Origin of the sequence: Streptomyces sp. CHD11 (genome assembly GCF_018638295.1) — a bacterium.
Taxonomy (GTDB): Bacteria; Actinomycetota; Actinomycetes; order Streptomycetales; family Streptomycetaceae; genus Streptomyces.
Genome location: NZ_JABTTS010000031.1, coordinates 1 through 85279 on the forward strand (window position 1 = coordinate 1; position 85279 = coordinate 85279).

Consider the following 85279-nt stretch of genomic DNA (forward strand, 5'->3'; position numbering starts at 1 on the left):
CGGCCGGCTGACCGCCAACGACATCGGCCGGGTCAAGATCCGCACCGCCGAACCCCTCCCCGCCGACTCCTACGCCGACTCACGCCGCACCGGATCCTTCATCCTCATCGACCCCGACGACGGCACCACCCTCACCGCCGGCATGGCCGGCGAATCCTTCGCCGCACCGGAGCCCGTCAAGGACGGCCCAGAAGACGACGGATGGGACTTCTGACGATGGTCCCCGAGAGGACTCCGCCCCTCGTGCCTGCCACCACCACCGCCCCGCGCCGCGCTCTCGCGCTCCTGGCCGCCCTGCCGCTGCTGGTCCTGGCCGCCTGCGGGTACGGCTCGCAGGCCGAGCGCGATGACACCGTGAAGGTGGCCGCGGGCGCCGAGAGGATCGACGGTCTCGACTCCGTCCGGATCGGCTACTTCGGCAACCTCACCCACGCCGTGGCGCTGGTCGGCAACCGGATGGGCTTCTTCCAGAAGGAGCTGGGTGCCACCGAGGCCACGTACGCGACCTTCGACGCGGGCCCCTCCGCGATCGAGGCGCTGAACTCCGGCTCCCTCGACATCGGCTTCATCGGCCCCTCCCCCTCGATCAACGGCTACACCAAATCCGGCGGCAGGAACCTGCGCATCATCGGCGGCTCGGCCTCCGGCGGCGTGAAGCTCGTGGTCGACCCCGACAGGATCAAGACCCTGGACGACGTCAAGGGCAAGCGCATCGCCACCCCCCAGCTCGGCAACACCCAGGACGTGGCGTTCCTCCACTGGATCGCCGAGCGGGGCTGGACGGTCGACGCGCAGCGCGGCACGGGCGACGTCACCGTCGTGCGCAGCGACAACAAGGTCATCCCCGACGCCTACCGGGCCGGCTCCCTGGACGGCGCCTGGGTGCCCGAACCGACCGCCTCCAAGCTGGTCGCCGAGGGCGGCAGGGTGCTGCTCGACGAGTCGGCACTGTGGCCGGACGGCGAGTTCGTGACCACGAACATCATCGTGCGCCCACAGTTCCTCGAGGAGCATCCGAAGGCCGTGGAAGCGGTGCTGAAGGCCTCGGTCGACACCAACGCGTGGATCAGGGCCCACCCGGACCGGGCCAGGGACGCGGCCAACAGACAGCTGGAGAAGGACACCGGCAAGGCCCTGCCCGCCGACGTCCTGGACCCGGCGTGGAAGTCGATCCGGCTCACCGACGACCCGCTGGCCGCCACCCTCGACGTCCAGGCGGACCACGCCGTCAGGGCGGGCCTGCTGGAGCAGCCCGACCTCACCGGCATCTACGACCTCACGCTGCTCAACAAGGTCCTCGAGGCCAAGGGCGAGCCCCCGGTCGACGACGCCGGACTCGGACGCCAGCGGTAGACCCGGATCCCGACCAGGGACCGGGGAGCAGGGACAAGGAGGTTCGACCATGGCCACGACCACGACCACGCCCATCGCCGAGGAGACCCGGGCCGCCGGCGAGACCCCCCGGTCCGGCGGGACCGCCACGGCCGGGAAGACCCCGGCGACGGCTGTGCCCGCCGCCCGGATCGAGCACGTCTCGAAGTCCTTCGCGGGCCCCGCCGGACAGCAGCTCGTGCTGGACGACATCACCCTCGATGTCGCGTCCGGCGAGTTCGTCACCCTCCTGGGTGCCTCCGGCTGCGGCAAGTCCACGCTGCTCAACCTGGTCGCCGGCCTCGACAGGCCCAGCACCGGCACGATCACCACGGACGGCCGCCCCGCCCTGATGTTCCAGGAACACGCCCTCTTCCCGTGGCTGACCGCGGGCAAGAACATCGAACTCGCCCTCAGGCTGCGCGGCGTACCCAGGACCGAGCGCCGTGACAGGGCCGAGGAGCTGCTCGGACTCGTCCGGCTCAGGGGCGCTCACGGCAAGCGGGTGCACGAGCTGTCCGGCGGTATGCGCCAGCGGGTCGCACTGGCCCGCGCGCTCGCCCAGGAGAGCAGGCTGCTGCTGATGGACGAGCCGTTCGCGGCCCTGGACGCCATCACACGCGACGTGCTGCACGACGAACTGACCCGCATCTGGCGCGAGACGCGGCTGTCCGTGCTGTTCGTGACGCACAACGTGCGTGAGGCCGTGCGGCTCGCCGAGCGCGTGGTGCTGCTGTCCTCCCGGCCCGGACGCGTGGCACACGCATGGACGGTCGGCATCCCGCAGCCGCGCCGTATCGAGGACACCGCCGTGGCGGAACTGTCCGTAGAGATCACCGAAGAACTCCGTGGGGAGATCCGCCGTCATGGCCAGCACTGACGCCTCCGTCAACGCCGACCTCGCGGGTCTGGAGGCGGGCCTCGACGCCCTGGAGACCCGGCAGAGGACCCGTACTCCCTTCCGGCAGACCTTCGTGCAGAAAGTCCTGCCGCCCGCCGTCGCGGTCCTCCTGGTCCTGGCGGTGTGGCAGGCCCTGGTCTCCTTCGAGATCGTCGACGATCCGACCAAGCTGCCCTCGCCCGGCGCGGTGTGGGACGTCCTCCACCAGGCCTGGCTGCAGGGCGAACTGCTCGGCTACATCTGGACCAGCGTCTCGCGCGGCCTGCTCGGCTTCTTCTTCGCCCTCCTGATCGGCACCCCGCTGGGGCTGCTGGTCGCACGGGTGAAGGTGATCCGCGCCGCGATCGGCCCGATCCTGTCCGGCCTGCAGTCCCTGCCCTCGGTGGCATGGGTGCCGCCCGCGGTGATCTGGCTGGGACTGAACAACTCCATGATGTACGCCGTCATCCTCCTCGGCGCAGTCCCCTCCATCGCCAACGGCCTGGTCTCCGGCGTCTCCCAGGTACCCCCGCTGTTCCTGCGCGCCGGCCGCACCCTCGGCGCGACCGGACTCAAGGGCACCTGGCACATCGTCCTGCCCGCCGCGCTCCCCGGCTACGTCGCCGGCCTCAAACAGGGCTGGGCCTTCTCCTGGCGCTCCCTCATGGCCGCCGAGATCATCGCCTCCTTCCCCGACCTCGGCATCGGCCTCGGACAACTCCTGGAGAACGGCCGCAACGCCAGCGACATGGCCATGGTCTTCGAAGCCATCCTGCTCATCCTCACCGTCGGCATCGCCATCGACCTGCTCATCTTCAGCCCCCTGGAACGCTGGGTGCTCCGCAGCCGCGGCCTGCTGGTCACGAACTGAGGGCGCCCTGCCGTCCGTTCGTCCGTCCGCTCCAGCGGTTCTCGACCGATCGCCTGCCGCTTCCCGAGAGGCGTCGATCAGGGTGGCGGTGAACGGTTGACCGGCGATACGGAGGCCGACATGCGGACACGGCGCGCACCTGTGGTAAGGGCCATCGGCAGGCACTTCGGCGAGGGCCTCATGTGGATGGGGTTCGGATGGTTCGGAACCTCTCCGCCCCACCCCTGGTCGGGGTACGCGATCCCGCCCGCCGAGCAGCCGTGCATGCCGCCGCTGTCGCGGGAGGAGTTCGTCCGGTGGACGGCTCCGGCCGAACCCTGGTGAGCCGAACCCCGGTGAGCGGGGGCGCGTCCGCCCGCGGCCACCGACCGTTCACGACCTAGGACAAGGAGATCAGGTGACCAGCACCGGGCCGACCACTGCTCGTCTTCCCGTGCAGAAGCGGCGCATACTCAGGCTGTTTCTTCCGTACCGCAGGAGCCTGCTGTTCGTCGCGTTCCTGGTCGTGGCGTCCTCCCTGGTCTCCCTCGTCAACCCCTTCCTGATCCGCGAGATCATCGACGTGGCGCTGCCGCAGGGCAGGACCGGACTGCTGTCCCTGCTCGCGCTGGGCATGGTCGTCGTCGCGGTCGCGAACAGCTCGTTCAACGTGTGGCAGACCTATCTGTCCGCCAGGGTCGGCCAGCTCGTCATGCACGATCTGCGCACCGGCGTCTACTCCCATCTCCAGCGCATGTCACTGGCCTTCTTCACCCGGACCCGAACCGGTGAGGTCCAGTCGCGGATCGCCAACGACATCGGTGGCATGCAGGTGACCGTGACGACCACCGCGACGGCGCTGGTGTCGGACGTGACCACAGTGATCACCACGGTGACCGCCATGGCCCTGCTCGACTGGCGGCTCACGCTGGCGTCGCTGGTCGTGCTGCCGGGCTTCGTCTGGGTGAGCCGCCACGTCGGGGACGAGCTGCGCGTCCTCACCCGGGCGCGGCAGCGCCAGTTCGCCGACCTGTCGTCGAACGTGCAGGAGTCGCTGTCGGTCAGCGGCATCATGCTCGGTCACACCATGGGCCGTTCGCGCTCGCTGAGCGACGCGTTCGCCGGGCAGTCCCGCAAGCTCACCGACCTCGAGGTGCGCGCCAGCACGGCCGGCCTGTGGTACCAGTCCACGATCTGGGTCGTCATGGCGGCCATGCCCGCGGTGATCTACTGGGTGGCGGGGATGGCGGGCAGCGGCGGCCACATGTCCCTCTCCATCGGCGCGCTGGTCGCGTTCGCCACCCTCCAGCAGATCCTGTTCAGGCCCGCGCAGCGGCTGCTGACCATCGGTCTGGACATCCAGAGCTCGCTGGAGCTGTTCGGGCGCATCTTCGAGTACCTCGACCTGCCCGTCGACGTCGCCGAGCCCGAGCGGCCGGTGGTGCCGGCGAGCCTGCGGGGCGAGGTGCGGCTGCGCGGGGTCGGTTTCCGCTACGCGGGCGCCGAGCGGCCGACGCTGGACGGCGTCGACGTGACGGTCCCCGCCGGGCACAGCCTCGCCGTCGTCGGCGAGACCGGCTCGGGCAAGACCACGCTGAGCTATCTGATACCGCGGCTGTACGACGCGACGTCCGGCACCGTGACCATCGACGGTGTCGACGTGCGGGACCTGTCGTTCGACACGCTCGCCGCCGCCGTGGGCGTCGTCTCCCAGGAGACCTACCTCTTCCACGCGTCGGTCGCCGACAACCTCAGGTTCGCCAAACCCGGCGCGAGCGACGAGGAACTGGTCGCGGCGGCGCGGGTGGCGCACATCCACGACTACCTGATGTCCCTGCCCGACGGCTACGACACGGTGGTCGGCGAGCGCGGCTACCGCTTCTCCGGCGGGGAGAAGCAGCGGCTGGCCATCGCCCGCGCCATCCTGCGCGACCCGCCCGTGCTGGTGCTCGACGAGGCCACCAGCGCGCTGGACACCCAGACCGAGCAGTCCGTCCAGAAGGCCATCGACGCGGCGAGCGCGGGCCGCACCACCATCACGGTCGCGCACCGGCTGTCCACCGTCCGCGGCGCCGACGAGATCCTCGTCCTGGACCGGGGGCGCATCGCCGAGCGGGGCACCCACGACGAACTGCTCGCCCTCGACGGCCACTACGCCGCCCTCGTGCGCCGAGACACCGAGATGGCGGTCGTGTAGGACGGCCGCGCCGGCCCCGGCACCAGGGGTATCGGTAATCGCCCGAGTCGGTGGTCAAGTCTGGAGCGGGTTCTACGATGAGCCGGTGACGGAAACGCTGCCCCCTGTGGGCATTGACCTTTTCGACGTCGAACGGCTCCTTCTGACCGAAGCTGCGCAACCGCCGCTGCCGTCCCATGACGCCGAGGCCCGGGACCGGGCGTGGGAGAGGGCGGTCCGAGCCAACTCCGCTCTCTTCGACGGGCCGGTGGTGGCGTGTGGGGGACTGGAGCTGACCGGACCGCGCATCCTGCGCCTCACCTGGGTGCGTGTGACCTACCGGCACTACGCGCTGCGCCGCGTTCCCGGCGCCACCGCACTGCCGTCGCTGTTCGTGAACGTCGTTCAGCCGACCGGTGACGGCCGTGTGCTGGTAGCGAGGATGTCGCCCGCTACGGCTGCCCCGGGCCGCTGGCAGTTGCCGGGGGGGTCTGTGGAGCCGCCCGAGGCCGGGGCGGTGCTGGACGAGTCGGCACTGGCCGGCCAGGCCGCGCGGGAGCTGGCCGAGGAACTGGGGATCGGCGCGGCTGCCGAGGACCTGAGGCTGTGGGTCGTCACCCGCGGTGAGAACGGCAGTGTCGGCCTGACCTACCTCGCCCCTGCCCTTCCCGAAGCAACATTGCGCGCGGACTTCACCGCTGCGGCGGCAGCCGAGCGTGATCAGGGCCGTGTACCTGAACTCGACGACATCGTCCTGGTGCGTTCACCGGACGAACTGGCCGCTCTGACGGGTCCGCACGCGGACTACCTGGAACCGGTCGTTCGCCGCTTCGCCGGGTGCCGCTGAGGTCAGGCCCCGGCAAGGAAGTCGCGTCCCCGTTCGTCGAGATCGGCCACACACCGAAGGCTACGGGCCCGGAAGCGTGCGAGGTCACCGCGCATACGGGCGACCGCCTTGCGGGTGCGGACGGACCGGACACCGTCCATGTGGTCGAGGGCCCGGTGCCAGGTGACGCACGCCTGCTCAATGCTGCCGCGCTTCAGGTGCATCTCCGCGCCCGCGACCAGGTCGAGGGCGACGATTCGTGCATAGGTGTTTGCGGGGCGGGCCGTGGCGGCCAGCGCGTACTGCTCTGCGGCGGCCCGGTGGTCTCCTACGGTCTCGTGGACCAACCGGGAGACCGTCATGGCCGGCCGCACCCTCACCCCGGAAATCAACGTCGGTGAACGGTCGTTGGGATGGTTTCCGGCAGTCTTCTCGGATACTGCCGCACCTCGACGGCCGAAAACCCGGACCACCGGAGCGGCCGTGGCCGCCGCCCCGTGCAGCGGTCTTCGAGCGGATCTGGAGGGGTCATTGCCTACGATCCGGCGGATGGAGAACGCGTCTGCCGAAATACCAGACCCTTCCGGACTCAACCGGCGCACCCTGCTGCGGGGCGGTGCCGTCGCCGGCCTGGGCGCGCTCGTGTCGTCCTCCGCCTTCGCCGCGCCGGGCGAGGAGGCCCCCGGCGGCCCCGAGCCGTCGGCGCCCGGGCTGCTGCTGACCAAGTTCAGGGACCCGCTGCGCACGCCGCCGGTGCTCCGTCCACGCGGCCGCGGCGGGTACGACGAGCTGACCGTGCGCCTGCGCACCGCCGACGTCACCGTGCACTCGCAGCTGGAGCCGGTGCGGATGTGGACGTACGAGGGCAGCTGTCCCGGGCCGACGATCGAGACGGTCCGCGGCCGTCCGCTGCGGGTCGCCTGGGAGAACCAGCTGACGGGGAACATCCCGGTCACCGCCGTCGAGTTCGGCAGGCCCGGCGGCCCCATGCCCGACCCGCTGTCCAACTATCCCGGCACCGAGGGCTGCCGGGAGGTGCCCGGGGTGGCGGACCTGGAGCCGTGGGCCGCGGTGCACCTGCACGGCATGCTGACCGGCGGCGGCAACGACGGCTGGATGGAGAACCTCGTCGCTCCGGGCGAGGCGCAGCTGTCGGCGTACCCGAACGGCCAGGCGACGACGCTCTGGTACCACGACCACACCCACCATGTGAGCCGCTTCAGCGTGTACGCCGGTCTCGCGGGCCTGTTCGTCTCCCGCGACGCCGAGGAGCGGGCGCTGGACCTGCCCCGTGGCAGGCACGAGGTGCCGCTGGTCCTCAGTGACCGCAACTTCGCCCTGGACGGCTCGGGCGCCCTCACCGGACGTCTGGTCCACAAGGTGGAGATGGTCAACGCGAGGCTCATGCGGGTCCACGCGGCCCCCTACACCCTGGTCAACGGGGTGATCTGGCCCTATCTCGAGGTCCAGCCGCGCTGGTACCGGTTCCGGATCGTCAACACGGCCAACTCCCGGATCTACCGGCTGATGCTGCTGGCCGACGGCCGGCCCGTCCCCGGGGCCCTCCAGGTGATCGGCACCGACCAGGGGCTGATCGACCGGCCGCTGCCGGTCGAGGGTGCGCTCAACCTCTCCTCCGGCGAGCGCGCCGACGTGCTGGTCGACTTCGGGGCGTTCCGCGGCCGGTCCCTCAAGCTCGTCAACACGATGGAGGGTGTCACGCCCGGCGACTCCAGCACCCGGCACGACCTGCTGGAACCCGACGTGATGCAGTTCCGCGTCGCCGGCCGGGGCTCCGCCGGCCGGTTCACCCCGCCCGGGAGACTCTCGCCCACGTTCCGGCGGCCCACGCACCACGACCTGCCGCACGGCTCCCGCCCCCGGTGGGTGGTGCTGGTCGGACCGGGCTCGGCCGACGTGCCCGAACTGTGGGAGATGGAGGAGACGGAGGAGGCCGACGCCGAGGGGATCACCCTCCCCTCCCCCGGGATCGTCCAGGTCGAGGACGCCGGGGGGACGGTCACGACGCTGCGCCGCACGGCCATGCGCTACGACGACGGCGACGCGTTCACCGTGGCGCACCACGGTGTGGAGGTCTGGAAGTACCTCAACCTCGCCGCGTCTCCCCACCCCATGCACATCCACCTGGCCCACTTCCAGGTGCTGTCCCGCGAGAAGTACGACGTGACCGGCTTCGACCGGACCGTCCGCGGTACCGCCGCGCCGGCCGCGTTCCTGGAGGCGGCGGAGCTGGAACCGCACGAGCTCGGGGAGAAGGACACGATCAGGGTGGGTACGGCCGGCCCGATCACCCCCGGTCCGAACGGCACCCCGGGTGAGCTGGTCACCGTGCTGGTCCGCTTCCCCGTCGTCGGCAGGGGCGTCCACCACTGCCACATGCTGGAGCACGAGCAGCACATGGTGCGTCCCCTCGTGGTCGGCCCGGCCGGCCACCGGCACGCGGGCGGACACCACTGACACGGCGAGTACCCGCGGCGGTGGCCGTCGCGGGCACTCGGGAGGGGGGCCGGTCGGGCGGCGCGGTCAGGCGGCCTTGCGGACGATCTCCACGGCACCGGAGTCCAGCAGGGTGCGGACGGCCGTCTCCCCGCCGTCGACGTCCAGGTCCATGTCATGGAGGCGGCCGATGACGTTCCGGACGACCTTCTCCGGCTGCGTCTTCTCGGTGCCCTCCCAGACCAGTTCCGGGAAAACGGTCAGATAGACCTTGTCGTTTCCCTGGCTGTAGATGTTCACTTCCATGACGTCGCGGAGAGCCATCCGGGCCTTGTAGATCAGGTTGTTCATGCGTGCCACCGACTTTCGGAATCTGATTTCTGAAGGCTTCCTGACCACGTACCGATCTCATGATGGTCAGCGGCCGGGAGTCGCGCAATGAGATACGGCGAATACTCTGTTCAACTGCGGTGAATCCGCGATTGAACGGCCTTGCCAATTGCTGGTGTTTGACAGAAAAAGGCCGCGCTGAGGACCATCGGTACTGTCCGCTCATGCTGTAGGCCGCGTCCCACGAAAAGCATCCGGAGTGCCATGAAAATCCTGTTCATCACCACGGGCAGCCAGGCCACTTACTATGCCGCTGCCCCCCTGGCGACGGCCGCGCGCAACGCGGGCCACCAAGTGCTGCTGGCCGCCCACGAACCGTGGGTGGAGACGGCGGAGGCCATCGGCCTCCCCACCTTCTGCTTCACCGTCGACCCGATCCGGCACTTCATGCGGATCACCAACCCGGGCAAGGGACTGCGGTTCCCCCGGGAGCTGGGCGACGAGGAGATGCTCGGGCAGGGCCGCGGCTTCGCGCGGATGGGGCTGGCCGGTGTGGAGTCCCTGCTGGAGCTGTCCAGGGACTGGACCCCGGACGTGGTCGTGGGCAGCTCGCAGAGCTACGCCGCGATGCTGCTCGCCGCCCACCTGAAGGTTCCGTACGTGCGCCACATCGAGTACCTGGGCATCCCGCTCACCGGGATCGACCCGGGCGCCGAGGCGGAGCTGCGGCCCGAGATGGAGCGCCTCGGCGTGGACGGGCTGCTCGGGCCCGACCTGCTCCTGGACTCCACTCCGCCGTCGCTGCGGCCCGTCCACGACCCGGCGGCGCAGCCGATGCGCTGGATCCCCAGCAACCCGCAGCGCCGGCTGGAGCGCTGGATGTACACCCGTCCCGAGGGCCGCAAGCGGGTGGTGATCACCTCCGGTTTCCGCAGTCTGATGTTCCGCGACCCGGGCTGGTCCATGCCGCTGCTGGTCAAGGAGCTGGACAAGCTGGGTGCCGAGGCGCTGATCGCGTCGAACCCCGGCGCCGTGGAGCGGTTCGGCGACGAGCTGGGCGACGCCCGCGTCGGCTGGATCCCGATCGACGTGACCGCCGCCACCTGTGACCTGGCGGTCCACCACGGCGGCGCGACCACCGCCACGACGCTCATGGCCAACGGCGTGCCGCAGCTGGTCATCCCGGAGAACCCGCCGGAGTTCCCGCCGAACTACCACCGGGAGGCCATCGCCAAGGCCATCACCGACTTCGGCGCCGGCAAGACGCTGTGGCCGCAGGCGCAGGAGCCCGACAAGGCGCCGGGCGAAGTGATCGCCGCCGCCTGCCGGGAACTGCTGGAGAACCCCGGCTACACCGAGCGGACGCAGTTCCTCGCCAAGGAGATCTCGACACTCCCCACCCCCGCCGAGATCGTGCCCAAGCTGGAGGCGCTGGCCTGACGGCCGACGCGTCGCCCCCTCCCCCGGGACCATGTGAGCCGCCCCGAGACCGTCGGTCTCGGGGCGNCCAGCCGTCCATCGCGGAGGTGTCGAAGGAGGGGAGGTCGATGAGGGGGTCTCGGGGCGGCTCACATGGTCCCGGCGCCGGTCAGCGGGCGGCGAGGGCCTCGATCTCGCGCAGCACCTCGTCCGGGGTGGGCAGCGCGGCTGCCTCGGCGGCGAGGACACGGGTCCGCTCGGCGTACCGGGGGCCGGCGAGTATCTCCCTGGCGGCCGTGACGGTCACCTCGTCCGGGTCCGCTCCCGCCTCCGGCCGGTGCCGGTCCACCAGCACGGCGGCGCCGAAGCCGCTGACGGCCTCCGCGACGGCCTTGCCGTAGCCGTTGTCGGGGACGATCACCTGGGGCACGCCCGCGTGGATCAGCGTCATGGCCGTCGTGGCACCGCCGTGGTGGACCGCCAGGTCCAGGGTGGGGGCCACCACGTCCAGGGGGATCCAGCCGATGCGCACCTGGCCCAGTTCCGCGCCGTACCGCTCGGCGGCCTCGGGCAGCGCGGCGATCAGCACCTCGGCCCCTGCCCCGGCCAGCCCGTCCACCAGCCTGCGCAGCGAACTGCCCGGGGTGTCGAGCATCAGGTTGCGGGTGCCCGCGGTGATCAGCGCCCGGCGGCGGCCCTCGGGCCGGGTGTACATCCACGGCTCGATCCGGCGCTGGCTCACCCGGGGGACCCAGCGCATCGCCCGCCCGGCCGGGGCACCGGGCGGGCGCAGGGACGGTGGGCACAGGTCGATGAACAGGTCGGGCTCCGGCAGCCCGGTCAGACCGAGGCGCTCCAGCTGCGGCTGGAGCTCCGCCACCGCCGTGCGGTCCCGGCGCGCCATCGGGGCGATGTGCCAGATGTGGCGGACGAAGGGGACCTTGAGCCGGGCGGCGAGCACCCGGGGAACGTGGGACAGGCCGCCGACGACCAGGTCGGGGGTCCACTGCCGGGTCAGTTCCAGCAGGGCGTCGATCCGGACGGCGGCCGTCATGGCGTCCTGGCCGTAGCGCATGCGCTCGGGGGTGATGCAGACCGCGGGCAGCCCGACGGACTGGGCGGCCGCCATCAGGGGTTCGTCGGCGGCCAGCAGGATCTCGTGGCCGGCGTTGCGGGCGGCCGCGGCGAGGGGGGCGACGCCGAAGACGGCCGCCTGGCTGCCCCCGACGGTGAACAGTATTTTCATGGCTGTCGCACTTCTTCCGTTGGGGGACGCGGGGTCACCGCGGGAGGCGGGGAACGGGGCGGGGCGGGAGACGGGGGCCGGGCGGATCAGCCGGCCTGGGCCATCTCCATGACGTACCGGCCGTAGGAGGAGTGCGCGAGACGGCTGCCGAGCCGGTAGCAGGACTCCTGGTCGATGTAGCCCATGCGCCAGGCGATCTCCTCGAGGCAGGCGATGCGCACGCCCTGACGGTGCTCCAGGACCTGGACGTAGTCCCCGGCCTCCATCAGCGCGTCGTGGGTTCCGGTGTCCAGCCAGACGAAACCGCGGCCGAGCGGGACCAGCGTGGCCTCGCCGCGTTCCAGGTAGAGCCGGTTGAGGTCGGTGATCTCCAGCTCGCCGCGTTCCGAGGGCCGCAGCTGCCGGGCGATGTCCACGACCTGGTTGTCGTAGAGGTACAGCCCGGTGATCGCCATGTTGGTCTGCGGGTGGGCGGGCTTCTCCTCGAGGGCGACGAGTCTGCCCTGTTCGTCGAGGGTGCCGACGCCGTAGCGCTCGGGGTCGCGCACCGGGTAGCCGAACAGGACGCAGCCCCTGATGTCCTGCGCGGCCCGCTGGAGCATGGGCCCGAACTCGTATCCGTGGAAGATGTTGTCGCCCAGGACCAGGGCGACGGAGTCGTCCCCGATGTGGTCGGCCGAGACCAGGAAGGCGTCGGCGAGCCCCCGGGGCTTGTCCTGCTCCGCGTAGGTCAGGGTGATGCCCAGCCAGGACCCGTCGCCCAGCAGCCGCTGGAACATCTCCGAGTCCTCGGGCGTGGTGATGATCTCTATTTCCGTGATCCCCGCCAGCATCAGGGCGGACAGGGGGTAATAAATCATCGGCTTGTCGTAAACCGGGAGCATTTGCTTCGAGACCCCGAGGGTGATCGGATGGAGCCTCGTGCCATTGCCGCCGGCCAGGATGATGCCCTTCACCGTGGCGCCTCCTCAGTGACTTCGTGCCTCTATGGGCGTGCCCGCACTTTATCGGTGGCCGGTACCCGCCCGAAAGTTTCCCCCGGATCACCGCCCCGAATAGCGTTCCGGTTGACAGGGGCGGGCCCGCTTGATCAGGCTGACGGCATACCGGTTCAGGCATGCGCATTCACTGTCGTCGTTTAGGTGGACCTGTGGAAATCGAAGATCTGACACCCGTTCTCGAATCCGGGCAGAGAGCCGGTATCGGCATCATCGGGTGCGCCGACATCGCCGTACGGCGGGCCCTCCCCGCGATCGGCCGGTCGCCCTTCCGGCTGGCGGCGGTCGCGAGCCGGTCCCGGGACAAGGCCGAGGCCGTCGCGGCGGCCGCCGGCTGCACGGCCGTCGAGGGGTACGAGCGGCTGCTGGAGACGCCCGGCGTCGACGCGGTCTACATCCCGCTGCCGAACAGCGAGCACGCCAAGTGGGCACAGCGGGCGCTGGAGGCGGGCAAGCACGTCCTGCTGGAGAAGCCCGCGGTGCCCGACGGGGACACCGCCCGGGACCTCGTCGCGCTCGCCGGGGAACGCTCACTGGCCGTCATGGAGAACTTCGCGTTCCTCAGGCACCCCCAGCACGAGCAGGCGCGGTCCCTGGTGGCCGACGGAGCCATCGGTGAACTGCGCGCCTACAACGGCGCGTTCGGCATTCCGCCGACCGACCCGCGCGGCATCAAGTACCAGGCGGACCTCGGCGGCGGGGCGCTGTGGGAGGTCGGCTGCTACCCGGTGCGCGCCGCCCAGGAGTACCTCGGGCCGTCGGCGCGGGTCCTGGGGGCCGGCCTGACCTCCGATCCGGAGCTGGGCGTGGACGTCTCCGGGGTGGCGCTGCTGGGCGACGACGAGGGCGTCACCGCCCACTGCTCCTTCGGCCTGTCCCACGGCTACCGCTCGACGTACGACCTGTGGGGAAGCGAGGGGCGGCTGGTCCTGGAGTGGGCGTTCACGCCCTCGCACAGCGCCCGTCCGGTGCTGCGCCTGGAGCAGAGGGACCGCGAGACGCGGATCCTCGCCCCGGCGTCGGACCAGTTCCTCGGCGTGTTCACCACGTTCCACGACGCGGTGCGCGATCCGGCGGCGCGGGCGGGGCACCACCACGACCTGGTGCGGCAGGCGGAGCTGATGGCCCGTATCCGTGCGCACGCCCTCGGAGAGAAGTCCCAGAAGGTCCAGAGGCCATAGAAATCCTGGAGATCCCAGAAGTCCCGGGGAGCGGAGCCGGTGAGTCCGCGCGGGCCCCTGGACAGCGGTGAACGGCGGTCGGTGCCCGAAGGCGCCGACCGCCGTTCACCGTGCCCGCCGCCTGCCGTCTACCGTCTACCGCCCGGCCAGCGCCGCGGTGAGCCGGCGTGGCGGGCACTGCTCCCAGGTGGGCAGCAGACCCGCCGCCGCCGCCTCGGCGAGGGTGGGTGCCGCGGCGTCCTTGTCCGAGCGGATCGGCGGTTTCTCCAGGTTCCAGGGCAGGGCGAGTTCCGGGTCGAGGGCGTCGACGTCGATCATCGTCCCCGGCACGTACTCCTGTGAGCACAGGTAGCTCATGCACGTGTCGTCGGTGAGGGCGAGGAAGGCGTGCCCGACCCCGTCGGGCAGGTACACGGCCGTCCCCGTCTCCGGGCTCTGGTGGGTGACGTCGTAGTGGCCGAACGTCGGCGACCCCACCCGGAGGTCGACGGCGATGTCCAGGGCGGCGCCCCGCACACAGGTGACGAACTTCGCCTGTCCCGGCGGCACCTTCGTGCCGTGGATGCCGCGCAGGGTGTTGCGCCGGGACACGGAGTAGTTGACCTGGCGCACCGTGAACTCCCAGCCGCTGCCGGCCAGCAGCGAACTGGCCCGCACGGACTCGAAGAAGTGCCCGCGCCGGTCGCTCAGGGGCTCGGGTTCGACGCGGTACGCGCCGGGGACCGTCATTTCCGTCGTCAGCACCGGGGACTCCTCGCCGGCTCAGCCGGTCGCCGCGGCGGCGCCGGCCGCCCGGGCGACCCGCTGCCGCATGGACGCGGTGTCGTTGGTCCGCGGGAACTCCTCCCGGGGGACGTCGGTCCCGAGGAAGGCGCACAGCGGCTCCCAGCCCTGTTGCACGTCGTAGACGAGGACGTTGTCCGCGCCCAGGGTGCGCACAACCTCCTCGTTGTGCCGGTGGTAGACCTCGATGGCGTGGTCCTTGTCGGAGAAGCGGCCGCCGAACAGCCCGTCCCAGATCATGGTGGAGGTGACGCGGAACAGCGTGGCCTGCGGGCTGCCGGGTTCCGGCGGGTTCGCCATGCTGCGCAGGGCGAACTGGTAGAGCGTGTCGTGGGTGCTGCGGTACCAGCTCTCGGCGTCGCGCACCGTCAGGATCAGCCGGGCGTCGGGGAACGCCTCGGCCATCTGCCGGTAGTAGACGGCGCAGGGCCCGTCCACGGCGGAGCGGTAGCCGTCGAAGACGGCCGCCCAGCCGGGGCTCTCGCCCTCGCAGACGATCCGCTCCCACCGCTTCAGCCGTGCCGCGTCGCCGACGATGTCGAACATGTGGAAGGAGGGGCCGAGACCGAGCCGGTCCAGGGCCACCTTCAGTGAGGTCGTGCCGGTCCTGCCCAGACCGGCGTTGATGAGTTTCAGCACGGTGCCGTGTCCCTTCCTCAGCGCCAGGCCGCGGCGTCCTGGCGGGTGGCGACGTTCACCCGGTTCCAGAAGTTGACGAGGCCGATGTGCATGACCAGCGCGCCGAGCTGCTCGTCCGTGTAGTACTGGGAGGACTTCTCCCAGATCTCGTCCGACGCCATGTCCTGCGGGTCGGTCATCAGCGTGACGGCCTCGGCCATCTCCAGCGCGGCGCGCTCGGCGTCGTCGAAGCAGGACTCGCCGCGCCAGTCGGCCACCCGCGGCAGCCGCGGGTCCGCCCCGTCCGCCTCCGGGTCCTCCGGGTCCTCCGGGTCCTCCGGGTCCTCCGGGAAGGTGTACGCGCGGCCGTTGATCTCGCTGACGCGCAGCCGGACGAGGTCGAGGGTGGTCTGCTCCACGCCCACCTTGCCGATGACCTCGGTCAGGTCGAGCAGGGGCTGCAGGGCGCCGGGAACGACCAGGGAGGGATTGTCCATCCGTGGGGTCATCGGTTCTTCTCCTGTGCGTATGCGTGGATGGGTCGGATGCGCGCGGGCGGCCTCAGACCGGGATGCCCTCGATGACCGAGATCGGCGAGCTGGTGGGAACCACCCGGGTCAGCTCGAAGCCCGCCCTGGCGAACAGCTCGGCGTACTCGGCGCGGGTCCGTTCCCGGGCACCCAGCATCAGCATCAGCCAGAGGTCGATGGTGTGGCCGAGGTGCTTCTCGTTGTTCTCCGGGATCACGTACTCGAGGACGAGCAGCCTGCCGCCGGGGGCGATCGCCTCGCGCGCGTTGCGCAGGGCCGTGACGGCGTCGGCCTCGGAGAAGTCGTGGATGATGTGCTTGAACAGGTAGGCGTCGGCACCCGCGGGCAGCTTGCCGAGATAGCCGCCGTGCTCGATGGTGAGCCGGTCGGCGACTCCGGCCGCCTCGAAGAGCGCCGGCGAGTCCACGGTCGCGACCTCGGAGTCGTACAGCACGCCCTTGACGTCCGGCGCCTGCCCGAGGATGCCCGCCAGGAGGTTGCCGCGGCCGGCGATGACGTCCACGACGGTGGTGAAGCCGGAGAAGTCGTAGGCGGCCAGGATCGGGTCGGTCTCCGAGGCCGAGAGCCCGCCGAACGCCTGGAAGAACACCCGCGCGTAGTCGGGTTCGGCGTGGAAGAAGTCCAGCGCGCCCATGCCGCGCAGCTTGGGCAGGTTGGCCTCGCCGGTCTCCACGGTGGCGGACAGGTGGCCCCACTCCTCCCACAGCATGGGGTGGTTCATCAGCAGGGCGAAGCCGCGCATCGAGTCCGGCGCGTCCTCACGGAGCTTGTCGGACAGCGGTGAGTTCTCGTACCGGCCGTCCGGGCGGACGGCGAACACCCCGTGGCCGGTGAGCGCGCGCAGGACGCGGTGGGTGGCCCCGGCGTCGGATCCGACCCGTGCCGCGATGTCCCGGGCGGACAGCGGGCCGTCGGCCAGCACGTCCGCGACGCCGAGCCCGGCCGCGACGGAAATCGCCTGGGTGATCACCGCGCCCTGGATGAGATGGAGCAGTGCGTACGAGTCGGACTGGTCACGAACCTCGGGCAGCAGGGGCATGCCTTTCCTTTCCAAGGACCTCTTCTCGCGGATTCCAGACGATAGGCGGGCGCTTCTCAAAACCGCAACATTGGTATTCACGCAATGGCCCGCTGGGTGTTCAACCGAGGAATGTGAGCGGTTGAACGGGCCGGGTCCAGCAATGCTCCAGCGCTATTCCGGTCCGGCTTGTCACATTGTTCCGTCCCGCCTGTACCGAGGAGGCCCCGTTGCGGCACGACACCCCGACCACGGTGGATTTCTGGTTCGATCCGACCTGTCCCTGGGCGTGGCTGACCTCCCGCTGGGTGCTCGAGGTCGCCCGGCAGCGGCCCCTCGCGATCCGCTGGCACCTGATGAGCCTGACCGTGCTCAACGAGGGGCGCACCGATCTGCCCGAACGCTGGCACCGCGACCTGGCCTCGCGGCTGGAACCGGTGCGGGTCTGCGCCGCCGCCGGGCAGAAGCACGGCCCCGGGGTGCTGGGCCGGCTCTACACCGAACTCGGCACCCGCTTCCACCTGGAGGGGGCGCCCAGGGAGCGCTCCACCTACCGGGCGGCCCTGGCCGCCGCGGAGCTCGATCCCGCTCTCGCCGACGAGGCGGACCGCGACACGTTCGACGACGCGGTGCGTGCCTCGCACCAGGGCGCCGTCGGCCGGGTCGGCACCGATGTGGGCACGCCCGTCGTCGCGGTGGGGGACGTCGCGTTCTTCGGCCCGGTGGTCTCCCCGGCCCCGCTCGGCGAGGCGGCGACCCGGCTGTGGGACGGCGTGCTCGCCGTGGCGGCGACCGAGGGGTTCTTCGAGCTCAAGCGCACCCGCACCGGGAAGCCGGTCCTCACCTGAGGCCGCGCTCCCCCCTGAGGCCGCGCTCCCCCTGAGGCCGCTCTCAGCGGCCCGCCGCGGCCACGGGGGCCGTCCAGTTGCCGGCCAGCCAGCTCTCCAGGGAGACGAGGCCGGGCCGGTTGCTGCGCAGTCGCTCGAGGTCGGCGCGGTAGCCGTCCCGCTCGAACCAGTCGAACATGTTGGCGAGATCGGGGCGGGCCGAGCGCAGCGGCTCGATCGGCAGCCGCTGGTAGCGGACCGGGACGCCGGCGACCGACGCGAACGCCGCGGCCATCTGCGGTCCGGTCAGGCAGTCGCCGGCGATCTCGACCACCTGCCCGAGCCAGGCGTCCGGGTCCTCGAAGGCGTCCGCCGCGAACACGCCGATGTCACTGGTCGCGATGAGCTGCACCGGGGTCCCGGGGTCCAGCCACATGGCGAGCACCAGTTCGCCCTCGACCGGGCGCGGGGCGATGTCGAGCAGGATGTCGTGGAACATGACCGGCCGCAGCACCGTCGTCGGCAGGTCGAGGGTGCGCAGGTACTGCTCGGTGCGGTGCTTGCTCTCGAAGTGCGGGACCCGGGTGTCGCGGTCCGCACCGCCGACCGAGCTGTAGACGAAGTGCCGCACCCCGGCCCGTACCGCGGCGTCGGCCACCGCCCTGGCCTGGCGTTCCTCGGCCTCGACGCCGCCGGGGCCGCGGAAGGTCTGGACGCTGAACACTCCGTGGACGCCCCGCATGGCCGCCGTCAGCGACGCCTCGTCGTCCATGTCTCCGCGGACCAGGACCGCTCCCGCCTCCTGGAGCTCCCTCGCCCGCGCGGCGGCGGGGTCGCGGACCAGGGCGTGCACGGTGTGCCCGCGCCGCAGCAGTTCGCGGGTCACCGCCCCGCCCTGCCGGCCGGTACCGCCCAGCACCAGGATCGTCTCGTCTAGCGCCACTGTTGTCTCCAAGTCTCGTGCCCGCCGGGGCCGGCCCGGCGGTGCGGTCGGATGCGGCGGCCGCGGGGCGGCCGCCGTGCGTCGGGGGCCGGGCGCTACCAGGGGACGGGCCCCTCGTCCGCCAGGCACGCCCCGGACGGGCCGTCCTCGTCGAGCAGGGCGAGCCGGACCACGATCGCGGCCCCTTCCGCGGGCGTGCGGCTGCCGCGGTGGTGGTTGATGTCGGTGGCCACCACTCCGGGCAGGGCCGCGTTGACCTTGACCGGGGTCCCCCGCAGCTCTTTCGCGTACGCGACCGTGAGCGCGTTCAGGGCGGTCTTGGAGGACTGGTAGGCGATCATGCTGACGTGCGCCAGCGGGGAGCCGGGGTCCGCGTTCAGGGTCAGCGACCCCACGTGGCTGGACAGGTTGACGACGCGCCCGGCCGGGGAGCGGCGCAGCAGCGGCAGCATCGCGCCGGTCACGGTGACCACGCCGAAGACGTTGGTCTCGTAGACCTCCCGCAGGTCGGCCGCGCTCGCCTCGCTCGGCGCGCCGGTGAAGCCTCCGGCCGTACCGGCGTTGTTGACCAGGATGTCCAGGCGTCCGTGGCGCCGTTCGATCTCGCGGGCGGCTCCGGCCACGCAGGCCGGGTCCGTCACGTCGAGCCTCAGCGGCGTCGCGGCGATGCCGTCGGCGGCCAGCGCGTCGGCGGCCTGCTTGCCGAGCACCTCGTCCCGCGCGCCGACCAGGACGGTGATCCCCCGCTCACCGAGTTGCCGTGCGGCGGCCAGACCGATGCCCTTGTTGGCACCGGTGACCAGGGCGACCTTCTCGACCGTCACGTCGGTTTCCTTTCTGCGGCCGGTCATGCGCGTATTCGCCGTGGGAAGAAGCGAAAAGCGAAGACACCCGACGATATTGCTGCGGTGCGCTCTCCACGTTCAAGCGTTCACCGCCGTGTTCAGAAGCGCCCGCGTTCAAAGGCGCCGAATAAGCGGTCGAACGCTCCGCCCGCGCCCGCGGAATTCGGAATCGTTGCGGCCGGACATCGTCCTGAGTAGCTTCACGAAGGCCAACCATTGCCACAGCGCAGAGGGCCTCACCAAATGAAGAAGACTGACGTCATCGTGGTCGGTGCGGGGCCGGCCGGCCTGATGCTGGCCGGGGAGCTCCGCCTGGGCGGAGTGGAGGTGGCCGTCTACGACAGGCTGCCCGCGCCGGCCGGGGAGTCCCGGGCACTCGGCTTCAACCGGCGGGCGGCGGAGTCGCTGGCGCAGCGCGGACTGCTGGACCGGCTGGGTGGCTTCCGGTGGGGCCCGATGGGCCACTTCGGCGGGGTCCGCTTCGACCTCGGCATGCTCGACGAGGACCACAGCGGGGTGCTGGGCCTGTCCCAGGCCAGGACCGAGCAGGCGCTGGGCGGCTGGCTGGCCGACCTCGGCGTGCCGGTGCTGCGCGGCCGCGAGGTGACCGGTCTGCGGCAGACGCCGGAGGGTGTCGTGGTGTCCTTCACCGGTCCCGGCGGGCCCGGCGAGGAGAGTGCCGGGTACGTGGCGGGGTGCGACGGGGCGGGCAGTACCGTGCGCGCGCTGGCCGGCATCCCCACCCGGGACTGGGAGCCCACCCGGGGCATGTACACCGCGGAGATCACCGGTGCCGGCCCGCGCCCCCGGCCGATCGGCGAACGGCTCCCGGGCGGCCGCATGGTGGTGTGCACCCCGCTGGGCGGGGGCCGCTGCCGGGTGGTCGTCCACGACCCGGACCTGCCCGCCCGTCCGGAGCCGGGCGCGCTGACGTTCTCCGAGGTCGCCGACGCGTGGCGGCGGCTGACCGGCGAGTCGATCGACGGCGCGCACTGCGAGTGGCTGTGGGCGTGCGGCAACTCGGCCGCGCTGGCCGCGGAGTACCGGCGCGGGCGGGTGTTCCTGGCGGGCGACGCGGCGCACGAGATCCCGCCGCTGGCCGCGTGGGGACTGAGCGCCGGGCTGCAGGACGCGGTGAACCTGGGCTGGAAGCTGGCGGCGACGGTCCGCGGCCGGGCCCCCGAGGGCCTGCTCGACACCTATCACGCCGAACGCCGTCCGGTCGGCGAGCAGTTGATCCGCAACGCCCGCGCGGCGTCCAGGCTCTACCTCGGTGACGAGGCCATGGACCCGGTCCGCGAGGTGGTGGGCGAGCTGCTGGCCCACAAGGACGCCGCCGAGCAGGCCGCCGGAGTCGTGAGCGGTCTCGGGGTCCGCTACGACCTGGCCAAGGGCGACCACCCCCTGCTCGGCCGGCGCATGCCCCCCGACCACACCCTCACCCTCCCCGACGGCACCCGCACCCGCGTCGCCGAACTCCTGCGCACCGGACGCGGCCTCCTCCTCACCACCGACGAGACCACCGCCCACACCGCACGCCACCACACCGACCGCGTCGACATCGTCACCGCGCCCCCCACCGACACAGCCGCCACCACCCCCGACACCGTCCTCGTCCGCCCCGACGGCTACGTCGCCTGGACCGCACCCGGCACCACCGACGACCTCGACCAGGCCCTCGAGCGCTGGTTCGGCGCCGCCACCCCGCAGTACGCCGACCGGTGAGCGCCCGGCGAGACCCATCGAAGAGGAGCAGACACATGGCCAGGGATGTCATCGTCGTCGGGGCCGGCCCGGTCGGGCTGATGACGGCGGGCGAACTCAAGCTCCGCGGCGTGGACGTCGTCGTCCACGAGGCGCTGCCCGCCCCGACGCGCCAGTCGCGCGGCGCGAGCTTCACCAGGCGCACCGCCGAGTGCTTCGACCAGCGGGGCCTGCTCGGCCGTCTCGGCGCCACCGAGCCCGCCGACAGCCACTTCGGCGGCATCCCGATCGACCTCGGCATGCTGGCCGAGGACCACCACGGGCACCGGGGGGTCTCCCAGTTCCGCACCGAGCGGATGCTGGAGGAGTGGGTGGGCGAACTCGGCGTGCCGGTGCTGCGCGGCCGGGAGGTGACCGGTCTGCGGCAGACGCCCGAGGGTGTCGTGGTCTCCTTCGCCGGTCCCGGCGGGCCCGGCGAGGAGAGCGCCGCCTACCTGGTCGGCTGCGACGGCGGGCGCAGCACCGTCCGGAAACTGGCCGGGATCGGCTTCCCCGGCACCGACGGCCGGCGCGGTTTCCTCACGGCCGACGTCACCGGCATCGACACCCGCAAGCGGCGCATCGGCGAGAACCTGCCGGGCGGCAGCATGGTGATGGCCATGGACCTGGAGAACGGCGTGACCCGGGTCGTCGTCCACGAGGCCGGTACGCCGCCGCCGCGCGACCGCGGCTCGCTCACCTTCTCCGACCTCGCCGACGCCTGGCAGCGGCTCACCGGCGAGTCCCTCCACCACGGGCGGTGCCGCTGGATCAGCTGCTTCACCGACGCCTCGCGGGCCGCCGCCGAGTACCGGCGCGGGCGGGTGTTCCTGGCGGGCGACGCGGCGCACGTGCAGCCCCCGGCCATGGCGCAGGGGCTGAGCGTGGGTGTCCAGGACGCGGTGAACCTGGGCTGGAAGCTGGCGGCGACGGTCCGCGGCCGGGCCCCCGAGGGCCTGCTCGACACCTATGACGCCGAACGCCGGCCCGTCGGCGAGCAGCTGGCGCGCAACGCCCGCGCGGCGATCGAGCTGCGGCTCACCGGCGAGGAGATGGATCCGGTCCGCGAGGTGGTGGGCGAGCTGCTGGCCCACAAGGACGCCGCCGAGTACGCGGCCGGCATGCTGAGCAACCTCGGCGTCCGGTACGACCTGGCCAAGGGCGATCACCCCCTCCTCGGCCGGCGCATGCCCCCCGACCACACCCTCACCCTCCCCGACGGCACCCGCACCCGCGTAGCCGAACTCCTGCGCACCGGACGCGGCCTCCTCCTCACCACCGACGGTGCCGCCGCCGCACACACCGCACGCCACCACACCGACCGCGTCGACATCGTCACCACGACCCCCACCGACACAGCGGCCACCACCCCCGACACCGTCCTCGTCCGCCCCGACGGCTACGTCGCCTGGACCGCACCCGGCACCACCGACGACCTCGACCAGGCCCTCGAGCGCTGGTTCGGCGCCGCCCGCACGGCCCTCTAGGCGCTCTCGACCGGTGGGCCGGTCCCTCCGGTCAGACTGCCAGGCACCCGTCCCGGCGCCGGGCGCACGGCGCCGGGACGGCCTCTACGACTCCAACCACGAAGGATCTGGTGGAATGGCTGGCACCGAACAGGATCAGGTGAGCGCAAAGCCCCATGTGGTCGTCATCGGGGGTGGTATCGCGGGACTGGCGGCGGCGTTCCAGCTCCGCGACGAGCCGGTGCGGGTGACGGTCCTGGAGGCGTCGTCCCGGCTCGGCGGGAAGCTGTCGGTCTCCGAGGTGGCGGGGGTCGCGGTCGACGAGGGCGCCGAGTCCCTGTACGCCAACCGGCGCAGGACCACCGGGCTGATCCAGGACGCCGGACTCGGCGGGACGATCATGTCGGCGGGCGAGACCGCGTCGGCGATCTGGACCCGGGGCGGGATCCGGCGCCAGCCGGACCGTCAGTTCATGGGCGTGCCCTGCGACATGGACGATCTCGCCCGGTCGGGCGTGGTCTCCGCCGAGGGCGTCGAGCGGGCCCGGCAGGACCTCGTACTGCCGTCCTTCGACCGGGACGGCGACGTCTCGGTCGCGGACCACGTGGGCGGGCGCTTCGGCCAGGAGGTCCTGGACCGCCTCGTCGAACCGTTCCTCGCCGGTGTGTTCTCCGGCCGCGCCGCGGACCTGTCGTTCGAGGCCACGCTGACCCCGCTGGCCAAGGCGTCCCGCGCGCACGTCTCGCTCGCGGACGCGGCGGGCTCGCTGACGCCGGTGCTCGCCGAGGGGCAGAAGCCGCCGCCGGTACGGGTGGCGACCCTGGACGGCGGATTCGGTTCGCTGCCCCCCGTGCTCGTACGCCAGGTGCTGGCCGCCTCTCCCGACGCGTCGGTGCGCACCGACGCCCCCGTACGGGAGCTCACCCGGGTCGCGGGCGGCTGGCGGGTGACCGTGGGCTCGGCCGCCGGACCGGAGCACATCGACGCCGACGCCGTCGTCGTCGCCGTCCCGGCCGGTCCCGCGGGCCGGCTGCTCGCCGGGGTCCCGGGCGCCTCCGCGGCCGTCTCGGCGTTCGCGGAGGTGCCGTACTCGAGCGTCGCGATGGTCACGCTCGCCTACCCCCGCGCGGCGTTCCCCGGCGGACTCTCCGGCCGCGGCTACGCCGGCTACCGGGTGCCCGCGGTGGAGAACAAGGCGGTCAAGGAGGTCACGTTCACCACGGTGAAGTGGCCGCACCTGGCCGGCGAGGTGGAGATCGTCCGCTGCTCGATCGGGCGGTTCGGCGAGGAGGACCTGCTGCAGCGCGACGACGCCGGCCTGGTGGCGCTGGCGACGGCCGAACTGGCCGAGGCCACCGGCGTCCGGGGCGCCCCGGTGGCGACCCGGGTCAGCCGCTGGCAGGACGCCCTGCCGCAGTACACCGTCGGCCACTTCGAGCGGGTGCGGCGGATCCGGGAGACGGTGGCCGCCCAGCCCGGACTCGCGGTGTGCGGGGCCCTGTACGACGGTGTGGGCGTCGGGGTGTGCATGGCCTCCGCGCGCCAGGCCGCCGACCAGGTGCTGGCCCGGTTGAGGCAGAACGCCGCGGCGGGTCCGGTCGCGGTCGGGACCTGAGCCGTCCCGGCGGATACGGAAGGGGGCCGTGCCCGGAGTCACCGGGCACGGCCCCCTTCGGTCGTGCCGGGCGTGTCAGCGGTCCAGCACCGCGGCGAGCGCCTGCGCCAGGACCTGCTCCGGGTCCTCGGCGGCGCCCGTGCCGCGCCAGGCGACATGCTGGTCGGGACGGACCAGGAGCGCGCCGGCGCCGGTGATCCCCCGGACGGCCTCCCAGCCGCCGTCCACGTCGGCGTACTCACCGCCGTCGCCGATGCACACCGTGACGACCTGGACCGAGAACTTCTCCGCCACCCGCGCGGCCGCCTCGCTCCACGGCCTCCCCTGCGGGCCCGTGATCAGCGTGAAGCCGGTGCTGCCCGTGGTGTCGAGGGTGGACAGGCGCCGTCCGTCGCGGGTGATCCAGGCGTGCGGCAGCCGGTGCCCGGGGCGGGACGCCGGCCGGTGCTCGTTGCGCATGGGGACGCGGGCGGGCGCCTCGCTGCCGTCCGGGACGAGCGCGCCGTCCTCGTAGTGGAAGCCGACCTCCATGTCGAGCGACTGGCAGCCCCCGCGGTGGGTGTGGAAGATCTCCAGGGCGCGCGCCCGCACGGTGTCACCGAGCGGCGAGGGGTCGAAGTACTCCTCGAGACGCTGCCTGCGGCGCCCCGCCGGGATGTTGTGGCCGGCGCCCACGGCGTCGATGACCGCCTGGTGGTGGACGGCGGCGGACACGGCCCAGTCCACGTTCTCCCGGCCCACGGGCCGGCGTTCGCTCTCGTAGGTGTCGATCAGGCCTTCGGTGGCCCGGCCGCCGAGCACCGCGGCCAGCTTCCACGCGATGTTGTGCGCGTCCTGGATGCCGGTGTTGAGGCCGAGGCCGACGGCGGGGGGCTGGCGGTGCGCGGCGTCGCCGGCGATCAGCACACGGCCGACCCGGTAGCGGTCGGCGAGGTGCGCGTGCACGATCCAGTCCGTCACCTGGTGCACCGTCACCTCCAGGTCCGGGATGCGCAGCAGCTCGCGGATCCTCGGGACGACCGTCTCGTTGTCCCAGCGTCCGGGCGGGCCCGGGGCGAAGTGCAGGCCCCACTGCTCGCACTGCTTGCCCCAGCTCGGCCCCATCTCGATGAGGTTGCTGGACAGGTCGGGGTCCTCCGGGCTGAGGAAGTGCGTGATGAGCGTGCCCTCCTCCCACCACGGGGACAGGTCGGCGGAGAAGTACGCGGTCGTGGTGTTGACCAGTCCGGGCGGGCCCTGCATCTCGATGCCGACCGCGGCTCCGACCATGCGGCCTCCGTCGGCCCCGATGAGGTACTTCGACGTGACCGTGGTGATCTCCCCGGTGTCGAGGTCGCGCACCTCGGCGACGACGTGGTCGCCCTCGTCGGAGAAGGAGGTCACCTCGTGGTGGAACAGGATCCGGCCGGGATTGCGGTCCTCGGCGTGCCGGCGCAGGATCGGCTCCAGCCACATCTGCGGCAGCTTGGCGGGCAGTACGGGCCCGGCCGCCGCGTAGGTCCCGGTCAGTTCACCGCCGCCGAAGGCGTCCATCTCGTGGATCAGGCGCCGGTCCAGCGGCCCGTCGCCGGCGAGCGTGGTCTGCCAGCGCACCTTGCCGAACTTCTCCAGCGGCGCCGCCTCGGCGAGCACGTCGTCGGCGACCGAGTGCTGGCGGAAGATCTCCATCGTGCGCTGGTTGAGGTAGTGCGCCTTCGGAACCCTCGACGTGTCCGGGTGCCGCTCCACCAGCAGATGATCGACGCCCTGGTCGGACAGGAAGACGGAGGCGGACAGACCACATCCGCCACCGCCCACGATCAGAACCGGAACCTCGACTGATCCCATGGTCGTCCTTTCGGAAGGTGGCAGACAGACCCGCGCCGGCGTTGCGCATCAGGGTGACGGGGACTGCCGTACGTGCCGGTCTTGGTAGTGCTCGCAGCATGGCAAGGACGTCTCCACCGCCGGTCAAGGACGGGTGGAGACGTCCCGCGCCCACCGGTCACCGGGAGCGCCCCCGCCACCGCTCGTGCCACGGCCGCCGCGGTCGCCGCGGCCGGCCGGTCTCTGCCGGGAGGTCGCTGAAGGCCCAGCCGAGCCAGTCCTTGATGTCCACCGCCAGCACCGGTCCGCCGTCCTCGAGGTAGCGGGCGCCGTCGAACTGCGCGTACTTGCGGTCGATCAGACCGAGCGCGTGGGTGCGCTCCGGGCTCTCGCCGACCACCCGGCCGGTGCCGCGCAGCCGTACCCACCAGGCCTTCAGCCAGTCGTCGTCGTAGAGGTCGGCCAGGACCGTGACCCGCGGGTCACGGTCCAGGTTGCGCAGCCGCTTGGGCCGCGGGTTGCCGTTCTTCGGCCGGTCGGTCGGCGAGTAGAAGACGTCGCCGTCGACCACGAAGATGACGGGCACCATATGGGCGCCGCCGTGTTCGTCGACCGTGCCCAGCCGGACGGACCGCTCCCCCTCGAACCGGCTCCGCATCTCGTCCTGTCCGAGTTTCATCGCCGCTCCTCGTGTCGGGCGCCGCGCATGGCCGGCGGCGCCGAGCAGGCCCGGCGCCGAGGTCTCGGCGCCGGTGCGGGCGGCCCGTACGGGCGCGGGCGGCCCGTCGGAGGCCGCTCAGGTCCGGCCGGCGTGCTGCCGCCCGGACACCGGCTGCCGCTTTCCGCGGTGCCGGCGTGTCCTCACCACCAGCAGCAGGACCACACCCACGACGGCGAGGCCGACGGTGGTCAGGCCGGACAGCCGGATGGTGCCCGCCGGCCCGAGCGCGCCGACCAGCGGCCCGCCGAGCGCCGCGCCCAGCGGGGTCGCGATCACCAGGATCGCGCTGCGGAAGGCGCTGAGGCTCACCAGCTCCTCCAGGGGCGCCTTCTTCTGCAGCAGGGTGATCGTCACCGGCCCGTAGGGCGCGTAGATCAGTCCGCCGAGGCCGAAGCCCACGATGCCCGCGGCGAGCGTGCCGAAGTGCGCGAAGGGGAGGATCGCCAGCCCCCAGCCGGCCACGATGGCCAGCGCGGTCGGCCACAGCGGGAGCCGCCGCAGTGTTCCGGCGACCAGGGCGCCGATGACCGCGCCGACGCCGAAGGTGCCCCAGATCCACCCCAGCGCGGTGGGGTCCCCGCCCATCTCCTCGGCCACGAGGACCGGGACCGCCACCTCGATCGGTCCGTACAGCAGGTAGAACACGAAGGTGAGGGCGAGCAGGCCCATCAGTTCCGGGTGGCGGGCGAGGGTCTGGCCGCTGCGCCGCAGCGGGACCGGCGGACGGCGGGCGATCTTGCCGGCGCCGCGCACCCGGGCCGACACGACGGCGAGGTACAGATAGCTGACCGCGTCACCGGCCAGCACCGCGGCGGGCCCGAGAGCGGCGGACACCAGACCGGCCAGCGGCGGCCCGATGATGAACGACAGCTGCTCCTGGCTGCCCACCAGCGCGTGACCGGCCAGCCGGTCCTCGTCCCTCAGGGTCTCGGCGACGAACGTCTGCCGTCCGGCGATCCCCCAGGCGTGCAGGACCGAGGAGGCGGCGAGCAGGGCGATGTAGGTGGTGACGTCCAGCAGGTCCAGCCAGTACAGGGCCGGGATCAGGGTGAACACGACGGCGCGCAGGATGGCGTTGAGCAGGATCAGGCTTCTGGCGTTGCGTCCGCTCAGCCAGCGTCCCAGCGTGAGCGAGCCGATGGCGGCGGGCAGGCTGTAGGCGGCGACCGCCAGGCCCACCACGATGGACCGGTCGGCGGGAGCGGCCAGTTCGACGGCCAGCCACGCCACACCGACGAAGCTCATGCCGTCGCCGAGGAAGGAGACCAGGAAGCCGGGCTGGAGCCGGCGGAAGTCGGGGTTGGCGAGGCAGCGGGTGTAGCCCTCGGGCAGCACCCGCCGCGCCCACCGTGCTCCGGTCGTCACCGCTGGGCCTCGGATTCGCTCACCGCGCAGCGGAAACCGATCTCCGGGCTCCTGGTCACCAGCGTCTTGCCCGCCCGGCTCACGGCGGTGAGCAGGGCCGGGGGTGAACTCCACGCCCCGCCGCGGACGCTGACCTCGGCCGACCACTCGCCCCACAGGTCGCCCGGGTCCATCGTGCCGAAGCGCGGCCGCAGGGGGAGGCCGTCCAGGTACCGGGTGGACGTCCACTCCCACACGTTGCCGCACAGGTCCCGGACCCCGAAGGGGGACTCGTTGCCCGGCAGCTCGTTCACCGGGCCGGTCGGCGCGGGGAGTTCGGTGATGCGGAGGTCCGCGAGCCGGCGCAGCCACGTCTCGCGGTCCGGGTCGCCGTCCGCGTCCCGCGCGAGGACCGCGTGCAGGCCCCGCACCCGCTCCGGGCGGAACGTGTCGCCCCACGGGTGGTGGCGGTGGTCGTCGCCCCGCGCGGCGCGCTCCCATTCGTCCTCGGTGGGCAGCCGCTTGCCGCACCAGTCGGCGTAGGCCACCGCGTCGTACCAGCTGACCCCGGTCACCGGGTGGTCGCCGGCGAAGCGGGGGTCGTCGGCGGTGGAGCGGGTGTGGTCGGTGCCGCGCGGCTCGTCCTGGTGGCACCACAGGTGGCCGTGGGCGGCGACGTCGGCGACGAACGCGTCGTACGCGGCGTTGGTGACCGGCAGGGTGTCCAGGTGGAAGCCCGCCACCTCGACCTGGTCCACGGCCGCCGCGGCCGGGTCGCCCCAGGAGCGTTCCCGGCCGGGGCGGGTCCCGCGGCGCAGCCGTCCGGCCGGGATGTGCCGCATGCCCTCCAGGGAGAGCCGGCTGGGCAGCCGGTCGGCCGACAGCGGGACGGGCAGGTCGTCCAGGACCGACTCGGCCGGCCCCGCCTCGGCGAGCAGCGTCCGTGCCGAGGCGATGGCGTGCGCGTCCGCCACCGTCACGTAGTTGCCGACGCCCGCGGCGATCTGGTCCGGGGACCGGCCGAGCACGGCCAGCAGGGTGTGCAGCGCCTGCGGGCCGCCCGCGGACCGCAGGGCCGGTGTCCCGGCCAGGGACGCGAGCGCCGGCCCCCGCACGGTCTCGTCCGGGTCGGCCAGCGCCCACCCGACGGCCTCGGCCGCCAGGTCCGGGGCGAGCCGTACGGCGGCCGCGAGGGCCCGCCGGCGGATCTCGGGCGTGTCGTGCAGCAGGCCGACCGCCAGGCACTCCTCGAGCAGCGGCGGGTCGGTCAGCCGTTCCAGGGTGCGCACATAGCCGTCGAGCAGGGCGTCGCGTTCCGCCGCGGGCCCGTCGGTCCAGCCGGCGATCCGCAGCACCTCGGACGGGACGTCCGAGGCTGCGGGGCCGGGGGAGAACTGCTCGGTGATCGTCATCGCGTGCCGGCCTCCGCTCCGGTGATCATGCTGGCGAAGTCCTCGCCCGCCCGGTGGCTGTACTCCGTGCCCGCCGTGGGCTTCTGGCCCGCCGAGTAGTACACGTACAGCGTCGCCCGGCTGGTGTCGTCCAGCACCGGACCCGAGTGGTGGAGGATGTTGTAGGTGTGGCAGATGACGTCGCCCGCCTCCGCCTCGAGCGGAAGCCCTTCGGGCTCCAGGCGCCGCGGCGGGTAGCGGTGGGAGCCGGGCACCAGGACCAGGCAGCCGTTACGGACGGTGGCGTCGTCCAGGTAGATGCCCACGTTCACCAGCGGGGTCACCGGGAGGTCGTGCGGGAAGTCGAGGTGCCAGTCCAGCGCGCTGTACGAGCTGCGCCTGCCGCGCTTCATCTGCCACACGGCTCCGTCGATGGCGTCCTCGAACCGCCAGGTCGGCCCGCCCAGCAGACCGGGGCCGAGCGCGTCCAGGTTCCGGCGCCCGATCAGGTCCCGGGTGGCGTCGCAGTGCAGGGTGAAATAGGGCAGCCGGTGCAGGGTCGCCCGGCCGTCCTCGTCGTACGACGGCTTGATCACCCGGTCGCGGTGCTCGGCCGGCACCTTCCCCTCGAGGGTGTCGCGCTCCAGGCGTTCGGCGTCGCGCCGGATGACGTCCACGTCCTGCGCGTCGAACACGCCGCGGTAGACGACGAACCCGTACTGCTCGTAGAAGGCGCGTTGTTCCGCCGTCACCGTGCCGTCGTAGGTGAAGCGCGGGATGCGCTGCGGGGAAGTCACCGGATCACCCCCCGGAAGCCGATCTCGTTGTGCCGGTCCGTGAAGAGGTCCTTGCCGCGGAAGTACGCCGTGACCTGCTCCCGCATGGAGGTCCACGCGCCGCCCCGGATGACCACCGAGGTCTCCTCGGCCGTCGCCCATTCGGTACGGGGCCTGCCGGAGATCATCGGTTTCATCCGGTCGCGGGTGAAGAAGTTGGTGTCCGTCCACTCCCAGCAGTTCCCGACCAGGTCCGCGACTCCGTAGGCGCTGACGTTCCTGGGGTGGGAGCCGACCGGGACGGTGGTGACCGCGGGGGTCCTGTCGTCGAAGGTGCTCAGGACGTCGCGCCAGTGTTCCAGGCTCCGCGCCGGTCCGAAGGAGGCGCCGAACCACCTCAGGGCGTCCGGGTCGAACTCGTCGCCCCACGGATAGCGCGATCCCCGCTCGCCGCGTGCGGCCTTCTCCCACTCCAGTTCGGTCGGCAGCCGCTTCCCGAGGTGGGCGAGGTAGGCGTAGGCGTCGAACCAGTCGACGCCCGTCGCGGGGTGGTCGGGGCCGAACCGGGTGTCGCCGGCGATCCCGCGGCGGTGGTCCTTGCCCTCGGGCTCGTCGGGGTGGCAGAGCGCGTGCTCGGCGGCCTGCGGGCCGTCCGCCCACGCGTCGTACTGCCGGTTGGTCACCGGGTACCGGTCGATGAGGAAGTCGGGCAGGTGGCGGGTCTGCCGGGGGACCGCGTCGTCCACGTCGTACAGCGGATGCACGACGTCGTCCATGCCGATGCCGACCACGAACTCCGAGCCCGGGACGCGCACCATGCCGTCGGGGACGGGGGGCAGGTTCTCCGGGTCGTAGTCCCAGTGCTCGTCCAGCGCGGTCTCCGGCGGCAGCTGCCCGGTCCCGGAGTGCTCCCGCTCGATGCCCAGCCGGGCCGCGCGGTCATCGGCCCCCAGGATCCGGTCCATCGCCCTGGCCACGACCGCGGCCCCGATGCCCACCGGTTTGGTGCTGCGGAAGAGGCCCGCCTCGGCCGGCCCTGTGATGTGCACCAGTTCCTCGTAGGCCTCGCCGACGCGGTGCCGGCCGGCGATCCTCGCGGCGGTGAACACCACGAAGTCCTCGTCGTCGCCGAGCAGCCAGACCAGGAACTCGCGCGCCGCGGGATGGGTGGCCAGGAACGGTTCGACGCCCTCGAGCACCGACAGGCGGACGTCCGCGCGCGGGTGGGTGGCCGCCAGCGCACAGAGTTCCTCGACGATCCGGGGGTGCCGGAATCCCGCGATCGTCTCCCGCAGTTCGGCGCGTTCCCGGTCGGTCAGCGGATCGCGGGATTTCTGCCACGGCTCGTGGGCCAGGAAACGGTCCACCAGCCCACTCAGGGTTTTCTGTTCAACGGAAAAGCGCTCGTAACTCCATCGGTGCACTGGTTCCACCTCGATTGCCCGGGTCAGTGATTTCTGAGGTCGCAAACCCAGTCTGTGGAGGGCCCGTACGGCCCTCCACAGACTCAGAGCCTGCCCTGATCAGGCCGCCCACTTGAAGTGCGTGCCGGCCGGGCGGACACCGCCCTTGCGCTGCGAGCGCAGAGCGTTCCACTGACGAAGCGTCTTCATCTGTTTCACCTCCTGATGCTGAATCGGCAACCGAGTGCACCGACGGTCCCTTTCAGCGATCCGCTCTGTCAAGTTCACGAATCTTTACGGTCTTTTGACCGCGCGGAACGGCTTGTTCAACCGCGTCGATTCAGCGGTTGAACGGCGGGTTCGGGGGCCATTCTCCTGGGTGCGTTCCATTCCACCCCCCACAATTCGAGAGGAGTGCGGCGTGCGCGTTCTCGTCGTGCCGTTTCCCTGGAAGACTCATCTGTACAACCTGGTGCCGCTGGCGTGGTCGCTGCGCGCGGCCGGTCACGAGGTGCGCGTGGCCGGCCGGCCCGACCTCCTCGACGCCGTCACCGGGGCCGGCCTGACGGCTCTGGGCGTCGGGCCCGGTGAGACCCCGCGGGTCCGCGCGGAGCGCGACCGGCGCCAGTCCGCGCAGCGCGCCGCCGCCGCGAGGAGGGCCCCGCGGGAGGGCCTGGAGCCGCTGTTCGACCCACGGCCGGACCGCGAGCGGCTGAGCTGGGAGCAGGCCTCCAGGGTCGTCGACGACCTGGTGCTGCCGCAGGCCCGGAGATCCAACGACCCGATGATGGAGGACCTGGTCGCCGCCGCCCGCGCCTGGCGGCCGGATCTGGTGCTCTGGGGCGCGAAGGCCTTCGCGGGGGCGGTGGCCGCCGCCGCGGTGGGCGCGGCCCACGCCCGGGTGCTGTACTCCGTCGACGTCTACGCCCGTCTGCGGGAGGACTTCCTGCACGCCAAGGCCCGCCGGCCGCCACAGCGGCGCGCCGACACGCTGCGCGACTGGCTGGCCGGCTGGTCCGCGCGGTACGGCGTGGAGTTCTCCGAGGAGCTGGTCAACGGGCAGTTCACCATCGCCCCGTTCCCCGAGGCGTTCCGGCCCGACCCGCGGCCGGACACGCTTCCCGTGCAGTTCGTCCCCTACAACGGCTCGGCCGTCGTGCCCGGATGGCTCGCCGGGCCGCCACGCCTGCCGCGGGTCCTGATGACCTTCGGCGACTCGCTCGACGACGGGCCGGTACGGCTGCTGCCCGTCGAGCGCGTCCAGGAGATCCTCGACTCGGTGGCAGGTCTGGAGATGGAACTGATCCTGGCCCTGCCGCCGCACACCCGGCGGGAGCTGCGCGAGGTGCCGGCCAACACCCGTGCGGTGGAGTCCGTTCCCCTGTCCGAGGTGCTGCCGACCTGCTCGGCGGTGGTGCACCACGGCGGCACCTGGTCGTTCGGCTGCGCCCTGCGCCACGGCGTTCCCCAGCTGCTGATCGGCCGGGCGTTCGACGCCCCGCTGAAGTTCGGCTGCCTCGAGCGCGCGGGCGCGGGGCTGGCCATGACACCCGCTCAGGCGGACGGACCCGCGGTCCGTGCCGCGCTGCTCCGCCTGCTCGGGGACCCGGACCTGCGCGCCAACGCCCGCCGCCTGGGCGAGGAGACACTGGCCCTGCCCTCGCCGGGCGAGCTGGCGCGCACGCTGGAGGACGTGGTCGCCGCCCGCCGGGCCGGCCCGGTGCCCGCCCCGCGCTGACCCCGCGAACGGACCGGACGGACCGGTCGGGCCCCGCACGGAGACCGTGCGGGGCCCGAAGGGCGTGGCGATGTGGCGGTGTGGCGGGTACGGCCAGTCAGGACGCCGGGACCGGCACCAGGTCCGGTGACGCCTCGCAGACGGCCTCGACCCCCGGCAGGAGTCCGGCCCGGTGCCCGACCCGCCCCCGCGAAGGGACCGGTCGAACCCCGCACGGCGACCGTGCGGGGCCCGAAGGGCGTGGCGATGTGGCGGTGTGGCGGGTACGGCCAGTCAGGACGCCGGGACCGGGACCGGGACCGGTGACGCCTCGCAGACGGCCACGACCCCCGGCAGGAGTCCGGCCCGGTGCCCGACCCGCCCCCGCGAAGGAACCGGTCGAACCCCGCACGGCGACCGTGCGAGGCCCGAAGGGCGTGGCGGGGCGTGGCGGGTACGGCCGGTCAGGACGCCGGGGCCGGGACCGGGTCCGGTGACGCCTGGCAGACGGCGTCGACGCCCCGGCGGGAGTCCGGACGGGTGCCGTCCCTCAGGAAGTCGCCGACGTACTCGTTGAGGCAGGCGTTGTTGTTCGCCGACAGCGCCGCGCCGACGTTGTGACCGCCCCGCTCCAGGACCAGCCGGGAGTTCGGGAACAGCCGGTGCGTCTCGACGGCGCCGGCCACCCCGTGCGCGGTGTCGAACTGGGGCTGCACCAGCAGGACGTCCACCTTGCGGTGGCCGACCTCGGCCGGCTCGCTCTTCGCGGACTGCGGCCAGAAGGCGCACGGAGCGTTGTACCAGGCGTTGGTCCAGGTCAGGAACCGGTTGCCGGCGTCGTACTGGCGGGAGTGGCTGCGGTGCCACTTCTTCCAGTCGGTCGGCCAGGGGCCGTCGAGGCAGTTGACCGCGTTGGTCATCGCGTGCCGGTTCTGGTGCGGGAAGCCCGGCGGTGAGTAGTTGGCCCGCAGCGAGGCCGGGTCCCCGTTCACCACCCAGTCGGAGAGGATCTTGGCACGGGAGAGCCAGGTCCAGCTGCGGTAGACGACCGGTTCGAAGACGTCGGACCACTCGGACGGGCCGATCCTGCCGTCGACGGGCGCCGCGCGGAGCGCGTCCTGTCCCTCGTAGTAGCTCGCCTCGACCTCGGCCGCGGTCGTGCCCAGGTGGTAGACGTCGTCGTACTCGGCGACCCAGGCGAAGAAGATCCCGGCGTTGCGCTCGGACGTCACGTTCTTGCTCAGGCTGTTGCGGTACCCCACGCCGCTGGGGCGCACCACGCTGTCCAGCACCATCCGCTCCACCCGCCGCGGGAAGAGCGTGGCGTACTGCGAGCCGAGGTAGGTGCCCCAGTCGGTGCCGAAGTAGGTGATCTTCTCCTGGCCGAGCGCGACGCGCATCCGGTCGAGGTCGCGCGCCGCGTCCTCGGTGCTCAGGTGCTTCAGCACGTCGCCGTACGTGTCGCCGCAGCTCTCGGCGTACGCGCGGGCCCGCTCCACCCACTCCCGCTCGGCGGCGGGCGTGGACGGCACCGGGTCCGGCTGGGCCTGCCCGGGGTCGAGGTAGTCGCTGTCGCAGACGACGGACGGCTCGCTGGCGCCGACGCCGCGCGGGTCGAAGCCGATCCAGTCGTAGGCGCCGCCGACGTCCTGGGCCAGCCCGGTGGTGCCCTGGGCGTACCGGGTGGGCAGGTCACGGCCGATGCCGCCGGGCCACTGGCCGCGGTTGAGCACGACGACGCCCTTGTACTCGCTGTCGGGGACGGTGTGCTTGGCCCGGGTCAGCGCCAGGCTGATCTTCTCGCCCCTGGGGGCGTCGTAGTCGAGCGGCACCCGCACCGAGCCGCACTCCAGGCCCTCGAGCATGTCGCCGAGGACCGGGTCCCCGCCCGGACACGGCACCCAGTCGATGCTGCCGGCGGCCCGGTGGACCGCCTCGTCCGCCGCCGCGACCGGGATCACGGCCGAGCCCACCAGGGCTGCCGCGATCACCGTTGTGACCAACGCAAGCTTTCTCACGTGATTCCCCTCCTGAATTCAGCGCGCTGGCAGCGTGGCACCGGCCTGTCGGACGCGGCTCGAGAACACCTGGAGGACCGCTCGAGGCAAGAGGCGCGCGAGTGCGGGAAATGCGCGGATCTCCTTAGCATGAGGCGGCGACCGAATCCCCAACCCCCGGGAGTGAGAATGGCTGACGAGGCCATCCAGGGAATCAAGACCGTGCTGCATCCCGTGGCGGACGTGGCGGCGGCCAAGAAGCTGTACGCCGCCCTGTTCGGCATCGAGCCGCAGACCGACTCGGAGTACTACGTCGGCTTCGACGTCGCGGGCCAGCACATCGGGCTGGTGCCGGCGGGGGCGCAGGACGGGCAGGTCGCCTACTGGCAGGTGGCCGACCTCGAGGCGAAGCTGGCCGAGGTCACCGCCGCGGGCGCCAAGCTGACCAGCCCCGCCAAGGAGGTCGGCGGCGGCCGCCGCGTGGCCACCGTCACCGATCCCGACGGCAACGTGATCGGCCTGCTGCAGGACAGCTGACCGCGGTCCGCCGCCCGGCCGCCCCGGAGTCCTTCGAGTCCGTCTCGAGAGGACGTCGAGGGCGGCCGTCCACTGTTCCGGAGCGCGGCACACCATCCTCCCCCTCGTCGAAAAGGGAAAAGGACATGCTTCGAGCGTGGCATTCCGACTGCGATGTGGTCACATGAGAATCCTCGTCACCGGCGGTGCCGGATTCATCGGCTCGCACTACGTACGGACCCTGCTCGACGGTGGTTTTCCCGAATTCGAGGACGCGCACGTCACGGTCCTGGACGCACTGACCTACGCGGGAAACCGTGACAGCCTCCCCGCCGCGCACCCGCGGCTCACCTTCGTGCACGGGAACATCCTCGACCGGGACCTGCTGCACCAGGTGCTCGACGGCCAGGACGCGGTGGTCCACTTCGCGGCCGAGAGCCATGTCGACCGTTCGATCGCCGGCGGCGCGGTGTTCGTCCGCACCAACGTGGAGGGGACCCAGGCGCTGCTCGAGGCCTGCCTGACGGCCGGCGTCGAGCGGGTGGTGCACATCTCGACGGACGAGGTGTACGGATCCATCGAGGAGGGCGAGTGGACCGAGGAGTCCCCCCTCCTCCCCAACTCCCCCTACGCCGCGTCCAAGGCGGCCTCCGACCTGGTCGCCCTGTCGTATGTCCGCACGCACCGGCTGAACCTCTCGGTCACCCGCTGCTCCAACAACTACGGCCCCTACCAGCACCCCGAGAAGTTCATCCCGCTCGCCGTCACCCATCTGCTCGAGGGACGCCCCGTACCCGTCTACGGGGACGGCGGGCAGGTCCGCGAGTGGCTGCACGTGGACGACCACTGCCGGGCGGTGCACCGGGTACTCACCCGGGGAAGGGCGGGCGAGGTCTACAACATCGGCGCCGGCACCCCCGTGGCGAACCTGGCCCTGGCCCACCGGATCGCCGACCTGTGCGGAGCGGAGCCGGACATGATCCGGCACGTCACCGACCGCAAGGGCCACGACCGCCGCTACGCACTGGACCAGAGCAGGATCGAACGGGAGCTCGGCCACCGGCCGGTGACCGCGTTCGACGAGGGGCTGGCCGGGACCGTGGCGTGGTACCGGGACAACCCCCGCTGGTGGAAGCCGGTCAAGGACAGCGGCGGCCGGCCGTGAGCGCGCCGGCCACGCTGGTGGAGCGCTCCAGGGCGCGGACCGCCGACCGGCTGGCGCTGTCGGCCGCGACGGCGGCCGGGACGCACACCGCCACGGCCGAGGTGCCGCGCTGGCTGGAGGAGCACCGTCGTTCGGTCGGTACGGTGGTCCGGCGGATCCCGTTCGCCGAGCTCGGCCACTGGTCGTTCGCCGCGGACACCGGCGACCTGCGGCACAGCAGCGGACGGTTCTTCACCATCGAGGGACTGCACGTCGAACGGCCCGGTGGCGAGTGGCAGCAGCCGATCATCGTGCAGCCGGAGATCGGCATCCTCGGCATCCTGGCCAAGGAGTTCGACGGGGTCCTGCACTTCCTGATGCAGGCCAAGATGGAGCCCGGCAACCCCAACCTGGTGCAGCTCTCCCCCACCGTGCAGGCCACCCGCAGCAACTACACCAAGGCGCACGGCGGCAGCGAGGTGAGGTACCTGGAGCACTTCCTCGACCCGGAGCGGGAGCGGGTGCTCACGGACGTACTGCAGTCCGAGCACGGCGCCTGGTTCTACCGCAAGCGCAACCGCAACATGATCGTCGAGGTGGACGGCGACGTGCCGGCCGACGACGCGTTCCGCTGGCTCACCCTCGGCCAGATCCTCGAGCTGCTGCGGCTGGACAACGTCGTGAACATGGACGCGCGCACCGTGCTGGCGAGCGCCCCTGCCCCGCGGACCGGGACGAGGGCGCTGTCCTCCGACTCCGGCCTGCTGACCTGGTTCACCGGGGAACGCGCCCGGCACGACGTCCGCGCCCGGCGCATGCCCCTGCGCGAGGTCACCGGATGGCAGAGCGACGCGTACTCCGTCAGCCGAGCCGACGGCAGGTTCTTCCGCGTGGTCGCGGTGTCCGTCGAGGGCGCCGGCCGTGAGGTCGCCGGCTGGACCCAGCCGATCCTCGAACCGGTGGACCAGGGCGTCGTCGCCTTCGCCTACCGCGTGTTCGACGGCGTGCCGCACGTCCTGGCGCACGCGCGGGTCGAGGGCGGCTTCCTCGACACCGTCGAACTCGCGCCGACCGTGCAGTGCGCCCCCGCGAACTACGCCCACCTGCCGGCCGGGGACCGCCCGCCGTTCCTCGACGCGATCCTGAACGCCTCCCCCGACCGGGTGCGCTACTCGACGGTCCACTCCGAGGAGGGCGGGCGGTTCCTCGACGCCGAGAGCCGCTGTCTGATCGTGGAGACCGACGAGGCCACCACGCCCGCCCAGCCGCCCCCCGGGTACCACTGGGTCACGCCGGGCCAGCTGAACTGGCTCGCCGGGCACAGCCGCTACGTCAACGTGCAGGCCAGGACGCTGCTCACCGTCCTCGGTACGGTCACCGCGGGCCACGGCGCCCGCTGAGCCGGGGCACGGCCGCCCCCACTCCCCCCGACGACACCAGGCCCTGTCCGGCGGTGCACCGCCGGACAGGGCCTGTGAGGTGTGCGGGTGGTTACTGCGCCGGGGTGAGCCGGCTGGTCATCGGCTTCCACGTCTTGGGGTTGATGCGCCAGTCCACCGGCTCCTGCTTGGTGGCGACGTTGACCCGGTTCCAGAGGTTGACCAGGCCGATGTGCAGGACCACCGCGGCCAGCTGCACCTCGGTCCAGTGCTTCGCGGCCTCTTCCCAGACCTCGTCCGACACCGGGTCCTCGCGGTCGTTGATGCGCGTGGCGGCCTCGGCCAGCGCCAGCACGGAGCGCTCGGCGTCGGTGAAGCAGGTCTGCTCCCGCCAGGTCTCCACGACCGGCAGACGGTGGTCCTCCTCCCCCGCTTCCTCGAACTCCCGCTGCTTCCGGGGAAGTTCCACCGTGCGGCCGTTGATCTGGCTCACCCTCAGGTGGACGAGCACAAGCGTCTGCAGCGGCACACCGACGCTGTTGACGGCCTTGACCAGGGCGCGCATGGGCGGAAGAACGTCGGGCACCACCAACGAGGGGTTGGGCATCCGCGGCGACATGATTCTCCTTCGCATGGGGATCGGAAACAGTGTGCTCTCGCCGGTCGCCTTTTCTCAATGAAAGGGAATTTCGGCGAACCGTTGATCCGTTGGTTTCAAGCGCCTGCGGCTGCTTGCGCGAGAGCGTGGTGAAGTCGTCGGTCGGCCGTCTGCCCGCATTCCCATTGCACACCGACCGCAAAGGAACGGCCCGTCGCCTCGACCGCCTCGACGGTCCCGTCCTCGGCCCAGCCGGTGGCCGCGAGGCCCGCGCCGAGCCGGTCCACCGCCTGATGGTGGTGGCAGGCCGTCTCGGGCCCGTCCTCGTCGAGGATGCCGGCGATCCGGCTGCCGGGCAGCAGCTTCAGCGGGCGGCGGCCCAGGGTGAAGGAGGGCGTACGGGGACGGTGGCCGTCGTGGCCCGTGACGTCCGACAGGTGCTGATGGAGGGTGCCTCCGTGCAGCACGTTGAGCAGTTGCATGCCGCGGCAGATCGCCAGTACCGGGATCTCCGCGTCGAATGCCCTTCCGACCAGGGACAGTTCCACCCGGTCGGCCTCCGGGCTCATCGCCCGGGTCGCCGGGTGCGCTTCCTGGCCGTACAGCGCCGGGTCCAGGTCGGGGCCGCCCGGGACCAGCAGTCCGTCGAGCCGGCCGGTCAGCTCCTCGGCGCCGGGCAGCAGCGGGATCAGCAGGGGCGTGCAGCCCGCCTCGGACAGGAAGGTCACATGCGACTGGAGCGCCAGGGCGACGACCATGTCGCTGCCCTGGAGGGTGACCGGCGCCGTCCGGGCGCAGACCCCGATCACCGGCCGGCGGCCGGCGGGCGCCGGACCGTTCGTGGCTGAATTCATGACCACCCTCGTGGGTTTGCGGGTTCAACTGAGGAAAGTCGGCAGATGAAACACGGGCTTCCCCGGACCGTCCGAACCGTCAAAATATCCGCGCCCCGATGCGCGATCCATCGTTCACGGACGCTCCAGGCCGCGACTACTGAACAGATAGCGATCCTGCTATCACAGGTGGCGGGGAGTTTTTCTGCCCCAGCGAAACTCTCGCAGGCCATTCAACCGAGGTGACCATGATCGAGGCCAAGAACCTCACCAAACGCTACGGCGACAAGACCGCCGTGAACGACCTGTCGTTCACGGTCGAGCCCGGCCGGGTCACCGGCTTCCTGGGCCCCAACGGCGCAGGCAAGTCCACCACCATGCGACTGCTGCTGGGGCTCGACCGGCCCGACGCCGGCGAGGCCACCGTCAACGGTGTGCCCTATCGCGACCTGGCCCGGCCCCTGCGGGTGGTCGGGGCCCTGCTGGAGGCGCGCGCCGTCCACACCGGCCGCAGCGCCTACGACCACCTGCTCTGCCTGGCGCAGACCCAGGGCATCGGCAGGCGCCGGGTCGGCGAGGTCATCGAGCAGGTCGGGCTGAGCTCGGTGGCCCGCAAGCGGGCGGGCGGCTTCTCGCTCGGCATGGGCCAGCGGCTCGGCATCGCCGCCGCGCTGCTCGGTGATCCCGCGGCGCTGGTCCTGGACGAGCCGGTCAACGGGCTCGACCCCGAGGGCATCCTGTGGATCCGGAACCTGATGAAGTCGCTCGCGGCCGAGGGCCGCGCCGTCCTCGTCTCCAGCCATCTGATGAACGAGATGGCCGTCACCGCCGACCACCTCGTCGTCATCGGCCGCGGCCAGCTGGTCGCCGACTGCTCCACCGAGGAGTTCATCGAACGGAGCACGGAACAGTCCGTCCTGGTCAGGACGCCCGACGGGGCCAAGCTGGCCGAACTGCTGCGGGGCAGCGGCGCCACCGTCACCACCACCGGCGACGGTGACCTGGACGTCACCGGGCTCGAGTCCGCGCGCATCGCCGAACTCGCCGCCGCCGACGGACTGGTGCTGCACGAGCTCTCCACCCGACGCGGCTCCCTGGAGGACGCCTTCATGGAACTGACCAAGGACGCCGTCGAGTACGACGCCGGCGTGCCCACCGCCGGAGGTGTGAAGTGACCACCACGACCGCGCCCACCTCCACGTCCGTGCCGGCCGCCGCGGAGCGCGGGCCGGGCTTCGGGCATCTGATGCTCTCGGAATGGACCAAGATCCGTTCCGTCCGCTCCACCGTCTGGTCGCTCGCCGTCCTGGTCCTGCTCACCCTGGTGTTCACCGCGCTGTTCATGCAGATGGGCATCTCGAACTGGGACAACACCGACGCGTCCGCGCAGGCCGAGATCAGGCTGGACCCGACGGGCACCATCCTGGGCAGCGGCATCCTGCTGAGCCAGCTCGCGGTCTGCGTCCTGGGCGTGATGGCGATCGCCTCCGAGTACTCCACCGGCATGATCCGCGCCAGCCTGCTCGCGGTGCCCGCACGGGTCCCCGTACTGGCGGCCAAGAGCGCGGTGTTCGGACTGCTGGTCCTGGTGGTGGGCGAGGTGACGGCGTTCGGCTCGTTCTTCATCGGCGCGCCGATCCTCGACGGCAAGGCGCCCGTCTCGATCGGCGACCCGGGCGTCCTGCGGGCCGTCGCCGGCTGCGGCCTCTACCTCGCCCTGCTCGGCCTGTTCGCCCTCGCCATCGGCGCGATCGTCCGGCACACGGCGGCGGGCATCACCCTCGTCGTCGGCTTCGTCCTGGTGATCACCCCGATGGCGGGCCTGCTGCCCGGCAGCGCCGGCGAGCGCATCCACTCCTACCTCCCGACGGAGGCGGGCTTCATGATCACCCAGCAGCAGGCCCGGGTGGGCGACCTGGTGGGCCCCTGGGAGGGCCTGGGGGTGCTCGCGCTGTGGACGGCCGCCCTGATGGCCGTCGCGGCGGTGCAACTGCGGCGCCGGGACGCCTGAACCCCCGCGGGTGGCCGCCGGGGACCGGACGTCCCGGCGGCCACCCGCCACACCGCGCTTCCAGGCAACGTCGACCTGCTCTCCACCACGGCTGGAGCCCCTCCTGCGACCCTCATCGGCAGCGGCCGCAGAGAGGGAGTTACAGGAATGGCTCAGAGCAATGCGCAAGCCGTCTCGATAACGAGTGCATTCAGCCCCGCCCGGATGGAGAGCGTCGAGCCGTCGGCGCACACCGAATTCGACCTGAGGAATTTCGACCGGCTTCCGGCACGCGAAGTCCCCGTCACCGCGCTCTGTGGCGGGGTTTCCCTGCGCCAGGGCGGAACCGACGCCGCCCATGTCCGGCTTCTCGTCGACGCGGCGGATTCGGCGGAACTTCCCCCCATTCTCGTCCAGGTCGACGGCTGCCGCGTCATCGACGGGCTGCACCGGCTCGAGGCCGCCCGTCTCATGGGCGACGACAGCATCAGGGCGCGCTTCCTCGACTGCTCCAACTCCGAGGCGCTCGTCATCGCCATGCAGGCGAACGGCGCGCACGGCCTGCCGCTGTCGAAGACCGACCGCGTCGCCGGCGCCCAGCGGGTCCTGGGTTCCCACCCCGACTGGTCCGACCGCGCCATCGCCGGCATCACCGGGCTGAGCGCGAAGACCGTCGCCTCACTGCGCGAGCGGTCGGCGATCGCGACACCGCTGGGCGGCAAACGCGTGGGGCAGGACGGCAGGCGGCGCCCGGTGGACGCGGGCGAGGGCAGGCGCCGTGCCGCCGAGTACATCGCCGCCCATCCGGGCGCTCCGCTGCGCCAGGTCGCCAGGGCGACCGACGTGTCACTGGGCACGGTGCACGACGTGAGCGCCCGGCTCAGGCGCGGCGAGGAGCCCGAACGCAACGGGCGCCGGACGCACGCCGCACGGCCACAGCACGTACGGGCCGTGCGGTCCGTACCGCTGCCCGGCGAACCGGCGGCACCGGCCGGGACGGCCGCCGACGGCCCCGGCCGGGCCGAGCTGCGGGTGGCCCGCTTCGCCGACACCGCGCCGCCGCAGCGCAGGAACCACACCGACACCCCGCCCACCTGGGCGGAGGTGGCGGCCAAGATGGCCACCGACCCCGCCATCCGCTACACCGCGGACGGCCGGGAGCTGCTGCGCTGGATGCAGTCGCACGCCACCGAGCCCGGCGAGGACTGGCGACGGCTCGTCGACGCCGTCCCCCCGCACTGGCTCGGCGTCATCGCCCCCATCGCCGACCACATCGGCAGTCAGTGGTGCCAGCTGGCCGAACGGCTGAAGACCCGGCAGGAACTGTGCCGCAACCCCTCGCCCTCAGGCCCCTGACGGCCGCGGCGGGGGCCTGAGGGCGACGGGCTGCGCGCCCGGGGCCGCGGCGCATCCGGGCTGCGGTACGACGGTCCTCGCGGGCAGCAGCCCGGGCAGGGCCAGCAGCACCGGCGGATCGGCGGGGTGCGGCGGGCGCAGCCGCACCGCCGCACCGGTGACGGTGCCGGCGGTCACGGCCACGGTCGTCCGCACGGTGCCGTGACGCCCGACGAGCACGCTCCGCCCGTCTTCCGGACCGCGACCGGCGCCGACGCCGGCGGCCACCGCCACCGCGAGCAGATGCCGGCTCCCCTCCGGCACGTCGGGCAGGCGGTAGCAGGACGGACGGTCGCCCGGCACGTCGACGAGGGCCTCGGCGAGCGCCGGGTACCGGACGACGGGCGTCGCGAAGACGCCCAGATACACACGCGCGGTGCCGTACCCCCGCGGGAGCCTGACCGTGCCCGCGAGCGCGCCGAGTCCCGCCCCCGGCTCCGGCCGGGGCCCCGGCAGCACCTGCCCCGCGTCGCGGCACAGCCGCCGGAACCCGCCCGGAGTGAGCCCGACGGCGGCGGTGAAGTGGTCGGTGAACGCACCGGAGCCGCCGTGTCCGACCGCGGCGGCGATCCCGGCGATATCCAGCGAGGTGCTTTCGAGCAGCCGCTTGGCCTCACCCATACGCACCGCGGCGAGGAACTGCCCGGGGCTCACCCCGGTTTCCTCCTTGAACACGCGCGAGAAAAGGAAACTGCCCAGCCGGGACCTTTCCGCGATGCCCGCGACCGTCAATGGATCGCCGAAGAACGCGCGCATGTATTCGACCGCCTCTTCCACCACCGCGTCCATGGCCACCTCACCCCATGTCGATGCCACTCAACACCATGGCTCGCGCACATCCTGATCCACTCGGGTCCCGCTCGAACCCTGCTCGGAGGCCAGTCGAGCCGGGCTCGAGTCGTGCTCGACCGTAGTTGGATCTGATCATTCCGGGCATTTCAGCCCGGAAGGTCGTCTCGTCACCAGAGCGTGAGGGCTTCGGCTTGAGTACGGTCTCTCGCTTCTGTCTGCCGCTGCTGCGGCAGGGTTGCGCCACCCGCCCGCCCCGCACGTCAACGCCAGGCCTCCTCGACCATGCGGGTCCGGCCCGCGCGGGCCATCGCCTCCACAGCCTCCACAGGGCAGAGCACACCCGGGGAGTTCATGGGGACGCACCAGTACGAACGTTCGCGTGGGGTAGTGCGTCGGACGTCCGGCACGCCCAGGTAGTGATCCCGCCCGATGTGCGCGGCTCCGGGGAAACCCTCCAACGGGAACCGCTCGAGGGACCGGGGCGGCACGAGGGCGTAGTAGCGGAGGGTGTGCAGGTCCATGAACACCGGCCCTTCAAGGGCCTGGCTCAGGTAGGCGTCCACCGGCATCAGCTCTTCCGACCCGGCCGCGGACCACACGAGGCGAGCCGGGAGGCCAACGGCGCCGAGGATCCCGCCGCATCGCAGGAGAGCGAGTCCTGCGCTGCCCCACTCGGCACGGGCCCGTTCGCGGTCGTCAGCGGCGGACAGGAGCCACTGGGCGACCGCAAGCTCGCGCTCCGAGCCCGTCACCACGGCAGTCGCTTCCACGGGCCGCGTCTGTGCATCGGTCATCACGTCACCTCCAGCCCTTGCGTGGTGGAGGCGAGTCGGTCGTGCGCGGTCGTACTGCGCATGGCTCATGTCCCTGGCGTAGGTCGTCGGTTGAGTACTGGGACCGTACGACGACCCCATGTGACGGCCCACACACGGAACGTGGCACTTCGCAGCCGCTCGGCCGCGAGGTGCCACGTTCCGTAGTACCTCTGTCGGAGTGTCAGGCGTGCACGTTGAGATGGGCGGCCATCGCCCGCATCTCCCTGGTCAACGTGCGCTTACGCGTGTGAAGGATGTCCTCCATCACGTACCGGGCCATCGGCTGGTGCTGGAGCCAGTTGCCGGTCGTGCGCCGCATCCTGACCAGCTCGTCCATCGCGTCCTGAGTCGAGCCGAGCGCAACGTGCGCCTTCGCCACATCCAGCCGGTGCCTGTTCCAGTTGATGTTCGACGGCCGACCGACCTTCTTCAGCGCGTTCCGGCCCAGCAGACCGTCGTCCGCACGCCGCAGCACAGCCTGCGCGTCCCCGGCCAGGGACAGATCCTCCACCGCTTTCAGCTCCGCCGTGACGGGCCCGAACCGCGCCCAGTGCGTGCGGTAGTCAGCGTGTTCCATGCCTACGGCGGACGCCGCTGTGGCGGCCATCCGCCTCGCCTCTTCCGCGTCGTCAGGCCTGTTGTTCCGCACGGCCGCCGATGCGATCCTCAGACACAGCTCACCCCACGCGGCGACATGCCCCACCGGCGCCTTCGACAGCCGCGGTTCGATGCGCTCGGCGGTCGTCGCCGCCAGGTTCTCCGCTTCGTCGAACCGGTCCTGCCTCAGCAGCAGCCAGCACAGGCCGACGACGCCCGTCGTCGCCGTGAGCGTGTCGTCCAGGTCCCGGCCGAGACGGATGCTGTCCTTGAGGGCCTGGTACGCCATGTCGTACTGCCGCACCTGGGTCAGATATTTACCGGCGAGGAGGAGAGCGTGAGCCCGGACCAGCATGGCCTCGTGGTGCAGGTCCTCCTCCGCCGTCACGGCCGCCACCTCCGCAGTGCGCAGCAGATCGGGCAGCTGACAGGCCACCGAGTCGTACCGGTCGGCGTTGTAGAGCTCCAACGCGTCCTCGATCCGCCGGCGGATGTCCGGGAGCGGCTCAGCCTGTTCCGGGTTCGCCACGATCTCGGTGATGCCAATCGGCGGCATGAGCGCGCGCCGGAGCTGTGCGAGCAGTTGCCTGTTCGTGCCGTCCTCCTCGACCGGGAGCGGCGCCCCAGGGGCGAACAGATGGGAGGTGGGGATGTCGTACGCCTTGGCGATGCAGTGCAGCGTCTCGACCCTCGCCGTGCCTCCCTGCTCAAGTTTCCTGATCACGCCGACGGACAAGCCGGCGTACTCGGCAAGTTGCTCCTGAGTCCAGCCGCGCGCCCGACGGTGCGCACGGACGGCATCTCCCAGAGCGGTGGAAGTGTGAGCCACCTGGTTCCTCCGTTCCGACCTCGGCACTCGAAACGGTACTCCGGCCAACGCCCGGTGACTGCCCCGAGCCCAGGGCGTCTACGCGGTCAGCGACCTACCCGAATGTCGAGCAGCTGGTGCCGGACATGCTGTGGCAACTGTTCCGGCGAGTGGTGCCAGAGGCGCCGACTCGCCCGCTGGTCCACGCCGCGAACCGGCGGTGCGCGGTGGCAGGCGAGGTGCCGAACGTCGGTGGCAGGTACCGCCATACGCAATCGCTGGTCAACACGTACACCACCGCCGTGAAACCTTCCGGTCCGCCACCGGCACCGTCCCGCCGCCCTGCTGTCTGGGCCTGAAGGGTGGTATCAGCGGTGCGACTATCTTCCACAGCCCATCGGGGACCAGTTCTCGTGCAAGATCCACAGCCACAGCGGACGATCATGCCCCAGGCGGCGCCTGGGCCCGTGCCCGGGGTTGCGTGGGGATAAGGGGCGAGTTGACCTGCTCCCCGCACCCGCGGGAATGGCCCCCGGCCATCGTGCGTGCCACCACGGCCCGTGCGACTGCTCCCCAGAATCCGTGCTGCGAGCTCCTGGAGATGCGAGCTGTGGGGAGCCGATACAGGATGCTCGTGGGCGGATGTGCCGGCTTCCTTCTACGGCGCCCCCTTTCCGACGGAGCGGCGGCTTCGCCTACGGCCGCTCACGACGAGTGTGGCCGTGGGAGGCCTGCCCCTGCCACTCGTGCCGCGTACCCGGGACAGGAGATCCAACAGTGACTCAGAGTGTGGCTTTCGCCGAGGTGCACATGCCAATGGCAATGCCGACCTCGCTGAACGGTCAGCACATGTCAGCGGCTGTGCAAGGTGTGATCAGTACCGTGGCCTACACCAACGGGGAGGAATACAGAGAGGGCGGAGGCGAGAGCAGCAGCTATTTCGACGGTCCGGTGGGAGTGGTCTTCGCTCCTGACGGCACTCTGTACGTCTCCGAGGAAAGCAGCCACCGGGTACGGAAGGTGACTCCGGACGGCAGGATGTTCATGGTGGCCGGAAACGGCTACGAGGGCTCCGAAGGCGACGGCAAGCGCGCGCCGTATGCCAAGCTCAGCTCTCCTCAAGGGCTCGCGTTGGATGCCGAGGGCAACCTGTACATCGCCGAGGGCTCCCGGGTGCGGAAGGTGACCCCCGAGGGCGAGATCTCCACAGCGGTCGGTGGCCTGGGAGGTCCTCGGGGTCTGGTATTCGATGCCGCGGGGGACCTGTACATCTCCGAGTACGACAAGCACCGGGTGCGGAAGGTGAACCTGGAAACGGGCGAGATCACCACGGTGGCCGGCAACGAGGATCTCGGAGGAGGTTTCTCCGGTGACAACAGACCGGCAGTTGCTGCCAGCCTCAAGCATCCCGGTGCGCTGTGTGTGGACGATGCCGGAAACATGTACATCGCCGATTGCGGCAACAACCGGGTGCGGAAGGTGGACCGGAACGGCATCATCACGACGTTCGCCGGCGGCGGTGAAGAGCACCACAGCGATGGTAAATCGGCTACCCAGGCCAAGCTTTGCCCCAGCGGTTTCTCAGGGCTGGTGCGGGACATCGACGGGAGTCTGTACATCGCCGACACCTTCTACAACCGGGTGCGGAAGGTGGACCGGAACGGCATCATCACGACGTTCGCGGGCACGGGAAATAATAAAGCGACCCCCGGTACCGGGGACGGTGGCCAGGCCGTGCTGGCCGAACTGGACTGGCCCCGCGGTCTGGCATTTGACCGGTACGGCAACCTGTACATCGCCGACGACGACAACAATCGGGTGCGGAGGGTCGAGGGGCACCAGGAGCGGAGCCTGGTGGCCAGCCAGGTGAAGGTACCGCAGGTCGGTCTCGGTGAGACCGCTGAGCTCACCGTGAAGATCACCGCTTACCGCGCGGGGCTGGCGGTGGACGCCGGCATTGTCGTGCAGAGGTTCACCGCGCCCACCGGCTTCGCTTTCGCCGACTGGCCGACCTACTCCTACACCGGGGACGATGCCCGGGTGGGGAGCCTCGGCTGTTATTTCGAATCCGACCGCAGCGTCATGGTCGTCACCAGCGACCTGCACCTCAACACCGGTGCCAGGGACAAGGGCCCGCTCGTCTACACCATCCCGGTCGCAGCGGTCGCGCATCCCGAACCCTACCGGGACGGGCAACTGCTGATCGGATGCAGCCGAGGCGTCGCACTGCGCGCCACGATCACCGAAGGGCCCCCCACGTTCTCCCTGTCGTCCGGAGGGAGCTCGGACCAACTGGTGCGGGGCGTGGGGCTCAGGTATCCGGGGGTGCACGTCCGCGGGGAAGGCACAGTCCTCGGGCAGACCATCACCGCGACTCTCCCCCCGAAAGCCGGCCTCGCCTTCAAGCCCTTGGAAGGCAGTGCCCAGTGCCACATGACCGTGATGCCGCCTGCCGGAGCGTCCAAAGACATCGTCGCGGAACTCTCGGCCGACGGGCAGACCCTGACCTGCCGGAACGTGGACGTCGGCCCTCTGCAGAAGAAGGATCCCTGCGTCGTATACGTTGCCACGGTGGTGGCCACCGACACCGCGCCGACCGGACCTGCTCACCTGACCTTCCGGGTGGGCGATGTCGAATCGAAGTCCAGCGGCCTGGAAGTCGTACAACAGGGGTGACCGCCCCGACGCCCGGCAGCGTGGCGGGGCGGCTGCCGCGCTTCGCCCCAGCCGGCGTGGACACCTTGCGGCCCGTTGCCATACCGGCTGAGCACCACGGCAGCCGGCTCACGGTAACCCTGCCGCCCGGATTCATCCGCCCCATGCTCCGCCGAACGCCCGGACAGCAGACGGCCGCGCCGTCCACTGCCGCTCCGGCGCCGTCGAAGTCCGACCCGTCACGGCAGTACGCCCGGTGCGAATTTCGTGGGCTCGCAGTGATCGCTGAGAGAGCAGCGGCCCATTGTGATGAGATAGTTCGCAGGCCGTGTGAGCCGGCCCCGCTACGGGACGGATGCGATGGCGTGTCAGCCAGGGCCGGGCAGAGTTCGCCGACAACTGCGTGCTCTCCCCCTCCGGATCCAGGAGTCTGCACCACCACCCAATACCCCATATACCGGAATCTGCAGAAGTCATAGAGAACACGTCTCGGCGACCATAGACTCCCAGGTCAAACAGCCTGCTCCCCGCACCCGCGGGGATGGCCCCCAGGCCTCCGTCTTCGAACGGATCATCCCCTTCTGCTCCCCGCATCCGCGGGGATGGCCCTCCGGCTTCGTCTGCGTGATCGCTTACGACGGTGACGAAGTGGTGGGCTTCGCCTATGGAGCTCCCGCCACTGCGACCCGGGAGCGGTGGCGCGAGCATCTCGACCCAGCACCCGAGAAGGCGGTGATCTTCTCGTACGCCGAGCTGGCTGTCAGCCCCAAGAAAGAGGAAGCAGGGCGTGGCCCACGCGCTGTCCCGGGCGCTCCTGGAGGCTCGGCCGGAGGGCCTCGTCGTCCTCCTGGTCGACGTCACGCACCCCCCGGGTCCAGGCGTTGCACGAGTCCTGGGGCTTCAGGAAGGCCGGGGAGCGACAGCCCTTCCCGGACTCCCCGGTGCACGCCGTCATGCTCGCCGAACTGCCGCTCTCACACCGACCTGGACAGTCGCCGGGGTGCCGCGTCGGCCATGCCCGCCAGGCCGATGCTCCGCATCACGTGTGCGATCCGCTTGTGGTTGACCTGCTCGTCGTCCTCGCGGGGCTCGGCGGTGATCCTCGGGACGCCGCAGGTGCCGTCCGGCTCGTGGTGCGCGGGCCGGATCCGGGGTTCAGTCGAGATACGCGCCCAACGGACAACGGGACGATCTTGGAGGCCGAACCGTCACGATAAATCAGGCATTCACTGCGGTCGTTGCGAACGCGTCTGCGCGATCGAACGTCCGCCCGCATGCGGTTCTGCTGTGTGGACAGGCGACGTTTGTTCTATCTCTCCTGAACGAGCCGGTCTACCTATAACGGCGGCGGCCCGCTTCGCGGCTCAGATGGCCAACCTCGTCCCCACCGGCTGAACACCCCGCCCAGGGCCCTGAGCGGCCCTCACTTCCGGGTGCCTTCTTCGTGTCCGCCCGGTAGCACCGGCTGAACCGGTTTGTTCTTGAGGGCCAGAACAAGCACGAGGAACTACGCCGAAGCCCTGGGCGCAGAGTCCCGCCCGGAAGGGGTCAGGAACGGAGAAGCCTCCGGTGGGGGTGCGTGGCTAGCGTGTGCCGGATGGACCTCACCCTTCATACGAGTTCCCTGCCGCACGACGACCCGGACGCCGCCCTGGCCTTCTACCGCGATGTCCTCGGCTTCGAGATCCGCAGCGACGTGGGACGGGGCAAGGCGCGCTGGATCACGGTCGGTCCGGCCGGCCGGCCGGACTCCGCCCTCCTCCTGGCGCCGGTGGGCGCCGACCCCTCGATCACCGCGTCGGAACGCGACACCGTCCTGGAGATGATGGCCAAGGGCACCTATGGCTGGGTCATGCTCGCCACCCGCGACCTCGACGCCACGTTCGACCGGGTGCAGGCGACCGACGCCGAGGTCGTCCAGGAGCCCGTCCTCCAGCCGCACGGCGTCCGCGACTGCGCGTTCCGTGATCCCGCGGGCAACCTGATCCGCATCCGGGAACTGCGCTCCGACACCGACTGAGAGGGTGGCTCCGCGATGTGCAACCCCGCGTTGAGGCAGGCGCTGATCGCCGCGCACCGTCTGCTCGAGCTCGCGCGCCTGCGCCGCGTCCGCGACCGGATCGACCGCGAGTACACTCGGCCGCTGGACGTCGAGGCGCTCGCCCGCGACGCGGACATGCCGCCCGGACAGCTCGGCCGGCGGTTCCGTGACGCCTACGGACTGTCGCCGTACGCCTATCTGACGGTGCGCCGGGTCGAGCACGCGATGGCCCTGCTGCGGCACGGTGACCACGGCCCTGCCGAGCTCGGCCGCGCGGTCGGCTGCCCGTCGACGGCGGTCCTCGTCGCCCGCTTCACGGAGCTGGCCGGCATGCCGCCCGGCGTCTACCGGCGCCTCGCGGCGGCCGGCACCCCGGGACTGCCGTGGCGGGTGACGGCACCGGTGCCGTCATCGAGCAGGAATGGAGAAGCCACGGCGAACGCCCCGCACCTAGCGTTACTGCCATGACCTCCCTCACCTCCGTCACCCTCGAGGTGGCCGACCTCCCGGCCGCCGACCGCTTCTACACCGCCGCCTTCTCCCTGGGCTCCCAGGTACGGCTGCGCGCCTCCGACGCCCCGACGTCCGGCTTCCGCGGGTTCACGATGTCGATCACGGTGTCCCAGCCGGCCGACGTCGACAGCTTCATCGGCTCCGCCCTCGCGGCCGGCGCCACCTCGCTGAAGCCGGCCACCAAGTCACTGTGGGGCTACGGCGGCGTCGTACAGGCCCCGGACGGCACGATCTGGAAGCTGGCGACCTCGTCGAAGAAGAACACCGGCCCCGCCACCCGGAAGATCGACGACCTCGTGCTCCTGCTGGGCGCGGAGGACGTCAAGGCGAGCAAGCAGTTCTACGTGGAGCAGGGTCTCACCGTGGGCAAGAGCTTCGGCGGCAAGTACGTGGAGTTCGCCTCCGGCGACGCCGGCCCCGTCAAGCTGGCGCTGTACAAGCGCCGGGGCCTGGCCAAGGACGTCGGTGTGCCCGAGGAGGGCAGCGGCTCGCACCGGATCGTGCTCGGCGGCACCTCCGGGGCCTTCACCGACCCGGACGGGTTCGCCTGGGAACCCGCGTCGGTGTCGTCCGCCTCCGCCTAGTGCGGCGGGGCCGACGACGGACGAGCCCACCGAGCGGTGCCGGTCGCGGGCACCGCTCGGTGGGCTCGGTCCGGGAGCGGACGTCTCAGCCGAAGGAGATGCCGGAGCCGACCGGGCCGGTGGCGTCGTGGTAGGCGACCAGCCGGCACTGCTGGGCCGCGCAGTCCACGGTCACGGGGGTGCCGGTGCCGGTGCTCCAGTCGGTGGCCGCGAACTGCCGGCGCACGGTGTAGGCGGCGGTGAAGCCGCCGTTGGCGTCGACGGTGGCCGTGGCCAGTGCGTCGGTGCACGTGGTCGCCTCCCGGCACTGCGACACGGCGACCTCGGTGCCGGCCGGGAAGCCGGTGCCGGTCACGGTCACGGACTGGCCGTCGGCCAGGCCGCTGCCGGGCGTGACGGTCAGCGCCGGGGCCGCGGAGGCCGGGACCGCCGAGAAGGCGAGGGCGGCCACGGCAGCGGCGCCGAGCAGGCCGGACTTGGTCAGACGCGAGCGGATCTGCATGTTCGTCTCCCCAGTTGGGTGCGATGAGCGGAACAGCGCGTTCAGGTGATCACGCCTCGACCAGAGTCGGCCGGAACGCATGAGACCGGCTCGAGAACCGCTCGAGAACCTGCGGAAACGCGATGGGGCCCGTCGTCGCCCGGAGTGACCGCCGGGATTCCGGCACCCGGACGCCGGCCGGCGGACGGTGTCGTGGCTGTCCGGCTGCCGCCGGCCCGGCCCCGCTGCGAACGTGATCCCCGCGACTGCCCGGCCTGCCCCGGTCTCACCGCCGTCCTGTGCCGCTACGGGCCTCGTCCGCCTCGCCACGCAGGACGCGGTCCTGCCGGCAAGGTGGCGCCGTCGCAGCGCCGGGGGTCACGGTGCCGGGCTCGGACGCCGGTCACGGTGCCGAGCGCCTCCGCTGCACCAACCAGGTGCCCCCCGTCACTGCCCCCGTCACCAATGAACCGATCATCAGCGACTTCCTGAGCTCCTCCGCCTTGCTGCCGTCGTCCGCGATGATCATCGTCAGCGTTGCGATGACGATTGTGATCACTGTCCCGATGGCCAGGTTCTTCTTCACCGGTGATTTCAGCACCTGCTCCTCCTTCTCGATGGGTGTGGCGCCGCCTCGTCCTCGGCGCGGCGTCGCACCGGGTCGTGTTCCGTTCGGGTCGATCGACGGTCGGTCGGCACGGTCTCGCGCCGTGCCCGTTGCGGACATTGCCGTCCGGCCCCCTCGGGCGGGCGTCATGCTCTTCGTGGCCGGCCCCCGAGCTGTGCGACGGGCGTGGACGTCCACTCCGACACCCGTGTGCTCGATGGGAACCGGCGCCGCGCTGTGGACGAGGCCCTGCCGGCACCCGTCGTCGGCAGCCCGCGTCCCTCTTCACGAGTGAGGCGTCGGGCCCTCGGGCCGTCTAGCGCGTGGCGGACCGTGATCCGCCCGCGGCGGACAGGGAAGGCGGCTCGTAGTCGTAGAGGTATCCCTGCACCCGTTCGAAGAAGGGGAGGAGGGCGCGCATCTTCGCCGCGTTGATCTGTCGCTTCACGGCGCCGGGCCGCTTGCTCTCACGGGCGTTGTGCCCGTGCTTGAGCAGCTTGTCGATGCGCGGGCGGCGTGTCTCGTCGTAGGCCTTGAGGGCCGCCGGGACGGTCGGGGTCCTGCTCAGTGCCGCCGCGAGTTCCAGTGCGTCCTCGATGCACATCGAGGCGCCGTGTCCGACGCCGACGGGGTGGGCGGCGTCGCCGACCAGGACCATGCGCCCGCTGTGCCACTTCTGGATGGGGTCGCAGACGCTCAGGTGGCCGGACGCGACGATCGATGTCGCGGCTCCCACGATGGCCCTCGGCGTCGCCTCCGGGAACAGTTCGCTGACGCGCCGGAGCCATCGCGCGTCGTCGATGCCCCGCAGGTCGGGCTTGACCGGGTCCCCGATCTGCGCCGTCCACCACTGGGTCTGTTCGTCGACGCTGGTGTACACGAAGGCACCATTGCGCGTGTAGGTGAGGTTCCAGACGCCGGGCTCGAGACCCTTCATGGTGGAGATTCCGGCGACCCCGTAGAGCCCCGCGTACTCCGCGCGCGGCGCGGAGGAGTCGATCTGCCCGCGTACGGTCGACCAGATGCCGTCGGCGCCCACGAGCAGCTCCGCGGTCTCGCGCCGGCCGGAGGCGAACTCGGCCACCACGTTGTCCGCCGACTCCGTCGCACCCACCAGGCGTTCGCCGGTGACGATCCGCGCGCCCGCGTCGAGCGCCGCGCGCCGCAGGACCGCCACCAGCCGTCCGCGCTGGAGCGAGATGCTGCGCATCGGGTCGGTACCGCGCCGGAGGCGTGGTACATCGCCCAGGAGGCGGCCGCCCCCCGAGTAGAACCGCATCCGGTCGATGGGATGTCCGACCGCCTCCACCTCTCGTAGGCAGCCCAGCTTCTCCAGTGCGCGCAGGCCGTTGACCGCCAGGCTGAAGTGGGCGCCGACCTCCTCGACCGGAACGTCGTACGCCTCGTAGACGGTCACGTCGTGACCGATCTGCTGCAGTGCAAGGGCGATGGCGGGTCCGGCTATCCCGCCACCGATCACGGTTGTCCGCACGGCATCTCCCTGAATCGAGTTTCACTGAATGTTGATTCAGTACAAGTGTGTTCAGATACGCTGACGTCTGTCAACAGGCGATGGAGGACGGCATGCCGCAGGCGAGGACCGCCAGTCGAAAAGCCCGGGCGGCCCAGACCCGTGCCGCGCTGCTGGACGCGGCGCGGGGGCTGTTCAGCGAGCGCGGCTACCTCAATACGAAGATCACCGACATCACCGCCGCGGCCGGACGTTCGACCGGCTCGTTCTACGAGCACTTCACCGGCAAGGACGAGCTGCTCCAGGCGCTCCTCGCCGAGATGGAGGATGCGCGCGACGAGCGCATGGCCGGCCTGGAGCACCCCCGCGACCACGACCTGACCGACCGCGACCAGCTGCGCGACCACGTCGGCGCCGCGTGGACGGTGATGCGGCAGAACCGCCCGGTCGCGCTCGCCCTGTTCCAGGCGATGGTGGCCAACGACCCCGGCACGGGCCGGGCCTGGCGCGACCTGCGCGAGCAGACGGGAACCATCCGGATGCACCTGGAGTACCTGCTCGAGCGCGGACACCGGCTCCCCGGCGACCCCGAGCTCATCGCGGCGGCGATGGGCGCGATGCTCGTCACCCTCAACTACGCCGTGCTCCCGCCCTCCGACGGCGAGGACGACCAGCACGTCATCGACACCCTCACGGATCTGCTGCTGCACGGGCTGGCCGGACCGGCGCCACGAGCGGCGGACTGACCCTGAGGGACCGCGTGCGCGTCGACCCCGCTTCGGAGAGCATCGGGCGGCGGCTCGGGACGGGGAGATACGCCGTCATGGGGCGGGACACGTGGAGTCGGACCGTTCCGGACGGGCTGGGGGTCGCGAAGCCGCTGATCCCTCCGCCGAAGGTGCGGCCGCGGGACGGGGACCACCGCACGGTCGTGTGACGAGCTCTACGGGCTGCCCAGCATGAAGCCCACGCCCCGTACCGTCACGATCCAGCCGCTGTCGCCCAGTTTGCCGCGGAGGCTGCTGACGTGGGTGTCGACGGTGCGGCGGGACCAGGAGTCGCCCCAGACCTGCTGGAGGAGCCGCTTGCGCGGGATGACCGTGTCGGGGTGCGAGGCGAGCAGGCACAGGAGGTCGAACTCCTTGCGGGTGAGGGCGACTTCCTCACCGCCGACCAGGACCTCGCGGGAGCCCACGTCGATGTGCAGGCGGCCGTGCCGGATCTCGTGGGGGGCGGCGGGCTGCCATGCGGCCCGGCGCATCACGGCCTCGATACGGGCCATCAGCTCGCGCAGCCCGTACGGCTTGGCGACGTAGTCGTCGGCGCCCGCCTGCAGCCCGAGGACGCAGTCCAGTTCGGAGGCGCGGGCGGTGACGATGATGACGGGCACCCGGCTGACGGCGCGCAGGACGCGGCAGATCTCCAGGCCGTCCAGGTCGGGCAGCTCGAGGTCGAGGAGGACCAGGTCGGCGTCCTCGTGGGCGCGCAGTACGTCCTGGCCGCGCCGGACACCGAGGGCCTCGTGACCGTGCCGGCGCAACTGGGTGACCAGGGAGTCCGCGCCGGCGGTGTCGGCGTCGACGACGAGGACGCGCCGGCCGGAGGGCATCGACACGGCCGCGGGGTGGACGGTGGCGGCCGGCTCGCGCTCCCCGGCGGGCCGTGGGACGGCCGGGGCGGGTCCGGCGGGCGGGCGGATGTCGAGCAGCGCCTGTGCCGATGTGTGGGTCATGCCTCCCCCGGGGGTCCGGTGCTCGGCGCGGGCCGTCGGCCCGCCCCGACCGTGAATCTAGGCGGGCGCGGTCGAGCCCCGGTACAGCCGCGCTGACCCGGTGGGAGCGAGGACTACGGGTTCAGCACCCAGGCCGACTCGTGGCGGGTGAAGCCGATGTGGGGGTAGTAGTCGACGGCCGCGGGTGCGGACAGGAGGACGAGCTTGGCGGCCGGGGCCTGGTCCCGGGTGGCGTCGATCAGGGCGCGGCCGATGCCGGAGCGCTGGCGGTCCCGTACGACGGCGATGTCGGAGACGTAGGTGACGTAGGAGAAGTCGGAGACGGCGCGCACGATGCCGAGGAGCGCGCCCTGGTCGTCGCGGGCGACGAGCACGAGGTTGGCGTGGGCGACCATGGACGCGAACCGCTCCCGGTCCTCGACCGGGCGCCGTTCGCCGAGGCCGGAGGCGTGGTAGACGCCGAGGACCTCGTCGAGGTCGAGTGCGGAGCCCTCGACGCGGTCAATCTTCCAGCTCATGCAGTTTCTCCAATCGGGTGCGGATCACATCATGGTGGACGAGGAAGCGCTCGGGGCCGAGCCGGTCCGGGGCGATGCCCTCCCTGGCCAGGGACGCGCCGAAGTGCTCGCCCGTCGCCAGGGTGTGGTCGGCCGCGGCCTGCACACCGCGGTAGGCGCGTTCGCGCTCCATGCCGCCGCCGAGGAGGTCGGCGAGGACCGCGGAGCTGTGGACGAGGCCGCCGGTCTGGTCGATGTGGGCGCGCATCCGGCCGGCGTCGACGGTGAGTGAGGCGACCAGGTCGGCCGCCTTCGTCACCAGGTAGTGGCCGACGCTGAGGCTGTCGGGCAGGATCACCCGCTCCACGGACTGGTGGGCGAGGTCGCGTTCGTGCCAGAGCGCCACGTTCTCCAGGGCGGTGTCGGCGTAGCCGCGCAGCAGACGGGCGAGGCCGCACAGGCGTTCGCTGGTGGTGGGGTTGCGTTTGTGCGGCATGGCGCTGGAGCCCTGGTAGGCGCCGGTGCGCCGTTCCTCGACCTCCCGGACCTCGGTGCGCTGCAACAGCCGCAGCTCCAGGGCGATCTGTTCCACGCAGGCGCCCAGTGTGGCCACGGCCTGCATGAGCTGGGCGTGCCGGTCGCGGGCGACGACCTGGCTGGGCGCGGGTTCGGCGCCCAGGCCCAGGGCGGCCAGGACGTGTTCCTCGACGCGGGGGTCGATCAGCGCGTAGGTGCCGACGGATCCGGAGACGGTGCCGACGGCGACGGCCTCGCGGGCGGCGGCGAGCCGGCCGAGCGAGCGGTCCACGGCGAAGGCGTGCCCGGCGAGTTTGTGTCCGAAGGTGGTGGGCTCCGCGTGCACACCGTGGGTGCGGCCCACCATCACGGTGTCCCAGTGTTCCAGGGCCCGTTCGGTCAGTACCCGGCGCAGCCGCCGGGTGGCACCGGTGAGCAGGTCGGTGGCGTGGGCCAGGGTGTGGCCGAGCGCGGTGTCGACGAGGTCGTAGCTGGTCATGCCGTGGTGCACCCAGCGTGCGGAGGTCTCGGGGATGTCCTCGCAGTAGGCGGCGAGGAAGGAGAGCACCTCGTGATCGCGTTCCCGCTCGATCTCGGCGACCCGCTCCGGGTCCGGGACGCGGGCGCGGCGCATGTCCTCGACCGCCTCGTGCGGTACGTGGCCGAGGGCGGCCTGCGCCTCGGAGGCGAGGATCTCCACCCGCACCCAGAGGGCGTAGCGGGACCGGTCGGTGAAGAGCCGGCCCATCTCGGGCAGCGTGTATCGGGCGATCATGCGAGGCCTTCCTCGGGAGGAGAGGGCGGACCGGGGCGGGCGGGGAGGGGGTCAGTAGGCGCCGAAGTACTCACGCTGCTCCCACTCGCTGACCTGCCCGGGTGTGGTCGCGGCCTCGCGGCACCAGGCCTCGTAGCGGCGCAGTTCGCTCTCCTTGAGCTTGGCGAGGCAGGCGGCGAGCGGCTCGCCGAGCAGCCGGGCGGCGCGGCCGGCGCGGAAGGCGTCGAGGGCCTCGCGCAGGTGCTGCGGTACGAGGCCGGCGCCGCCGGGTTCCGGGGCGCCGGCGGCGTCCGCGGGTGCGGATGCGGGGGCGGCCCGGACGGTGAGGCCCTCGCCGCCCGGGCCGCCTTGCAGACCCTCCACACCTTCCAGACCCTCGAGGCCCGAGAACAGCTGGGCGGCGATGGCGAGGTACGGGTTGGCGCAGGGTTCGCCGATGCGGTTCTCGATGTGGGCGCCGGCACCGTGGCCGACGATGCGCAGCATGGCGCTGCGGTCCTCCTGGCTCCAGCCGAGGCGGGTGGGCGCGAGGGTGTGCTCGGCGGCGAGGCGCCGGTAGCCGTTGACGGTGGGCACCGAGAGCAGGAACAGCTCGCGGGCCCGGTCCAGCAGCCCTTCCGCGTATGCCTTGCCGTGCGGGGAGAGGCCGCCGGAGGGGCCCTCGGTGCCGAACAGGTTGGCTCCCGTGGTGAGGTCGGTGACCGACTGGTTGAGGTGCCAGCCGCTGGGGTCGGCGGCGTCGAGGAGCGGCTGCGACATGAAGGAGGCGTGGTGTCCGCGCCGGGCGCACCAGCTCTTGGTGACCGTGCGGAAGAGCAGCATCGCGTCGGCGGTGTCCAGCGCGGACATCGGGCTGAACGTCGTCTCGACCTGGCCGGGCCCGGACTCGTGCTCCATCGACCTCAGGGGCAGCCCGAGGGCGAGCAGGTGCAGGGCGAGCGGGTCGGTGAGGGGGGCGACGGTGTCGTAGTGGCCGTCGAGGTTGAACTGGTAGCCGGAGTTCAGGGCGGTCACGCGCGGCGCCCGGCCCTGCAGTCCGAAGCCGTTGCCGGTGTTGCCGGGGGCGTCGTCGAGGCGGCGGGTGAGGTACCACTCGACCTCGAGACCGAGGACGGGGGCGAGGTCCCGCGCGGTGTACCGGTCGACGACGCGGCGCAGCACGGCCCGCGACGAGAGCGGGTGCGGGGTGCCGTCGCGCAGGTACTCGTCGCCGATCACCCAGGCGGTGCGGGCGGCGCCGCCGGGCAGCTCCTGGAAGGTGAGGGGGTCGGGGACCAGGACGAAGTTGCCGGCGCCGGCGATCTCGTCGACGCCGATGCCGTGGTCGCCGAGGAAGTCGACGGCGACGGCGTGCCCGGTGTCGAAGAGATACGGTCCGGGACTGAAGTTCATGCCGTTGCGCAGCACGCCGCGGAACGCCTCGGCGGTGAGGGTCTTGGAGCGGGCCAGACCGTGCGGGTCGCCGAAGACGAGGCGCACCAGGTCGAGGCCGGCGAGGCTCGCCTCGACCCGTTCGGCGGCGGCGAGCCGGGCCTCGTCCCACAGCCCGTGATCGGCCACGAACGAGGGCTGCCCGACGCTGCCCTCCGCGGCGGGCGAGGACCATGACCTGACGTACATGGGAACGTCCTTTCCACGGGCGTGGGTTACCGGGCCGCCGCGGGCTCCAGGAGCCGCGGGGCCGGCGGCACGGGCGTGCCGATGTCCGACTCGAGGTGTCCGGCGAGCCGGAGCACCAGGTCGTCGCCGCCGACGGGCCCGACCAGTTGCAGACCCACCGGCAGGCCCGTGCGGGTGAGACCGGCGGGCAGCGACAGGGCCGGCTGGCCGGTCATGTTGAAGGGGTACGAGGCGGGCGCCCAGGCCAGCCACCGCAGGTCCCGCGGGTCGGCCGCCCAGGCGGGGCCGATGGCGTCGGCGGCGAACGGCTCGACGGGCACGGTGGCCATGGCGAGGACGTCGTAGTGGTCCATGACGGTGCGCAGGGTGGCGCGCAGGCCCTGGCGGACCTCCTCGGCCCGGATCACGTCGGCGCCGCCGAGGGAGCGGCCGTGCCGGATCACCTCCAGGCGGCCGGGGTCGGCCCACTCGTCGTCCTCGGGGCGGGCGCCCGCCGCCTCGGAGGCGGCGAGGAGGTCGACGAGTGCGGGATACAGGCGGGAACAGCGCACCTCGACGTCCTCGACCAGGTGCCCCTGTCCCCGCAGGGCCAGGCGGGCCTGTCCGGTGACGCTGCGGACCTCGTCGCTGGTGCCCTCGTACTCGATCCAGCCGATCCTCAGCACCCGCCCGGTGCGCGGCGCGTCGAGGGAGCCGAGCCCGGAGTCGGGGTCGGCCGGGTGGGGGCCCGCCATGACCGTCCCGAGCAGCGCGGCGTCGGCGACCGTGCGGGCGAGGGGGCCCTGGTGGGCGAGCCGGTCGGCGCTGTTGGGGACGTACGGGATGCGGCCGAGGGAGGGTTTGTAGCCGACGACGCCGCAGAAGGCCGCCGGGATCCGGATCGATCCGGAGCCGTCGGTGCCGAGGGCCCCGTCGCACAGGCCCGTGGCCACCGCGGCCGCGGCGCCGCCGCTGGAGCCGCCCGCGGTCAGGCTCGGGTCGTAGGGGTTGCGGGTGGGCGGGGCGGCGCGGCTGACGGTCGAGGCGCTCCAGCCGTACTCGGAGGTGGCGGTCTTGCCGACGACGACGGCCCCGGCGGCGCGCAGCCGGGCCACGGCGGGCGTGTCCTCGCGGGACCGGTCGTTGGGCAGCAGCGAGCCGCGGGCGGTGGGCAGGTCGCGGGTCTGCAGCAGGTCCTTCACGGAGACGGTGACGCCGAGCAGGGGCAGGGTGCGCCAGGCGTCGGCGCCCAGTTCCCGGATCCGGGCGTCCGCGCGGGCGGCGGCGCGCAGCGCCTCCTCGCCCGCGACGGCCACGTACGCGTCCAAGGTGTCCGCGCGGACGGCGTCCAGGACGGCGGTGGCGTGTTCGACGGCGGACAGCTCGCCCCGTCGCAGCAGTCGTCTGGTGTGGCTGATCCCGCGGGCGGTCATCGGTGCTCTCCCCTCACGGCCTCTCCCCACACGGCCTCTCCCCTCACGGCCTCTCCCTCACGACGCCCGGCGGCCCTGGCCGGCCAGGGAGCCGGAGGCCGCGGGCCCGTCGCCGGTGACGGCCGTCCAGTGCCAGCCGGAGTCGAACGCGGTGACCTCGAGACCGGTCCCGGCGGCGACGAGTCGGGCGGCGAGCGAGGTGGCGCGGGCGATGAACGCCGACACCCGGTCCGCGGCGAGCAGGTCCTGCTCGTCGAACGGGTCGCCGGCGCAGCGCAGCAGCCTGAGGTCCATGAAGCCGTCGAAGCGGCGCCCGTCGACCTCGACGGACTGCGGCGAGCGGAGGGAGAACCGCACGTTGTTGTTGACGTGGCCGTGGTGGTGCTGGTCCGAGAAGTGCGCGATGTCCGGGATGACGGGGGGCACGAAGTGGTCGCGGGCCATCACCTCGGGCTCCCGGGGCAGGTTGCCGGCGACGAAGTGCCAGGAGTTGTACTGCATGCGCGAGGACATCGCCCAGGCCGCGTCGGCGAGAGCGGCCCGGGAGCCGCCGAAGTGGGCGGCCGCCTCGGGCCGCGGCACCACGCAGCAGAAGAAGTGTGTGATGTCCCAGTCGCAGATCGCCGCCCAGTTCTCCCCGCGCAGCGCCCGGACCAGGTCGGGCAGTGAGCGCATGCCGCGGCTCATCGCGAAGTCGGCGCCGAAGACGTCGGCGGTCGCGGCGACGGTCTCGTACACCAGGGATTCCAGGCCGCTGCCGAAGGCGCCGTGCGGTTCGGCGAGCCAGCCGGGGGCGGCGGCCAGGTCCTGTCCGAGCTCGTCGAGCGTGTCGCCGGCCAGCGGCAGCCGCGCGCGCAGGCGCCCGGCGACGGCGTCGCGGCGGGTCCGGGCGGCGGGGCCGGGGGCGGCGGCCACCCGTTCCACCTTGTGCATCAGCGCCCCGTGGATCTCGCGGTACAGCCGGGCGTGCCGGCCCACCTCCCGGCGGCGCTCGCGCAGGCCGGCGGCGAGCCGGTCGAGGTCGGCGACGCGGTGCGAGGCGGCGGCGGGCACCGGTTCGACGCCGGGTACGGCGGCGTAGGCGCGGCGCACCCTCTCCAGGGTGTAGGCGATGTGGTCGACGGTCAGCTGGGTGCCGTTGGCCTCCTCCACGCGGCCGAAACCGGCCGAGCGGATGAGCAGGGTGAGGCAGACGACCAGCTGGGCGTCCTGGTCCGACCACAGGTCCAGCGGCAGGTTCTCCAGTGCGCTGAGGGCGCAGTCCGGGTGGCCGGGCCACAGGGTCTTGCCGGCCAGCGTGTTCCGGTCCCGGAAGTTCGTGTACTGCGTGTCCTCCTGGTAGAGGACGAACGGCGCGGTGCGCACGGCCGCCTCCCGGGCCTGGGCGAGCAGTTCCCGGCGGCCCTCGGGGCCCTGTCCGGCGAGCCAGGCGCGGCAGTCGGCGGCGCGGGCGGCGGCGCGGGCGCGGACGCGGTCGAGTTCACGCCGGTAGACGGCGAGAGCGGCCCGGTCGTACGGCACCCGGCGCACACCGCCGACCAGGTCGCGGGGGTCGAGGGGGCGGGCGCCGGGGGCGCGCAGGGCGATACGGCCGCTGGTGGCTAGGCCGATCTCGCCGAGGAAGACGGGCGGTTCCGGGGTGCCGGTGACCTGCCGCGCGGACGCCGCCGCGTCGGTGAGACTGCCGTCCGGGGCGTCCGGGGCGGTACGCCCGTCAGTCGTCGGGCCGGTCCCGCCAGGGAGGCCGGACGACCCGGCCGTGCCGGTGACCGGCCGCTCGGACGCCGCCACACCGGCGGAGCCGCCGTCCGTGCCGTCCTCCTCGAGCGGCCGCAGGCCGCACAGGGCGGTCAGGGCGGCCGCCTGGGTGGAGTTCAGGGCCCGCAGCTGGATGTCGGCGGGGACGTGCCCGTCGAGGGTGAGCAGCACGTCGAGGGCGGTGCGCAGGTCCCCGGCCTGCGACGCGCGCCGCCAGACCCGCCCCAGCAGTCCGGGGAACCCGGCGTCGGGGTCGGCCACCCGGTCCGGCTTGGCCGTGCTGCCGGCCGGGGTGCCGAGCCTGCTGGGACGGCGGCTGATCCGCTTTCTCGCATGGGCGGCGCGGCGGGATTCGTTGCGTCCCGCGGGCTCCTTCATGCGGCCCTCTCGGCGGTGAGTTCGATGTGGCTCCACATCGTGTCGTCGGTCGGGGACCAGTCCTCGTCGACGTAGATGCAGTCGACCGGGCACTCCAGCACGCAGGCGGGGCAGCCCGAGCAGAGCTCGGGGACGATCACCACGTCGAGGCCCCGGTCGAAGATGGCCCCGAACTCCGCGGGACAGCCGCGCAGGCAGCTGTCGCAGGTGATGCACTCGGACGCCTCGATGCGCCGCGGGGGCTTCTTCCAGTTGCCGGCACGGGAGCGCCGGTCGATGCGATCGGCGCGTTCCGACAGCGCTGCGGTCGAGGCAAGCTTCTTCACGGGATCGGCCCCCTCCGGGACTCTTCTCGGCCACGGCCGAGACGGACGGTCCCGATCGTCACCGGCCCGCCTCGACTGCCTCCGGAGTGCGGGTGGGAACCGGCTGGAGCCCCGCGGCGGCCGCTCGAGCAGGCCCCGAGCGCGGCCCGTCCGAGCCGCCGGATCGTTGGTGTCCGGGGCGCGGGCTCCGGGTCGTGACCCGGGCGCGCGCCGACCGGCCCGCCCGCGGGCATGCCACCCGGCCGCCCGCCGTCCACCACGGAGGAACCCATGCCCCTGCCGCCCGCCCGCGTCGTGCGGGCCGTCGAAGGCGTGCGTACCGGTCTGCAGCGGCTGGCACGGAAGCTGGCCCCCGCACCGTTCTCGCTGCTCGAGATGGTCCAGGGCGCCATGCTCAGCCAGGCCGTCCACGCCGCCGCCGAGCTGCGCGTCGCCGAGGCGCTGAGGGACGGTCCGCTGCCCGCCGCACAACTCGCCGAGCGTGTCGGCGCCCACCCGGAGACGCTCGGGCGGCTGATGCGGCTGCTCGCCTCGAACGGCGTCTTCACCGAGCGGAAGGACGGCCGCTTCGCCCTGTCCCCGATGGGCGCCGCCCTGCTCGAGGACACGCCGATGTCGATGCGCGGCATCGCGGTACTCATGGGCCACCCGGTCCACCGGGAGGACTGGTCGCACTTCGTCGACGCGGTGCGCACCGGCGAGCCGAGCCTGCCGAAGCTGCGCGGCATGACCGCCTTCGAGTTCATGGAGGCCAAGCCCGAGTACGGCGAGGTGTTCATGAAGGGCATGGGTGCCATGTCCTCCACCGAGACCGAGCCGATCGTCGCGGCGTACGACTTCTCGCGGTTCGGCACGGTCGTCGACTTCTGCGCGGGCCGCGGCGAACTGCTCGCCCGGATCCTGCAGAAGTCGCCGGGCGTGCGGGGCATCCTCTCCGACCCCCGGGTGGCGGAGAACGGCGCGGCGGAGCACCTCGCCGAGCAGGGGGTCGCCGACCGCTGCGAGGTGGTGGCCGCCGATCTGTTCGGGCCGGTGCCCGAGGGCGGGGACGCCTACGTGCTCAAGCACATCGTGCACGACTGGCCGAAGGACCAGGCCCTGCGGATCCTGCGCAACGTGCGGGCCTCGATACGCCCGGACGGACGCCTGCTGCTGATGGAGATGGTGGTCCCGGACAAGCCGAACTCCGCCCACTCCTCCAAGCTGGTCGACCTGTGGCTGATGCTCCTCGTGGGCGGCATGGAGCGGACGGCCGCACAGTACGGGGAACTCCTCACCGAGGCGGGCTTCCGTCTGGAACGGGTGGTGCAGACACCGGGAGCGGTCTCCATCGTGGAGGCCAGCCCGAGGTAGGAACTGCGCGCAGCCCCGAGGGGTGCCACCCGGTGGTCCGGGCCGGCACCCCTCCTTCGGCCGCCGCCACGCAGTGGCCGCTCCGGCCCGCGGTGAGGGCGGTGGACAGCCCGCCGCTCCGCCGGGGCAGGCTGCCGCGTGCCCCGGCCACGCCACCGGCTCCACTCGGTACGGCCCACGAGGAGCGCGGACGGTGCCGCTCCCGCGACGGCTCTGCACAGCACATTGACCGCAGGGAAAGTTGCATCATTCCGAGATCGGCGCAGAGTTTGTTACGCCTTGGGTGTAACAAACTCTGCGAGATCGGTCATCGACCTCGGTGACCACCTCCGCTGCGGACCGCGTCCGGGGACTTCCCCCCGAGCGACAGACCGGGCCGTCCCCCCTCGCCTTCGAGACACCTGCTCGGCGTGCGTCACCCTTCGGCGGGGGCGCCGAACCAGTGGGTGAGGGCGGTGCCGAGGCCGGTGGCGCCGGCGGTGCCGGTCCACGCGACGTGTCCGTCGGGGCGGACGAGTACGGCCTCGGCGCCCGCGAACACGGCGCCGCGGTCGGCCGGGGAGACGGTGACCGTCATGACGTCGACGCGGCCGGCCCAGGCGGCCGCGGCCGCGCGCAGACCGGGGTCGCCGACGAGGTCGAGCAGGACACCGCGGCCGGCGTGCAGCAGCCGGAAGGTGTCGCTCTCGCCGTCGGGTCCGGTCAGCGGGAGCTTGGCGAGGCGGCGGCCGAGCAGCGGGTGGGCGCCCTCCTCGTCCCCGGCGCCGTCGGTGACGTCGTAGCGGATGTCGAGGTGGGAGACGATGCCGGCGAGGTGGCGGCGGACCGTGTCGTAGCCGGTGAGCTCGGTGATGACCCGGCGCAGCGGCTCGGCCGGGTCACCGCCGAGGAAGACCATGCCCTGGGCGCGGGTGTTCATCAGCAGGCGGCGGCCCACCGGGTGACGCTCGGCGTGGTAGGTGTCGAGGAGGTCCTCGCCGGCCCGGCCGGTGACGACGGCGGCGAGCTTCCAGCCGAGGTTGGCGGCGTCCTGCACGCCGGTGCTCAGGCCCTGGCCGCCGGCGGGCAGATGGATGTGGGCGGCGTCCCCGGCGAGCAGCACGCGGCCGCGCCGGTACTCGGCGGCCTGGCGGGTGGCGTCGCTGAAGAAGCTGACCCACTCGGCGCCGCCGCCGCTGATGTCCTCGCCGGTGATGTGCTCCCAGGCCTTGGCGACCTCCTCGAAGGTGACGCTCTCGTCGGCGCTGCGCGCGGCGGCGCCGTGCGGGCAGACGATGATGCGGTGCACGCCCTCCTTGAGGGGGGCGGCCATCACCATGCCGTTGGGGAGGGTCTCGCCGAGGTAGCGGGGCTTGAGGTCGAGGCCGGTGACGTCGGCGAGGAACATCGCGCGGGTCGCCTCGGTGCCGGGGAAGCCGATGCCGGCGAGCTTGCGCACCGTGCTCTTGCCGCCGTCGCAGCCCACCAGGTAGCGGGCGCGCAGCCGCCGTACGCCGCTCGCGGTCCCCACGGTGACCTCGGCGTGGTCGCCGTCCAGGAAGCCGTCGGCGACGGAGAGCACCTCGCAGCCGCGCCGGATCTCGGCGCCGAGGCCGGTGGCCCACCCGGCGAGGACCGCCTCGGTCTGGCTCTGCGGGATGCCGCGGGCGCCGAAGTGGGCTCCCTCGAGGGAGGTGAAGTCGAACTGGACCCCGCCGAAGTGGCCGACGGGGCTGGTCTCCAGGGTCTCGCCCTGTCCGAAGCGGGGCAGCAGCCCGCGCTGGTCGAAGACCTCCATGGCGCGGGCGGTGAAGCCCAGGCCGCGGGACTGGCCGGTGGGCTCGGCCAGCTTGTCGAGCACGATCACGTCCGCGCCGCCCAGGCGCAGTTCGCCCGCGAGCATCAGTCCGGTCGGGCCTGCGCCTACGACGATGACGTCGGCGTCCATCGTGGTGTCCTGCATGGTCGTGGATTCCCTCTCGGTCGGCAGTGGTCCGTGCTCGGCACGGGCCGGGGGGTGGCGAAGACGGGTGGGCGGGCGGCGCGCCGGAGCGGGATCTCAGGGGGAACCGAACCACCGTGCGACCGCCCGGCCGAGCCCGTCCCCGTCCCCGCCGCCCGCCCAGACGACGTGGCCGTCGGGCCGGACCAGGACGGCGGCGGGCGCCCCCTCGAGCGGCTGGTCGGGAGCGGCGTGCGCGGTGACGGTGTCGATGCGGTCGGCCGGTGCGTCCTCGATCCGCGGCGGCGGTGCGCCCAGTCCCAGGAGCAGTCCGCGCCCGGAGCGCAGCAGTTCGGCCGTGCTGCAGACGATCGCGCCGGTGCGCAGCCGCAGGTGCGGCAGGCGGGCGCCGCACAGCGGATGCCCGGGGCCGCCGACGTCGTAGCGGATGTCGAGGCCGCTGATCATCCCGGCGAGGTGGGTGCGTACCTCGTCGTGGGCGAGGAGTTCGGCGAGGACCGTGCGCAGCGGCTCGACCTCGGGGCCGCCCAGCAGCAGCAGGGCCTGGGCGCGGATGTTGCCGAGGACGGCGGCGCCGACGGCGGCGCGTTCGGTGCCGTAGCTGTCGAGGAGCCCGTCGGGTGCGGTGCCGTCGACGGCGGCGGCGAGCTTCCAGCCGAGGTTGTGGGCGTCTTGGAGGCCGAGGTTGAGTGCCTGGCCGCCGATGGGCATCTGACGGTGGGCGGCGTCCCCGGCGAACAGGACGCGGCCGTGCCGGTAGCGGGCGAGCAGCCGGTTCTCGTCGTCGAAGCGGTTGACCCACAGCGGGGTGCCGCCGGTGATGTCCTCGCCGGTGACACGCTTCCAGGCGGCAGTGATCTCGTCGAAGTGGGGCTCGCCGGCGCGGTCGCGGACCGCGGCGCCGAACTCGTGCACCATCACCCGGGTCACGCCCGCCGGGTTGCGGGCGGCGACGGCGAGCCCGCCGGGGAGCCGTTCGAAGCGCCGGTTCGGGATGTCGATGCCCTCGACGTCGGCGCGCAGCAGTTCCCGGGCGGCCGGGGTGCCGGGGAAGTCGGCGCCGAGGAGGCGGCGCACCGTGGAGTCCTGGCCGTCGCAGGCGACGAGGTGGGCGGCGCGCAGCGTGAGGTGCTCGCCGTGACGGCCGGTGGCGGCGGCCTCGACGTGGGTGCCGTGGTCGTCGACGGCGTGCAGGGTGTGGCCGCACCTGAGGTCGGCGCCCAGGCCGAGGGCCCACTCCTCCAGGACGGCCTCGGTCCTGGTCTGCGGGACCTTCCACTGCCCGGGGTAGGGGCCGGGCAGGGTCAGGTCGAGGGGGATGCCGCCGAAGTGGCCGCGCGGCTCGCGGGGCGGGCTGCCGAGGTCGGCGAGCAGGCCCCGGCTGTCGAGCAGTTCCATGGTGCGGGCGTGCAGCGTGGAGGCGCGGGACTCGGTGGTGGGGCCGTGGCGGCGCTCGACGAGGGTGACCCGGATGCCGCGCAGGGCCAGTTCACCGGCGAGGAGCAGACCGACCGGGCCCGCACCGACGACGATCACCTGGGTGTCGACCGTCTCGGCGGGCCCGGTGCGCGGCGGCCGGCCGTCCGAGTGCGGGGCGCCGGCCATGTCAGCGGTTCCGCTCCGCGTGGTCCTTGGCGTGGCCGAGGGTGGCGAGGCTGTTGGTGCTCAGCGCGCCGTGCACGTAGGCGCGGGCGTCGGCGACGGTGGCCTCGGGGCCGAGGATCCGGGCGATGTTGCCGGTGTTGAGGGTGACGGTGTGCTGGGAGGAGGCCGTCGTGCCGCCGTCCTCGGTCTCCTCGAAGGTCCACATGCCGGTGTGCAGGGTCATCAGGGCCGGCAGGGTGACCTGCTTGTAGGCGATGCGGTGGTGGCCGAGGACGACCCGGTAGGACTTGGTGGTGTGCTGCGAGCCGTCCTTGGCGCGGGTGTCCATCTCCAGTTCCTGCAGGCCGGGGGTGTCCTCGGTGAAGCGGACGCGGGCCACGTGCGGGAGCCGCTCGGGCCACAGCCCGGCCTCGTTGACGAAGTCGAAGGCGTCCTTGGCCGAGCCGTCGATCGTCACGGTGTCGGTGAAGGAGAAGGTCAGCTCCTGCGCCTCGGCGGCGTGGGCGCGCTCGACGTTCTCCTTGAGGGCGGCGAGTTCGCTGGTGCTGTTCTTGTCCACGGCCCGTTCGATCCACAGCAGGTCGTGCGGGTCGTCGTCGACGGCACGGTAGTCGTGCAGGAGCCGGACGCGTGAGGTGTCCTCGTCGAGGGGTTCGACGATCCAGGTTCCGCCCATGGCCGCGACCGGGGGTGCCGGCACCTCCTGCCGGAAGGTGATGCGCAGGGCCTCGGGGTCGAGGGTGCGGCGCGAGGTCCAGGTCTTGGGCTCGCCGTTGGCGGTGGCCCAGATACGGATGCGCTCCTCGTCGCCGTCGCTCTGCTCACGGTCGACGTGGATGGTGGGCGGGAAGATCCGCGGCCAGTTGGTCACCTCGGCGAGGAGGCGGTGGACGGCGGCGGCGGGCGCGTTGATGGTGATCTCGTGCTCGACCTCACGAGTCGTCATGACGGCTTCTCCTAGGTGGTACCGGCTTCGTGGTACCGGCTTTGTGGTACCGGCTTCGTGGTACCGGCTTCGTGGTACGGGCGGTGCGGACGGCGGGGGCGGAGCCCCGGGGCCCGGGCGGGCGAGGGGTGGCCCCTCCCCCGGGGCGGGCGGGAGTGTGACGACAGGGCCTAGAAGTTGCCGAGGCCGCCGCAGACGTTGAGCGCCTGGGACGTGATGGACGCGGCGGTGTCGGACGCGAGGTAGCCGACCAGGCCCGCGACCTCCTGGGGCGTGGAGTAGCGGCCGAGCGGGATCTTGGCCTGGAACTTCTTGAGGATCTCGTCCTCGCTCGTGTCGTACGCCGCGGCGTAGCCCTGCCGCACCCGCTGGGCCATCGGCGTCTCGACGTAACCGGGGCAGACGGCGTTGACGGTGATGCCGGTCGGCGCGAGCTCGTTGCCGAGGGCCTTGGTGAAGCCGACGACGCCGTGCTTGGAGGCCGAGTAGGGGGCGCCGAGGACGACGCCCTGCTTGCCGGCGGTGGAGGCGATGTTGATGATCCGGCCGCGGTCCTTGGCGCGCATGCCGCCGGTGGTGAGGACCTCCCGGGTCATCCGGAAGACGCTGTTGAGGTTGGTGTCGATGACGTCGTCCCACAGCTCGTCGGTGAGGTCCGCGGTGGGACCGCCGCCCGAGCGCCCGGCGTTGTTGACGAGCACGTCGACGGTGCCGAACGCGGCGACGGCGCTGTGCACGAACTCCTTGACGGAGGCGGCGTCGCGGACGTCGAGCTGCCGGCCGTCGACGTCCAGACCTTCCTCGCGCAGTGTTTTGGCGGTGTGGGCGACGTTGTCCGCGTCGCGGGCGCCGATGAAGACCCGGTGCCCCTGCTGCGCCAGCAGCCGGGCGGCCTCCAGACCGATGCCGCTGGTCGCGCCGGTGACGAGGGCGACCTTCCGGGTGGTGTCGGACATGGGTGTGCTCCTCTCAGGCGGCGCGGGCCCCGGACAGGGACAGCTGGGTGTTGACGACGTCGATCAGGTCGCGCGGGGTGATGTCGTCGCCGAGGTCGTCGTCGTCCAGGACGATGTCGTACTCGCGCTCGATGCGGCCGCCGGTCTCCAGCAGCGCGATGGACTCGTAGCCGAGCACCTCGAACGTGGTGTCCAGGATGTCTCCGGCGAGGTCGACGTTCTCGTCCGCGCCCGCGGCCTCGAGCAGGATCCGCCGGAGGTCGTCGAGGGTGAACTGGGTACTGGCACTGGCCATGGGTACTTCCTTCGGTTCTCGGGGCGCTCGCGGCCCCCGGCTGATCGTTTCTGGTGGCCCGGACGCGGGCACGGCGGTCTCGGGCACGGCCGGCCCGGGTGGACGGCCGGTCTCGGGCACGGCCGACCCGGGTGGACGGCCGGCCCGGGTGGACGGCCGACCCGGTGGACGGCCGACCCGGTGGACGGCGCACCGTCCGCTCAGGCGGACGCCTCCCACCGGTAGAAGCGCTGTGCCATGGCGTCGGCCGGGGAACGCCAGGTCGCCGGGTCGTAGGGGTCGATGAACGGTTTGAGGTCGTCGCTGATCCGCACGAAGCGCGGGTCGTCCTTGGCGCCCTGGATCAGCTCGCCGCCGTTGTCCTCGTCGAAGTCCTGCAGGTGGAAGTACAGGCCGTTGAAGGCGAAGAGCTGGCGCCGCCGGGTGCCCATGCGGTGCGGCATGTCCGTCGCGTCGAACTCGCCGAACAGCTTGGCGACGTCCGTGCTCGCACCGGGCGCCATGCGGGCCACGATCAGCGTGCTGTGCATAGGTTCTCGCTCCTTGGCAGGGTCCGGTGTGGGGCGCCCGGCGAGGACGCCGTCTACGCGCCGGCGGCGCGCGTGTGCACGACGCGATAGGTGTTCGCGTCGAACCCGGTCCTCAGCTCGGCGATGCGCTCGTCGTTGGTGCGGCGGGGCCTGGGCTTGCGCTCGTGCGGCAGGTCGCGGAAGGCCCGGTAGCTCTCCTCGCTGTCCCACTGCGAGTAGACGACGGCGAAGGCGCCCTCGACGAACATGGCGCGCAGGCCCTTGAAGACGCTGTGCGAGCGGTAGCCGGGGACCTTCACGAGCCAGTCCTGGCCCTCGCCCAGCAGCTTGACCAGCTCGTCCTGGTCGGCCTCGCCGACCAGGTGGACCTCGATGGCCGTGTAGTCGTCGCGGTCCGGTGAGACCTGGACGCGGCCGCCGAGAGCGGGCTGGGTCCGGGAGAAGACGATCTCGTTCTGCAGCAGCCGGATGCCCGTGGTGATCTCACGGAAGACGGGCAGCGTCCGGTGCTTGAACTCCTCACCGTCGTACCGCTTCTCCAGGTCCTCGCCGCTGCGCCACTGGATCAGGTTGGCGGTCCCGGGAGAGTCCTGTCCGGCGTGCACGGTCGAGGAGATCCATCCCTCGTAGGCGGCCGCGTCGACGATCTTCCCCATCTCGGTGAGCAGCTGCTCCTGGTGCTCGGGGGTGTCGGTCGTGAACAGGTTGAGAACGGTCAGGTAGTTGTCCTCGGTGGAGATGATCGGCATGATTCCTTCGCTTCCTTCGCTTCCTCAAGATCCTTGGGATGTGCGTGCGGTGGGGAGGAGGAGCCTGGTCAGCCGGCGGGGCCGAACCAGCGGGCGAGCGCGTCGGTGAGCGGCACGTCCGTGGCACCGGCGGCCGGGCCGTCTCCGGCGCCGCCCACCCAGGCGACGTAGCCGTCGGGACGGACGAGGATGCCGTCGAGGCCGCAGTCGCCTTCGGGGCCCTGCGCGGTGACGGTGTCGACCCGGTCGGACCAGCCCCGGGCCGCGGCGCGCAGACCGGCGCCGTCGGCGAGGTCGAGGAGCAGACCGCGCCCCGGCTCCAGGAGGGAGAAGACGTTGTCCTTCACCCCGTCGCGGGTGATCTGCTTGTCCTCGAGCCGCCGGCCGAGCAGCGGGTGGTCCCCGCCGCCGACGTCGTGGCGGATGTCGAGCCCGGTGACCATGCCGACCAGGTGGCGCTGCACCTCCTCGTGCCGCGCCAGCTCGGTGAACACCTGGCGCAGCGGGCCGACTTCGTCGCCGCCGAGGTAGAGGGTGCGCTGGGCGAGGGTGTTGGCGAGGATGCGGGCACCGACCGGGTGACGTTCGCTGTGGTAGGTGTCGAGCAGCCCCTCGGGGGCCCGGCCCTTGATGTCGAGGGCGAGCTTCCAGCCGAGGTTGACGGCGTCCTGGATGCCGGCGCTCATGCCCTGGGCACCGATCGGCAGGTGGATGTGGGCGGCGTCGCCGGCGACGAAGACGCGGCCCCTGCGGTACTCGGCGGCCTGGCGGCTGACGTCGGTGGTGGAGGAGACCCACAGCGGCGTGGCGCCGCTGATGTCCTCGCCCGACAGGCGCTGGAACGCCTCGGCGACCTCCTCGAAGGTGATCGGCTCCGGGCCGGGGCGCATCGGCTGCGCGCGGTCGTAGTAGATGACGCGGCTGCGGTCCGGTCCGAGCGGCAGCACCATGACCATGCCGCCGGGCACCGGCTCGCCGCTGAAGCGCGGGCGCAGTCGCACCCCGGTGATGTCGGCGAAGCGCAGTTCGACGGTGGGCGCGGTGCCGGGGAAGTCGATCCCGGCGCTCGTACGGACGACGCTGCGGGCGCCGTCGCAGCCGACGACGTGGCGGGCGCGGAGCGTGCCGGTGCCGTCCGCGGTGGCGATGTGGACGGCGACCCCGTCGTCGTCCTGCTCGACGCCGGTGACCTCGACACCCCGGCGCACCTCGACGCCGCGCTCGGCGAGCACGCCGGCGAGCATGCCTTCGGTCCGCGACTGGGGGATGCCGCGGGCGCCGTACGAGCCATTCGGAAGGACCCGGAAGTCGAGCGGCACACCGCCGAAATGACCGAACGGAATGACATCGACGTCACCGAGCCGGGAAAGGAGACCACGCTGCGCGAATTCCTCGATCGTGCGCGCGGAAAAGCCGAGGGCACGGGATTCCCTGATGGGTTCGGCGAGCCGGTCGACGACCAGTGCGGAGACTCCGTTGAGACTCAACTCGCCCGCGAGCATGAGTCCGGTGGGCCCTGCTCCTACTATGATCACGTCCGCGTCAAAGATATCCATCTTCCCTCTTCCGACTGGTGTGTGACGAGTATCGCCGGACCACGGAGAAACGGTAAAGCGAGTGCGGTACAGGCTTTGCGCAATGCACTACAGAACTCTGCCGGTAATGTCAGATCTCTGGCAGGAAACTGGTCCCGCGGGCGCGGTCGGCGCCATGCTCGGGCGGTGACTTCCAACCTTTCGCCCGCCGTTCCGGCCACGGTTCCGGCCACGGCCGCCGAAGCCGCCGACGCCGCCCTGGTCGCGGAGCTCCTGGGCCGCTATCTGGTCACGCTCGACGACGAGGAACCCGACGACACGTGGGCCCGCGGCCTGTTCACCGAGGACGCGGTCGTCACCTTCCCGATGAGCCGCCACGCAGGGCTCGCCGGGCTCGCCGAGTGGCACCGCGCCTCCCTCACGGCGTTCGCGTCCACCCAGCACCTGGGCTCGCCGGCGGTGGTGAGCGTCGGCGGCGACCGGGCCGCGTTCCGCGCCAACGTGCTGACCACGCACGTCCACCACCCCGGCGGTGACCGGCCACCGCTGTTCCGCGCGGGCACCCTCGCCTCCGGCGGGGCCCGCAGGACGGCCGCCGGGTGGCGGATGGACGAGCTGTCGTTCAGGGTCCTGTTCACCGAGGGCCAGCCCCCGCAGCGGGGGTGACGGCAGGCCGGGGCGTCGTCACCAAGGCAGGCGTGCTGTCACCAGGGGGGCCAGCGGGCGGCGAGTGCTGAGCGGAGTTCCGCACCGCGGTGCAGGTCTCAGCTGTCCACCCCGGCCTCCCACTTGCGCCGGCGCAGCACGTAGTCGCTGAAGAGGTGTCGGCTTCGGTCGAGCAGTTCACCCACCTCCGCGTCGCCGCGCCGCCCGTCCGGGGACGGATGCCAGCGCTGCACTGATTGCGCGGCCCAGGTACGCAGCTTCGTATCCGGGTCCTCGAACAGACCGACCGCCGCCCGTAGCGCCACGATGCCGCCGCGCGCGTCGAGCAGCCGGAACGCACCGACGCGGACATGCCGTGGCCACTCGGAGCCGGTGCGCTCCACTATCCAGTCGGCGGGCAGTTCCCTGGCCGAGGGCAGCAGGGCGGGTGGTGGAGGACGTCAACTTGACCCGGCCCTGAAGGGCCGGGCTTGGAGGTAGCGCCCAACTGGCTGCTGGGGTGGACTCCTCCGTCCAGACACCCCGTTATGGGGTGGCAGGGACGCGTGACTCACGCCCCGTATTCCACACGCTCTCGCCGCGGGCGGCGCCACCCACGTCCCCCACGGCCACTACACCGGCGACGGAGGCGACTCCTGGCAGTCCCAGGCCGCCGCGCTCGCGTACGCGGACGAACACCTGGGCCGCCTGGTCGACGGGCTCACCGGCAAGAAGAGATGGCTGATCATTATGTGTGCCGACCACGGCGACGCCTTCGGTGAGGACGGCTACCACGGCCGTGGCATCGCTCATCCGACCGTGTTGAACGTGCCGTTCGCGGCCTGGCTGTCGGAGTAGGCGGATACGCTCCCGGGCCATGACCGAGACAACCCGACAAAAGGCGAAGCGCGACGCCTCCGTCATCGTGGCTCGAGACGCGGAGGGCCTGGTCGCCGTCCTGACCGCCGAATTCACCCAGCACGGCGGCGAGTACGTGTTCCTGCCCGGGGGGCGCCGGGAGGAGGGCGAGACACCGGAAGACTGCGCGCGGCGTGAGCTGCGCGAGGAAGCCGGCGCCATCGCCCAGACCTGGCGCCCCCTCGGCTCGTACGCCATCACCCTGGACTCCACTGCCCGCGTCCACCTTTTCCTGGCCGAAGGTCTCACCTGTGGCCCGCAGCAGCTCACGCCCAGCGAAGAGAGCTTCAAGCTCATGTGGTGGCCGATGCCCGACGCGATTCGGGCCGCCACCGAGGGACGCTTTCTGCTCCAAGGGGGACCGCTGGCACTGCTGCTGGCCCAGCAGGCCATCGCAGTAGGGTCTTCTCGGCAACGTGACGGTTGCGGTGCGTGAGGACGTGCGGCGGGACCGGCGCCCTGCGGGTGACCTGGCGTCAGGCCGGCCCGGCTCCTGCGCGAGCATCGCGGCCGGCTCGGAACCCGGAAGAACACCCGGTCTGGGCGTCTTCAAGCAGGCCGTGCTCGTACTGCGGTGATTCATTGACGGCACGCGGCTGTCCCAACTGGCCCGGGAGGGGATATCGCTCCCCACCACCTACCGCTACCTCCACGAGGGGCTGACCGTGCTCGCCGACCACGCCCCGGGCCTGTCCACCGCGCTGGAACGTGCAGCTGCTGCCGGATACACCCGCCTCAACCTCGACGGCACCGTCATCCGCACCGATCGTGTCGCCGCCCCCGGCCCCAACAGCGCCCTCTCAGAGGTCCACGACCGGGCCCTGGTCCCCGGGTGGGGTCATCGCCGTGATCAGCCGCCGGTCCAGCATGGTGCCGACCGACGTGTCCCCGGCCGGGTCGAGCCCGGCGTCGTGGCAGGCCACGCTGACCAGGTACCGGCCGAGCACCGGATGCGTGGCGAACGCCCACTCCTCGCCGAGGGCCGCGACCCCGTCGGGGGTGCGCAGGCCGCCGAGGGCGAGACCGAAGCCGAACTCGGTGAAGGCGAGCCGCATGCCCTGCCCGAGCGCCTTGGTGTACGCCTCCTTCAGCGTCCACAGCCGCAGCACGCACGCCGCCTGCTGCTCCTCGGACAGCGTGTCCAGCTCGGCGGCCTCGGCCGGGGTGCACATCCGCCCGCGCATCAGGCCCAGGTCGAAGCGCCGGTCCGCGCACTCGGCGTCCAGGCCGATCCGGCCCACCCGGCTGATCCCCACGGCCATCAGCTCACCGGTGTGCGTCAGAGCGACCTCGATCTGGTCGAGGCCGCGCAGGTACGGGCGGCCGCCGAGCCGGTAGGCGATGTCGATGTCCTCCGGCCCGATGCCCAGCGCGGCCGCCGCGGTGTACTTGATGAGCAGCCGGGAGGCGGCGAACCGGCTGCGGACCGCGGGGTCGCGGGTCCCGGCGTAGCGGTTCCAGTCCCGGCCGAGCAGGGGCCTCAGCCGCGGTGTGGTGAGCACCGCGGGGAACCACTCGGTCCAGGTCGCGTACGCCACCGTGACCCCGCGGTCCAGCAGGTCCTCCCGGATCCGCAGCCACGAGCTGTCCGGGCGGGGGATGTGCACGGGCGGCGCGACGGCGGAGCCGTACGCGCCGGCGACGACGCCGAGGGCGCTCAGGCGCCGCAGCGTGTCGAGGACACCGACGGCGTCGCGGGCGTCGATGTCGTCCGTGACGCGGTCCTCGCCCTTCCGCGCCACCGCGGGCCTGCTGGGGTGCATGGCGTTCGCCTCCTTGTGCCGGCCTCCCGGCCGGGCCGTGTCCGAGGGCGGAGCCGAAACGTTCCTGTCGGGGTCGGGGCTCACGCGAGCCGCATCCCGTAGAGGTCGAAGCTCCGCCCGCCGCGGTACCGGTCCACGAGCCGGACCGCGAGGTCCCGCGCGACGCCGTCCGGCAGGGCGGGCACCTCCACGCCGAGGCGGCGGCCGAACCGGGTCAGCGCGAGCAGCGCCCAGTCGGGTTCGGCGAGCAGGCCCCCGTCCGGGGCGCCGGGATCGGCGTTCTCGCAGACGGCGAGGCAGGAGGCGGCGGCGATCAGCAGGCAGTACCGGTCGACGAGGACGTACGCCGCCGGGGCGAGCACCCCGGTGTCCGGACGCTCCGACAGCACGGCGCACCGCTCGGCGAGGTGGCGCACCTCGGCGGCGAAGGCGCGGGCGAGATCGGCGAGCGCCGCCCACCGGGGGCCGCGGCCGCGCTTGCCGTCGAGCCGGGCGGCCGCGCCGAGCAGCGCGGCGAGCAGTCCGTCGCAGCCGTGGTGCGGATCGCGGGGTTCGGCGTCCAGCCGCCGGAAGTCGAGTGCCGTGTCCCCGGCGCCGGGAGTGAAGAGCGCCGCGGGCGCCTCGTGCCCGGCCTCGCCGCGCCAGGTGGCGTGGGCGAGGGTGCGCAGGTGGGGGACGAGGACGGCCTGGGTGTCGGCCGTCCCGGCGTGGCCGAGCCCGGCCACCGGCAGATCGCGCACGAGCTTCTGGAAGCCGCCGTAGGTGGGGCCGCGGTCGTAGCCGCGGGCGCCGAGCACCGCGGCGAGTTCGTCGAGGTCCTCGTGGAGCAGCGCGGACACGGCGTACTTGACGGCCGCGGAGGGGACGAGCGCGTGCTCGGGCGCCAGGTCGAGCAGCCGCAGCCCCGCGACGGCGAGACTGTCGCAGGCGAGCAGGTCGGCGAAGACCCCGGCGAGCACCCGGCCGCGACGGCCGTGCGGCACCAGACCGCGGCGGGACTCGGCCGCGGCCCGGACGGCGTAGCGCAGCGCGCTGTCCATCCCGCCGACCAGCGCGCCGCCGGACACCAGTGCCCGGCTGACCTGGAAGGTGCGCAGGGCAAGGGAGACGCCCTCGCCCGGCCGTCCGACGAGGGCGTCGGCGGGCACGGGGCAGTGCGCGAGCTCCAGTCCGGCGTAGTGGGCGCCGCGCATGCCGTGGGTACGGGCACGGGGCAGCCGGCGCACGGCGTGCGCCGGGAGCCGGCCGGTCTCGAGCAGGAACACGGAGTGGCTGTCCGCACCGTCGCCGGGCGCGGTACGGACGTAGGAGACGAAGGCGTCGGCGCGGTCGGCGTTGATGACGACCTCCTTGCGGCCGTCCACCACATAGCCGCCGCCGGGCGCGGGACGCGCGGTGTACTCGCCGCGCAGGATCGCGTTGGCGTGCGCGAACTCGCGGTGCAGGATGGTGAACCGGCCGCCGTCGAGCAGCCGCCGCGCGGTGTCCCGGCGCTGCCGCTCGTCGCCGGCGGTCCACACCACGGAGGCGGCGAACAGGGCGGTCATCCCGGCGCCGAAGCCGAGCGCCACGTCCCGCCGGAAGACCGGCCGCAGCACCTGGGCGAGCCCTTCGACGCCGGTGAGGCGGCCGCCCAGGGCCTTCGGCACGAACTCGGCGGCGAGGCCGAAGCGGTGGAGCAGTTCCTCGGTGGCCGCGGGGGCCTCGCGCCGCTCGTCGGCGGCGAGCAGCGCCTGCTGGCCGTGCGGGTTGCCTGCGTCGAAGGGATCACCGAGCAGGTCCTCGACGTACCGGGCCCGTGCGGAGCCCTCACCGGACACCTGGAGGGCACGGGGGCCGGCGTCGGCGTCCTCGGCCAGGGACGTGCCGGCGCCCGCGGTCAGGCTGTCGTTCACGTGGGACCTCCAGTCTCGGCCCGTCCGACGGGTGCGGTCGGGCGCCGTTCGGCGCGGGGGTACGGGGGCACGGGGGTTGCGGCGGCCGGCCGGGCGGCGCGGCTCAGACTCCGCGGGCCAGTGCGCCCTCGGCGTGCTCCCTGGCCAGCCGCAGCGCGAGGGAACTCTCCCGGGCGAGCCGTGAGCGCAGTGCCTCCCGCGCGAGGCGCACCGCGTCCGCGCCGTCGCCGTACCGCTCGCGTACGCCGTCCTCGTCGAGCACCGCGTGGTGCCGTGCGACGACGGTGACGCCCGTTCCCCGGAGGTCGGGTTCGACCGACCACTCCCCCGCGTGCGCGGCCAGCAGCGCGGGCTGTTCGGTGTCCCGGATGTCCTTGTAGACGATGCGTCCGGCGTGCGGGAAGCCGATCCTGACCGATTCCGTCGTCCGCGCCGTGCCGTCGGCGCCGGCCAGCTCCACGGTCATCAGCTGCACCCCGGGCCCGTGCTCGGCGATGTCGATCCCGGTGGCGCCGGGCACCGCGTCGGACCGGTCGCCGAACCGGTGCAGGAAGTCGTACACCGGCTCGACGGGCGCGTCGACGAAGGCCGTGTCCTCGAAGGACAGGACGAGGTCGTCGAGGCGGCGCCAGCGCTCGGCGAGCCGGCGGAGGTTGTCGAGGGCGGCGCGGGTGTTGGCGCTGGTGGCCCGCTTCACCCAGTCGACGTCGGCGCGCGCGTTGCCGTCGACGGAGAAGTCGTTGCTGAGGACGACGAGGGACCGCTCGGGACCCCGCGGCTCCACGGTCCAGCTGCCTCCCATGGACGTCGTCGGCCAGGGCAGCACCTCCTGGCGGAAGTCGACGCGGTGGGCCACGGGATCCAGGACGCGGCGCGTCGTCCAGGACTTGATCTCACCGTTGGCGGTGACCCACATCCGCAGCCGTTCCGACTCGCCGTCGAACTCGAGCTGCTCGACATGGACGGTGGGCGGCAGGAACACGGGCCAGCGCAACGCGTCGGCGATCAGTCCGTAGAGCACGCCGGCCGGTGCGTCCACCTCCGTGTGCTGGGCCATACGGTGCACGGGCGCCAAATACATCCACCCCACCCCTCTCGTCTCGGACGTACGGCCGGGCGGACGGCCATGGACGCCGCGACCCGCCGCCCCGTACAGGCTCGCCATGGACTGTGTCCTGATCCGGTGGGGAACGGCTCGCCCGCCCCTCGAACGCCGCTCGAATCCCCAGGGGAACGCGCCACACCCACCCGCAGGCCACCCGGCCCCGACCCCGACTCCACCCGAACCCGACCCCCCTGCCCGACCCTGCGGCCCACCGCGCGGGGGTGCCGCCCGGTTCCTGCCGGGCCGCGGGATCGGCGTTGCGGCATGCTCACCCGACCCGCGCTCGCGTGGTCACGGCAAGGCGAGGAGGCGTTCGGCTTCTGCGTTCGCAGCGGCGGGAAAAGGGGCCGTACGGACGGGTGGCCGGGTCCGGGGTGTGTGCCCCCGTGCGTACGCGCGGAGGCGGATGGTGTCCGAGAGGCGGTGTTCCGGGTCGGCCGGCTGCCGGAAGCGAAACCGGGCCTGAGCCAGTCCCACGAGAGCACGCATCGCGTCAGGGGCGCAGCAGTCAGCGGGCTGAGGGGTCCCCGCAGCGGGCGGGAGTGGCCGGGCGGCCGCCGAGGAGAATCGCTTCATGCGCATTCTGATCATCACCGCCGGTTCCCGGGGAGATGTCGCGCCCTTCACGGGCCTGGGGCGGCGTCTGCGGGACGTGGGCCATCAGGTCGCCGTGGCCGCTCACCCGTCCTTCGAGGCACTCGTCGGCGGGTGCGGTCTCGACTACCGGCCTGTGCCGGGAGACCCGCAAGGGCTGATCCGGGACTGGGCCCGGACTGCGTCGCGGGAAGAGACGCAGGCGCGAGAGCCGGGAGCGGAGGGCAGGAGCGGCAGCGAGGAGCGACGGCCGTCCGGTCGCTGCGCTCGACGCTCGCACCCGAGTGGCCTCGAGTCGGACACCGTGGGGAGCGGAGCGGCCCGAGGCCGGGCGCTGTTGCCGAACCGGTGCGGGATGTGCGGCACACCGGAGCCCTACCCGGCCGACGCGCCACGCCCCCGGCCGGGACGGCGAGCCGGCTTCGGCGCGGGGTCGGCTCCGCCGCCGGGCGGAGACCCGGCCGGCCCGCTCGACCCGGGCTCGAGAGGACGTGGGGTGGTTCTCGAGCGTGCCGTCTCAGCCTGACCGGGTGGGGACGACGGTCCGCGGTTGTCGAGGAGGCCATGAACATGATGACGTTCGCCCGGCGTCTGCGGCGGTTCGCCCGTGCTCTGGTGGCCGAGGTCTGGCGGTGTCTGGTCGCCGTCGGCGCCGTCCAGCTCGCGGGCGAGTCGGCCCGGGCCGACTTCCGCCCGGTGGACGTGCCTCCGCCGGGCCACCCCGAACGCCTGTGCCCCGACCGGCCCCTGACCGCGCTGGAGCGCGCCCTGCTGGCGGAGATGGGCCGCCCGGTGCGCTGACGCCCGCGGGGCAGCGCCCGCGGTGTCAGGCCGCGTACAGGTCGAAGGTGGAGCCGCGCCGGGGGCCGGACGCCAGGTCCAGCTGGGGGTCGACGGCGAGTATCGCCTGGTGCAGCCGCTGCAACTGCGGTGACGGCTCCACGCCCAGCTCGTCGACCAGGCGGCGGCGCAGCCGGTGGTAGACGTCGAGCGCGCCGGCCTGCCGGCCGGAGCGGTACAGCGCCACCATGGCCTGCGAGTGCAGTCCCTCGTGCTCGGGGTGCCGGGCGGTCAGGTCCATCAGCTCGGCGGTGACCTCGGCGTGCCGGCCGATCCTGAGGTCCGCGTCGATGCGGCGCTCCCGCGTGACGAGCCGGCTCTCCTCCAGCCGCATCGCCTCGATCTCCAGGACCGGGCCGACGGGTACGTCGACCAGGGCGGGCCCCTGCCACAGGTTCAGCGCCTCGCGGTAGGTGCGGGCGGCCCGTTCGTCCTCGCCGTCCTCGAAGGCCTGCTGTCCCTCGATGACGAGGCGTTCGTAGGCGTGGACGTCGACCGCGTCGCTCGGTATCTGCAGCAGGTAGCCGCCGTGCCGGGTGGCGAGCACGTCCTTGGCGGTACCGGGGGCGCCGGGCCCCATGGCGGTACCGAGCCGGCGGCGCAGCTGGAGTATGTAGGTCTGCAGCGTGGTGAGGGCGCTCTGGGGGAGCTCGGTGCCCCAGATCTCCTCCATCAGCGTGGGCACGGGCATGACCCGGCCCGGATAGAGGGCGAGCAGAGCCAGGATCTGGCGGGGTTTCCCGGCCGTCGGAACGATCGACATCCCGTTGACGTCGGCACTCAGTGGACCCAGAACACGAATCTTCATGGTTTTCCCTCCCCGTACCTCGACAGCTGGACTCGGCTTCCGAGCCGGTATTCGAATCGGTGCCCGAGGCTCGTCGATATTGCGCCACTCGGGGGCCCGATGTCATCGCCTCACGGCCTGTGCACGAGGCGCCCCGTATCCGGCCACGACACCGCCCTAGGAAAGAGTCGAGGAATCTTTGAGCCGTTGTGTTGCCTGGACACGCCCAGTTGTTCCTGACGCGTCTTTCGCGCCGTCAGAATGAGGCCCGGCCCCCTGAGGGAGCCCGGAAAAACGCTGGAGCCGCACTCGCGTCGACCCCGGATTTCACGCGTACCGTCCCTTCCCCGGCAGCCGGGGAAGGGAGTACTCCCCTTTCCGGACACCTGGAAGGGGAGAACTCGGCGGCGGGCCCGGCCCCGTGGAGCCGTTCCCGGCGCGGCGGCCCGGCGCGGTCAGCGCACGCGCACGGTCAGCCCACGCGGGCGACGGCCCGGCCGGTGGCCTCCGGGCCACGGGTGGCGGCGGTCTCCGGAGCGGCCGTCAGGATGGAGCGCTGCAGCCGGCTGATCATCGCCGACGGCTCCAGACCCAGCTCGCGTACGAGGGTGGTGCGCAGCCGCTGGTAGACGCTGAGCGCCTCGCCGCGCCGGCCGGAGCGGTGCAGGGCCACCATGAACTGGCCGTGCAGGCTCTCGTGCATCTGGTGCCGGTTGACGAGGACGGTCAGCTCGGACAGCAGCTCGCGGTGGCGGCCCAGTCGCAGATCGGCCTCGATCCGCTGGTCCAGCGCGCACAGCCGGGACTCCTCCAGGCGCTTGACCTCGAGGCCGATGCGGCTGCCGGCGGTCACGTCGGCGAGCGCGGGGCCGGTCCACAGCGTCAGCGCCTCGCGCAGCCGCCGTGCGGCGCCGGTGAAGTCCTCGGCGTCCATGGCCCGGTAGCCCGTCCCGGCCTGCTGCTCGAACTCACGGAAGTCGATCCGGCCGCCACGGGTGTCCAGGCGGTAGCCCCCGGGGAGGGTGACCAGGACGTCCTTGGCGGTGACCTCCTCCTCACCACCCTTGGCCAGCGCCTCGCCGATGAGCTCCCGCAGTTGGAGCACGTACGTCTGGAGGGTGGTGCGCGCACTGCGCGGCGGCTCGTCGTCCCACAGTTCCTCGATCAGGGAAGAGACCTGGACCACTCGGTCGGCGTGCAGAGCGAGCAGGGCCAGCACCTGTCGCGGCTTCGGAGCCGTCGGGGTGATCGAGATGCCGTGCTCGCGTACTGACAACGCGCCCAGAACTTCGATGTCCACTGTCTGTTCCCCCTTGATGTCCATGCCGGGTTGCGTACGGATCGAGACCGCGAGGGCCGTCACTGGTGCGCCTGGACGGCGCTCGACGACTCCGGCTAGAACACGATTAAAAAAACAGCACAGTCGGTTTGTCAATGGGGAGGAAGTGTGTTGGTTCACACGAGTTGTCCCGTCGCTGGTCGCGGCCCTGCCGGCCGGAGCCGCCATGGAGGCCGGAACACCGGTACAGAGGCCTTGTTGAGCGCTCAAGCGCCCGGACCCCAGGGCGTGGCGGCATACCTACGGAGCACGGCGGGCCCGGGAAGAGGTGCGTGCGCGGGCGTCGCCGTGACGCCCGCCTCACAGCAAGTGACAGGCAAAAGGGGCAATTGACTCCGCTTATCAAACCGCACGGTCTGTTATGGTCTACCCTCAGGGCGACTACCGGCCGCCACGAGTGTGCCGAGGACGGAGGCATCGGCCAGCCGCGGCAGCAGCAGCTGCCAGAACCGGGTGACCGTGCGGTGCGAGAGCCATTCGGGGTTCTGCGGGCCCAGGACCTCGAAACCGGTGGTCGCCGCCACCACGGAGGCCGCCGCGTCCTCGGGCGTGACCTCGGCGAGCACACCTTCGCCGTCGGCGCGCTTCAGCACCTCCTCGACCCACCGGTGCCACTGCCGGTACAGGCCGGGCCCCCTTCCGCGGACCTGGTCCCGGCTCAGCTCGAAGCCGGCGCGCAGCACCACGTCCTCGGTGAGCCCGCGGGCCAGTCCGTGCGAGGTGTTCACCAGCAACTGCAGGGCGTTGCCGGCCGCCCCCTCATGGGCCATGACGATGCGGTCCAGCCGCTCCCCCGCCGCCTCCTCCACCGAGTCGGCCAGGGTCGCCTTGCTGGAGAAGTGGAAGTGGAGCGCTCCGTTGCTCACTCCGGCCAGCGAGCTGATCGCCGTGAGAGAGGCCACGCTGAAGCCCTCACGGTCGAAGACCGTGGCAGCCGAGGTGATCAGCGCCTCGCGGGTGCGCAGGGCTCGCTCCTGTTTGACCATTCGAAGTGCTCCATTACTGCGGCGGGTTGCCGTGCTTGCGGGAGGGCAGGTCGGCGTGTTTGGTGCGGAGCATCGCGAGGGAGCCGATGAGCACCTCACGGGTCTCCGCGGGGTCGATGACGTCGTCGACCAGGCCGCGTTCGGCCGCGTAGTAGGGATGCATCAGCTCGGACTTGTACTCCTTGACCATGCGGGCCCGCATCGCGTCCGGGTCCTCGGCCTCGGCGATCTGGCGGCGGAAGATGACGTTGGCCGCGCCCTCCGCGCCCATGACGGCGATCTCGTTGGTCGGCCAGGCGTAGGTGAGGTCCGCGCCGGTGGACTGGCTGTCCATGACGATGTAGGCGCCGCCGTACGCCTTGCGCAGGATGAGCGAGATACGGGGCACGGTGGCGTTGCAGTACGCGTACAGCAGCTTCGCGCCGTGCCGGATGATCCCGCCGTGCTCCTGGTCCACACCCGGCAAGAACCCCGGAACGTCCAGCAGCGTCACGATCGGAATGCTGAAGGCGTCGCACATCTGGACAAACCGGGCGGCCTTCTCGCTGGCCTCGATGTCGAGGACGCCGGCCAGGGCCTGCGGCTGGTTGGCGACGATGCCGACGACCTGGCCGTCCAGGCGGGCGAGGGCGCAGATGATGTTGCGCGCCCAGCGCTCGTGGACCTCCAGGTACTCGCCGTCGTCGACGATCTCCCCGATGACCTCGGTCATGTCGTACGGGCGGCTCCCGTCGGCCGGGACCAGGTCCAGCAGCAGCTCCGAGCGGCGGGTCCCCGGATCGGCACAGGGGACGCGGGGCGGGAACTCCCGGTTGTTCTGCGGGAGGAGGGAGAGGAGGTAGCGCACCTCGGCGAGGCAGGTCTCCTCGTCGTCGTAGGCGAAGTGGCAGACGCCCGAGGTCTCGGCGTGCACGTCGGCGCCGCCCAGGCCGTTCTGGGTGATCTCCTCGCCGGTGACCGCCTTG

At 72.2% G+C, this 85279-nt stretch carries 77 protein-coding genes and 5 pseudogenes; 33 read left to right on the plus strand and 49 right to left on the minus strand.

Translation table 11 applies throughout. The features are described from left to right. From HTV45_RS27305 to HTV45_RS27330, 6 genes and pseudogenes are all read left to right on the plus strand, one after another. Positions 1 to 214 (plus strand): annotated as a pseudogene (locus HTV45_RS27305) (hypothetical protein); the annotation flags it as partial. 29 nt (positions 215 to 243) lie between these two features. Further along, positions 244 to 1353 carry an aliphatic sulfonate ABC transporter substrate-binding protein gene (locus HTV45_RS27310; protein WP_215208561.1) on the plus strand — a complete coding sequence of 370 codons (1110 nt, stop codon included), beginning with the start codon at positions 244 to 246 and terminating at the stop codon, positions 1351 to 1353. 49 nt (positions 1354 to 1402) lie between these two features. After that, positions 1403 to 2251 (plus strand): ABC transporter ATP-binding protein, encoded by an 849-nt coding sequence (locus HTV45_RS27315; RefSeq protein WP_251692836.1) that lies wholly within the window; start codon positions 1403 to 1405, stop codon positions 2249 to 2251. Then, positions 2238 to 3122: an ABC transporter permease gene (locus HTV45_RS27320; protein ID WP_215208562.1), complete on the plus strand. Its 885-nt coding sequence runs from the start codon at positions 2238 to 2240 to the stop codon at positions 3120 to 3122. The genes HTV45_RS27315 and HTV45_RS27320 overlap by 14 nt, the downstream gene beginning before the upstream one ends. Before the next feature lie 397 nt (positions 3123 to 3519). Continuing rightward, a pseudogene (locus tag HTV45_RS27325) lies at positions 3520 to 5286 on the plus strand (ABC transporter ATP-binding protein); the annotation flags it as partial. Positions 5287 to 5404: 118 nt separating this feature from the next. Next, positions 5405 to 6124 carry an NUDIX domain-containing protein gene (locus HTV45_RS27330; RefSeq protein WP_308309764.1) on the plus strand — a complete coding sequence of 240 codons (720 nt, stop codon included), beginning with the start codon at positions 5405 to 5407 and terminating at the stop codon, positions 6122 to 6124. 2 nt (positions 6125 to 6126) lie between these two features. On the opposite strand, the gene HTV45_RS27335 is transcribed toward HTV45_RS27330, so the two are convergent. Then, complete coding sequence (locus HTV45_RS27335) at positions 6127 to 6465, minus strand: hypothetical protein (protein ID WP_215208564.1); 339 nt, start codon at positions 6463 to 6465, stop codon at positions 6127 to 6129. Between the two features lie 187 nt (positions 6466 to 6652). Between HTV45_RS27335 and HTV45_RS27340 the strand changes: the two genes are divergently transcribed. Further along, entirely contained in the window at positions 6653 to 8581 is a 1929-nt protein-coding gene (locus HTV45_RS27340) for a multicopper oxidase family protein (protein WP_215208565.1), read from the plus strand. 66 nt (positions 8582 to 8647) lie between these two features. Here the strand turns inward: HTV45_RS27340 and HTV45_RS27345 are convergent, their stop codons facing one another. Next, the gene (locus HTV45_RS27345; protein WP_215208566.1) at positions 8648 to 8911 is read right to left on the minus strand and encodes a hypothetical protein; all 264 of its coding nucleotides are present in this window, start codon (positions 8909 to 8911) and stop codon (positions 8648 to 8650) included. Positions 8912 to 9154: 243 nt separating this feature from the next. On the opposite strand from HTV45_RS27345, the gene HTV45_RS27350 reads away from it, so the two are divergent. Continuing rightward, positions 9155 to 10330: a glycosyltransferase gene (locus HTV45_RS27350; protein ID WP_215208567.1), complete on the plus strand. Its 1176-nt coding sequence runs from the start codon at positions 9155 to 9157 to the stop codon at positions 10328 to 10330. 148 nt (positions 10331 to 10478) lie between these two features. On the opposite strand, the gene HTV45_RS27355 is transcribed toward HTV45_RS27350, so the two are convergent. Next, entirely contained in the window at positions 10479 to 11555 is a 1077-nt protein-coding gene (locus tag HTV45_RS27355) for a glycosyltransferase (RefSeq protein WP_215208568.1), read from the minus strand. 86 nt (positions 11556 to 11641) lie between these two features. Continuing rightward, entirely contained in the window at positions 11642 to 12511 is an 870-nt protein-coding gene (gene rfbA / locus HTV45_RS27360) for a glucose-1-phosphate thymidylyltransferase RfbA (RefSeq protein ID WP_215208569.1), read from the minus strand. 194 nt (positions 12512 to 12705) lie between these two features. On the opposite strand from rfbA, the gene HTV45_RS27365 reads away from it, so the two are divergent. Next, complete coding sequence (locus tag HTV45_RS27365) at positions 12706 to 13734, plus strand: Gfo/Idh/MocA family protein (RefSeq protein WP_215208570.1); 1029 nt, start codon at positions 12706 to 12708, stop codon at positions 13732 to 13734. A 135-nt stretch (positions 13735 to 13869) separates the two neighbouring features. On the opposite strand, the gene HTV45_RS27370 is transcribed toward HTV45_RS27365, so the two are convergent. The 4 genes from HTV45_RS27370 to HTV45_RS27385 are packed head-to-tail and all read right to left on the minus strand — an operon-like array spanning position 13870 to position 16725. Continuing rightward, entirely contained in the window at positions 13870 to 14478 is a 609-nt protein-coding gene (locus tag HTV45_RS27370) for a dTDP-4-dehydrorhamnose 3,5-epimerase (protein WP_308309765.1), read from the minus strand. Positions 14479 to 14496: 18 nt separating this feature from the next. Next, positions 14497 to 15156, minus strand: a complete 660-nt coding sequence (locus HTV45_RS27375) for a sulfotransferase family protein (RefSeq protein ID WP_215208571.1) — start codon at positions 15154 to 15156, stop codon at positions 14497 to 14499. Between the two features lie 17 nt (positions 15157 to 15173). After that, complete coding sequence (locus HTV45_RS27380; protein WP_215208572.1) at positions 15174 to 15644, minus strand: carboxymuconolactone decarboxylase family protein; 471 nt, start codon at positions 15642 to 15644, stop codon at positions 15174 to 15176. A 52-nt stretch (positions 15645 to 15696) separates the two neighbouring features. Then, positions 15697 to 16725, minus strand: a complete 1029-nt coding sequence (locus HTV45_RS27385; RefSeq protein WP_215208573.1) for a methyltransferase — start codon at positions 16723 to 16725, stop codon at positions 15697 to 15699. Between the two features lie 209 nt (positions 16726 to 16934). On the opposite strand from HTV45_RS27385, the gene HTV45_RS27390 reads away from it, so the two are divergent. Next, complete coding sequence (locus tag HTV45_RS27390) at positions 16935 to 17552, plus strand: DsbA family protein (protein ID WP_215208574.1); 618 nt, start codon at positions 16935 to 16937, stop codon at positions 17550 to 17552. 43 nt (positions 17553 to 17595) lie between these two features. Here the strand turns inward: HTV45_RS27390 and HTV45_RS27395 are convergent, their stop codons facing one another. Next, on the minus strand, positions 17596 to 18474 hold the full coding sequence (locus HTV45_RS27395) for an NmrA/HSCARG family protein (RefSeq protein ID WP_215208575.1): 879 nt from the start codon (positions 18472 to 18474) through the stop codon (positions 17596 to 17598). 95 nt (positions 18475 to 18569) lie between these two features. Beyond that, positions 18570 to 19298: an SDR family oxidoreductase gene (locus HTV45_RS27400; RefSeq protein WP_215208576.1), complete on the minus strand. Its 729-nt coding sequence runs from the start codon at positions 19296 to 19298 to the stop codon at positions 18570 to 18572. Between the two features lie 264 nt (positions 19299 to 19562). Here HTV45_RS27400 and HTV45_RS27405 point away from each other — a divergent pair, with 264 nt between their 5' ends. The 3 genes from HTV45_RS27405 (at position 19563) to hemG (ending at position 24143) form a co-directional block, all read left to right on the plus strand. Further along, positions 19563 to 21044, plus strand: coding sequence for an FAD-dependent monooxygenase (locus tag HTV45_RS27405; RefSeq protein ID WP_215208577.1), 1482 nt, complete (start codon positions 19563 to 19565; stop codon positions 21042 to 21044). A 35-nt stretch (positions 21045 to 21079) separates the two neighbouring features. Further along, positions 21080 to 22549 (plus strand): FAD-dependent monooxygenase, encoded by a 1470-nt coding sequence (locus tag HTV45_RS27410; RefSeq protein ID WP_215208578.1) that lies wholly within the window; start codon positions 21080 to 21082, stop codon positions 22547 to 22549. A gap of 115 nt (positions 22550 to 22664) precedes the next feature. Continuing rightward, entirely contained in the window at positions 22665 to 24143 is a 1479-nt protein-coding gene (gene hemG / locus HTV45_RS27415) for a protoporphyrinogen oxidase (protein WP_215208579.1), read from the plus strand. A 75-nt stretch (positions 24144 to 24218) separates the two neighbouring features. Here hemG and HTV45_RS27420 read toward each other — a convergent pair whose 3' ends face one another. From HTV45_RS27420 to HTV45_RS35080, 6 genes are all read right to left on the minus strand, one after another. Further along, positions 24219 to 25970, minus strand: coding sequence for an FAD-dependent monooxygenase (locus HTV45_RS27420; protein ID WP_215208580.1), 1752 nt, complete (start codon positions 25968 to 25970; stop codon positions 24219 to 24221). A 157-nt stretch (positions 25971 to 26127) separates the two neighbouring features. Beyond that, positions 26128 to 26628 (minus strand): pyridoxamine 5'-phosphate oxidase family protein, encoded by a 501-nt coding sequence (locus HTV45_RS27425; RefSeq protein ID WP_215208581.1) that lies wholly within the window; start codon positions 26626 to 26628, stop codon positions 26128 to 26130. Positions 26629 to 26745: 117 nt separating this feature from the next. Beyond that, entirely contained in the window at positions 26746 to 28035 is a 1290-nt protein-coding gene (locus tag HTV45_RS27430) for an MFS transporter (RefSeq protein ID WP_215208582.1), read from the minus strand. Further along, positions 28032 to 29426, minus strand: coding sequence for an SUMF1/EgtB/PvdO family nonheme iron enzyme (locus tag HTV45_RS34895; protein WP_215208583.1), 1395 nt, complete (start codon positions 29424 to 29426; stop codon positions 28032 to 28034). The genes HTV45_RS27430 and HTV45_RS34895 overlap by 4 nt, the downstream gene beginning before the upstream one ends. Further along, positions 29423 to 30202, minus strand: coding sequence for a phytanoyl-CoA dioxygenase family protein (locus HTV45_RS27440; RefSeq protein ID WP_215208584.1), 780 nt, complete (start codon positions 30200 to 30202; stop codon positions 29423 to 29425). The genes HTV45_RS34895 and HTV45_RS27440 overlap by 4 nt, the downstream gene beginning before the upstream one ends. Next, complete coding sequence (locus tag HTV45_RS35080; RefSeq protein ID WP_215208585.1) at positions 30199 to 31548, minus strand: formylglycine-generating enzyme family protein; 1350 nt, start codon at positions 31546 to 31548, stop codon at positions 30199 to 30201. The genes HTV45_RS27440 and HTV45_RS35080 overlap by 4 nt, the downstream gene beginning before the upstream one ends. Positions 31549 to 32005: 457 nt before the next feature. On the opposite strand from HTV45_RS35080, the gene HTV45_RS27450 reads away from it, so the two are divergent. Beyond that, a complete protein-coding gene (locus tag HTV45_RS27450) occupies positions 32006 to 33322 on the plus strand; it encodes a nucleotide disphospho-sugar-binding domain-containing protein (RefSeq protein ID WP_215208586.1) in 1317 nt (438 codons plus the stop codon). Between the two features lie 443 nt (positions 33323 to 33765). Here HTV45_RS27450 and HTV45_RS27455 read toward each other — a convergent pair whose 3' ends face one another. Then, positions 33766 to 35319 carry an alpha/beta fold hydrolase gene (locus tag HTV45_RS27455; protein WP_215208587.1) on the minus strand — a complete coding sequence of 518 codons (1554 nt, stop codon included), beginning with the start codon at positions 35317 to 35319 and terminating at the stop codon, positions 33766 to 33768. A 168-nt stretch (positions 35320 to 35487) separates the two neighbouring features. Here HTV45_RS27455 and HTV45_RS27460 point away from each other — a divergent pair, with 168 nt between their 5' ends. The 3 genes from HTV45_RS27460 to HTV45_RS27470 all read left to right on the plus strand — a co-directional run bounded on the left by HTV45_RS27460 (position 35488) and on the right by HTV45_RS27470 (position 38358). Next, positions 35488 to 35835 (plus strand): VOC family protein, encoded by a 348-nt coding sequence (locus tag HTV45_RS27460; protein WP_215208588.1) that lies wholly within the window; start codon positions 35488 to 35490, stop codon positions 35833 to 35835. Positions 35836 to 35998: 163 nt separating this feature from the next. Beyond that, the gene (rfbB, locus tag HTV45_RS27465) at positions 35999 to 36979 is read left to right on the plus strand and encodes a dTDP-glucose 4,6-dehydratase (protein WP_215208589.1); all 981 of its coding nucleotides are present in this window, start codon (positions 35999 to 36001) and stop codon (positions 36977 to 36979) included. Beyond that, entirely contained in the window at positions 36976 to 38358 is a 1383-nt protein-coding gene (locus HTV45_RS27470) for an NDP-hexose 2,3-dehydratase family protein (protein WP_215208590.1), read from the plus strand. The genes rfbB and HTV45_RS27470 overlap by 4 nt, the downstream gene beginning before the upstream one ends. A 91-nt stretch (positions 38359 to 38449) precedes the next feature. Here the strand turns inward: HTV45_RS27470 and HTV45_RS27475 are convergent, their stop codons facing one another. Together HTV45_RS27475 and HTV45_RS27480 are read right to left on the minus strand one after the other, a co-directional pair. Continuing rightward, entirely contained in the window at positions 38450 to 38956 is a 507-nt protein-coding gene (locus HTV45_RS27475; protein WP_215208591.1) for a carboxymuconolactone decarboxylase family protein, read from the minus strand. 95 nt (positions 38957 to 39051) lie between these two features. Next, positions 39052 to 39789 carry a gamma-glutamyl-gamma-aminobutyrate hydrolase family protein gene (locus HTV45_RS27480; protein WP_215208592.1) on the minus strand — a complete coding sequence of 246 codons (738 nt, stop codon included), beginning with the start codon at positions 39787 to 39789 and terminating at the stop codon, positions 39052 to 39054. A gap of 227 nt (positions 39790 to 40016) precedes the next feature. On the opposite strand from HTV45_RS27480, the gene HTV45_RS27485 reads away from it, so the two are divergent. The 3 genes from HTV45_RS27485 to HTV45_RS27495 all read left to right on the plus strand — a co-directional run bounded on the left by HTV45_RS27485 (position 40017) and on the right by HTV45_RS27495 (position 43114). Beyond that, positions 40017 to 40943, plus strand: a complete 927-nt coding sequence (locus HTV45_RS27485) for an ABC transporter ATP-binding protein (RefSeq protein WP_215208632.1) — start codon at positions 40017 to 40019, stop codon at positions 40941 to 40943. Beyond that, positions 40940 to 41779 carry an ABC transporter permease gene (locus HTV45_RS27490; RefSeq protein WP_215208593.1) on the plus strand — a complete coding sequence of 280 codons (840 nt, stop codon included), beginning with the start codon at positions 40940 to 40942 and terminating at the stop codon, positions 41777 to 41779. The genes HTV45_RS27485 and HTV45_RS27490 overlap by 4 nt, the downstream gene beginning before the upstream one ends. Before the next feature lie 147 nt (positions 41780 to 41926). Further along, entirely contained in the window at positions 41927 to 43114 is a 1188-nt protein-coding gene (locus tag HTV45_RS27495; protein ID WP_215208594.1) for a ParB N-terminal domain-containing protein, read from the plus strand. On the opposite strand, the gene HTV45_RS27500 is transcribed toward HTV45_RS27495, so the two are convergent. From HTV45_RS27500 to HTV45_RS27510, 3 genes are all read right to left on the minus strand, one after another. Further along, positions 43103 to 43969, minus strand: coding sequence for an AraC family transcriptional regulator (locus HTV45_RS27500; protein WP_308309766.1), 867 nt, complete (start codon positions 43967 to 43969; stop codon positions 43103 to 43105). The two genes, HTV45_RS27495 and HTV45_RS27500, sit on opposite strands and share 12 nt — an antisense overlap. A gap of 236 nt (positions 43970 to 44205) precedes the next feature. Then, positions 44206 to 44739: a hypothetical protein gene (locus HTV45_RS27505; RefSeq protein WP_215208595.1), complete on the minus strand. Its 534-nt coding sequence runs from the start codon at positions 44737 to 44739 to the stop codon at positions 44206 to 44208. Between the two features lie 202 nt (positions 44740 to 44941). After that, complete coding sequence (locus tag HTV45_RS27510; RefSeq protein ID WP_215208596.1) at positions 44942 to 46186, minus strand: helix-turn-helix domain-containing protein; 1245 nt, start codon at positions 46184 to 46186, stop codon at positions 44942 to 44944. A gap of 768 nt (positions 46187 to 46954) precedes the next feature. On the opposite strand from HTV45_RS27510, the gene HTV45_RS27515 reads away from it, so the two are divergent. Then, the gene (locus HTV45_RS27515) at positions 46955 to 48841 is read left to right on the plus strand and encodes a hypothetical protein (protein WP_215208597.1); all 1887 of its coding nucleotides are present in this window, start codon (positions 46955 to 46957) and stop codon (positions 48839 to 48841) included. 591 nt (positions 48842 to 49432) lie between these two features. Continuing rightward, positions 49433 to 49794: pseudogene (locus HTV45_RS34520) on the plus strand (GNAT family N-acetyltransferase); the annotation flags it as partial. A gap of 42 nt (positions 49795 to 49836) precedes the next feature. Here HTV45_RS34520 and HTV45_RS27520 read toward each other — a convergent pair. Further along, a pseudogene (locus tag HTV45_RS27520) lies at positions 49837 to 49971 on the minus strand (IS3 family transposase); the annotation flags it as partial. Positions 49972 to 50417: 446 nt separating this feature from the next. Here HTV45_RS27520 and HTV45_RS27525 point away from each other — a divergent pair. Genes HTV45_RS27525 through HTV45_RS27535 form a run of 3 tightly spaced genes read left to right on the plus strand, consistent with a single transcriptional unit; the run spans position 50418 to position 51958 of the window. Next, positions 50418 to 50840, plus strand: a complete 423-nt coding sequence (locus HTV45_RS27525) for a VOC family protein (RefSeq protein ID WP_215208598.1) — start codon at positions 50418 to 50420, stop codon at positions 50838 to 50840. 15 nt (positions 50841 to 50855) lie between these two features. After that, the gene (locus HTV45_RS27530; RefSeq protein ID WP_215208599.1) at positions 50856 to 51329 is read left to right on the plus strand and encodes a helix-turn-helix transcriptional regulator; all 474 of its coding nucleotides are present in this window, start codon (positions 50856 to 50858) and stop codon (positions 51327 to 51329) included. After that, the gene (locus HTV45_RS27535; RefSeq protein ID WP_215208600.1) at positions 51326 to 51958 is read left to right on the plus strand and encodes a glyoxalase; all 633 of its coding nucleotides are present in this window, start codon (positions 51326 to 51328) and stop codon (positions 51956 to 51958) included. The genes HTV45_RS27530 and HTV45_RS27535 overlap by 4 nt, the downstream gene beginning before the upstream one ends. Before the next feature lie 85 nt (positions 51959 to 52043). Here HTV45_RS27535 and HTV45_RS27540 read toward each other — a convergent pair whose 3' ends face one another. From HTV45_RS27540 to HTV45_RS27550, 3 genes are all read right to left on the minus strand, one after another. Next, complete coding sequence (locus HTV45_RS27540) at positions 52044 to 52460, minus strand: enediyne antibiotic chromoprotein (protein ID WP_215208601.1); 417 nt, start codon at positions 52458 to 52460, stop codon at positions 52044 to 52046. 382 nt (positions 52461 to 52842) lie between these two features. Continuing rightward, positions 52843 to 53040 (minus strand): hypothetical protein, encoded by a 198-nt coding sequence (locus HTV45_RS27545; RefSeq protein WP_215208602.1) that lies wholly within the window; start codon positions 53038 to 53040, stop codon positions 52843 to 52845. 322 nt (positions 53041 to 53362) lie between these two features. Continuing rightward, positions 53363 to 54538 (minus strand): NAD(P)/FAD-dependent oxidoreductase, encoded by a 1176-nt coding sequence (locus tag HTV45_RS27550; protein WP_215208603.1) that lies wholly within the window; start codon positions 54536 to 54538, stop codon positions 53363 to 53365. 92 nt (positions 54539 to 54630) lie between these two features. On the opposite strand from HTV45_RS27550, the gene HTV45_RS27555 reads away from it, so the two are divergent. Continuing rightward, the gene (locus tag HTV45_RS27555; RefSeq protein WP_215208604.1) at positions 54631 to 55263 is read left to right on the plus strand and encodes a TetR/AcrR family transcriptional regulator; all 633 of its coding nucleotides are present in this window, start codon (positions 54631 to 54633) and stop codon (positions 55261 to 55263) included. A 197-nt stretch (positions 55264 to 55460) separates the two neighbouring features. Here the strand turns inward: HTV45_RS27555 and HTV45_RS27560 are convergent, their stop codons facing one another. The 7 genes from HTV45_RS27560 to HTV45_RS27590 all read right to left on the minus strand — a co-directional run bounded on the left by HTV45_RS27560 (position 55461) and on the right by HTV45_RS27590 (position 63531). Continuing rightward, positions 55461 to 56126 carry a response regulator transcription factor gene (locus tag HTV45_RS27560; protein WP_251692856.1) on the minus strand — a complete coding sequence of 222 codons (666 nt, stop codon included), beginning with the start codon at positions 56124 to 56126 and terminating at the stop codon, positions 55461 to 55463. A 236-nt stretch (positions 56127 to 56362) separates the two neighbouring features. Continuing rightward, the gene (locus tag HTV45_RS27565) at positions 56363 to 56767 is read right to left on the minus strand and encodes a GNAT family N-acetyltransferase (RefSeq protein WP_215208606.1); all 405 of its coding nucleotides are present in this window, start codon (positions 56765 to 56767) and stop codon (positions 56363 to 56365) included. Next, on the minus strand, positions 56751 to 58037 hold the full coding sequence (gene purB / locus HTV45_RS27570) for an adenylosuccinate lyase (protein WP_215208607.1): 1287 nt from the start codon (positions 58035 to 58037) through the stop codon (positions 56751 to 56753). The genes HTV45_RS27565 and purB overlap by 17 nt, the downstream gene beginning before the upstream one ends. 51 nt (positions 58038 to 58088) lie before the next feature. Then, a complete protein-coding gene (locus HTV45_RS27575; protein ID WP_215208608.1) occupies positions 58089 to 59657 on the minus strand; it encodes a glutamine synthetase family protein in 1569 nt (522 codons plus the stop codon). A gap of 26 nt (positions 59658 to 59683) precedes the next feature. Continuing rightward, positions 59684 to 61069 carry an amidase gene (locus HTV45_RS27580; RefSeq protein WP_215208609.1) on the minus strand — a complete coding sequence of 462 codons (1386 nt, stop codon included), beginning with the start codon at positions 61067 to 61069 and terminating at the stop codon, positions 59684 to 59686. Positions 61070 to 61126: 57 nt separating this feature from the next. Continuing rightward, positions 61127 to 63205 (minus strand): hypothetical protein, encoded by a 2079-nt coding sequence (locus tag HTV45_RS27585; protein WP_215208610.1) that lies wholly within the window; start codon positions 63203 to 63205, stop codon positions 61127 to 61129. Further along, positions 63202 to 63531, minus strand: coding sequence for a 4Fe-4S dicluster domain-containing protein (locus tag HTV45_RS27590; RefSeq protein ID WP_215208611.1), 330 nt, complete (start codon positions 63529 to 63531; stop codon positions 63202 to 63204). Before HTV45_RS27590 ends, HTV45_RS27585 begins: the two co-directional genes overlap by 4 nt. A gap of 270 nt (positions 63532 to 63801) precedes the next feature. Between HTV45_RS27590 and HTV45_RS27595 the strand changes: the two genes are divergently transcribed. Beyond that, complete coding sequence (locus HTV45_RS27595) at positions 63802 to 64884, plus strand: methyltransferase (protein ID WP_215208612.1); 1083 nt, start codon at positions 63802 to 63804, stop codon at positions 64882 to 64884. A 415-nt stretch (positions 64885 to 65299) separates the two neighbouring features. Here HTV45_RS27595 and HTV45_RS27600 read toward each other — a convergent pair whose 3' ends face one another. From HTV45_RS27600 to HTV45_RS27635, 8 genes are all read right to left on the minus strand, one after another. Beyond that, positions 65300 to 66811 (minus strand): FAD-dependent monooxygenase, encoded by a 1512-nt coding sequence (locus HTV45_RS27600; protein WP_215208635.1) that lies wholly within the window; start codon positions 66809 to 66811, stop codon positions 65300 to 65302. Positions 66812 to 66922: 111 nt separating this feature from the next. Further along, entirely contained in the window at positions 66923 to 68431 is a 1509-nt protein-coding gene (locus tag HTV45_RS27605; RefSeq protein ID WP_215208613.1) for an FAD-dependent oxidoreductase, read from the minus strand. Position 68432: 1 nt separating this feature from the next. Further along, positions 68433 to 69377 carry an aromatase/cyclase gene (locus tag HTV45_RS27610; protein ID WP_215208614.1) on the minus strand — a complete coding sequence of 315 codons (945 nt, stop codon included), beginning with the start codon at positions 69375 to 69377 and terminating at the stop codon, positions 68433 to 68435. A 170-nt stretch (positions 69378 to 69547) separates the two neighbouring features. Further along, a complete protein-coding gene (fabG, locus tag HTV45_RS27615) occupies positions 69548 to 70333 on the minus strand; it encodes a 3-oxoacyl-ACP reductase FabG (protein ID WP_215208615.1) in 786 nt (261 codons plus the stop codon). A 13-nt stretch (positions 70334 to 70346) separates the two neighbouring features. Continuing rightward, positions 70347 to 70628, minus strand: coding sequence for a phosphopantetheine-binding protein (locus tag HTV45_RS27620; protein ID WP_215208616.1), 282 nt, complete (start codon positions 70626 to 70628; stop codon positions 70347 to 70349). Positions 70629 to 70828: 200 nt separating this feature from the next. After that, positions 70829 to 71158 (minus strand): TcmI family type II polyketide cyclase, encoded by a 330-nt coding sequence (locus HTV45_RS27625; protein WP_215208617.1) that lies wholly within the window; start codon positions 71156 to 71158, stop codon positions 70829 to 70831. Between the two features lie 53 nt (positions 71159 to 71211). Beyond that, the gene (locus HTV45_RS27630) at positions 71212 to 71907 is read right to left on the minus strand and encodes an antibiotic biosynthesis monooxygenase (RefSeq protein WP_215208618.1); all 696 of its coding nucleotides are present in this window, start codon (positions 71905 to 71907) and stop codon (positions 71212 to 71214) included. 68 nt (positions 71908 to 71975) lie between these two features. Beyond that, a complete protein-coding gene (locus HTV45_RS27635) occupies positions 71976 to 73442 on the minus strand; it encodes an FAD-dependent monooxygenase (protein ID WP_308309767.1) in 1467 nt (488 codons plus the stop codon). 186 nt (positions 73443 to 73628) lie between these two features. Between HTV45_RS27635 and HTV45_RS27640 the strand changes: the two genes are divergently transcribed. Then, the gene (locus HTV45_RS27640; RefSeq protein WP_215208620.1) at positions 73629 to 74108 is read left to right on the plus strand and encodes a nuclear transport factor 2 family protein; all 480 of its coding nucleotides are present in this window, start codon (positions 73629 to 73631) and stop codon (positions 74106 to 74108) included. Between the two features lie 98 nt (positions 74109 to 74206). On the opposite strand, the gene HTV45_RS27645 is transcribed toward HTV45_RS27640, so the two are convergent. Beyond that, entirely contained in the window at positions 74207 to 74491 is a 285-nt protein-coding gene (locus tag HTV45_RS27645) for a hypothetical protein (protein WP_251692838.1), read from the minus strand. A gap of 304 nt (positions 74492 to 74795) precedes the next feature. Here HTV45_RS27645 and HTV45_RS34525 point away from each other — a divergent pair, with 304 nt between their 5' ends. The 3 genes and pseudogenes from HTV45_RS34525 to HTV45_RS27660 form a co-directional block, all read left to right on the plus strand. Beyond that, positions 74796 to 74945 carry a hypothetical protein gene (locus tag HTV45_RS34525; RefSeq protein WP_251692860.1) on the plus strand — a complete coding sequence of 50 codons (150 nt, stop codon included), beginning with the start codon at positions 74796 to 74798 and terminating at the stop codon, positions 74943 to 74945. Positions 74946 to 74964: 19 nt separating this feature from the next. After that, positions 74965 to 75441, plus strand: coding sequence for an NUDIX hydrolase (locus tag HTV45_RS27655; RefSeq protein ID WP_215208621.1), 477 nt, complete (start codon positions 74965 to 74967; stop codon positions 75439 to 75441). Between the two features lie 103 nt (positions 75442 to 75544). Further along, positions 75545 to 75793, plus strand: a pseudogene (locus tag HTV45_RS27660) (IS5/IS1182 family transposase); the annotation flags it as partial. A gap of 12 nt (positions 75794 to 75805) precedes the next feature. Here the strand turns inward: HTV45_RS27660 and HTV45_RS27665 are convergent. The 3 genes from HTV45_RS27665 to HTV45_RS27675 form a co-directional block, all read right to left on the minus strand. Beyond that, positions 75806 to 76768 (minus strand): 4'-phosphopantetheinyl transferase superfamily protein, encoded by a 963-nt coding sequence (locus tag HTV45_RS27665; protein ID WP_215208622.1) that lies wholly within the window; start codon positions 76766 to 76768, stop codon positions 75806 to 75808. 80 nt (positions 76769 to 76848) lie between these two features. Then, on the minus strand, positions 76849 to 78663 hold the full coding sequence (locus tag HTV45_RS35085) for an acyl-CoA dehydrogenase (RefSeq protein ID WP_215208623.1): 1815 nt from the start codon (positions 78661 to 78663) through the stop codon (positions 76849 to 76851). Between the two features lie 103 nt (positions 78664 to 78766). Then, positions 78767 to 79720: an SRPBCC family protein gene (locus HTV45_RS27675; protein ID WP_251692839.1), complete on the minus strand. Its 954-nt coding sequence runs from the start codon at positions 79718 to 79720 to the stop codon at positions 78767 to 78769. A gap of 622 nt (positions 79721 to 80342) precedes the next feature. On the opposite strand from HTV45_RS27675, the gene HTV45_RS27680 reads away from it, so the two are divergent. Both HTV45_RS27680 and HTV45_RS27685 read left to right on the plus strand, forming a co-directional pair. Continuing rightward, entirely contained in the window at positions 80343 to 80888 is a 546-nt protein-coding gene (locus HTV45_RS27680; protein ID WP_215208625.1) for a glycosyltransferase, read from the plus strand. Positions 80889 to 80926: 38 nt separating this feature from the next. Continuing rightward, entirely contained in the window at positions 80927 to 81163 is a 237-nt protein-coding gene (locus HTV45_RS27685) for a DUF6059 family protein (protein ID WP_215208626.1), read from the plus strand. Between the two features lie 25 nt (positions 81164 to 81188). On the opposite strand, the gene HTV45_RS27690 is transcribed toward HTV45_RS27685, so the two are convergent. The 4 genes from HTV45_RS27690 to HTV45_RS27705 all read right to left on the minus strand — a co-directional run. Continuing rightward, positions 81189 to 82010: an AfsR/SARP family transcriptional regulator gene (locus HTV45_RS27690; RefSeq protein WP_215208627.1), complete on the minus strand. Its 822-nt coding sequence runs from the start codon at positions 82008 to 82010 to the stop codon at positions 81189 to 81191. Between the two features lie 451 nt (positions 82011 to 82461). Then, positions 82462 to 83289 (minus strand): AfsR/SARP family transcriptional regulator, encoded by an 828-nt coding sequence (locus HTV45_RS27695; RefSeq protein WP_215208636.1) that lies wholly within the window; start codon positions 83287 to 83289, stop codon positions 82462 to 82464. Between the two features lie 398 nt (positions 83290 to 83687). Continuing rightward, complete coding sequence (locus HTV45_RS27700) at positions 83688 to 84314, minus strand: ScbR family autoregulator-binding transcription factor (RefSeq protein WP_215208628.1); 627 nt, start codon at positions 84312 to 84314, stop codon at positions 83688 to 83690. 13 nt (positions 84315 to 84327) lie between these two features. Beyond that, a partial coding sequence (locus HTV45_RS27705; protein WP_285899694.1) for an acyl-CoA carboxylase subunit beta occupies positions 84328 to 85279 on the minus strand: 952 nt, incomplete at its 5' end.

Excerpts from the sequence above, each read along its gene's own strand:
- HTV45_RS27315 (WP_251692836.1), top strand. The coding sequence starts at position 1,403 with ATGGCCACGACCACGACCACGCCCATCGCCGAGGAGACCCGGGCCGCC.
- HTV45_RS27320 (WP_215208562.1), top strand. The coding sequence starts at position 2,238 with ATGGCCAGCACTGACGCCTCCGTCAACGCCGACCTCGCGGGTCTGGAG.
- HTV45_RS27335 (WP_215208564.1), bottom strand. The coding sequence starts at position 6,465 with ATGACGGTCTCCCGGTTGGTCCACGAGACCGTAGGAGACCACCGGGCC.
- HTV45_RS27340 (WP_215208565.1), top strand. The coding sequence starts at position 6,653 with ATGGAGAACGCGTCTGCCGAAATACCAGACCCTTCCGGACTCAACCGG.
- HTV45_RS27345 (WP_215208566.1), bottom strand. The coding sequence starts at position 8,911 with ATGAACAACCTGATCTACAAGGCCCGGATGGCTCTCCGCGACGTCATG.
- HTV45_RS27350 (WP_215208567.1), top strand. The coding sequence starts at position 9,155 with ATGAAAATCCTGTTCATCACCACGGGCAGCCAGGCCACTTACTATGCC.
- HTV45_RS27355 (WP_215208568.1), bottom strand. The coding sequence starts at position 11,555 with ATGAAAATACTGTTCACCGTCGGGGGCAGCCAGGCGGCCGTCTTCGGC.
- HTV45_RS27380 (WP_215208572.1), bottom strand. The coding sequence starts at position 15,644 with ATGACCCCACGGATGGACAATCCCTCCCTGGTCGTTCCCGGCGCCCTG.
- HTV45_RS27385 (WP_215208573.1), bottom strand. The coding sequence starts at position 16,725 with ATGCCCCTGCTGCCCGAGGTTCGTGACCAGTCCGACTCGTACGCACTG.
- HTV45_RS27405 (WP_215208577.1), top strand. The coding sequence starts at position 19,563 with ATGAAGAAGACTGACGTCATCGTGGTCGGTGCGGGGCCGGCCGGCCTG.
- HTV45_RS27410 (WP_215208578.1), top strand. The coding sequence starts at position 21,080 with ATGGCCAGGGATGTCATCGTCGTCGGGGCCGGCCCGGTCGGGCTGATG.
- hemG (WP_215208579.1), top strand. The coding sequence starts at position 22,665 with ATGGCTGGCACCGAACAGGATCAGGTGAGCGCAAAGCCCCATGTGGTC.
- HTV45_RS27420 (WP_215208580.1), bottom strand. The coding sequence starts at position 25,970 with ATGGGATCAGTCGAGGTTCCGGTTCTGATCGTGGGCGGTGGCGGATGT.
- HTV45_RS27425 (WP_215208581.1), bottom strand. The coding sequence starts at position 26,628 with ATGAAACTCGGACAGGACGAGATGCGGAGCCGGTTCGAGGGGGAGCGG.
- HTV45_RS34895 (WP_215208583.1), bottom strand. The coding sequence starts at position 29,426 with ATGACGATCACCGAGCAGTTCTCCCCCGGCCCCGCAGCCTCGGACGTC.
- HTV45_RS27460 (WP_215208588.1), top strand. The coding sequence starts at position 35,488 with ATGGCTGACGAGGCCATCCAGGGAATCAAGACCGTGCTGCATCCCGTG.
- rfbB (WP_215208589.1), top strand. The coding sequence starts at position 35,999 with ATGAGAATCCTCGTCACCGGCGGTGCCGGATTCATCGGCTCGCACTAC.
- HTV45_RS27475 (WP_215208591.1), bottom strand. The coding sequence starts at position 38,956 with ATGTCGCCGCGGATGCCCAACCCCTCGTTGGTGGTGCCCGACGTTCTT.
- HTV45_RS27480 (WP_215208592.1), bottom strand. The coding sequence starts at position 39,789 with ATGAATTCAGCCACGAACGGTCCGGCGCCCGCCGGCCGCCGGCCGGTG.
- HTV45_RS27485 (WP_215208632.1), top strand. The coding sequence starts at position 40,017 with ATGATCGAGGCCAAGAACCTCACCAAACGCTACGGCGACAAGACCGCC.
- HTV45_RS27495 (WP_215208594.1), top strand. The coding sequence starts at position 41,927 with ATGGCTCAGAGCAATGCGCAAGCCGTCTCGATAACGAGTGCATTCAGC.
- HTV45_RS27505 (WP_215208595.1), bottom strand. The coding sequence starts at position 44,739 with ATGACCGATGCACAGACGCGGCCCGTGGAAGCGACTGCCGTGGTGACG.
- HTV45_RS27525 (WP_215208598.1), top strand. The coding sequence starts at position 50,418 with ATGGACCTCACCCTTCATACGAGTTCCCTGCCGCACGACGACCCGGAC.
- HTV45_RS27530 (WP_215208599.1), top strand. The coding sequence starts at position 50,856 with ATGTGCAACCCCGCGTTGAGGCAGGCGCTGATCGCCGCGCACCGTCTG.
- HTV45_RS27535 (WP_215208600.1), top strand. The coding sequence starts at position 51,326 with ATGACCTCCCTCACCTCCGTCACCCTCGAGGTGGCCGACCTCCCGGCC.
- HTV45_RS27540 (WP_215208601.1), bottom strand. The coding sequence starts at position 52,460 with ATGCAGATCCGCTCGCGTCTGACCAAGTCCGGCCTGCTCGGCGCCGCT.
- HTV45_RS27555 (WP_215208604.1), top strand. The coding sequence starts at position 54,631 with ATGCCGCAGGCGAGGACCGCCAGTCGAAAAGCCCGGGCGGCCCAGACC.
- HTV45_RS27560 (WP_251692856.1), bottom strand. The coding sequence starts at position 56,126 with ATGCCCTCCGGCCGGCGCGTCCTCGTCGTCGACGCCGACACCGCCGGC.
- HTV45_RS27565 (WP_215208606.1), bottom strand. The coding sequence starts at position 56,767 with ATGAGCTGGAAGATTGACCGCGTCGAGGGCTCCGCACTCGACCTCGAC.
- purB (WP_215208607.1), bottom strand. The coding sequence starts at position 58,037 with ATGATCGCCCGATACACGCTGCCCGAGATGGGCCGGCTCTTCACCGAC.
- HTV45_RS27575 (WP_215208608.1), bottom strand. The coding sequence starts at position 59,657 with ATGTACGTCAGGTCATGGTCCTCGCCCGCCGCGGAGGGCAGCGTCGGG.
- HTV45_RS27580 (WP_215208609.1), bottom strand. The coding sequence starts at position 61,069 with ATGACCGCCCGCGGGATCAGCCACACCAGACGACTGCTGCGACGGGGC.
- HTV45_RS27585 (WP_215208610.1), bottom strand. The coding sequence starts at position 63,205 with ATGAAGGAGCCCGCGGGACGCAACGAATCCCGCCGCGCCGCCCATGCG.
- HTV45_RS27595 (WP_215208612.1), top strand. The coding sequence starts at position 63,802 with ATGCCCCTGCCGCCCGCCCGCGTCGTGCGGGCCGTCGAAGGCGTGCGT.
- HTV45_RS27600 (WP_215208635.1), bottom strand. The coding sequence starts at position 66,811 with ATGGACGCCGACGTCATCGTCGTAGGCGCAGGCCCGACCGGACTGATG.
- HTV45_RS27605 (WP_215208613.1), bottom strand. The coding sequence starts at position 68,431 with ATGGCCGGCGCCCCGCACTCGGACGGCCGGCCGCCGCGCACCGGGCCC.
- HTV45_RS27610 (WP_215208614.1), bottom strand. The coding sequence starts at position 69,377 with ATGACGACTCGTGAGGTCGAGCACGAGATCACCATCAACGCGCCCGCC.
- fabG (WP_215208615.1), bottom strand. The coding sequence starts at position 70,333 with ATGTCCGACACCACCCGGAAGGTCGCCCTCGTCACCGGCGCGACCAGC.
- HTV45_RS27620 (WP_215208616.1), bottom strand. The coding sequence starts at position 70,628 with ATGGCCAGTGCCAGTACCCAGTTCACCCTCGACGACCTCCGGCGGATC.
- HTV45_RS27625 (WP_215208617.1), bottom strand. The coding sequence starts at position 71,158 with ATGCACAGCACGCTGATCGTGGCCCGCATGGCGCCCGGTGCGAGCACG.
- HTV45_RS27630 (WP_215208618.1), bottom strand. The coding sequence starts at position 71,907 with ATGCCGATCATCTCCACCGAGGACAACTACCTGACCGTTCTCAACCTG.
- HTV45_RS27655 (WP_215208621.1), top strand. The coding sequence starts at position 74,965 with ATGACCGAGACAACCCGACAAAAGGCGAAGCGCGACGCCTCCGTCATC.
- HTV45_RS27665 (WP_215208622.1), bottom strand. The coding sequence starts at position 76,768 with ATGCACCCCAGCAGGCCCGCGGTGGCGCGGAAGGGCGAGGACCGCGTC.
- HTV45_RS27675 (WP_251692839.1), bottom strand. The coding sequence starts at position 79,720 with ATGGCCCAGCACACGGAGGTGGACGCACCGGCCGGCGTGCTCTACGGA.
- HTV45_RS27680 (WP_215208625.1), top strand. The coding sequence starts at position 80,343 with ATGCGCATTCTGATCATCACCGCCGGTTCCCGGGGAGATGTCGCGCCC.
- HTV45_RS27685 (WP_215208626.1), top strand. The coding sequence starts at position 80,927 with ATGAACATGATGACGTTCGCCCGGCGTCTGCGGCGGTTCGCCCGTGCT.
- HTV45_RS27690 (WP_215208627.1), bottom strand. The coding sequence starts at position 82,010 with ATGAAGATTCGTGTTCTGGGTCCACTGAGTGCCGACGTCAACGGGATG.
- HTV45_RS27700 (WP_215208628.1), bottom strand. The coding sequence starts at position 84,314 with ATGGTCAAACAGGAGCGAGCCCTGCGCACCCGCGAGGCGCTGATCACC.